101 protein-coding genes and 1 pseudogene are annotated in these 101,077 nt (G+C 66.6%); 41 read left to right on the top strand and 61 right to left on the bottom strand.

Annotated elements, in window-relative coordinates; genetic code table 11:
- The 11 genes from V8324_RS06380 to V8324_RS06330 all read right to left on the bottom strand — a co-directional run.
- On the bottom strand, positions 1-86 hold an 86-nt coding region (locus V8324_RS06380), incomplete at its 3' end, for a sugar phosphate nucleotidyltransferase (RefSeq protein ID WP_336419096.1).
- 28 nt (positions 87-114) lie between these two features.
- On the bottom strand, positions 115-1,080 hold the full coding sequence (gene fcl, locus V8324_RS06375; RefSeq protein ID WP_336419091.1) for a GDP-L-fucose synthase: 966 nt from the start codon (positions 1,078-1,080) through the stop codon (positions 115-117).
- Positions 1,077-1,904: a sulfotransferase domain-containing protein gene (locus tag V8324_RS06370; protein WP_336419090.1), complete on the bottom strand. Its 828-nt coding sequence runs from the start codon at positions 1,902-1,904 to the stop codon at positions 1,077-1,079. Before V8324_RS06370 ends, fcl begins: the two co-directional genes overlap by 4 nt.
- A 61-nt stretch (positions 1,905-1,965) precedes the next feature.
- Positions 1,966-3,087 carry a GDP-mannose 4,6-dehydratase gene (gene gmd, locus V8324_RS06365; RefSeq protein ID WP_336419089.1) on the bottom strand — a complete coding sequence of 374 codons (1,122 nt, stop codon included), beginning with the start codon at positions 3,085-3,087 and terminating at the stop codon, positions 1,966-1,968.
- Between the two features lie 36 nt (positions 3,088-3,123).
- The gene (locus V8324_RS06360; RefSeq protein WP_336419088.1) at positions 3,124-3,252 is read right to left on the bottom strand and encodes a hypothetical protein; all 129 of its coding nucleotides are present in this window, start codon (positions 3,250-3,252) and stop codon (positions 3,124-3,126) included.
- Positions 3,236-3,775 carry a hypothetical protein gene (locus tag V8324_RS06355; RefSeq protein ID WP_336419087.1) on the bottom strand — a complete coding sequence of 180 codons (540 nt, stop codon included), beginning with the start codon at positions 3,773-3,775 and terminating at the stop codon, positions 3,236-3,238. The genes V8324_RS06360 and V8324_RS06355 overlap by 17 nt, the downstream gene beginning before the upstream one ends.
- A gap of 201 nt (positions 3,776-3,976) precedes the next feature.
- Entirely contained in the window at positions 3,977-4,969 is a 993-nt protein-coding gene (locus tag V8324_RS06350; protein WP_336419086.1) for a hypothetical protein, read from the bottom strand.
- A gap of 412 nt (positions 4,970-5,381) precedes the next feature.
- Entirely contained in the window at positions 5,382-6,083 is a 702-nt protein-coding gene (locus tag V8324_RS06345; protein ID WP_336419085.1) for an SDR family oxidoreductase, read from the bottom strand.
- Between the two features lie 109 nt (positions 6,084-6,192).
- Complete coding sequence (locus tag V8324_RS06340; RefSeq protein ID WP_336419084.1) at positions 6,193-7,107, bottom strand: PhzF family phenazine biosynthesis protein; 915 nt, start codon at positions 7,105-7,107, stop codon at positions 6,193-6,195.
- Positions 7,104-7,892, bottom strand: a complete 789-nt coding sequence (locus tag V8324_RS06335; RefSeq protein ID WP_336419083.1) for an NAD(P)H-dependent oxidoreductase — start codon at positions 7,890-7,892, stop codon at positions 7,104-7,106. Before V8324_RS06335 ends, V8324_RS06340 begins: the two co-directional genes overlap by 4 nt.
- Positions 7,889-8,143: a hypothetical protein gene (locus tag V8324_RS06330; RefSeq protein ID WP_336419082.1), complete on the bottom strand. Its 255-nt coding sequence runs from the start codon at positions 8,141-8,143 to the stop codon at positions 7,889-7,891. The genes V8324_RS06335 and V8324_RS06330 overlap by 4 nt, the downstream gene beginning before the upstream one ends.
- 179 nt (positions 8,144-8,322) lie before the next feature.
- Between V8324_RS06330 and V8324_RS06325 the strand changes: the two genes are divergently transcribed.
- The 3 genes from V8324_RS06325 to V8324_RS06315 all read left to right on the top strand — a co-directional run bounded on the left by V8324_RS06325 (position 8,323) and on the right by V8324_RS06315 (position 10,483).
- Positions 8,323-9,246, top strand: a complete 924-nt coding sequence (locus V8324_RS06325) for a transcriptional regulator GcvA (RefSeq protein ID WP_336419081.1) — start codon at positions 8,323-8,325, stop codon at positions 9,244-9,246.
- Positions 9,247-9,307: 61 nt separating this feature from the next.
- Positions 9,308-9,517 carry a hypothetical protein gene (locus V8324_RS06320; RefSeq protein WP_336419080.1) on the top strand — a complete coding sequence of 70 codons (210 nt, stop codon included), beginning with the start codon at positions 9,308-9,310 and terminating at the stop codon, positions 9,515-9,517.
- Positions 9,518-9,520: 3 nt separating this feature from the next.
- Positions 9,521-10,483, top strand: a complete 963-nt coding sequence (locus V8324_RS06315; protein ID WP_336419079.1) for a 2-hydroxyacid dehydrogenase — start codon at positions 9,521-9,523, stop codon at positions 10,481-10,483.
- A 552-nt stretch (positions 10,484-11,035) separates the two neighbouring features.
- On the opposite strand, the pseudogene V8324_RS06310 reads toward V8324_RS06315, so the two are convergent.
- Together V8324_RS06310 and V8324_RS06305 are read right to left on the bottom strand one after the other, a co-directional pair.
- Positions 11,036-11,532 (bottom strand): annotated as a pseudogene (locus V8324_RS06310) (transposase); the annotation flags it as partial.
- Between the two features lie 417 nt (positions 11,533-11,949).
- Positions 11,950-13,317 carry an aspartate aminotransferase family protein gene (locus tag V8324_RS06305; RefSeq protein ID WP_336419078.1) on the bottom strand — a complete coding sequence of 456 codons (1,368 nt, stop codon included), beginning with the start codon at positions 13,315-13,317 and terminating at the stop codon, positions 11,950-11,952.
- 301 nt (positions 13,318-13,618) lie between these two features.
- Here V8324_RS06305 and V8324_RS06300 point away from each other — a divergent pair, with 301 nt between their 5' ends.
- The 8 genes from V8324_RS06300 to V8324_RS06265 all read left to right on the top strand — a co-directional run bounded on the left by V8324_RS06300 (position 13,619) and on the right by V8324_RS06265 (position 22,628).
- Positions 13,619-14,530 carry a LysR family transcriptional regulator gene (locus V8324_RS06300; protein ID WP_336419077.1) on the top strand — a complete coding sequence of 304 codons (912 nt, stop codon included), beginning with the start codon at positions 13,619-13,621 and terminating at the stop codon, positions 14,528-14,530.
- Positions 14,531-14,715: 185 nt separating this feature from the next.
- Positions 14,716-15,480, top strand: coding sequence for a class II aldolase/adducin family protein (locus V8324_RS06295; protein WP_336419076.1), 765 nt, complete (start codon positions 14,716-14,718; stop codon positions 15,478-15,480).
- Positions 15,481-15,520: 40 nt separating this feature from the next.
- Positions 15,521-17,080, top strand: coding sequence for an ABC transporter substrate-binding protein (locus V8324_RS06290; RefSeq protein WP_336419075.1), 1,560 nt, complete (start codon positions 15,521-15,523; stop codon positions 17,078-17,080).
- A gap of 80 nt (positions 17,081-17,160) precedes the next feature.
- Complete coding sequence (locus V8324_RS06285) at positions 17,161-18,132, top strand: ABC transporter permease (protein WP_336419074.1); 972 nt, start codon at positions 17,161-17,163, stop codon at positions 18,130-18,132.
- Complete coding sequence (locus V8324_RS06280; protein ID WP_336419073.1) at positions 18,129-18,968, top strand: ABC transporter permease; 840 nt, start codon at positions 18,129-18,131, stop codon at positions 18,966-18,968. Before V8324_RS06285 ends, V8324_RS06280 begins: the two co-directional genes overlap by 4 nt.
- Positions 18,965-20,602 carry an ABC transporter ATP-binding protein gene (locus V8324_RS06275; protein ID WP_336419072.1) on the top strand — a complete coding sequence of 546 codons (1,638 nt, stop codon included), beginning with the start codon at positions 18,965-18,967 and terminating at the stop codon, positions 20,600-20,602. The genes V8324_RS06280 and V8324_RS06275 overlap by 4 nt, the downstream gene beginning before the upstream one ends.
- Positions 20,599-21,576, top strand: coding sequence for a 2-hydroxyacid dehydrogenase (locus V8324_RS06270; RefSeq protein ID WP_336419071.1), 978 nt, complete (start codon positions 20,599-20,601; stop codon positions 21,574-21,576). The genes V8324_RS06275 and V8324_RS06270 overlap by 4 nt, the downstream gene beginning before the upstream one ends.
- A gap of 20 nt (positions 21,577-21,596) precedes the next feature.
- Entirely contained in the window at positions 21,597-22,628 is a 1,032-nt protein-coding gene (locus V8324_RS06265; RefSeq protein WP_336419070.1) for a histone deacetylase family protein, read from the top strand.
- A 548-nt stretch (positions 22,629-23,176) separates the two neighbouring features.
- On the opposite strand, the gene nth is transcribed toward V8324_RS06265, so the two are convergent.
- The gene (nth, locus tag V8324_RS06260; protein WP_336419069.1) at positions 23,177-23,821 is read right to left on the bottom strand and encodes an endonuclease III; all 645 of its coding nucleotides are present in this window, start codon (positions 23,819-23,821) and stop codon (positions 23,177-23,179) included.
- 77 nt (positions 23,822-23,898) lie between these two features.
- A complete protein-coding gene (locus V8324_RS06255; RefSeq protein WP_336419068.1) occupies positions 23,899-25,116 on the bottom strand; it encodes a choice-of-anchor F family protein in 1,218 nt (405 codons plus the stop codon).
- Positions 25,117-25,458: 342 nt separating this feature from the next.
- On the opposite strand from V8324_RS06255, the gene V8324_RS06250 reads away from it, so the two are divergent.
- The gene (locus tag V8324_RS06250; protein WP_336419067.1) at positions 25,459-26,292 is read left to right on the top strand and encodes a bifunctional helix-turn-helix domain-containing protein/methylated-DNA--[protein]-cysteine S-methyltransferase; all 834 of its coding nucleotides are present in this window, start codon (positions 25,459-25,461) and stop codon (positions 26,290-26,292) included.
- A 123-nt stretch (positions 26,293-26,415) separates the two neighbouring features.
- Positions 26,416-27,087 (top strand): OmpA family protein, encoded by a 672-nt coding sequence (locus V8324_RS06245; protein ID WP_336419066.1) that lies wholly within the window; start codon positions 26,416-26,418, stop codon positions 27,085-27,087.
- A gap of 54 nt (positions 27,088-27,141) precedes the next feature.
- Here V8324_RS06245 and V8324_RS06240 read toward each other — a convergent pair whose 3' ends face one another.
- Positions 27,142-28,320, bottom strand: coding sequence for a geranylgeranyl reductase family protein (locus V8324_RS06240; protein ID WP_336419065.1), 1,179 nt, complete (start codon positions 28,318-28,320; stop codon positions 27,142-27,144).
- A 3-nt stretch (positions 28,321-28,323) separates the two neighbouring features.
- Positions 28,324-28,779 (bottom strand): Lrp/AsnC family transcriptional regulator, encoded by a 456-nt coding sequence (locus V8324_RS06235; RefSeq protein ID WP_336419064.1) that lies wholly within the window; start codon positions 28,777-28,779, stop codon positions 28,324-28,326.
- A gap of 117 nt (positions 28,780-28,896) precedes the next feature.
- Between V8324_RS06235 and V8324_RS06230 the strand changes: the two genes are divergently transcribed.
- Positions 28,897-29,943: a Glu/Leu/Phe/Val family dehydrogenase gene (locus V8324_RS06230; RefSeq protein ID WP_336419063.1), complete on the top strand. Its 1,047-nt coding sequence runs from the start codon at positions 28,897-28,899 to the stop codon at positions 29,941-29,943.
- A gap of 98 nt (positions 29,944-30,041) precedes the next feature.
- Here the strand turns inward: V8324_RS06230 and V8324_RS06225 are convergent, their stop codons facing one another.
- Positions 30,042-31,784 (bottom strand): serine protease, encoded by a 1,743-nt coding sequence (locus V8324_RS06225; RefSeq protein ID WP_336419062.1) that lies wholly within the window; start codon positions 31,782-31,784, stop codon positions 30,042-30,044.
- Between the two features lie 195 nt (positions 31,785-31,979).
- On the opposite strand from V8324_RS06225, the gene V8324_RS06220 reads away from it, so the two are divergent.
- The 7 genes from V8324_RS06220 (at position 31,980) to V8324_RS06190 (ending at position 41,382) form a co-directional block, all read left to right on the top strand.
- Positions 31,980-32,909: a glycine--tRNA ligase subunit alpha gene (locus V8324_RS06220; protein ID WP_336419061.1), complete on the top strand. Its 930-nt coding sequence runs from the start codon at positions 31,980-31,982 to the stop codon at positions 32,907-32,909.
- Positions 32,909-33,433: a DUF6446 family protein gene (locus V8324_RS06215; protein ID WP_336419060.1), complete on the top strand. Its 525-nt coding sequence runs from the start codon at positions 32,909-32,911 to the stop codon at positions 33,431-33,433. Before V8324_RS06220 ends, V8324_RS06215 begins: the two co-directional genes overlap by 1 nt.
- 4 nt (positions 33,434-33,437) lie before the next feature.
- A complete protein-coding gene (gene glyS / locus V8324_RS06210) occupies positions 33,438-35,690 on the top strand; it encodes a glycine--tRNA ligase subunit beta (protein ID WP_336419059.1) in 2,253 nt (750 codons plus the stop codon).
- Positions 35,691-35,839: 149 nt separating this feature from the next.
- A complete protein-coding gene (locus tag V8324_RS06205) occupies positions 35,840-38,386 on the top strand; it encodes a putative PEP-binding protein (RefSeq protein ID WP_336419058.1) in 2,547 nt (848 codons plus the stop codon).
- 160 nt (positions 38,387-38,546) lie between these two features.
- Complete coding sequence (locus V8324_RS06200) at positions 38,547-39,158, top strand: cell wall hydrolase (RefSeq protein ID WP_336419057.1); 612 nt, start codon at positions 38,547-38,549, stop codon at positions 39,156-39,158.
- Between the two features lie 129 nt (positions 39,159-39,287).
- Positions 39,288-39,455, top strand: a complete 168-nt coding sequence (rpmG, locus tag V8324_RS06195; RefSeq protein WP_005856346.1) for a 50S ribosomal protein L33 — start codon at positions 39,288-39,290, stop codon at positions 39,453-39,455.
- Positions 39,456-39,651: 196 nt separating this feature from the next.
- A complete protein-coding gene (locus V8324_RS06190) occupies positions 39,652-41,382 on the top strand; it encodes a CAP domain-containing protein (RefSeq protein ID WP_336419056.1) in 1,731 nt (576 codons plus the stop codon).
- A gap of 2 nt (positions 41,383-41,384) precedes the next feature.
- Here V8324_RS06190 and V8324_RS06185 read toward each other — a convergent pair whose 3' ends face one another.
- The 10 genes from V8324_RS06185 to glpD form a co-directional block, all read right to left on the bottom strand.
- On the bottom strand, positions 41,385-42,509 hold the full coding sequence (locus V8324_RS06185; protein ID WP_336419055.1) for a glycosyltransferase: 1,125 nt from the start codon (positions 42,507-42,509) through the stop codon (positions 41,385-41,387).
- Between the two features lie 40 nt (positions 42,510-42,549).
- Positions 42,550-44,061 (bottom strand): glycerol kinase GlpK, encoded by a 1,512-nt coding sequence (gene glpK, locus V8324_RS06180; RefSeq protein ID WP_336419054.1) that lies wholly within the window; start codon positions 44,059-44,061, stop codon positions 42,550-42,552.
- Positions 44,062-44,161: 100 nt separating this feature from the next.
- Positions 44,162-45,868, bottom strand: a complete 1,707-nt coding sequence (locus V8324_RS06175) for an ABC transporter substrate-binding protein (protein ID WP_336419053.1) — start codon at positions 45,866-45,868, stop codon at positions 44,162-44,164.
- Between the two features lie 82 nt (positions 45,869-45,950).
- Positions 45,951-46,223 (bottom strand): DUF2160 domain-containing protein, encoded by a 273-nt coding sequence (locus V8324_RS06170; protein ID WP_336419052.1) that lies wholly within the window; start codon positions 46,221-46,223, stop codon positions 45,951-45,953.
- Complete coding sequence (locus tag V8324_RS06165) at positions 46,223-46,663, bottom strand: hypothetical protein (protein ID WP_336419051.1); 441 nt, start codon at positions 46,661-46,663, stop codon at positions 46,223-46,225. The genes V8324_RS06170 and V8324_RS06165 overlap by 1 nt, the downstream gene beginning before the upstream one ends.
- Positions 46,663-47,487, bottom strand: coding sequence for a carbohydrate ABC transporter permease (locus tag V8324_RS06160; protein ID WP_336419050.1), 825 nt, complete (start codon positions 47,485-47,487; stop codon positions 46,663-46,665). Before V8324_RS06160 ends, V8324_RS06165 begins: the two co-directional genes overlap by 1 nt.
- Entirely contained in the window at positions 47,487-48,359 is an 873-nt protein-coding gene (locus V8324_RS06155; protein ID WP_336419049.1) for a carbohydrate ABC transporter permease, read from the bottom strand. Before V8324_RS06155 ends, V8324_RS06160 begins: the two co-directional genes overlap by 1 nt.
- On the bottom strand, positions 48,359-49,453 hold the full coding sequence (locus V8324_RS06150; protein WP_336419048.1) for an ABC transporter ATP-binding protein: 1,095 nt from the start codon (positions 49,451-49,453) through the stop codon (positions 48,359-48,361). The genes V8324_RS06155 and V8324_RS06150 overlap by 1 nt, the downstream gene beginning before the upstream one ends.
- Before the next feature lie 11 nt (positions 49,454-49,464).
- Positions 49,465-50,553, bottom strand: coding sequence for an ABC transporter ATP-binding protein (locus tag V8324_RS06145; protein WP_336419047.1), 1,089 nt, complete (start codon positions 50,551-50,553; stop codon positions 49,465-49,467).
- Positions 50,554-50,569: 16 nt separating this feature from the next.
- Complete coding sequence (glpD, locus tag V8324_RS06140) at positions 50,570-52,180, bottom strand: glycerol-3-phosphate dehydrogenase (protein WP_336419046.1); 1,611 nt, start codon at positions 52,178-52,180, stop codon at positions 50,570-50,572.
- A 241-nt stretch (positions 52,181-52,421) separates the two neighbouring features.
- Here glpD and V8324_RS06135 point away from each other — a divergent pair, with 241 nt between their 5' ends.
- A complete protein-coding gene (locus tag V8324_RS06135) occupies positions 52,422-53,240 on the top strand; it encodes a DeoR/GlpR family DNA-binding transcription regulator (RefSeq protein ID WP_336419045.1) in 819 nt (272 codons plus the stop codon).
- Here V8324_RS06135 and V8324_RS06130 read toward each other — a convergent pair.
- Genes V8324_RS06130 through V8324_RS06115 form a run of 4 tightly spaced genes read right to left on the bottom strand, consistent with a single transcriptional unit; the run spans position 53,210 to position 57,349 of the window.
- Positions 53,210-55,333 carry a molybdopterin-binding protein gene (locus tag V8324_RS06130; RefSeq protein WP_336419044.1) on the bottom strand — a complete coding sequence of 708 codons (2,124 nt, stop codon included), beginning with the start codon at positions 55,331-55,333 and terminating at the stop codon, positions 53,210-53,212. The two genes, V8324_RS06135 and V8324_RS06130, sit on opposite strands and share 31 nt — an antisense overlap.
- Entirely contained in the window at positions 55,330-55,821 is a 492-nt protein-coding gene (gene mobB, locus V8324_RS06125) for a molybdopterin-guanine dinucleotide biosynthesis protein B (protein WP_336419043.1), read from the bottom strand. Before mobB ends, V8324_RS06130 begins: the two co-directional genes overlap by 4 nt.
- Positions 55,818-56,462 carry a molybdenum cofactor guanylyltransferase MobA gene (gene mobA, locus V8324_RS06120; RefSeq protein WP_336419042.1) on the bottom strand — a complete coding sequence of 215 codons (645 nt, stop codon included), beginning with the start codon at positions 56,460-56,462 and terminating at the stop codon, positions 55,818-55,820. The genes mobB and mobA overlap by 4 nt, the downstream gene beginning before the upstream one ends.
- Positions 56,459-57,349, bottom strand: a complete 891-nt coding sequence (locus V8324_RS06115; RefSeq protein ID WP_336419095.1) for a formate dehydrogenase accessory sulfurtransferase FdhD — start codon at positions 57,347-57,349, stop codon at positions 56,459-56,461. Before V8324_RS06115 ends, mobA begins: the two co-directional genes overlap by 4 nt.
- A gap of 58 nt (positions 57,350-57,407) precedes the next feature.
- Between V8324_RS06115 and V8324_RS06110 the strand changes: the two genes are divergently transcribed.
- Together V8324_RS06110 and V8324_RS06105 are read left to right on the top strand one after the other, a co-directional pair.
- Positions 57,408-58,130 (top strand): AzlC family ABC transporter permease, encoded by a 723-nt coding sequence (locus V8324_RS06110; RefSeq protein ID WP_336419041.1) that lies wholly within the window; start codon positions 57,408-57,410, stop codon positions 58,128-58,130.
- The gene (locus V8324_RS06105; RefSeq protein WP_336419040.1) at positions 58,127-58,456 is read left to right on the top strand and encodes an AzlD domain-containing protein; all 330 of its coding nucleotides are present in this window, start codon (positions 58,127-58,129) and stop codon (positions 58,454-58,456) included. The genes V8324_RS06110 and V8324_RS06105 overlap by 4 nt, the downstream gene beginning before the upstream one ends.
- A 118-nt stretch (positions 58,457-58,574) precedes the next feature.
- Here the strand turns inward: V8324_RS06105 and V8324_RS06100 are convergent, their stop codons facing one another.
- A complete protein-coding gene (locus V8324_RS06100) occupies positions 58,575-59,519 on the bottom strand; it encodes an L-threonylcarbamoyladenylate synthase (protein WP_336419039.1) in 945 nt (314 codons plus the stop codon).
- Positions 59,520-59,646: 127 nt separating this feature from the next.
- On the opposite strand from V8324_RS06100, the gene V8324_RS06095 reads away from it, so the two are divergent.
- From V8324_RS06095 to V8324_RS06085, 3 genes are read left to right on the top strand one after another with little or no spacing between them, the layout of a single operon-like run.
- Positions 59,647-61,365 carry an acyl-CoA dehydrogenase gene (locus V8324_RS06095; protein WP_336419038.1) on the top strand — a complete coding sequence of 573 codons (1,719 nt, stop codon included), beginning with the start codon at positions 59,647-59,649 and terminating at the stop codon, positions 61,363-61,365.
- Entirely contained in the window at positions 61,365-62,432 is a 1,068-nt protein-coding gene (locus V8324_RS06090; RefSeq protein WP_336419094.1) for an MBL fold metallo-hydrolase, read from the top strand. Before V8324_RS06095 ends, V8324_RS06090 begins: the two co-directional genes overlap by 1 nt.
- 36 nt (positions 62,433-62,468) lie before the next feature.
- Positions 62,469-62,633 carry an aa3-type cytochrome c oxidase subunit IV gene (locus V8324_RS06085; RefSeq protein ID WP_336419037.1) on the top strand — a complete coding sequence of 55 codons (165 nt, stop codon included), beginning with the start codon at positions 62,469-62,471 and terminating at the stop codon, positions 62,631-62,633.
- Between the two features lie 51 nt (positions 62,634-62,684).
- On the opposite strand, the gene V8324_RS06080 is transcribed toward V8324_RS06085, so the two are convergent.
- The 3 genes from V8324_RS06080 to V8324_RS06070 all read right to left on the bottom strand — a co-directional run bounded on the left by V8324_RS06080 (position 62,685) and on the right by V8324_RS06070 (position 65,372).
- Complete coding sequence (locus V8324_RS06080) at positions 62,685-64,055, bottom strand: glutamate--cysteine ligase (RefSeq protein WP_336419036.1); 1,371 nt, start codon at positions 64,053-64,055, stop codon at positions 62,685-62,687.
- Positions 64,056-64,122: 67 nt separating this feature from the next.
- Positions 64,123-64,650 (bottom strand): hypothetical protein, encoded by a 528-nt coding sequence (locus V8324_RS06075; RefSeq protein WP_336419035.1) that lies wholly within the window; start codon positions 64,648-64,650, stop codon positions 64,123-64,125.
- Entirely contained in the window at positions 64,647-65,372 is a 726-nt protein-coding gene (locus V8324_RS06070; protein WP_336419034.1) for a 16S rRNA (uracil(1498)-N(3))-methyltransferase, read from the bottom strand. The genes V8324_RS06075 and V8324_RS06070 overlap by 4 nt, the downstream gene beginning before the upstream one ends.
- Before the next feature lie 11 nt (positions 65,373-65,383).
- Here V8324_RS06070 and ubiA point away from each other — a divergent pair, with 11 nt between their 5' ends.
- The 5 genes from ubiA to V8324_RS06045 all read left to right on the top strand — a co-directional run bounded on the left by ubiA (position 65,384) and on the right by V8324_RS06045 (position 70,201).
- Positions 65,384-66,358, top strand: coding sequence for a 4-hydroxybenzoate octaprenyltransferase (gene ubiA, locus V8324_RS06065; RefSeq protein WP_336419033.1), 975 nt, complete (start codon positions 65,384-65,386; stop codon positions 66,356-66,358).
- Between the two features lie 59 nt (positions 66,359-66,417).
- A complete protein-coding gene (locus tag V8324_RS06060) occupies positions 66,418-68,409 on the top strand; it encodes an OmpA family protein (protein WP_336419032.1) in 1,992 nt (663 codons plus the stop codon).
- The gene (locus tag V8324_RS06055; RefSeq protein WP_336419031.1) at positions 68,396-68,704 is read left to right on the top strand and encodes a hypothetical protein; all 309 of its coding nucleotides are present in this window, start codon (positions 68,396-68,398) and stop codon (positions 68,702-68,704) included. Before V8324_RS06060 ends, V8324_RS06055 begins: the two co-directional genes overlap by 14 nt.
- A gap of 38 nt (positions 68,705-68,742) precedes the next feature.
- Positions 68,743-69,432, top strand: coding sequence for a DUF1045 domain-containing protein (locus tag V8324_RS06050; RefSeq protein WP_336419030.1), 690 nt, complete (start codon positions 68,743-68,745; stop codon positions 69,430-69,432).
- 214 nt (positions 69,433-69,646) lie between these two features.
- Complete coding sequence (locus tag V8324_RS06045; protein WP_336419029.1) at positions 69,647-70,201, top strand: TetR/AcrR family transcriptional regulator; 555 nt, start codon at positions 69,647-69,649, stop codon at positions 70,199-70,201.
- Positions 70,202-70,341: 140 nt separating this feature from the next.
- Here V8324_RS06045 and V8324_RS06040 read toward each other — a convergent pair whose 3' ends face one another.
- The 16 genes from V8324_RS06040 to folK all read right to left on the bottom strand — a co-directional run bounded on the left by V8324_RS06040 (position 70,342) and on the right by folK (position 83,236).
- Positions 70,342-70,563: a hypothetical protein gene (locus V8324_RS06040; RefSeq protein WP_336419028.1), complete on the bottom strand. Its 222-nt coding sequence runs from the start codon at positions 70,561-70,563 to the stop codon at positions 70,342-70,344.
- 324 nt (positions 70,564-70,887) lie between these two features.
- Positions 70,888-71,631 carry a DNA repair protein RecO gene (gene recO / locus V8324_RS06035; RefSeq protein WP_336419027.1) on the bottom strand — a complete coding sequence of 248 codons (744 nt, stop codon included), beginning with the start codon at positions 71,629-71,631 and terminating at the stop codon, positions 70,888-70,890.
- Between the two features lie 76 nt (positions 71,632-71,707).
- Positions 71,708-72,232 (bottom strand): universal stress protein, encoded by a 525-nt coding sequence (locus V8324_RS06030; protein WP_336419026.1) that lies wholly within the window; start codon positions 72,230-72,232, stop codon positions 71,708-71,710.
- Positions 72,233-72,330: 98 nt separating this feature from the next.
- A complete protein-coding gene (locus tag V8324_RS06025) occupies positions 72,331-72,663 on the bottom strand; it encodes a DUF1491 family protein (protein WP_336419025.1) in 333 nt (110 codons plus the stop codon).
- Positions 72,664-72,721: 58 nt separating this feature from the next.
- Positions 72,722-73,627, bottom strand: coding sequence for a GTPase Era (era, locus tag V8324_RS06020; protein ID WP_336419024.1), 906 nt, complete (start codon positions 73,625-73,627; stop codon positions 72,722-72,724).
- A 168-nt stretch (positions 73,628-73,795) separates the two neighbouring features.
- Positions 73,796-74,482, bottom strand: a complete 687-nt coding sequence (rnc, locus tag V8324_RS06015) for a ribonuclease III (protein WP_336419023.1) — start codon at positions 74,480-74,482, stop codon at positions 73,796-73,798.
- The gene (gene lepB / locus V8324_RS06010; protein ID WP_336419022.1) at positions 74,479-75,309 is read right to left on the bottom strand and encodes a signal peptidase I; all 831 of its coding nucleotides are present in this window, start codon (positions 75,307-75,309) and stop codon (positions 74,479-74,481) included. The genes rnc and lepB overlap by 4 nt, the downstream gene beginning before the upstream one ends.
- A gap of 64 nt (positions 75,310-75,373) precedes the next feature.
- The gene (gene acpS / locus V8324_RS06005) at positions 75,374-75,775 is read right to left on the bottom strand and encodes a holo-ACP synthase (protein WP_336419021.1); all 402 of its coding nucleotides are present in this window, start codon (positions 75,773-75,775) and stop codon (positions 75,374-75,376) included.
- A complete protein-coding gene (locus V8324_RS06000; protein ID WP_336419020.1) occupies positions 75,772-77,262 on the bottom strand; it encodes an alpha/beta hydrolase in 1,491 nt (496 codons plus the stop codon). Before V8324_RS06000 ends, acpS begins: the two co-directional genes overlap by 4 nt.
- Before the next feature lie 14 nt (positions 77,263-77,276).
- The gene (locus V8324_RS05995) at positions 77,277-78,071 is read right to left on the bottom strand and encodes a hypothetical protein (RefSeq protein WP_336419019.1); all 795 of its coding nucleotides are present in this window, start codon (positions 78,069-78,071) and stop codon (positions 77,277-77,279) included.
- Positions 78,072-78,104: 33 nt separating this feature from the next.
- Positions 78,105-78,599 carry a nucleoside deaminase gene (locus tag V8324_RS05990; protein ID WP_336419018.1) on the bottom strand — a complete coding sequence of 165 codons (495 nt, stop codon included), beginning with the start codon at positions 78,597-78,599 and terminating at the stop codon, positions 78,105-78,107.
- Positions 78,596-79,345, bottom strand: a complete 750-nt coding sequence (locus tag V8324_RS05985) for a pyridoxine 5'-phosphate synthase (protein WP_336419017.1) — start codon at positions 79,343-79,345, stop codon at positions 78,596-78,598. The genes V8324_RS05990 and V8324_RS05985 overlap by 4 nt, the downstream gene beginning before the upstream one ends.
- A gap of 32 nt (positions 79,346-79,377) precedes the next feature.
- The gene (locus V8324_RS05980; RefSeq protein ID WP_336419016.1) at positions 79,378-80,058 is read right to left on the bottom strand and encodes a DUF2062 domain-containing protein; all 681 of its coding nucleotides are present in this window, start codon (positions 80,056-80,058) and stop codon (positions 79,378-79,380) included.
- A gap of 11 nt (positions 80,059-80,069) precedes the next feature.
- Positions 80,070-82,211: a RelA/SpoT family protein gene (locus tag V8324_RS05975; RefSeq protein WP_336419015.1), complete on the bottom strand. Its 2,142-nt coding sequence runs from the start codon at positions 82,209-82,211 to the stop codon at positions 80,070-80,072.
- 34 nt (positions 82,212-82,245) lie between these two features.
- On the bottom strand, positions 82,246-82,599 hold the full coding sequence (gene rpoZ, locus V8324_RS05970) for a DNA-directed RNA polymerase subunit omega (RefSeq protein WP_336419014.1): 354 nt from the start codon (positions 82,597-82,599) through the stop codon (positions 82,246-82,248).
- Positions 82,600-82,669: 70 nt separating this feature from the next.
- Entirely contained in the window at positions 82,670-83,236 is a 567-nt protein-coding gene (gene folK / locus V8324_RS05965) for a 2-amino-4-hydroxy-6-hydroxymethyldihydropteridine diphosphokinase (RefSeq protein WP_336419013.1), read from the bottom strand.
- Between the two features lie 144 nt (positions 83,237-83,380).
- Between folK and V8324_RS05960 the strand changes: the two genes are divergently transcribed.
- The 6 genes from V8324_RS05960 (at position 83,381) to V8324_RS05935 (ending at position 87,085) form a co-directional block, all read left to right on the top strand.
- On the top strand, positions 83,381-83,953 hold the full coding sequence (locus V8324_RS05960) for a LabA-like NYN domain-containing protein (RefSeq protein ID WP_336419012.1): 573 nt from the start codon (positions 83,381-83,383) through the stop codon (positions 83,951-83,953).
- Between the two features lie 46 nt (positions 83,954-83,999).
- Positions 84,000-84,452: a YqaA family protein gene (locus tag V8324_RS05955; protein ID WP_336419011.1), complete on the top strand. Its 453-nt coding sequence runs from the start codon at positions 84,000-84,002 to the stop codon at positions 84,450-84,452.
- An 81-nt stretch (positions 84,453-84,533) separates the two neighbouring features.
- Positions 84,534-85,484, top strand: coding sequence for a 4-hydroxy-3-methylbut-2-enyl diphosphate reductase (gene ispH, locus V8324_RS05950; protein WP_336419010.1), 951 nt, complete (start codon positions 84,534-84,536; stop codon positions 85,482-85,484).
- A gap of 61 nt (positions 85,485-85,545) precedes the next feature.
- The gene (locus V8324_RS05945) at positions 85,546-85,998 is read left to right on the top strand and encodes a DUF3429 domain-containing protein (RefSeq protein ID WP_336419093.1); all 453 of its coding nucleotides are present in this window, start codon (positions 85,546-85,548) and stop codon (positions 85,996-85,998) included.
- The gene (gene rnhA, locus V8324_RS05940; RefSeq protein WP_336419009.1) at positions 85,998-86,465 is read left to right on the top strand and encodes a ribonuclease HI; all 468 of its coding nucleotides are present in this window, start codon (positions 85,998-86,000) and stop codon (positions 86,463-86,465) included. Before V8324_RS05945 ends, rnhA begins: the two co-directional genes overlap by 1 nt.
- Positions 86,462-87,085, top strand: coding sequence for a trimeric intracellular cation channel family protein (locus V8324_RS05935; protein ID WP_336419008.1), 624 nt, complete (start codon positions 86,462-86,464; stop codon positions 87,083-87,085). The genes rnhA and V8324_RS05935 overlap by 4 nt, the downstream gene beginning before the upstream one ends.
- A 5-nt stretch (positions 87,086-87,090) precedes the next feature.
- Here the strand turns inward: V8324_RS05935 and fmt are convergent, their stop codons facing one another.
- Together fmt and def are read right to left on the bottom strand one after the other, a co-directional pair.
- Positions 87,091-87,999: a methionyl-tRNA formyltransferase gene (gene fmt, locus V8324_RS05930; protein ID WP_336419007.1), complete on the bottom strand. Its 909-nt coding sequence runs from the start codon at positions 87,997-87,999 to the stop codon at positions 87,091-87,093.
- A 66-nt stretch (positions 88,000-88,065) separates the two neighbouring features.
- A complete protein-coding gene (def, locus tag V8324_RS05925) occupies positions 88,066-88,584 on the bottom strand; it encodes a peptide deformylase (protein ID WP_336419006.1) in 519 nt (172 codons plus the stop codon).
- Positions 88,585-88,694: 110 nt separating this feature from the next.
- On the opposite strand from def, the gene V8324_RS05920 reads away from it, so the two are divergent.
- A complete protein-coding gene (locus V8324_RS05920) occupies positions 88,695-89,867 on the top strand; it encodes a MalY/PatB family protein (RefSeq protein WP_336419005.1) in 1,173 nt (390 codons plus the stop codon).
- Positions 89,868-90,128: 261 nt separating this feature from the next.
- Here the strand turns inward: V8324_RS05920 and V8324_RS05915 are convergent, their stop codons facing one another.
- Positions 90,129-91,364, bottom strand: coding sequence for an acyl-CoA dehydrogenase family protein (locus V8324_RS05915; protein ID WP_336419004.1), 1,236 nt, complete (start codon positions 91,362-91,364; stop codon positions 90,129-90,131).
- A 106-nt stretch (positions 91,365-91,470) separates the two neighbouring features.
- The gene (locus tag V8324_RS05910; RefSeq protein ID WP_336419003.1) at positions 91,471-92,229 is read right to left on the bottom strand and encodes an alpha/beta fold hydrolase; all 759 of its coding nucleotides are present in this window, start codon (positions 92,227-92,229) and stop codon (positions 91,471-91,473) included.
- Positions 92,230-92,356: 127 nt separating this feature from the next.
- Here V8324_RS05910 and V8324_RS05905 point away from each other — a divergent pair, with 127 nt between their 5' ends.
- On the top strand, positions 92,357-92,695 hold the full coding sequence (locus tag V8324_RS05905; RefSeq protein WP_336419002.1) for a hypothetical protein: 339 nt from the start codon (positions 92,357-92,359) through the stop codon (positions 92,693-92,695).
- 87 nt (positions 92,696-92,782) lie between these two features.
- Here the strand turns inward: V8324_RS05905 and glyA are convergent, their stop codons facing one another.
- Positions 92,783-94,090 (bottom strand): serine hydroxymethyltransferase, encoded by a 1,308-nt coding sequence (glyA, locus tag V8324_RS05900; protein WP_336419001.1) that lies wholly within the window; start codon positions 94,088-94,090, stop codon positions 92,783-92,785.
- A gap of 166 nt (positions 94,091-94,256) precedes the next feature.
- Here glyA and V8324_RS05895 point away from each other — a divergent pair, with 166 nt between their 5' ends.
- On the top strand, positions 94,257-95,018 hold the full coding sequence (locus V8324_RS05895; protein ID WP_336419000.1) for an NAD kinase: 762 nt from the start codon (positions 94,257-94,259) through the stop codon (positions 95,016-95,018).
- A gap of 49 nt (positions 95,019-95,067) precedes the next feature.
- Here V8324_RS05895 and V8324_RS05890 read toward each other — a convergent pair whose 3' ends face one another.
- From V8324_RS05890 to V8324_RS05875, 4 genes are all read right to left on the bottom strand, one after another.
- Complete coding sequence (locus tag V8324_RS05890) at positions 95,068-95,613, bottom strand: CIA30 family protein (protein ID WP_336418999.1); 546 nt, start codon at positions 95,611-95,613, stop codon at positions 95,068-95,070.
- Positions 95,610-96,269: a Crp/Fnr family transcriptional regulator gene (locus tag V8324_RS05885; protein WP_336418998.1), complete on the bottom strand. Its 660-nt coding sequence runs from the start codon at positions 96,267-96,269 to the stop codon at positions 95,610-95,612. Before V8324_RS05885 ends, V8324_RS05890 begins: the two co-directional genes overlap by 4 nt.
- A gap of 315 nt (positions 96,270-96,584) precedes the next feature.
- Complete coding sequence (locus V8324_RS05880; protein ID WP_336418997.1) at positions 96,585-98,474, bottom strand: propionyl-CoA synthetase; 1,890 nt, start codon at positions 98,472-98,474, stop codon at positions 96,585-96,587.
- A gap of 214 nt (positions 98,475-98,688) precedes the next feature.
- Positions 98,689-100,968: an NADP-dependent malic enzyme gene (locus V8324_RS05875; RefSeq protein WP_336418996.1), complete on the bottom strand. Its 2,280-nt coding sequence runs from the start codon at positions 100,966-100,968 to the stop codon at positions 98,689-98,691.
- Positions 100,969-101,077: the final 109 nt, after the last annotated feature.

The following is a 101,077-nucleotide window of genomic DNA, read 5'->3' as shown; positions in this document are numbered from 1 at the left end:
TGCTTGGGATAGCTCTTGCGCGACAACGGCCAAAGCCGCGTCCCGGACCCGCCGCATAGCAAAAGCGGGTGAATCTCCTGCGCCATGCCTGCCCCCTTATGCCAATGAACGGCCTCAGCCGCGACAATCACGGTGGTCTAGAAACCAGCGATACGTGCCCGCAACGCCCTCTTCCAGCCCGATCCGTGCATACCAGCCCATCTTGCCCAGACGGCTGACATCCATCAGCTTGCGCGGCGTGCCGTCGGGCTTTGTCGGGTCGGTGGCGATGCGGCCCTGAAAACCGGTCACGCGCGCCACCAGCCGCGCCAGATCAAGAATCGTGATATCCGCGCCAGTCCCGACGTTGATATGGCTAAGCATCGGCTCTGTGTTGGCGTCATAGGTGGACTTGGGGAGATCCAGCACGAAAAGCGACGCCTCGGCCATGTCATCGACATGCAGGAATTCGCGCATCGGCTGGCCGGTGCCCCAGATCGTGACCTCCTCGCGCCCTTCTTCGCGTGCCTCGTGAAACCGGCGGATCAGTGCGGGCAGGACATGGGAATTCTCGGGGTGGAAATTGTCACCCGGCCCATAGAGATTGGTCGGCATGACCGAGCGGTAATCGGTTCCGAACTGGCGGTTGTAGCTTTCGCAAAGCTTGATCCCGGCGATCTTGGCGATGGCGTAAGGCTCGTTCGTGGGCTCCAGCGAGCCGGTCAGCAGCGCATCCTCGCGCATTGGCTGCGGCGCGGCCTTCGGGTAGATGCAGCTCGAGCCAAGCTGCAAAAGCCGCCTCACTCCTGCCTCATGTGCCTGATGGATCACGTTGCATTCGATCATCAGGTTTTCATAGATGAACTCCGCCGGATAAGTGGCGTTGGCATGAATGCCGCCGACCCTGGCCGCAGCGAGGATCACCACGTCCGGGCGTTGATCCGACAGGAACGCCCGCACCGCCGCCTGATCGGTGAGGTCAAGCTCCGCGTGCGGAGCGGTGATCAGGGTCAGATCCTCGCCTGCGTCTTGCCGCGCCAGCAGCCTGCGCAGGATCGCGCCCCCCACCATGCCCCGATGGCCGGCGATGAACGTTCTCATGGCTTCGCCTCCTGCATCGGCAGAGCGCTGAAATATGACGCGTCATACCCGAGTTGCTCTGCCTGTGCCCCGCGGTACTCCAAGAAAAAGGCTATCTGGCCGGGGCTCAGGAAATTCAGAAAGTTACGCTCCTGCTTGCGCCAGAAAAACCGGTTATCCTTACGGGTGGTGTGTTCGGCAGCCTGTACCATGCTCGCCAAGCTGGCCTCGTCCACCCCTATCCAATCCTGAAGAAACGAAAGAGTGGCGACCGGATCCTGCAACATGTCCTCATAGCGCAGACAGCAGATCTGGGAATCGCTTTGGGATCGAGCGAGCCACGTGGCGTTGTGGTCGAAGTAGTCCCCTGTCACCGCCACTAAACGAGTTAGGTGGCCTGTGATAACGAACGTCGAAAAGTATGCGTCAAACAGAGGAGTTCCTGCGATCGCTTCAACGGAAGGGAAGCGTACTGGCGCATTTCCGGTGACTTTGTCCGAGAGATAATTCAGATAGGATAAGAATACATCCAGCGGATTCCGGCGGATATGGATGACATGGCTCGTGCGGATAGGCATGTGATGGAAGGGTCGCAGATCGCGCCCGTGATACTTGTAAAAATATGCTCCGCGCAGCCTCTCGGCGTCTGAAAAACTTTCCCTGTGAGTGTCGGGCACACCCTTCAGACCAGTTTGCATTTGGGCACCGATAATGGAGCGCAACCAAGTGTTTCCCGACTTGGGATAGGAATAGATCCCGATAACGCGCGAACGTCCAAGCGCCATGGCGGCCGTGCGCAGCCATGGCGCGGAAAATGGAGCGGTGCTGGGGCGGGATCTCTTCATTCTGAACGTCTCGTTACTATTGTTTTAAGGCTGATCGTTTCTGTGCGCAGCACTCGTTCCTTCACCCTTCCATTGCGACCGGCAGGTCCAGTCCGTGTTCTTTCAAGAGCGCATGCCGCCGGGCGGTGCGCAGATCCTCTGCCACCATCTCGGCGCACATTTCCTGCACGGTGATCTCCGGCGCCCAGCCCAACCGGTCCTTGGCCTTCGACGGATCGCCCAAAAGCGTTTCGACCTCGGCAGGGCGGAAATAGCGCGGGTCGATGCGCAGGATTACGTCTCCGGGCGCAAGGGCGGGGGCTTGGTTGCCTGCAACTTCCACGACTGTCGCGATCTCGTCCACCCCGTCGCCTGAAAACTCCAGCGCGAGGCCCAGTTCGGCGGCTGTCCAGATGATGAAATCCCGCACCGAATACTGCTTGCCCGTCGCGATGACGAAATCGTCCGCCACCTCCTGTTGCAGCATCATCCATTGCATGCGCACGTAATCCTTGGCATGGCCCCAGTCGCGCAGCGCGTCGATATTGCCCATGTAGAGACAATCCTCCAGCCCTTGCGCGATATTGGCCAGCCCGCGCGTGATCTTGCGCGTCACGAAGGTCTCGCCACGGCGGGGGCTTTCATGGTTGAACAGGATTCCGTTACAGGCATACATTCCGTAGGCTTCGCGGTAGTTGACGGTCATCCAGTACGCATAGATCTTGGCCACGGCATAGGGGCTGCGCGGGTGAAACGGCGTGGTCTCCCGCTGCGGGGTTTCCTGCACGAGACCGAAAAGCTCTGATGTCGAGGCCTGGTAGAAGCGCGTGGTCCTTTCCAGCCCCAGAAAACGGATCGCCTCGAGAAGGCGTAGCGTCCCCATCGCATCCACGTCTGCGGTGTATTCGGGCGCTTCGAAACTCACCGCGACATGGCTCTGCGCGCCAAGATTGTAGACCTCGTCGGGACGCACCTCGCTCAGGATACGGGTGAGATTCGAGCTGTCGGTGAGATCGCCGTAATGCAGCTTCAGCCACTGGTGGTTGGCGTGCGGATCCTGATAGATATGGTCGATCCGCTGGGTGTTGAACAGCGAGGCACGGCGCTTGATGCCATGCACCTCATAGCCCTTCTCCAGCAGGAACTCCGCCAGATACGATCCGTCCTGGCCGGTGATTCCGGTAATGAGCGCGCGTTTGGTCATGGTATTCGATGCTGTCCTTACTTTTAAGCGCAACGCTTAGTCGGTTTGCTCGGTCTGGCGGCGTTTTCTCTGAGGAAACTCTTCTAGAAACTGCGGATTTTCAATAGCTAGAAAGTCGGCCAATCTTTCCGAGCTTTCCCAAAGGTCCTCAAAGCGCATCGTCATCAGGCGCTGGTCCTTGCAACTGAGGAAAGTCTCGATCTGGGCCGAGACGGCTTTTGCGAATGCATTTCTGCTGGCGCTTTTCGGGAAGCACCGCTGACATGCTGCCGAGTTTGGCACCCTGAATCCGAACGAAGCAACGACATTCGATACCCGCGACAATAGAATCCATCTCACCATAAACATATATCATCTGGCCTTGGAATTTCGGATCAGATAGTATCATCTCTGCGCGTGGAACATGTTTCAGTGTGTCTGCGTCATTTTGGCCATTCGTGCGCAGAAAACATGCAACATGCTCCAAAAGCATCGTTGTTGCAACGCCTCCAGGTGAACAGATCACGACGTCAATGTCGCTCACGTCTCGGTTATTTCGGGACGCAAGGGCGATACGGATATGTCTCGACTTTTGTTTGAACCAATGCATGACAGGTTTCGATTTTCGTCTCGGCCAGCGCACAAGATGCATGATGGATCGTGCCGGGGCTTCCAGCGGTGTGTCGAGGATCATCGTCTTCAGAGGCATGGGCGCGCACCTCTTTTTTCCAAGGTTGCAAGGACAATGTGGCAAACGCTTTCGCGAGACAATGGATAAGGGGCTGGATCTCGCGCTGTCACGTTCAACGGACCGGATCGGTCACGGTTTCGAGTCCATGGGGACATGGGCTTGTCCAGAAATTCCTTTGGGCCTGCCGGTTGGTCTGCGTGATATTCAACCCGTGCGAAGTCACTGCGTCAGGACCCTGCGCATCGCGGATCTCACGCGCCGGGCCAGCCCGTTCCGGCGGCGCGGTGCGGCCTGCTCCGGAAGCCCGGCCAGGACACGCAACCGGTTGGGAAAGATACCGGGCCGGGGCGCCGTCAGCAGTCGCTTCACCATCCGCTCGCAGATCGCCGGATCATCGAGCAGCGCCTGAAAGACCCGGTCGATCTCGCGCCGGTTATGTTCGAGGTAGTCCGAGAAATCCTCGTGCGCCCACTGACGGTCATTGCCCAGATGATATGTCGCATGCGCGTCGACCAGAACGACCGGCCGCTCGGCCAGCGCCAGCAGCTGGTGCAGAAGCGGCTGCATCACCCCCCCGATGCCAACGCAACTCTCATAGGGCAGCAGGGCGTCCCGCAGCCGGCCGCGAAACGCGAAGCAGTCGAAGCCCGGATGCGGTGCGCCGGCCTCGCAGGCCATCAACGACAGGTCGCGCTCGTCCTCGTAAATGCCGGAGATCGTCCGGCGGTTGATGATCGCGCAATCCGTCCCGCGAGAGAAGATCGCCTCAATAAAACCGTAGAACCCTGAAACGAGGGCAATATCGACGTTGGTGAAGATGAAAATATCGTCCGGATCCACCGGAACGGCGGTCAAGACGTCCATCATGATCGGCAGCGGCCTCGGGATCTTGAAGTCCGCCAGATCAGTTACGGTCCGGTCGATCCTGCAGTGATCGTCGAATGCGATCAACGAGCTTGAGACGTCCTGTGCATCAGTGACCTTGGCGAAACGCACGTCAAGTTGCGGCTGAAGCTGTCGCGACACCGACCGTGCACGCGTCATCGAGTCGAACGTCACACGTTGGGCCCTGTCATGTTCGGATCCCGGCGCTGCGGGGAACGGATTGACGCAATGCACGATCCTCGATCCGCATGGCGCAACGGCACCCTCCGTCTCGTTGTAGAAATCCTGCAACGTCGTGAAGGCGTTCATTTCAGCAGCTTCGGTCATGTAGAATCAAGCATCCCGCAGCCAGTTTTGGTTATCGGTCAACGGCCAATCAGCTCTGCAATCACGGAGGGTGCACTGAATTCAGGCGTCTTCGTATCGTACGTACACGACTACTACTTGCAGGCGAGTGCCATGCGCAACCTTTTCTTCACGCGTGTTAATCGAACAAGGACATGGACCCTCATGCGTGTGAGCGGGGCTCGAATGGCTCGATCCATTGCGGGTGGCCGGCGCGTCGAGCCGGTCCGAGCCGTCGGTCGGCAATGCCGTGGTCTTGGTATCCTGCCCGGTCCGGCCGATCAGCTTTGGGCCGCGCGGTCTCCTGCCGAGCCGCGCCCCCGGCTGGCAATGATGCAGACGGCATATACGATGCCCGGAACGTAACCCACCCGGCCGATCCCATCACGCACCGTCACATATGTCGTGTCATGCCACCGTCGACGCGCAGGCTCTGGCCGGTGATGTAGCTGCTGTCCTCGGTCAGCAGAAAGGCCGCCACGCGGGCCTGCTCCTCTGCCCGCCCGAAGCGTCGGAGGGCGGATTTCTCGGCAAGCTCCTGCGGGAGGTCAAGGCTGTCGGTGAAGCCGGGCAGCAGGCAGTTCATGCGGATGTTTTCGGGACCGTAACGGTCGGAATAGAGCTTTGTGAAGTTCGACACGGCGGCGCGGTAGACGCTCGATGTAGGGAAGGTCAGCGATGGCTCGAAGACGCAAAAGGTGGTGATGTTGACGATCGACCCGCCGCCTTGTGCCGTCATCACTGGCGTCAGCAGCCGCGCCATGCGAATGACCGGTTTGAGGACCATCTCGTGCGCGCGGTCCCAGTCCGCGTCCGGGATGTCGAGAAGGTCGCCCTTTGGCGGGCCGCCGACATGGATCAGGCAGGCGTCGATGCCGCCATGGGTTTCAAGGGCGAGATCGAAGATCGCTTGCGTGTCCTCCGCGTTTTCGGCCCGGCCGCGATGCGCGACACCGCCCAGCTCCTCGGCCAGCCTTTCGCAACTCTCGGACGGCGACATCAGCGCGAGGGCGTAGCCGCGCGCGTGCATTTCGTGGGCGGTGGCAGCCCCCATGCCGCGGCCGCCGCCGATGATGAGGCAGGTCTTGTCGGTCATGTCATCCTCCTTGGAAATCTCGACCCGAACGGTTGGCGCAGACGGGCGCGGAAGGCCGATCCCGGCGCATCCAAACCTGCGCGCCGTGTTCGGGTCACGTTTGCCCGGCTCAGTAGCCGATCACTCTTTCCTCCATCACGCGGCCATAACCGCCGGCCATCAGGCCGGTGATCGCGCCGTCCGGGCGGGTCAGGCGGATGTCGAGCAGGCTGGGCGATGGCGGTGTCATCCACGCACCCTGCTCGACCAGCAGGCGGTCCTTGCGGCGACACAAGCGGTCATAGAGCAGGCAGCCGAGCGGACCGGCGGCCATGCCGGTGGCCGATTCCTCGGGGATGCCGTAGCGCGGCGCGAACATGCGCGTTGTGGCGTCGGTCTCGCCCTCGAGGGCCACGAAGACGTAGAAACCGATCAGGTCGAGCCGCTCGCTGATCCGGTCGAGCGCCGCGAGGTCCGGCGTCAGGTCGCGCATGGTTTCGGTGCTCTGCAGCCCGACAAGCAGGAACCGGTTCCCGGTATCGACCACCACTGGGGCCACGCCATCGATCAGGTCATCTTCGCCAAGGCCGAGCGCGCCCAGCACCTGCGCGCGCGTTACGCCGGCCTGCGCCCAGTCGGCCGCGTCGCTGTAGCGCGGCGCCGTCTGCTCCATGAAGGCCGCGCCCTCGGCGATGCGGATCGCGCGCGGGCCGTCGACGGTTTCCTTGGAGCTCCAGCCCTCCCGCACTCGGCCGCGTGCGGCCAGCACGGAAAACGTCCCGACCGTGGCATGGCCGCAATGCGCGATCCGGCGGGTGGGCGTGAAGAAATCGAGCTTGAAGGTCTCGGTCCGCGATTGCGAGACGAAGGCGGTCTCCGACAGCCCGGCATTGGTGGCGATGGCCTGCATCTCGGCCTCGCCCAGATCATCGGCGTCGAGCACCACGCCGGCCGGGTTGCCGCCCGCCCCGTCGCGGATGAAGGCGTTGACGATCTGCATGGTTACCGTGCGGGGCGCGTCGGCGGTGTCGGGTGCGTGTGTCATGGCGTGCTCCTTTCCTGTTCAAGACTTGTCTTTGCCAGCCCGGTTGCGGGATTCGTTGGCGGGCTCAGCGCCCGGCCGAACTCGTCCCAGTCATCCCAGCCGGGAAACCGTAACGGCGGCTCGTCCATCACATGCTGCAGACGGTCGGACCACCGGTCCAGCAGGCCGCCGAGATGCGCCACCAGGCTGTTTTTGGACCGGTAGGCATAGCCGTGCCCCTGCACGCCCGCCGACAGCATCGGGGCCGCGACATCGAAGCCCATGTAATGCAGCGAATACTGGATCGGCCACATCAGCGCGTCGATATCGCCGCCCCGCCCGCCGGGGCCGAAGGCCGCCTCCGGCGCGCCGCTGGTGACCGAACAGATCGCGCGCTTGCCGCGGAAATACCCGGTGTCGTAGCGCATGCGGCTGGTATAAAGCCCACCGCTGACGAAGACCCGGTCGAACCACCCCTTGAGCATCGCCGGCTGCGCATGCCACCAGAGCGGAAACTGCAGGATCACCAGATCCGCCCAGTCAAGCCGCGCGATCTCGCGCGCCACGTCGTCGTGCAGCGTGCCCGTCCGGTAGGCATGCCGCTGTTCGGCCAGTGGCGCGAAGGCGTCGGGATCCACAGGGTCGCGATAGTGCCGGGCATGCTCCACTGGGTCGAAGCCCTGTGCGTAGAGGTCGGAGACATCCACCTCTGCCTCCATGCGGCGCAGGGTCTTCACGGCCCGTTCGGTCAGCGCCGCGTTGAAGCTGTGCGGATCGGGATGGCAATGCACGATCAGGGCTTTCATCTGCAGCCCTCCGTCCGAGGCTTGGGCCAGAGACCACCCATGGCCGTGTGGCTTTCCCGGCACTCCGTCGACGGGCCGAGGCGCCGACCTGCGGCGCGCAAAAGCGCTCTCACCGCCTTCTGCACGGCGCTGAACGCCCGGCTCAGGACAAGGCGCCAGAGCTCGGACCGCAGCCGCGCGGCGTCGGCGGCCGCGGCGCGCATCCGCGGATCGGGGTGGTTCAAGAGACGTATGCGGTCGATGTGATGCATGTCGGACCTCCTTTCAGACTGGGCTCTCCCGGCGTTCGCGGCCAGGAAAACGTTCTCGCGGGATGCGGCGTTCTGCGTCTCGCATCTCCTTGACGGCGATATTGGTGGCGTGACTCCCTCTTCACAAACGAGAATGTCTTGCATACGGAATAGCAAATCTTATGCGTGAGGTCCGGATCGTGACACGTCGCCTGCCGCCCCTGAACGCGCTCCGGGCCTTCGAGGCCGCGGCCCGGCATCTGAGCTTCAAGACGGCGGCCGAAGAGCTGCACATCACGCCGGCCGCGATCAGCCAGCAGGTCCGTGCGCTCGAGGATCACGTCGGGCGTCCGCTCTTTCGCCGGATCACGCGCGGTCTGGTCCTGACCGAGGCCGGCGCCGCGGCCGCCCCCCTGCTGACCGAGGGGCTGGACCGGCTCGCCGACGGGGCGACCCGGATGCGCGACGTGCCCCAGAGCCGGATCCTGACCGTCAGCGTCGCGCCCTCGCTCGCCGCGAAGTGGCTGGTGCCGCGGCTCGACCGCTTCCGTGCCGCGCATCCCGATTACGATATCCGACTCGATGCGACCAACGCGCTGTCGACATTCCAGGGCGACGGCGTCGATGTCGCGCTGCGCTTCGGTGGCGGCAGCTATCCCGGGCTGCACGCCGAGCGCCTCCTGGCCGAGACCGCCTTTCCCGTCTGCAGTCCGGAGCTGCTGCGGCGCGGACCGCCCCTCGAGACCCCCCGGGACCTGGCCGAGCACACGCTGCTACACATCCAGTGGGCGATGGAGTCCGAGACCGCGCCCAACTGGCAGATGTGGCTGCGCGCCGCCGGCGTCGATACCGTCGATCCGTCACGCGGTCCGCGCTTCAGCCATGACAGCATGGCGGTGCAGGCGGCGATAGAGGGGCACGGTGTCGCGCTGGCGGTCTCGACACTGGTCGCCGACGATCTCGCCGCAGGCCGGCTCGTCCGGCCCTTCCCACCGGCAGTCGGCGAGGCGACCGAGTTCGGATATCACCTCGTCTACCCCGACGACAAGGCAGCCGCCCCGAAGGTCGGGTCCTTTCGCGACTGGATCAGCGCCGAGATGAAGCATACACGAGGCGGTGCTTAACACGTGTATTCGGGCGCAAAACTCTGCTCCGGCCCCCGCATTGGCGGAGACGAGCCTGGGGATGCCCGCGATGCACCCCGTTGTGGTCGCGACGAGCGGCGGCCATATGCCGTTCGCGCACTTCAGTCCGGCATCATGGCTCCGAGTTTGCAAACGCGTTCTGGTTGGCTTCCTCTCCATTCTCGTGATAGCCATCAGCTTGAAAAGTCTTCGTCTGGAAGCATTGCTCGAGGGTCGTGATGTCGTGACCTTCAGCAATAACAAGGGTTGAGCCATGTCCAAACCGGTGATCTGGATCCCGCGCCGCCTGTCGGATGCGACCATCGCGCGGGCCCGCCGCGATTACGATGTGATCCTGACAGAAGATGACACGCCGGGCACTCCCGACGAGATCGTCGCGATGAGCAGCCGGGTGGACGCCATGATCCCCTGTCATTCCGAGCGGTTCTCTGCAGAGGTCGTGGCGCGTCTCGACCCGCGGCTGAGGATCGTCGCCAATCATTCCGTCGGCGTCGACCATTGCGACCTCGACGCGTTGAAATCCGCCGGGATCATGGTGACCAACACGCCCGACGTTCTGTCGGATGCCACGGCCGAGCTTGCGATGTTGCTGATGCTGGGCGCGGCACGGCACGCGGTGTCCGCCGACCGCCTCGTGCGGCAGGGGGAATGGGACAGTTGGTCGCCCTCGTTCATGGTCGGCAAGCAGGTGACAGGCGGCCGGGTGGGTATCGTCGGCATGGGGCGCGTGGGCCGGGCCTTCGCGGAAAAGGCCCGCGGATTTGGAATGGAAATCCATTACCACAACCGCAGCCAACTGTCCTCCGAGGTGGAACAGGGCGCGATTTTCCATCGCGACCTGGACGATCTGCTTGAGGTTTCCGACTTCCTGACGCTGCACTGCCCGGCCACCAGCGACACCATCGACCTGCTCGATGCCACGCGGATTGCGAAGCTGCCCGAGGGGGCGGTGGTGGTAAACACGGCGCGTGGCGCCCTCGTCGATGAGGATGCGCTTCTGGCCGCAATCAGATCGGGTCACATAGCCGCCGCCGGGCTTGATTGCTTCAAGCGGGAGCCGGGCGGCAATCCGGCCTTTGCCCGGCACGAAAACATCTTCATGCTACCCCATATTGGCAGCGCAACAGTGTCGACACGTGACGCCATGGGCTTTCGCGCGCTCGACAATCTAGACGCGTTTTTCGCCGGACAGGAACCGGGTGATCGGCTGGTCTGAATCGCGGACGCAGTTCTGAACGTGTTGACCGGTCGACCCTATCCATGTCGGACTGGGCATCTATCAAGGTGCCGAACGCCAAATTATTGCTAACAGGAACGACGGCGGCACATCAACGAGACTGCGCTTGAGGCCAGCGAGCGCGCGTCACTGCGTTTAGGATCCAGGAATCCCGAATTGGTCGTGATGCGATCACCTGCCGTTGAGTCAGAAAGGGAACCACAGATGGGCAGTTTACCGGTCTACAGTATCGAGACATTGGGATAGACTTATCCGGCCTTCCGCAAGTTCATGGTTTACTCTCGTCTGATCGCTTCGGGTGACCGACAAGCACATCAACCTGCCGCAACTCCTGAACTATTTCCTCGGGCGTGTGGCGCTTGTTCGCGATTCTCTGTCCTCGGTTTTCTAAACATAACGGGGGACCAATTCAGATGGGGAGGCTCAATGCTCGCGAGTGAGTTCGGTCCAGGCCATGTTGATCTCCGCTCAGCATCATATCCGAACAGAAACACAACCTGCTGAATTCAATCAACTCATTTTCGATCAGGCTCTCAAAGAGCGCTCGCCCATCTTCGTCCTGGCCCCGAGCCGGTGCTTGCCGCCCGTCGAATGCTGCCGCGGCACCAGACCGAGCCAGGCGGCCAAATCGCGCGCCTTACGGAAAGTTTCGGGGGCGGGGCAAGGGTCGAGATGCCCGTGGCGATCAGCGGCCCGATCCCCGGCACCGTCATCAGGCGGCGCGCCAACTCGTTCTCCTTGGCCCGGCGGGCGAACTCGGCATCGAACTTGCCGATCTCGACCTTCAGGTGGCCGAGAGTGGCGATCGAGCCCTAAAGCGTGGGGATCGCATCGGCAGGCAGCCCACTTTCGGGATCTTCAACACTCGCAATCAGCTTCAACGCGTTGGCCGCGGCTCATGGCACGATCTGTCAGAACTCGTTCAAATGCCCTCAGAACACATTGAAGGCCCGTGTCCGTTGCCGGATCAGAAGCTCGCGCACGCGAAACATCATCGCCGCGCCCTGCGTCTCTTCGCTCTTCAAAGGCCTCGTGCTGGCAGCACGCCTTTGGCGTGAAACGCATCGGCGGCCTTGCAGATCGCCTCGGCATCCTTCGTCGACTTGCGCGGCGCCACTGGCGCCACGGTCCATCTCACCATCGTCTTTCTGAAGCTTCTCGTTCGGTATATGGGCGTTCTGGGTTTTCTCGCCCAATCCACGAATGTTCATGTCTTCGATCATCCGCTGACGCAGCTGGGTCACTCATTCCTCTGTCATGGGAGCCTCCTGATTGATGATCGAGACGTCCTCAATCTTAAGGCAGGTCAGTCAACTTGCAAAATGCGCGCCTTTACGGACCTCGCACGACATCAACCAAATGCGCCAATGCCGCGGATTGGCGTAGTCCTTCCGCCGAAAGTCCGCTCCGCAGGGGGGGTGAGTCGATGGATTACAAGCGTGAGGTTACCGCGAAAGTTCACCCGCCAAATCGTCAAGGGTGCGTCTTGTGACGTCGAGGATTTCCGCCACGTCGCTTGCGGTGACGATAAGCGGCGGGCAGAAGGCCATCGCGTCCATCATGTTGCGCGACATCAGCCCGTTGCGCAGCATGATCGCGTTCATGTGGGTCCCCAGCCTGCCGGGTGCGAACTCCTCGGCTCGGCTGTCGGGGGCGACCAGTTCGAGCGCGCCGATCAGCCCGACCCCGCGCGCTTCGCCGACCAGCGCATGGTCGATGAATTCCGCCAGTCCGGCCTGCAGCTCCGCCCCGCGTTCGGCGGCATTGGCGACCAGATCCCGCTCTTCGATGATCTTGAGGTTTTCCAGCGCGACCGCCGCGCCGACCGGGTGCCCGCCGGCTGTATAGCCATGCCCCAGAACCCCGATACGCGCGCTTTCATCGGCAATCGGCGCGTACACCTTTTCGTTCAACATGAACGCCGAGAACGGGAAATAGGACGAGGTGATCTGTTTCGACATGGTCATGATGTCGGGCCTGATGTCGTAGGTCAGGCAGCCGAACATACGGCCCGTCCGGCCGAACCCGCAAATCACCTCGTCGGCGATCAGCAGGATATCGTATTTCGACAGCACGCCCTGAATCTTCTGCCAATAGGTGGCGGGCGGCACGACCACGCCGCCGGCCCCCATCACGGGTTCCGCGATGAAGGCCGCGATGGTCTCCGGGCCCTCGGCCTCGATCATCGCCTCCAGATCCTCGGCACAGCGGGTCGCGAAGGCCTCTTCGCTTTCGCCCTCCCGTCCCTCGCGCCAGTAATGCGGGCAGATGGTGTGCAGCACGCCGTCGATCGGCAGGTCGAAGGACCGGTGGTTGTTGGGCAGCCCGGTCATCGAGGCCGACGCGATCGTCACCCCGTGATACCCGCGCAGGCGGGAGATGACCTTTTTCTTCTCCGGCTTGCCCAGGGCGTTCGACCGGTACCAAACCATTTTCAGGATAGTGTCATTCGCCTCGGAGCCCGAGTTGGTGTAGAACACCTTGCTCATGGGAACAGGGGCCATCCCGATCAGCTTCTCGGCGAGATCGATTGCCGGCCTGTGCGAGCGATGCGAGAAATTGTGGTAGAAGGGCAGTCTCTGCATCTGGCGGTGCGCGGCGTCGATCAGGCGTTTCTCGTTGAAGCCGACCGCGACACTCCACAGCCCCGCCATGCCCTCGATATAGCGTTTCCCGGCCGTGTCGAACACGTGCGCGCCATCGCCCCGGTCGATCACCAGAGGACCGTTTTCCTCGTGGGCGCGGGCATTGGTGTAGCCATGAAGATGATAGGCGACATCACGCGCTTCGGTCGAATTGGGACGCAATTCCATTCACGGAAACCATTGATCTGACGCGGGGCGTGCGGTGCAACAGCGCAGGTTGCCATCGCCCGCGTTTCCCACTTGCTACCCTTTGAAAGGCTCGCATGGCAAGGAATTTTGATGCAACATGCCTTCGACGCTGACAACATGTACAGGATGCGATCATGCCGGCAGACCCAGACCGACTCGCGCGCCGGACCCTCGCAACGCCGCGTCATGAACGGATCGGAAACGCGGTGCCGACCGGTCGGTCGCCGCACCGCCGGCCGACAGCCCAATCACCAAGGCGTTCGATAAACGACTGAAGCATGTGGATCTCTGTGACAGCTGGGGGCTGTTGCGCAGTTTCTACTTCATCGTCAACGAGGGCGGCATGTCCCGCGCCGCCCGGGCACTGGGCATCAGCCAGCCATCGGTGAGCGCGTCGCTGATGCGGCTGGAAAAGCGGCTTGGGCAGCAACTGGTGCAACGCGGTCAGCGCGCGTTCGAACTGACCGCGGCGGGGGAGATGCTTTTCACAGAGATAGAGCGAATGTTCGAGGCCGCCCTGCGCGCCGAGGAAAAGCTCAAGGCGCTGCATTCCGATCTCGTGGGCACGGTGCAGATGCAGATCGTCACCGGCGTGCGCAGCGCGGTGCTGGACGAGATCCTGCGGCTGATCCATCAGCGCCACTCCTCGGTGGTCATCGACATGAAGATCGCCTCCAGCCCGACGATCCTGCACAATGTCGTGGCGGGCATCGTCCCGTTCGGCCTCTGCCTGATGACGCGCCCGGTGTCGCGGCTGGACTGTCAGCTTGTGCTGCGCGCGGAATACGGCATCTTCTGCGGGGCCGAGGATCCGCTTTTCGGCCGCGCCGATGTGACGCTGGACGCATTGCGCGACGTGCCCTTCATCGCGTTTTCCTGCGATGCCGAGGGCCGCGCCCCGGAGCCGATGGTCGCGCTGCGCGATGGCGCGGGGCTTGGCCGCACGATCAGCGGCACCAGCGGCGATTTCACCGAAGTGTGCCGGATGATCACCGCCGGCATGGGAATCGGCGTTCTGCCGGTGCATGCCGTCGCCCGGGAAATCGCGGACGGGACGCTCTGGCGGCTCGAATTGTCCAGCACGACCCTTCACGCGGACATGTTCTTCGTGTCCGATCCGGCCCGGCATCTGAACGCGGCGGAGCGGATGTTTCTGTCCGTCGCCCAGGAAGTGATCGCGTCGCCGAATTAATCATCGCGTCGTCGCCAGACCCCGCCTCCGGCATAGAACCGTTTTCTTTCTGACATAGCATTCGGCTATTTTATATCTCACCAACTCGTTGCTAAGCTCGTCAGCGTTGGCGCCTTTCCACAGGCGTGGACGCGGTCGGGGCCGCGCACCGATCAGCCAGGCAGGGGGCTTGCAGACAGGTGAACATGCGACAGGATTCCGGCGCCGCCCTTCCCAAGGAACGCCTGCACCTAGCGGCGGCCTACCGGCTGATCGCGCATTTCGGGCTGGATGACAGCATCTTCACCCATGTCTCGGCCCGCGCGCCGCGTGACGAGGCCGATCACGGATTCCTGATAAACCCGTTCGGCCTGCGCTTCGACGAGGTCACCGCGTCGAACCTCGTCACCGTGGATCTCGACGGGACCATCCTGCGCGACAGCTACGGCGCGGGCATCAACGCCGCGGGGTTCACCATTCACAGCGCGGTGCATGCCGCCCGGCCCGAGATCGGCTGCGTCCTGCACACCCATACCGTCGCGGGCATCGCGGTGGCCTCGATGGCCGAGGGCATTTTGCCGCTGAACCAGTGGTCGCTGCAATTCCACGACCGCGTCGCATTCCACGACTACGAAGGCATCGCGCTGGACCTGGATGAACGCGAGCGGCTGGTGGCGGACCTGGGCGACCGAAAGGCGATGATCCTGCGCAATCACGGGCTTCTGACCTGTGGCGGCACCGTCGGCGAGGCGTTCGCGCTGATGTACAACCTCGAACGCACCTGCAAGGCGCAGGTCGCGCTGATGTCCTCAGGCGCGCGGCTGAACCATGTCTCCGACGAGCTGGCCGAATTCACCGCCCGTCAATACGAGGCCGCGACGAAGGATCGCGGTAATCCCAATATTCCAGATCCGGAATGGGAGGCGTATCTGCGTCTCGCGTTAAAGCACTATCCCGATCTCGCAGAATAAGCGCGACGGGTCCGACACCACATCCACAGGGAGATACCACATGAAGGCATTACGATTTCTGGCCACCGGCACCGCGCTAGCCGCGGCGTCGGCACTGGCCGCGCAGGAAGAGCCCAGATCGGGCGGCACGCTGAACGTCGTGATCCAGCCCGAACCGCCCGGGCTGATGATGGGCTTGCTTCAGAACGGGCCTACCCAGATGGTCGCGGGCGACATCTATGAAAGCCTGCTGCGCTACGACAAGGATCTCGACCCGATGCCGTCGCTGGCGAAGGAATGGACCGAGTCTGAGGACGGCCTGACCTATACCTTTACCCTGCATGATGATGTCGTCTGGCACGATGGCGAGCCGTTTACCGCCGAAGACGTGGTGTTCTCGGTCGACGAGTTCCTGCGCGAGACGCATGCCCGCCTGCGCGCCTCGCTGGTGCATGTCGAAAGCATCGAGGCACCGGACGAGACCACGGTCGTGTTCACCCTGAAACAGCCTTTCGGCCCGTTCCTTGGCCTGTTCGAGGCGGGCACGATGCCGATGATCCCCAAGCATATCTACGAAGGCACCGACTATGCCGAAAACCCGGCGAACAACACGCCGATCGGCACCGGCCCGTTCAAGTTCGAGGAATGGGAGCGCGGCTCGTACATCCATCTCGTGAAGAACGAGGACTATTATCTGGAGGGTAAGCCCTATCTCGACGAGATCTACTATCAGGTGATCCCCGATGCCGCCTCGCGCTCGGTCGCGTTCGAGACCGGCAAGGTCGATCTTCTGCCGGGCGGGTCGGTCGAGAATTTCGATATCCCGCGCCTGATCGCGATGGACAATGTCTGCCACACCAACGAGGGCTGGGAATTCTTCGGCCCGCTTTCCTGGATGTGGCTGAACATGCATGAAGGGCCGATGACCGACAAGAACCTGCGCAAGGCGGTGATGCACGCGATGAACCGCGAATTCGCCCGCGATGCGCTGTGGAACGGCAATGGCAGGATTGCCACCGGCCCGGTCAATTCGGTCACGCGCTTTTACGAGCCCGACACGCCGGACATCTCCTATGATCCGGACAAGGCACGCGAATATCTCCAAGCGTCCGATTATGACGGCGAGACGCTGGCGCTTCTGCCGCTGCCCTATGGCGAGACATGGCAGCGCTGGGCGGAGGTGGCCAAACAGAACCTCGCCGAGGTCGGCATCGACGCGCGGATCGTCGCGACGGATGTCGCCGGCTGGAACCAGAAGGTCGGAGACTGGGATTTCGATCTCGCCTTCACCTATCTCTATCAATACGGCGATCCGGCCCTCGGCGTGGCGCGGAACTACATCTCGACCAACATCGCCAAGGGCAGCCCGTGGAACAACGTTTCGGGCTATGTCAACGAAGAGGTCGACGCGCTTTTCGCCAAAGCCGCCGTGTCGGCGAGCGGAAAAGAGCGTCAGGCGCTCTACAGCGAGGTGCAGAAGATCCTGGTCGAGGACCTGCCCGTGGCATGGATGATCGAGCTCGAGTTTCCGACGATCTACCGCTGCGACGTGAAAGACCCGGTCACCACGGCCATCGGCGTCAATGACGGCATGCGCGATGCGTGGCTGGACCGCGACTGATCCGACCTGAGCCTCACCGCCGCCGCGCCAGTCCACCGGTGCGGCGGTCACCCGACCCTTGAACCCACGGGACATGCATCTTGCTTCGCTTCATCGCGGCGCGGCTCGTCAAGGCCGTTTTCATCCTGCTGGCGATCCTCGTTCTGAACTTCGTGCTGATCCACGCGGCCCCCGGCGATCCGGCGGCCGTCATGGCGGGCGAGGCCGGCGCAGCGGACGAGAAGTTCCTGCAGGATCTGCGCGAGCGCTTCGGCCTCGACCAGCCATTCGCCGTGCAGCTCTGGACCTATCTCAAGGGCGCCGTGCAATTCGATCTCGGCTTTTCCTATCGTCGACAGATGCCGGTGGCCGAGCTCATCTGGGACCGTCTGCCGGCCACCTTGCTGCTGACCGCGACCGCCTTCGTCATCTCCATCGTCTTCGGCGTCATCGCCGGCGTGCTGGCCGCGCAGATGCAGGGCACCTGGTGGGACACGCTGATTTCCAGCGTGGCCCTGCTTTTCTACGCCACGCCGCTCTTCTGGGTCGCTCTGATGGCATCGCTACTGTTCTCGGTCGTTCTGGGCTGGCTGCCCGGTTTCGGCTACGAGACGATCGGCGCGGAGTATACCGGCCTTGCGCGCATGCTCGATATCGGGCGGCATCTCATCCTGCCCGCCACCACTCTGGGGCTGTTCTTCACCGCGATCTATGTGCGCATGACGCGCGCCTCGATGCTCGAGGTCTCGCGCCTCGACTTCGTCAAGACCGCCCGCGCCAAGGGCCTGCGCAATTCGCTGATCCAGCGGCGGCACATCCTGCGCAACGCGCTGTTGCCGGTCATCACGCTCGCCGGGCTTCAGGCCGGGCAGATCGTCGGGGGCGCGGTCCTGACCGAAACCGTGTTTGCATGGCCCGGAATCGGTCGCCTGATGTTCGAGGCGATCAGCCAGCGCGATTACAACGTGATCCTCGGCGTGTTCTTCGTCTCGGCGGCGATGGTCCTGCTGTTCAACCTGATCACCGACATCCTCTACGGTGTCGTCGATCCCCGTATCAGGCTTGCGCAATGAAAGCATTCTGGGCCCGCTTCCGGCAAAACCGCGGCGCCGTGATCGGCCTCGTCATTCTGAGCGTGGTGATCGCCTGCGCCATCGCCGCACCGGTCCTGTTCCCGCAAAGCCCGTGGTCCATGGTGCAGCGCCCGTTCCTGCCACCCTTCGAGATGGAGGGCCTGCCGCTCGGCACCGATGCGGTCGGCCGCGACGTGCTGTCGGGCCTGTTTCACGGCGCGCGCGTGTCGCTGCTGGTGGGTCTGGTCTCGACCATCGTCGCACTGGCCATCGGCATCCCGATCGGCGCGCTTGCGGGCTATTACGGCGGGCTAGTGGATGACGCGCTGATGCGCTTCACCGAGTTCTTCCAGACCATCCCCAGCTTCGCGCTCGCCATCGTGCTGCTGGCGATCTTCCAGCCGACACTGGCCTACGTGATCCTCGCCATCGCGATCGTCAGCTGGCCGCCGGTGGCGCGCCTCGTGCGCGGCGAGGTGCTGTCGCTGCGCAACCGCGAATTCGTCGAGGCCGCGACGCTGTCGGGTCAGGGCGACCTTCGCATCATCCTGCGGCAGGTGCTGCCCAATGCGCTGCCCCCGATCGTCGTGCTGGCCTCGCTGATGGTCGCCACCGCCATCCTGCTGGAAAGCGCGCTCAGCTTCCTAGGGCTTGGCGATCCCAACGTGATGTCGTGGGGCTACATGATCGGGGCCGCGCGCACCGTGCTGCGCACGGCGTGGTGGCTGAGCTTCATCCCCGGCATCGCCATCCTGCTGACGGTCCTCGCGCTCAACCTGATCGGCGAAGGCCTCAACGATGCGCTGAACCCCCGGCTGCGGGTCCGGACGACATGACATTGCTCAGCATCGACAACCTGTCCATCGCGCTGCCCCGCGGGGCGGACCGCCACCTGGCCGTGCGGGACGTGTCCCTCACCCTCGAAAAGGGCGAGATTCTCTGCATCGTTGGCGAAAGCGGATCGGGCAAGTCCATGGCGGCCAACGCGCTGATAGGGCTTCTGCCCGAGGGGGTGACGCCCACGGGCGGCACGATCACCTTCGAGGGCCGCGACCTGCTGCGCCTGTCCGAAAAGGACATGCTGGCTCTGCGCGGGCACGACATCTCGATGATCTTCCAGGAACCGCTGAGCGCGCTCAACCCGCTGATGCGGATCGGCGACCAGATCGCCGAGGTGTTCGAGGCGCATGACGTTCTGACCCCGTCCGCGCGCCGCAAACGCGCGCTGGCGCTTCTGCGCGAGGTCGGCCTGCCCGACCCCGACACGACCATCCGCGCCTACCCGTTCCAGTTGTCCGGCGGCCAGCGTCAGCGGGTGGTGATCGCCATGGCCCTCGCGCTCGAGCCCAAGATATTGATCGCGGACGAGCCCACCACCGCGCTCGACGTGACGACACAGGCGCAGATCCTCGACCTGATCGAGGACCTGCGCCGCAACCACGGAATGGCGGTGTTGTTCATCACCCATGATTTCGGCGTGGTGGCCGATATCGCGGATCGGATCATCGTCATGCAGGCGGGCGAGGTCGTCGAAGCGGGCACGGCCGACACCGTTCTGCTCGATCCAGCGACCGCCTATACCCGCGCGCTGCTCGACGCGATCCCACGGCTATCGTTCCATGACGGGGTGGATAACGGCGCCTCGACCGATCCTCTCCTGCGTGTGCGCGATCTGAGCATGACCTTCCGCACGCGCACCTCCGGCATCTTTGCGAAACCGCGCGTGGTCAGGGCGGTGCGGCACGCGACCTTCGATCTGCACAAGGGCGAGACCGTCGGCATCGTCGGCGAAAGCGGATCGGGCAAATCGACGCTTGGTCGTTGTCTCGTGCGGCTGTTGACGCCCGATGAGGGCGTCGTCGAATTCGGCGGTCAGGACATCGCCAGGATCAAGGGCGCGGCGTTGCGCCAGCACCGCCGCCGCATCCAGATGGTATTTCAGGATCCGTTCTCGTCGCTCAACCCGCGCGCCCGTATCGGCACCATCCTGACCGACGGGCTGATCGCCTATGGCAGCGACAAGGCGGCCGCCCGGCGCCGGGCCGAAGAGCTTTTGACCCTCGTCGGGCTCGACCCGTCGGCGATGGCGAGATTCCCGCACGAGTTTTCGGGCGGTCAGCGCCAGCGCGTCGGCATCGCCCGGGCACTGGCGCTGGATCCCGAGGTGATCGTGGCAGACGAGGCGGTCTCGGCGCTCGACGTGTCGATACAGGCGCAGGTGCTCGATCTGCTCGCCGATCTCAAGACCCGGCTGAACCTGTCGATGATCTTCATCACCCATGACCTGCGCGTCGCGGCCCAGGTCTGCGACCGCATCCTTGTCATGAAAACCGGCGAGATTGTGGAATACGGCCCCTCGGCGCAGGTTCTGGGCGCCCCGCGAACCGCGTATACCCGGTCGCTGCTCGACGCCATTCCCGGAAAGGCCCACGAGGCGGCGCTGGCCGCGCAGAAGGAAGCCCGGCTGTGACCGGCGCCGCACCAAAGGCCCCGGGCGAGGTGATCGAGGGCGTCTACCTGTGTTCATCTTTCGACCTGTCGGATTTCTACGGCGCCGCGCTGGAGGCCTATCCCGACATCCGGGTGTATCGCCCCGAAGAGGTGCCCGACCCGGCGCGTATCCGCTTCGCGCTGGTCTGGCGGCCCGCCCCGGACGCGTTCGACGCCTATCCCAATATCGAGCTGGTGCAGGCGAACGCCGCCGGGGTGGATGGCGTGCTGGGCAACCCCGGCCTGCCGCGCAACGTCACCGTCACCCGCGTCCATGACGAGGAACAAGCCGCGATCATGGCCGGGTTCGCCGCGTGGCATGTGGTCTGGCATCATCGCCAGATGGGCCATTACATCGACGCGCAGCGACGGTCGGCCTGGGACCGCCAGACCATCAAGACATTGCGGCCGCCCTCGCAGGTGACCGTGGGCCTGTTGGGCTACGGCCTCATGGGGCGGGCCATCGCAAGGACCGTGGCCTCGATGGGCTTTCCGGTGCTCGCCGCAAGCCGGACCGGAGGCGACGCTGCCAAGGGTGTGACCCGGATCAGCGGCGACGATGCCGTGCAGCGCGTCGCCGCAAGGTCGGATATCCTGATCAACATCATGCCGCTGACCCCCGTCACGCGCGACATATTGAATGCGGCGCTGTTCGATCGGATGCCCCGCGGCGCGGCCCTGATCCAGCTTGGGCGCGGTAAGCACTTGGTCGACGACGACCTGCTGACAGCCCTCGACAGCGGCCAGATCGGCGGCGCGTCTCTCGACGTCTTCCAGCAAGAACCGCTGCCCCCCGACCACCCGTTCTGGCGCCATCCACGGATCCTCGTCACACCCCACGAGGCCAGCGTCACGTCGGCCGCCGCCGTCAGCCGCGAGCTGGCCCGATCCCTGCGCGCGATGCGGGCCGGACAGCGCCCCGAACAGGCCGTGGACAGGACGACCGGCTATTGAGATCCATCGAGGACTACCCCATGAAAGCCTTTTTCGATTCGCGGCAATTCAACCACAAGCCCGAGATCTATTATCGGGGCGGCGCGCCCACGCCGCATCCCGAACAACCCGAACGCGCGACCCTGCTCCGCGACATGCTTCTGGCCAATGACTTCGCAGTCGAGGCGCCGGAGGATTTCGGCACGGCGCCTATCAAGGCGGTGCATGATCCGGGCTATGTGGATTTCTTCATCGATGCCCATGCCCGCTTTGTCGCCGAGGCCCCCGAGGGCGCTTTGGGGATCCCGACGCGCCATCCCGGCACGCGCCGGGGCCGGGAGCCCCGCGACATCAACGGCGCCATGGGCTGGTGGATGACCGACACCTCGACACCGCTCACCGAGACGACCTATGAGGCGATCTACTGGTCCGCGCAGACCGCACTGTCGGCCGCGCAGGACGTCCTGCAGGGTGCGCGCGCCGCCTACGGCCTCAGCCGTCCGCCGGGGCATCACGCGATGACCGATTGCGCCAACGGGTTCTGTTTCTACAACAACGCCGCCATCGCGGCGCAGCACCTGCTTGGCAAATGGCCCAAGCTCGCGCTGCTTGATGTGGATGTGCATTCGGGCAACGGATCGATGGACATCTTCTACGGGCGCAGCGACGTGTTCTTCTGCTCGCTGCACCCCGATCCGGCGGTCTACCCGACCTTCTATCTCGGCTATGCCGACGAGACCGGCGAGGGCGAGGGCCAAGGCTTCACCCGCAACGAGGTGCTGCAGATGGGCGATGGCGAGCCCGAAGTTCTGGCCGCGCTCGACCGCGGCATCGACGCGATCCACGCTTTCGGCGCCGAGGCGCTGGTCATCTCGCTCGGCTTCGACATGGCCGCCGACGATCCGCTGGCCGCCCTCGGGGTCGAGGCCGGCGGCTTCGCCGAGATGGCGCGGCGTATCGCGGCGATGAACCTGCCCACGGTCCTGATCCAGGAGGGCGGGTATCTCGGTCCGTCGCTTCGGACCAACGCCGAGGCGTTCCTGACCGCCTTCCGCCACGCGATCCGGAGCTGATCCTGCCCTTTTCGAGCGACGCGCGGACGAATCTCGACCGCTTAACCGCCACGATCTACGCCTCCGCCGGGATCGGGCCCGGGCGCCCCGGTGGCCTCTCGCGCCTCGCGCTTTCGGATGCCGACCGCGAGACGCGCGATCTCTTCATGTGATGGTATCGCGACGCCGGGCTCGCGGTCTGCGCGGATGCCTGCGGCAACATCTTCGCCCGGCCCGGCGCGCCTGGTACGTGATGGTCACCTGCCGGGACGCCAGGTCACCTTGATGAACAACTCGGGTTACGCTTCTCTGCCAAGCCATAGGTGCGGGATAGGATACGAAGCCGACGAGCGTCTCGGAAGAACGCGCGCCCGGCTTCGGTCGGCATCGGGACCGCTCGACTGATCCCGCAGCCGGGCGCGACGCTTTCGTTTCGTTGGGGAAAAGATATCCGGCTCCCAGCAACTATCGTGATCTCTTCGTGTTTTCCCATGCAGGTTGCACCGAAATGCCCCCGTCACGGCCCAAGGCATCGATTTCTGGCGGCACGCCTCGAAAGCATGCGCGGGTCAGAGGTTCTTGTCCTCGAAAAGACACAGGTCGCGGATCAGACAGGTGCCGCAGGCGGGCTTGCGCGCCGTGCAGACATACCGCCCGTGCAGGATCAGCCAGTGATGCGCATGGCGCTGGAAATCCACCGGCACGTTGTCCTCGATCGCGCGTTCGACTGCCTCCACGGTCCTGCCCGGACAGATGCCGCTGCGATTGCCCAGCCGGAAGATATGCGTGTCGACGGCCTGCGCCGGGTAATGCCACCACATGTTGAGCACGACATTCGCGGTCTTTCGGCCCACGCCGGGCAGGGATTGCAGCGCCGCGCGGCTGTTGGGGACCTCGCCGTCATAGTCCTCCACCAGGATGCGGCTGAGCTTCATGACGTTCCTGGCCTTGTTGCGGTAGAGGCCGATGCTGCGGATATGCGCGATCAGCCCCTCCTCGCCAAGATCCAGCATCTTCTGCGGCGTGTCGGCGACCTCGAACAGCGTGCGCGTGGCGCGGTTGACGCCGACATCCGTCGCCTGCGCCGAAAGCGCGACCGCGACCACCAACGTGTAGGCGTTGACATGCGCCAATTCGCCCTCGGGCTCCGGCGCGGCCGCCTCGAACCGGGTAAATATCTCGCGCATCGTGTGATAATCGAGTTGCTTGGTCACAAGCGCCAAATGTCACGCGCATCTGTAAAAATGCAACCCCGCCTTGGCGGGATTGCGCGCTTTCATACCTCGTTCGGTCAGGCGGCACTGGTCCGCTTGCGACGGCGGATCATGGCGATCGCCCCGATCCCGGCCAGCAGCAGCGGCGCGGTCGCGGGTAGCGGCACCGGCGTCGGCGTCACGCGCAGCGTGAAGGTCTCGCCCGAGAAATCAGAGATATCGACGGCGAAGTTTACGTTCACATTCGCCAGATCCTCGATCCCCGCCGATAACAACTCGGCGAAGAGATTCCCATCGCTTGACGCGAAATCGTCCAGATCGTCGAAAAGGAGGAACGCATCTTCGGCAAGGTTCGAGACGACGTCACCATCGACATCGCGGCGCTGCTCCACGCGTCCATCCGCGAGGATCCACGCGATCAGCGGATCCTCGACGTCATCGTCGCCATCATCCCAGAACAGGCCCGTGGGCACCGCGTCCCCGGTAAGCCACAGCCCGAACGTATCGCCGTAGCTGCCGAAGGATCCAGCAGTCTCGATCAAGTCCTCACCAAAGACCGTATTGAACCCCGAGCGTGCAGTCCTGTCGAAAAAGCCGCCAAGTTGCCCGTTGCGGTCATTCGCTTCGCCGAAAAGCCCGACCGGAAACTGGGCGTAGGCAGCAAGCTTGTCCGGCCCGTTCTCGAAGTCCTGCGAGAACCTCAACCCGTCACCCGACGCCGAGGACGTGAAGCCGCCCCCAACACCGGTGCCAAGCGACAACTTGAACCCCGCAAGCGGCGCTCCGGTCTCGTTGGTCAGCTTGTGGAACACACGGTAGCCAATATCGCCGTCAAGCGTGTTACCATCGCCGTCGGTGACCGGCGTGAGCGTGCCGTCAGGATCAGTGGTGAAAACCAGGTCGGTCGGCCCGAAGCCGGTGATCTGCTGCTTCAAACGTTTACCGCTCTGACGCGGTCCATCGCAGGTCGAGGCGCTCGAGGCCATGATGCATCCGGCAAGGTCGTTGCCACCCACGTCGACCGGGCCCTCTACAACCTTTATCCCGGGCCCATTGGCCTCTGGGAAATCATAGACGATCCGACCGTTGGTCACCGCACCCGCAGTGCCGCCCGTAACGTCGCGATCATAGACGACGCTTTCTCCGGTCTGCTCGGGATCTCCGGGATCGAACGCGGGCCCGACGATGACATTATCGGTGCTCCAATCGGTGAGCGTGGCGGCGCTGGCGCCCCCTGACGTGATCAATCCGACACCCGCCATTACCAGAGTCGTAACATGCCTTACGTGTTTCATTTTCTGTCTCCATCAAAATGCAGGACTGCACATCCGCAGCAGCCACTTGTCCGGGCGATATCCTGACGCATCGCACGCTGTGCCACGGACGCGCGGCTGCAATGCGCCAGCCATTTTCGCCCTCGAGGACGCAATCACGGTTATGAATGTGATCGATTGATCCAGGTTAACGCGAGTAAAAGTCCCCGATTCAACCCAACGGAGACTGCTCGAAATCGGAAACCGATCCGGCAGGCCGATGCGCTTGAAAAAGTGCGCGGCCATCCGCGACACAAGCGCAACATTCGGGTCGCGCCGGTGGCGCCGGCGACCTATCCTGCGACAGGAAGGCAGGAGCCGCGCATGACCGATCTCGACCAGACCTATCATTACAACGTCATCCGCCGTGCCATCGCGCTGATCGACACGCGTGGCGACGCGGTGTCGCTTGCCGATCTGGCCGGCGAAATGGGGATGAGCACCGCCCATTTTCAGCGGCTCTTCTCGCACTGGGTCGGGGTCTCGCCGAAGCGCTACCAGCAATACCTGGCGCTCGGCCATGCCAAGACGCTGCTGGCAGAGCGGTGCACCACGCTGCAAGCAGCCGATGCGGCGGGGCTGTCGGGCGGCGGGCGCCTGCACGACCTGTTCCTGCGATGGGAAGCGATGAGCCCCGGCGCTTTTGCACGGCAGGGCGCGGGGCTGACGATCTACCACGGCTGGTTCGACAGCCCGTTCGGCACGGCCTTGGCAATGGGCACCGAGCGCGGGCTATGCGGTCTGGCCTTCGCCGAAGAGATCGGGCGCGCGGCGACGCTCGACGACATGCGCGCCCGCTGGCCGCGGGCCAAGCACGCCCGCGCGCCCGACCGCATCGCGCCCTGGGTCGAGGCGGCCTTCGCCGGGCATGGCGAGGTGGCCATGCAGATGATCGGGGGCCCGTTCCAGATAAAGGTCTGGCAGGCGCTGCTCGAGATCCCCTCGGGGCATGTCACCACCTATTCGCGGATCGCGGACGCCATCGGCCATCCGCGAGCCGTGCGGGCAGTCGGCACCGCTGTGGGGCGCAACCCGATAAGCTACCTTATTCCCTGTCACCGCGCGTTGCGCAAGTCCGGGGGCTTGGGAGGGTATCACTGGGGTCTGCCGGTCAAGCGCGCGATCCTCGCCCGCGAAAGCGCGCGGACCGGCATGTAGGCGGAATTCTGCGCGCAAGACCGCGTGATTTCGCATCACAGGCCCTTGGGCCGTCCCCTGTTATTGCCTATCATGCCGGCAACCCCGACAGATCGGGTGCAAAAATGAAAAAAGGTCTTAACCATGATGCGAACTTCCACGCGCCACGCCCGTACGCCGCTTCTTCTGCTGTCAGGGGCGTCGCTCCTGCTGGCCACCGCCTGCACCGATCCCGCGGCCTTGGGCGGGCAGGACCGTCAGAAAACCCGGCAGGGGGCGCTGATCGGCGGGCTGATCGGGGCCGGGGCCGGGGCGCTGACCAGCGATGACCGCGCAAAGGGTGCGCTGATCGGCGGTGCGATCGGGGCCGCGGGCGGCGCGGTCGTCGGCAATGCGCTCGACCGGCAGGAGGCCGAGCTGCGCCGGGATCTCGACAGCGATGTCGGCATCAACAATACCGGCGACCGGCTGACCGTGACCATGCCGCAGGATATCCTGTTCGCCGTCGACAGCTTCGACATCCGGCCCGGGTTGCGCTCGGATCTATTCACCGTGGCCGAGAGCCTGCAGCGCTATCCCGACACGCGCGTGCAGGTCGTGGGTCACACCGACAGCGATGGCGCGGCCAGCTACAATCAGCGCCTGTCCGAACGTCGCGCCAATGCCGTGGCCAACGTGCTGCTCAGCGGCGGCGTGCGCGCCTCGCGGATCAACGCCTTCGGGCGTGGCGAGGATCAGCCGGTCGCGTCAAATCTGACACCAACGGGCAAGGCGCAGAACCGCCGGGTCGAGATCGTCATCGTGCCCACCAACTGAGTGCAAGCGGTGGAGTCGCGTATTTGAGGCAAGATCAAGCGGGGGACGGCAGGATCAGTGCCCCGCCTTGTGCGCCGCATCGCCGCGCAGGGTCAGCCATGCCAGGCGCGGCAGGCGCAGCACCAGCCTCCAGAGGATATCGCCGTATTCCACCTCGCCGGCCATCAGCCGCAGATACTGGTGACGCAGCGTGGTCGAGCGCCGGAAGGCCCGCTCGAACGCGGGTTCCAGGCGCGGCAGGAATATCAGCGGGCGGATGGCCCGCGCCATGCGCAGCGCGCGGTGATGCGGGCGGAGCGCGCGCCGGTAAAGCCCGAGCGCGCGATGGGGCTGGCCTCGCGACAGCGCGTCATGGGCTGCCTGCGCCGCCAGTTGGCCGCTTTTCATCGCGTAACCGATCCCCTCGCCGGTGATCGGATCGACCAGCCCGGCGGCGTCACCGGCCAGCAGCACCGCGCCCTTGCCGGGGACCTTTCGGAACGCGCCGAAGGGCAGGAACTGCCCCTTGACGCGGGCCTCGGCCGGATCGATGCCCAGCATCGCGCAATAGTCTGCCATGGCGCGTTTGATCTGCGGGTTGCGCGCCAGCACGCCGCCGACCCCCACCGTCGTCGTCCGGCGCTTCGGAAAGACCCAGCCATAGCCCCAGTTGACCGCCGCCAGATCGATCCGGATCGGCGCGTCGGGGCACAGATGCCGGCCGCCGGCCTCGATTTCCAGCCCGAAGCCGATTCGCGCGCGCTCGAAGCTTTCGCCGAAGAGGTGCCGCGCGACCTGGCTATTGGCGCCGTCGGCGCCGATCAGCACACCGAAGGTCAGTGACCGGCCATCCTCGAGGGTCAGCCGCTGCGCTTCCGGAGCCAGCGCCGCCACGCCCCGGCCAGTGAAATCCGCAGCCCCCGCGGCGATCGCCTGCGCGCAGATCATCGCGTCGAGATCCCACCGCATGGTGGCACAAAGCGCCGGCGCGTCGCGGATCAGGCCGACCGGGCGCCCGCGAAAGCGGAAATCGACCTCGGTCTTGCGGTCGCCCGCCTCGAACGGCATCTCGTGGCCGAAGATCTCGGCGTAATGGCGGCGCGCGCGGCCGGTGATCAGCCCGCCGCACAGCTTGTCGCGCGGAAAGGTCTTGCGGTCGATCAGCGCCACCCGCAGCCCGGCCTGTGCGGCCCAGTAGGCCGCGGCCCCGCCTGCCGGCCCCGCGCCGATCACGATCACGTCGTAGCGATCCACGGCTCAGACCCCGGGCAGCGCATCGCGCCGGATCATGGTGCGCAAGGCGAAGCTCGACCGCATCGAACGGATATTCGGCATCTGCATCAGCCCGTCCTCGAGGAAGAGGTCGAACCCGGCGAGATCGGCGGCCACCACCCGGATCAGCACATCCCGCGTGCCTGTCATCAGGTAGCATTCCATCACCTCGTCAAAGCGCCGCAGCCCGGTCTCGAAGGCCGTCACAGCGTCGCGGCTGTGGCGCTCGAGTTCCACGAAGATGAAGGCGTTGAGCGGCAGGCCCAGCTTTTCCTGGTCGACGCGCGCGGCGTAGCCGGTGATGATCGCCTGACGCTCCAGCCGGGCGATGCGCCGCGCCAGCGGCGTCGGCGACAACCCCACCAGCGTCGAGAGATCGGACAGTTTCTGACGCCCGTCGCGTTGCAGAGCGGCGATGATGCGGCGGTCGATATCGTCCATTTTCCCTGAAATATCCTGTTTCTGGAGAAGATCCGCGATTCTCACGGCCAGTTGACCAATTTTCGCGGTTTTTCCGCGCCCTTCTGTCCTTATCTTTAAAGGTGAAAGGATGTCACCATGCTAACGCGCCTGCCCTCGTCCACACATGAAGACATTTACCGCGTCGTGGACCCCGCCAGCGGTCTGCGCGGCTTCATCGGGCTGCATTCCACGCAGCTCGGGCCGGCCGCAGGCGGGCTGCGCATGCGGGTCTATGACAGCGAGGATGCGGCGCTTGCCGATGTCCTGAACCTGTCGCGCGGGATGAGCTTCAAGAACGCCGCCGCCGGCCTGCCCCTCGGCGGCGGCAAGGCGGTGATCATCGGCGACCCGGCGACGCAGAAGACGCCGGCGCTGCTGCGGGCCATGGGGCGCGCCATCGAGGGCCTCCAAGGCCGCTACTGGACCGCCGAGGACATGGGCATGTCGCCCGCCGACATGGCGGAGATCGCGCGCGAGACACGGTATGTCGCGGGCCGCGACCAGGGCGATCATGCCAGCGGCGATCCCTCGCCGGTCACCGCGCGCGGCGTGTGCGACGCGATGCAGGCCGGCGCGATGCAGGTCTGGGGCAAGGCCGATCTCGCCGGGCGCCTCGTGGGCGTGCAGGGGCTGGGCCATGTGGGTTGGCATGTCTGCCAGCGGCTGCATGACGCGGGCGCGCGGCTGGTGGTGGCGGACATGGACGCAGCGCGGGCGCAGGCGGCGGTCACCGCGTTCGGGGCGAAAAAGGTCTCTGTCTCCGGGATCCTCTCGGCCGATATCGACATCCTGGCCCCCTGCGCCATCGGGGGCGTCCTCGACAAAGACAGCATCCCCGCTATCCGGGCGCGGATGATCTGCGGCGCGGCCAACAACCAGCTGGCCGCACAAGGCGACGCGGCGGCGCTGATGGCGCGCGGCATCCTCTACCTGCCCGATTACGTGGCCAATGGCGGCGGCATCATCAACGTCGCAGCCGAGATCCTGCACATCGCAGAGCGTGACAGCTGGGTCGAGGACCGGCTCGCGGCGATGCAGGCCAACATGGCGCATATCCTCGCACGGGCGAAAGCCGAAGGCGTCAGCCCCGCCGAGATCGCCGACCGGCTGGTCGCGGAAAGGCTGTCGGCGAGGGCGGGTTAAGCCGGCCCGGCCATCGCGGACCGCCGGGCAACGACGCCGGCCGCCTGCGACACGCCCGTCCCGTATCACGGCGCCAACGCACCGCGACGTCACGCCGCTCACTCCCAGCAACTGACCAGCACGGTCATCGCGTTGGCGCGGTCGGTCAGTGCCTCGGTGGACATCGACCCGCTCTCGGAGGTGCGCCGCGCCTCTATTCCGCCGCGTGTCAGCACGTCCTGCAAGGCCCCGTTGGTGGCCGCGAAACTGACATCATCGGGCAGCTTGCGGTTCTCCATCCGGTGGGCCAGAAGCATGCCCAGAACCGATCCGCCGGTATCGAGCACCGGCCCGCCGGCATCGCCCTCGAGGGCTGCCAGCCGCAGTCGCTTCATGTGCGCCTCGCCGTCCAGCCCCTCGAGATCCGCGACCTGACCGAAAGTCACCGTCGGCCCACCCAGCACCCCGCCATAGGAATAGCCCGCGACGGCCACATCCGACATCAGCCGCGGCATGCGGTCCTGGAACGTGGCCACCCGGCGCGGCGCAAGCGGCGCGTCCGGGCGCAGCACCGCGACGCTCAGCGCCTCGTCGATCAGCGCGACCCGCGCCTCGTGCACCTCGTCGAGGGTGATCCGCCCGCAATCGCGCACCGCATCCGCCGTGGTCAGCACCGCGCCGGACGCGTCGACGTAAAAACCCGACCGGGTCAGCCGCGGCCGGCGCACCTCGAGGCCCGCGACAAGGTCCAGCCGCTGCGCCGAGGCCTCTCCCTCGGCCGGATCCAGCGTGCCGTCCAGCCATTCGAAGCTGTCCTGCATCTCCTGCAGGACGCGGTTGCGGCGGTCCTCGTCGCCCACCGGCCAGATCAGGGTGAAGCCCTTGATCGCGCCGTCGCGCAGCCAGACCTGCGTGTGCGAGATGTCCAGCGCCCCTTCGCCGACCAGCGTGAAGGCGTCGCGATCGAGGCTGCGCGGCCCGGTTTCGGGCACGATTTCCAGCGTCTGCATGACATCGTAGAGCCCGTTCAGCGTGGTGCGGTCGCCCTCCTGGCTGATCAGCAGCACCCGCGCATCGAGATCGCCGACCGGGTCGAAATGCGCGAAAGGCGGCGCATAGCGCGTGAAATCGACGACCTCCGTGGGCAGCTTCATCGCGATACCGGTGGCACGGTCGACCACCCGCTCCAGCCCCAAACCGTCGAGCACGGTGTTGTAATCGCGCAAGAGCTCCGTGCGCTGCCGCGTGGTCAGCACACCGGTCGCCTCGAACCCGTTTGCCTGCTGCCAGCGGGCCATCGCGGCCCGCGTGCCGCGCCCGAAGGCCGCGTCGATGGCACCCTCGTAGACCCCCGCCCAATCGAGCGCCTCTTGCAACTCCAACCGATCCGCGCGGGTCAGGCGCCCCTCGCGGGCCCGGGCCTCGCGCAGCGTCTCGTCGGGCGCCGCGCGTGCCCCTTCGGTCCCCGTCGGGGGCGCGGCCGGCGCGGGCGGATCGCGCAGCGTGGACGCCCCGACCGGCCAGAACTGCCCGCGATAGGCAGAGCTTCGGGCGATGTAGCTGTCGCGCGCGATGCGCCCCGTGCCGCGATACTCGCGCAGAACAAGCTCGGCCGTGTCGCTGTCAAACGGGCCCAATGCGATCGCATACCAGCCATTGCCAAGGGTGAAGCCGTTGACCTGCGGCAGCCGCGCGGCATAGCGCCGCGCGGCCTCGCGGGCCTCGGCGAGGCTGGGCTTGGCCTCGATCTGCACCCAGACCTGCTGCGCGCCCAATGCCCGCAGGCCAAGACTGTTCTGTGCGCGAGCCTCTGTCACGCCGATCAGGACGGCACAAATTAGGGCCAAAACGATACGTTGCATTGATTATTCCTGCCTGACGGGAAGGTTTCACGACCTCAACGCCTGTGTTTTAGCAAAGTTCCCGGGCGATGCATCCCCAATTCCGCCTCGGCCGCGATTCCCGCGCCCCGTTGCCCGCCCGAGACGCGATTGACCCTCCCGCGCGGGACGCCTAGAGCAAGGCGGTACGTTCAGGGTTGGCCCCGAGGATATCGCATGACGCAAGACGCAGACAAACCGCGCAGCTTCCAGGAGGTCATCCTGCGGCTTCAGACCTACTGGGCGCGGCAGGGCTGCGCCATCATGCAGCCCTACGACATGGAGGTCGGCGCGGGCACCTTCCACCCCGCCACGACGCTGCGCAGCCTCGGCCCGCGCGCCTGGGCGGCGGCCTATGTGCAGCCCTCGCGCCGCCCGACCGACGGGCGCTACGGCGAGAACCCCAACCGGCTGCAGCATTACTACCAGTACCAGGTGCTGATCAAACCCTCGCCGCCCGACCTGCAGGACCTCTATCTCGGCAGCCTGCAAGAGATCGGCATCGACATGGCGCATCACGACATCCGCTTCGTCGAGGATGACTGGGAAAGCCCCACTTTGGGCGCCTGGGGTCTGGGATGGGAGGTCTGGTGCGACGGCATGGAGGTGTCGCAGTTCACCTATTTCCAGCAGGTCGGCGGTCATGACTGCCACCCCGTCTCGGGCGAGCTGACCTACGGGCTGGAGCGTCTGGCGATGTACGTTCTGGGCATCGACCACGTGATGGACATGCCCTTCAATGACCCGTCCGCACCGATCCCGCTGAGCTATGGCGATGTCTTTCGCCAGACCGAAGAGGAATATTCGCGCTGGAATTTCGATATCGCCAATACCGAGGTGCTGTTGCGGCACTTCGAAGAGGCCGAGGCGGAATGCGACGCGATCCTCGCGCAGGAGGATATCGACCCCAAGACCGGTCACCGCATCATCATGGCGCATCCCGCCTATGACCAATGCATCAAGGCGAGCCACATCTTCAACCTTCTCGACGCGCGCGGCGTGATCTCGGTGACCGAACGTCAGGCCTATATCGGCCGGGTGCGCGCGCTGGCGCGCAAATGCGCCGACGCCTATCTGCAGACGGCTGCCGGTGGAAAGGCAGCCTGATGGGCAAGATACTCGCGGTATTCCTGGCCCTCGCAGGCCTGACCGCCGGTGTGGCGATGTATTACCTGCAGGTCTATCACTTTTACGAGGAGGTGCCGGCGACCGGCCCCGGCGACGTGCAACTGACCGCGCAGGCCAGCCAAACACCCGAGCCGCTGCCGCATGACGATTTCAAGGCCATCGACGCCGACAGCTCGCCCATCCGCTACCGCGCCTGCTTCACCACCGATGCGAGGCCTTCGGATCTGCGCGAGACCTACGCGCCCTACCCCGAGGCGGAACCGCTCAACGCGCCGTTCTGGTTCGACTGTTTCGACGCAGAAGCCATCGGCGCCGCTTTGGAAGACGAGCGCGCGCAGGCGTTCCTCGGGCAACGGGATATCGAATACGGCATCGACCGGATCGTCGCCGTAACCGAGGACGGGCGCGGCTATGTCTGGCACCAGATCAACCGCTGCGGCGAGGTGGTGTTCGACGGCCAGCCCGCGCCCGAGGACTGCCCCGAACCGCCCGAAGGATACTGACCGCATGCCCGATCTGCTGATCGAACTCTTCTCAGAGGAAATCCCCGCGCGGATGCAGGTCCGCGCGGCCGTGGATCTGCGCGCGCGGATGACCGACGCGCTGGTCGAGGCGGGGTTGACCTATGCGGGCGCCGCCAGCTTTGCCACACCACGGCGGCTGGCGCTGGCGCTCGAAGGGCTGCCCGCCGAAAGCCCGACGACCCGCGAAGAACGCAAGGGCCCGCGCGTCGACGCGCCCGAAAAGGCAATCGAGGGCTTCCTGCGCGGCGCCGGGGTTTCGCGCGAGGATCTGCAGATCCGCGACGAGAAGAAGGGGCAGGTCTATTACGCCACCCTCACCCGTCCCGGCCGCCCGGCGGCAGATATCGTGGCCGAGGAGCTTGAGAAGGTCATCCGCAACTTCCCATGGCCCAAATCCATGCGGTGGGGCAACGGCAGCTTGCGGTGGGTCCGCCCCCTGCACTCGATCCTCTGCATCCTCACCGATGACGCGGGCGAAGCGCAGGTCGTGGATCTGGAAATCGACGGCATCCGCGCAGGCAACACGACGCGCGGGCACCGCTTCATGGCCCCCGATGCCTTTACCGTGACCGGCTTCGACGACTACCAGGCGCGGCTGAAACGCGCCTACGTCGTGCTCGACGCGCAGGAGCGGGCCGAAACGATCTGGCATGACGCCACCAACCAGGCCTTCGCGAGCGGGTACGAGGTGGTCGAGGATCGTGGCCTGCTGGCCGAGGTCGCGGGTCTGGTGGAATGGCCCGTGGTGCTGATGGGCACCATCGACGACGCGTTCCTCGCCCTGCCGCCAGAGGTGCTGCAGACCAGCATGCGCGAACACCAGAAGTTCTTTTCGGTGAGAAACCCCAAGAGTGGCCGCATCGAACGCTTCGTCACCGTCGCCAACATCGCGCCACCGGATCACGGCGCGACCATCCTCGCGGGCAACCAGAAGGTTCTTGCCGCAAGGCTGTCGGACGCCAAGTTCTTCTGGGAGAACGACCTGCGCACGGTCCGCGACAAGGGCCTTGAGGGGATGGCCGAGGGGCTGGCGCATGTCACCTTCCACAACAAGCTGGGAAGCCAAGCCGACCGCGTGGCCCGCATCGCGGCGCTGGCAAGCGAGATCGCGCCGATGGTCGGCGCCAAGCCGGACCTCGCCGCCGAGGCCGCGCACGTGTGCAAGGCCGATCTTGAATCCGAGATGGTCGGCGAATTCCCGGAATTGCAAGGGCTTATGGGCCGCTATTATGCCGAGGCCGCCGGCCATGACGACGGCGTCCCCGAGGCCTGCGAAGAGCATTACAAGCCACTCGGCCCCGGCGACGCCGTCCCGTCCGCACCGGTTTCCGTGGCCGTGGCGCTGGCCGACAAGATCGACACCCTGACGGGCTTCTGGGCCATCGACGAGAAACCCACCGGATCGAAAGATCCCTACGCCCTGCGCCGCGCGGCGTTGGGGGTGATCCGGTTGGTTCTGGCGAATGGGTTTAGGATAGATTTAAAAAATGGCCTCCTGATTGCAGGAAGGCGAAGCATGGCCTCTATGCTTTGCAGAGTTGTAGAGGTTGGTCAAGATTCTATCAAACTCCCATTACTTGAGGCGATAGGGATTGCTAAGGGTGAGTCCTCTATCGAAGAACTCAACAAGAAATCATTGGAAGCTGCGGACCTTCTAGCGAAAGGCTTTGGCTCAGGTGTTCCACCTCAATCTTGGGAAGTTGCGAGATCCAATGACCTCCTCGCCTTCCTCCACGACCGTCTCAAGGTGCACTTGCGCGACGAGGGCATCCGCCACGACGTGATCGACGCCTGTCTGGCGATGCAGGGCAATGACGACCTCACGCTGCTGGTCAAGCGCGCCACAGCCCTCGCCGATTTCCTGAAGACCGAGGATGGCGAGAACCTGTTGCAAGGCTTCAAGCGCGCCAACAACATCCTGACGCAGGCCGAGGAGAAGGACGGCGTCGAATATTCCTTCGGCGCGGATGTGAAATTTGCCGAGACCGACGAGGAAAAGGCGCTGTTCTCCGCGCTGGATCGGGCAGAGCCGCAGATCACGCAGGCGCTGGAAACGGAAGATTTCGCCGCCGCGATGTCCGCCATGGCCGATCTGCGCGCGCCTACCGATGCGTTCTTCGAGGCCGTGCAGGTCAATGTCGACAGCCCGGTGATCCGCCGCAACCGCCTCAACCTGCTCAGCCGCATCCGCACGATCTGCCTGCAGGCCGCCGACCTCACGCGCATCGAGGGTTGACCCCAAGACCCCCGTCATCCTCGGGCTCGACCCCAGGATGACCGCGCGAGGGGAGAACCCGCAGTGTTTTCCATGTAACAGGCGCGTGATCCTTTCCCTTGCCATGCGCGCAGTGCGGCGTATTCTGCGGCCAAAGCAAAGGTGCCGCAGTGCAGCAAGACGCCCGAGACATCACCCTCATCACCCCCTCGGCGCCGGTGCAGACCGGCACCCATGGCGGCCGGGCGAAATGCCTGCAGCGCCTCGTGCGGCTCGACCTGCCGGTGCCGCGCACCGTGGCGCTGTCGTTCCGGGCTGTTCACCGGATCGCCGCCGGCGACCTGCCCGACACGGCACTGCTTCTGGCGCCGTTCGGCGACGCGCCGCTCTTGTGCGTGCGCCCGTCCTCGGAGGATCCAGACTGGGGCGGACCCGGCGCGGTGCTAAATATCGGGATCAACGACGCCCGATTTGAGCGGCTGTCCGACCAGATCGGCCGCCGCGCGGCCTCCGAGATCTACCTGCGCTTCGTGCAGGCCTACGCGACGCATGTCGCACGGCTCGACCCGGATATCTTCGACGATGTGTCCGAGGATCCCGTCGAGGGCCTGCGCGAGGCCCTGCGCGCCTACGAGGCCGAGACCGAAGAGGCCTTTCCGCAGGATCCCGGCGTGCAACTTACGGAAGTCCTGCGCTCGATGGCGCGCGCGTGGGAGGGGACGACCGCGCGCCTGCTCAGGCAGGGCAAGGGGGCCCCCGCTGATGCGGGCCTCGGCCTCGTGGTGCAGGAACTGGCGCTCGGGCTCGGTCAGGGCGAATGCGGCTCGGGCGTCATGCAGCTTGTCAACAGCCAGACCGGCGCGCGCCAGATCATCGGGCGCTACCTCAGCCAGAGCCAGGGGCGCGACGCGCTGCAACGCGGCGCCGACGCGCTCTACCTCGAACGCGATCCGCGCGGGCCCTCGCTCGAAGAACTGGCGCCCGAGGCCTTTGCCGAGATCAAGGCGCATACGGAGCTGATGCGCGCCACGCTGCGCGAGGACATGCAGGCCGAGTTCACCATCGAGAACGGCAAGGTCTGGCTGCTGGACGGGTTGCGCGTGGCGCGCAATGCACGTGCCGCGGTCAGCATCGCCGTGGCGCTGGCCGAGGACGGGATCATCACCCGGGGCGAGGCGCTGATGCGGGTGGAGCCACGCGCGCTCAACGAGCTTCTGCACCGGCAGGTCGACCCCGAGGCGCCGCGCGACGTGCTGGCGTATGGCATCGCCGCCAGCCCGGGTGCCGCCTCGGGAAGGGTGGTGTTCACCGCCGCCGATGCGCAGGCGGCGCAGGCCCGCGGCGAGCCCGCGGTGCTTGTGCGGCGCGAGACCAGCCCCGAGGACATCCGCGGCATGCACGCCGCCGTCGCCGTCCTGACAGAGCGCGGCGGCATGACCAGCCACGCCGCGGTGATCGGCCGCGGCATCGGCCTGCCCTGCGTGGTCGGCGCGTCCGAGATCCGCTTCCAGACGCGCCGCCGCCAACTGACCATGCCCGGCGGGCGGGTGATCCGCGCCGGCGACACGATCACCATCGACGGCACCGGCGGGGTGATCCTCGCCGGCGAGACTCCGCTGCTGGAGGCGGCGCGCGACGGGTCGTTCCAGACGCTGATGGGATGGGCCGACAATGTGCGCGACATCGCGGTGCGTGCCAATGCCGACACGCCAGCCGATGCAGAGGTGGCGCGCAACTTCAAGGCGCGCGGCATCGGCCTGTGCCGGACCGAGCACATGTTCTTCGAGGATGACCGCCTGACGGTGATGCGCGAGATGATCTTCGCCGATGCCAGTGCCGACCGCGCCGCGGTGCTCGAACGCCTGCTGCCCATGCAGCGCGCCGATTTCGCCGATCTCTTCCGCATCATGCAGGGCCAGCCGGTGTGCATCCGCCTGTTCGATCCGCCGCTGCACGAATTCCTGCCCACCGACCGCGCGGGGCACCTGCAACTGGCCGAGGCGCTGGACCTGCCGCTGTCGGACGTCACCCGGCGGGTCGAGGCGCTTGGCGAGTACAATCCCATGCTGGGCATGCGGGGTGTCCGCCTTGGCATCACCGTCCCCGAGATCTACGACATGCAGGCCCGCGCCATCTTCGAGGCGACGCTCGAGGCCAGCCGCGAAGGCGCGCCGGTGGTCCCCGAGATCATGATCCCGCTGGTCAGCGCCCGGCGCGAGGTGGAACTGGTCAAGACCCGCATCGACGCCGTGGCGGCGGCGGTACGCAACGAGACGGGGCGCGATTTCGCCTACCGCCTGGGGGTCATGGTCGAGACCCCGCGCGCCTGCCTGCGCGCCGGCGAGTTCGCCCCGCTTGTCTCGTTTCTCAGCTTCGGCACCAACGATCTGACGCAGATGACCTACGGGCTGTCGCGCGACGATGCCGGGCGTTTCATGTCGGAATACGTCAACCAGGGCGTCTACCCCGAGGACCCCTTCCATCAGCTCGACATCGACGGCGTCGGAGAGCTGTTACGCATCGGCGCCGAACGTGGCCGCGCCGCCAATCCCGACATCGTCCTGTCGATCTGCGGCGAGCATGGCGGCAACCCCGAATCGATCTCGTTCTGCCGGGATGTCGGGTTCACCTATGTCTCGTGCTCGCCGTTCCGAGTTCCGGTGGCGCGGCTTGCCGCCGCGCAACTGACCGTGCGCGATGCGATCGACCCCGCCTGACCGGTCACCGCGCAAGATCGCAGGGCCGTCGCGGACCGCATCGGCAAGCATCCGCCATGAGCAATTGTCCGCCGACCCGTCGGCTGGACGCGGCATCGCCAATTGTCTACGAGTTTTCGTCGAATTCAGGACATCTTCCTGGCAAGAACGGAGACGACCGATGAAACGCATTCTCACCAGCGCCCTGCTCGCGCTGCTGGCAGGGCCGGTGACGGCCGACACTGCACTTACCCGTTTGATGGAACAGGAAACCCGCGCGCTGCGATCGATCTCTGGCGACCGCATGGCCACGTATCTCAACCGCCCGGAACTCGGCGTCGAGTATTCGCGGGGCTGGCTTTCGCAGCAAAGCGTCGGCGGCGGCGATGCACAATCCGCCTGTCTCGCCGAAGCGCTTTACTTCGAGGCGCGCGGCGAAAGCGTCAAGGGGCAGTTCGCGGTCGCCGAGGTCATCCTGAACCGCGCCGACAGCGCCGAGTATCCCGACACGGTCTGCGGCGTGATCCGGCAGGGTACGGGACGCAAGTACCAGTGCCAGTTCAGCTACAAATGCGACGGCATGGCCGAAACCATCGGCAACCGCGCCGCCTTTCGGCAGGTCGACACGGTCGCGCGCCTGATGGTGCAGGGGGCGCCGCGGCGGCTGACCGACGGCGCCACCTTTTACCACACCAAGGCCGTCAGCCCGCGCTGGTCGCGGGTATTCGCACGGACCACGACGATCGGCGTGCATCATTTCTACCGCAAGCCCACGCGCCTGTCGCGGAACTGAGACCGCGCGGCGCGCATATTCCCCGCGCGCATCGGACGATCGCGGTTGACTCGGACGCCCGCGTCGATAGAAAGCGGGTTCGAACAGACACGAACGGGCGCACACAGCGCCCGGTGCAGGAGATGAAAAATGGCGAAGCCGACGACCATCAAGATTCGATTGAACTCGACCGCGGGCACGGGCCATTTCTACGTGACCAAGAAGAACGCCCGCACGATGACCGAGAAGATGACGATCCGGAAATTCGATCCGGTCGCGCGAAAGCATGTGGAATACAAGGAAGGCAAGATCAAGTAGGATCGCCGTCCCCGCGCTTGCGGACCCTGCCCCACCTCTGCATGTCATGAACCCGGTCGCGCCGACCTCGCGGCCGGTAAACTTTTTTGTATTTCCCGGGCTGCACCGACGAGCGGCACGATCCGCGTTCAGGTTTGATTAAGTCTTTGCCGTCAGCCTGTGCCCCGTAACACGGCACACGCTTGACGGGTTGGACATGCCCACGGTCCCGCACCTTACAGAGAACGAACAGCTCTTTCTCGAGCTGGTCAATCGCGCCCGGCTCGATCCGGCCGCGGAGGCCGCGCGCCACGACATCGGTCTCAACGATCCCGATCCCGACGGCCCCGCGGACAAGGTTCCCTCGCCCGCGCTGACCGCTGATCCCAAGCAGCCGCTGGCCCCCGATCCGCTTCTGTCGCTGGCCGCGGGGCGGCATTCCGACGACATGCTCGCGCGGGACTATTTCGCGCATCAAGCGCCCGAGGTAGCGCCCTTCGGATCGACGCCCAAGGCGCGCATGGAAAACGCGGGTTACGATCTGACAGGGGCCTGGGCCACGGGAGAGAACCTCGCCTGGGTCGGCACGACCGGCACGCTCGATCTCGACGCGGCGATCCTCGCGCATCACGCGGGCCTCTTCAAAAGCGTCGGCCACCGCGAGAACATCCTGCAGGACATCTTCCGCGAAACCGGCATCGCGCAGGTCGAAGGGGTGTTCACCCCGCAATCCGGAGCGGACGCCGGCACCGACTTCAATGCCTCGATGCTGACCCATAAATTCGCCACCTCCGGCCCCGACATCTTCCTGACCGGGGTCGCCTACAGTGATCTCGACGGTGACGGCTTCTATTCGCTGGGCGAATCCGAGGCGTCGATCACCCTCTCGGTCGCGGGCAACACGGCGCAGACAGCGCCCGCCGGCGGCTACGCGATGGCCCTTGCGGCGGGCACCACGCTGGTCGAAGTGACTTATGCGTGGGGCGGCGTGACCCGGTCGGCGACCGTGGACATGGACGGCCGCAACGCCAAGATCGACCTCGTGGGCGGCACGCGGCTTTTATCCTCGGGCGACCTGACGCTTGGCGACGGCGTGACCGAGGGCGGCCTTCTGGGTGCCGGCAGCCTCGTGCTGACCGGCAACGAGCTTGACAACCTGCTGATCGCCGGCGGCGGCAACAACATCATCTACGGCGCCGGCGGCCAGGACGTCGCGGGGTTTTCCGGCGCGCTCGCCGATTACACCATCGTGCGCGGCGGCGAGGCGATCATCGTCACCGACACGCGGACGGCCGACGACCTGAACCAGGGCATCAACAGCCTGACCGGTGTCGAGTCACTGCGCTTTTCGGATGGCGATTTCGGGATCGACGAGATCCTCGATCCTGTTCCGCTCTTGCCGGGCGACGGCCCCCTCGCGCTGTCGGGACATCTGCGCGACCCCTCGGGCGCCGATCTCGCAGGTGCCTCGGTGCGGTTCACGCCCGAGGGCGCATCGGGGCCCGCCTTCGGGGATGCGACAGGATCCGGCGGCCGGTTCGAGCTTGGACTGGCCGAAGGCGCGACAGGCCATCTCGACGCGGACCTCGCCTATCCCGCGGGCGGCGGCGACATCACCGCGGGCGACGCGCTCGAGGTGCTGCGGATCGCGGTGGGCCTCGCCCCGTCCTTCGGTCCGGTGCAGCCGCGGACACTCGTCGCGGCCGACCTTACCGGCGACGGCCGCGTGACTGCCGGCGACGCGCTCGAGGTGCTGCGCCATGCCGTCGGTCTTGACAGCCCGCACGCCCCGAAATGGGTGTTCTTCGATGCCGGTCTCGACTGGACCGCACAGGACCTCGACACGGACAGCGTCACGGTCCCTCGCGGCCTCGACATCGCGGCGCTCGACAGCGATCTCGACATCTCGATGACGGGCATCCTGCTGGGCAACATGGACGCCGTGTAGGCTCAGGCACCTGCGCCCGGCATCCGGTCCAGAAAGCCCTCGCGCGCGGCGACAGGCCCGGTGCCGCCGATCCGCGCCAGCGCCGCGCGCTTGATCTCGATGCCCTGCGAGATATCCACCGTCACGTCCGGACCACCCTGCGACTGCTCGGGCATCTGCCACAGATCGACCGGCAGACCCACAGCCATCCGCGTCCGCAACGCCTCGGCGTGGTGCATCGCCGCCCCGGCCTCGGCGATCAGCGTCATTCGCGCCGCATGCGGCCCCGGCCGGATCCCGGCCGCAGCCGGAAAATCCACGATCCGCGCCGTCGGATACCCTGCCACCGCATCGGCCAAGGCCTGCGCCCCCTGCCCGTCTTCCAGCGCGACGGTCACCCGCGCCCCGGCGCGCAGCTTGCAGGCAGCAACCCCCAGAGCGCCCCTGATAACCACCTCGGCCGACCGTGCGAGGATCACGACCTCGCCCATCGGGTCGGCCGCCTGACGGCCAAGGAAGAACCCGAAGATCTGCTCGGCCATGCCGCCATAATGCTGCGGGTCGCGCGCGTCATGCACGATGCGCCCGATATCCACCTCGGTCACCACGGCCCCGGCGGCATGGACGCGCAGCATCACGTCGATATCGACCGCGTAATCACCCACAAGCTCGGCATGCGCGATCAGCGACTTGTCGAACAGGTAGATGCCGGAATTCGGCGCGGTCAGATGTGCCAGCCCCGGAAACATCCGTGCCAGCGCGGGCCGCACCAGCAGCCGGGTCATCGGCATGTCGTCATCAGGATCGTTCCACGCGCCCTTGACCAGGCCGACACCGGGGGTCCGCGCCGCCTGCATGCGCGCAAACAGCGGCAGGTCGAACTTGTCGAGATCGGCGTCGACCTTCATCACCCACTCGTGCCGGGCGGCGGCGACACCGGTGCGCACCGCCTGGCCCATGCCGCGGAGCGCCTCGGACACCACCCGCGCGCCGGCTTCGGCGGCCCGCGCGGCCGTTGCATCGCCGGAGGCGTTGTCGATCACTACGACCTCGCCGATCCCGGACATCTCCTGCAATCGAGCGACCACATCTCCGATGGTCGCCGCCTCGTCGCGCGCGGGCACGATCACGCTCGCCGGATCCGACATGATTCCCTCCCTAGATGCAGCACGCCCCGTCACGCGCGGCTCAGAAGGCCAGCGTCGCGTTGATCGCCCGCGTCCAGGCATCGACCTTGGCGCGGCGCTCGGCCTCAGGCATGCACGGCAGGAACTGACGCTCGAGCTTCCATGTCTCGGCAAACTCTCGCTGTCCGGGGTAAAGCCCGATCTGCATCCCCGCCAGCCACGCCGCCCCGAGCGCCGTGGTCTCGAGCACCTGCGGGCGATCCACCGGCGCGTCGATGATGTCGGCGAGGAACTGCATCGTCCAGTCCGACACGCTCATTCCGCCATCCACGCGCAGGGTCGCCACCTCGCTGTGCTGCCCGCCAATGCTTTGCTCGTGCGCCGCCCAGTCATCGCGCATCGCCTGCAACAGATCGCGCGTCTGGAATCCCACGCTTTCCAGCGCCGCGCGGGCGAACTCCTCGGGGCGCGAATTGCGCGTCAGGCCAAAGATCGCGCCGCGGCATTCGGGGCGCCAATAGGGCGCGCCCAGCCCGGTGAAGGCGGGCACCAGCACAACCTCCTGATGCGGGTCGGCCTTTTCGGCCAGGGGCTGCGTCTCGCTGGCATGGCGGATCATGCGCAGCCCGTCGCGCAGCCATTGCACCACCGCCCCTGCTACGAAGATCGACCCTTCGAGCGCGTAGGTCGGCTTGCCGTCGATCTGGTAGGCGATCGTCGTCAGCAGGCGGTTTTGCGACACGACCGGCGTGGCCCCCGTGTTGAGCAGGGCGAAACACCCCGTCCCGTAGGTGGATTTCAGCATCCCCGGATCGAAACAGGCCTGCCCCACCGTCGCCGACTGCTGGTCACCGGCCACGCCGCGAATGGGGATCTCTCGGCCGAAAAGGTCGGCGCGGGCATGACCATACGTATCCGCACTGTCGCGCACCTCGGGCAACATGCGCATGGGTATGTCGAGCAGCTCGCACATCGTGCTGCTCCAGCGTCCCTTGCGGATGTCGTAAAGCAGCGTGCGCGCGGCATTGGTCGCATCGGTGGCATGCACGGCGCCACCGGTCAGTTTCCAGATGAGATAAGTGTCGACGGTGCCGAACAGCAGATCGCCGGCCTCGGCGCGGGCGCGCGCGCCCTCGACGTTGCGAAGGATCCAGCGCAGCTTGGTACCCGAGAAATACGGGTCGATCAGCAGCCCGGTGCGGTCGGCGACCATCGGCTCGTGCCCCGCCTCGTGCAATTCGCTGCAGAAGGCATGCGTGCGCCGGTCCTGCCAGACGATGGCGCGGTGGACGGGCCGCCCGGTATGACGGTCCCAGACCACGGTCGTCTCGCGCTGGTTGGTGATGCCGATGGCGGCGACGTCGGCGCTGCTCAGACCGGCCTTCTCGATCACCGCGCGGCAGGTGCCGGCGGTGGTGGACCACAGCACGTTGGGGTCATGCTCGACCCAGCCCGATTGCGGGTAATGCTGGTCGAACTCTTCCTGCGCCGAGGCGACGACTTGCATCGCGGCGTCGAAGAGGATCGCCCGGGTCGAGGTTGTGCCCTGGTCGATGGCGAGGATATGGGTCATCTTCCGGTCCCTTTCGGGTAGCACGTCATCGCCGGGCAGTCCCCGGCGATGACGGTTGGCGCAACCCCGGATCGCATGTGCCGTCCGGTGCCGATCCCGGTCACTGCCAGGACTTGATCAGCTCGTCATAGGCGATGGTGACCGGCTCGGGGTCTTCGTTGTCGAGCGCGGGCTTGGGTGCGCCCGGCTGACCCAGCCAGTAGTCGGGATCCCGCTCTTCGTTGAGGTTCGGCCCGATCTCGCCCTGCACGCCGGCACGCTCAAGCCGTGCCATCACCTCTTCCTGCTGTTCGCACAGCGCGTCGAGCGCCTCTTTCGGGGTCTTGGCGCCAGAGGATGCGTCACCGATATTCTGCCACCACAGCTGCGCGAGACGCGGGTAATCCGGCACGTTGAAGCCCGTGTCGGTCCAGTTCTCGCGCGCCGGAGAGCGGTAGAATTCCACCAGCCCGCCCAGACGCGGCGCGCGTTCGGTGAAGCTTTCATGCTCGAGGGTGCTGTCGCGGATGAAGGTCAGACCGTAATGCGACTTCTCCACGTCCACCGTCTTCGAGGTGATGAACTGGGCGTAAAGCCAGGCGGCCTGCGCCCGGTCCACCGGCGTGGACTTCATCAGCGTGGCAGAGCCCACGTCCTGGTAGCCGACCTTCATGCCCTCTTGCCAGTAGGCACCGTGCGGGCTGGGCGCGAGACGCCATTTCGGCGTGCCGTCCTCGTTCATGACCGGCAGTTCCGGATTGACGAGCGAAGCGACGAAGGTGGTGTACATGAACATCTGCTGCGCGATCGCGCCCTGACCGGGCACCGGGCCGGCCTCGGAGAAGGTCATGCCGGGGGCCGAGGGCGGGGCGTAATTTTCCAGCCACTCGACATACTTGTCGATGGCATAGACCGCCGCGGGGCTGTTGGTGGCGCCGCCGCGCGCCATGCACGAGCCCACCGGCTGGTAGTCGTCGTTGACGCGGATACCCCATTCGTCGACCGGCACGCCATTGGGCAGGCCCTTGTCGCCCATGCCGGCCATCGACATCCAGGCATCGGTGAAGCGCCAGCCGAGGCTTGGGTGACGGCGCCCGTAATCCATGTTGCCATAGATGTTCTGCCCGTCGATCTCGCGCCCGGTGAAGAACGCGGCGATGTCCTCGTAGGCCGACCAGTTGACCGGCACGCCCAACTCGTAGCCGTATTCCCCCTCGAACTCGGCCATGATCTCGGGATCGGTGAACCAGTCGTGGCGGAACCAGTAGAGGTTGGCGAATTGCTGCACCGGAAGCTGGTAGAGCTTGCCATCCGGCCCGGTCGCCGAGTCCGTGCCGATGAAATCCCCGAGATCGAGCGTCGGGCTGGTGACGGCGGCGCCCTCGCCCGCCATCCAGTCGGTCAGGTTGCGCGCCTGCTGGTAGCGCCAGTGGGTGCCGATCAGGTCGGCGTCGTTGACATACATGTCATAGACGTTCTCGCCGGTCTGCATCTGCGTCTGCAGGCGTTCGACGACGTCGCCCTCGCCGATCAGGTCATGCGTGACCTCGATCCCGGTGATCGCGGTAAAGGCCGGCGCCAGCACCTGGCTTTCGTATTCATGCGTCGCGATGGTCTCCGAGACCACGTTGATCTCCATGCCCTGGTAGGGCTCGGCGGCATCGACGAACCATTGCATCTCGGCCTCCTGCGCCTCGCGGCTCAGCGCCGAGCGCTCTATACCCTCGTCGAGGAAACCGCGCGCGGCCTCCATGTCGGCGAAGGCCGGCGGGCCCGCCAGGGCCAGCGCCGTCGCCAGCGCGGTCGTGGATGTCAGGGTCTTGTTCATCATGTCCTCCCAAGGTTTGTTGAACGGTTCCTAGTGCCGCGCGGCCCGGCACGGGGCCGCACGGATTGTCATGCGGCCCGGCCTAGACCCAGCGGAATACCGCTGCTGCATAGACCAGACAGGCCAGCAGCGCGTAGGGCTGCGGCGCGACCTCGAAGCCCAGCCACACCAGGTTGATGAAGGCCGAGCCCAAAAGCGTGATGAAAAGACGATCGCCGCGCGTCGTCTCGATCTGCAGGATGCCCTTGCGGGGCGTCTCCGGGTACTTGACCGCGAGCACCGTGAAGGTCGCCAGCAACGCCGCGATCACCAGAAAGAAGACCGCCGTCGGCCATGTCCATGCCATCCAAGCCATTACTGCATTCCCCTCCACGCGTTATTTTGCTGCTCCACGCAATAGGCGACCATCGAGAAGTCGTTGCCCCATTCGTTAGAGCAATGCGATGATATCTGTTCGTGAACACTTGGAGGAATGTCTTCGGCTAAAATGGACAGAGATCGCAGCGCAGATGATTGCTGTTCGAAACAGTAAATCACCATGGCGTAGTCAGTATGCCATTCGCCTTCGCACTGCGCGAGGATGGTTGCGACGGTTTCGTCAGTGTCAGCCTGAGATTTGAGGCGATCGAAAGTTTTTCCAGCCGATCTTTGTTGATCGCGGCAATACTGCACCATGGAGTAATCTGTTCCCCATTCTGCATCGCAACGCTCAATGATTGCGGTGTCGTCGTAGGCAAAGACAGCACCAGGAATCAGCAGCATAGTACATGTTACAAAAGGCGCATAAGCCCTCATCACACCCTCCCCAGGGCGAAGCCCTTGGCGATGTAGTTGCGCACGAAATAGATCACCAACGCCCCCGGCAGGATGGTCAGCACGCCGGCCGCCGCCAGCACGCCCCAGTCCACGCCGCTGGCGCCGACGGTGCGGGTCATGGTGGCCGCGATCGGCTTGGCATCCACGCTGGTCAACGTGCGCGACAGCAGCAACTCGACCCAACTGAACATGAAGCAAAAGAACGCCGCCACCCCAACGCCCGAGGCGATCAGCGGCATGAAGATCTTCACGAAGAACCGCGGAAAGCTGTAGCCGTCGATATAGGCGGTCTCGTCGATCTCCTTGGGGACGCCGCGCATGAACCCTTCGAGGATCCACACCGCCAGCGGCACATTAAACAGCGTGTGCGCGAGGGCCACCGCGATATGCGTGTCGAACAGCCCGACCGACGAGTATAGCTGGAAGAACGGCAGCGCGAAGACCGCCGGCGGCGCCATCCGGTTGGTCAGCAGCCAGAAGAACAGGTGCTTGTCGCCGACGAACTGGTAGCGGCTGAACGCATAGGCCGCCGGCAGTGCCACCGCGACCGAGATAACGGTGTTCATCGTCACGTAGATGATCGAGTTGACATAACCCATGTACCACGACGCATCGGTCAGGATCGTCATGTAGTTGGCGAAGGTCAGGTCCTGCGGCCAAAGCGAGAACGAGCTCAGAATCTCGTTGTTGGTCTTCAGGCTCATGTTCACCAGCCAGTAGATCGGCACCAGCATGAACAGAAGGTACAGCACCATCACCACGTTGACGCGCGGCAGGCGGCGGGCGGTCGCGGTGTCGGCCATCACTTGCCCTCCCGTTTGTCGAGGTTGGTCATCACCGTGTAGAACACCCAAGAGACCGCGAGGATCACGAGGAAATACATGATCGAGAACGCCGCGGCAGGGCCGAGGTCGAACTGCCCCAATGCCATCTTCACCAGGTCGATCGACAGGAAGGTCGTGGCGTTGCCGGGCCCGCCGCCGGTGACCACGAAGGGCTCGGTATAGATCTTGAAGCTGTCCATGAAGCGCAGCAGGATCGCGATGGTCAGCACTCCGGTCATCTTCGGCAGTTCGATGTAGCGAAAGACCGCCCAGCGACTGGCCTGGTCGATCTTGGCCGCCTGGTAATAGGCGTCGGGGATCGATTGCAGCCCGGCATAGGACAGCAGCGCGACCAGCGACGTCCAGTGCCACACATCCATCACGATCAGCGTGCTCCACGCCGAGTAGTAGCCTTGCGTGTAGTTGTACTCGATCCCCAGCAGGTCGAGCGTGTAGCCCAGAAGCCCGATATCGACGCGCCCAAAGATCTGCCAGATCGTGCCCACCACGTTCCACGGGATCAGCAGCGGCAGCGAGATCAGCACGAGGCAAACCGTGGCCGAGATCCCGCGCTTGGGCATGTTGAGCGCCACGAGGATGCCCAGCGGCACCTCGATCGCGAGGATGATCAGCGAGAACGCCGTCTGCCGCGCCAGCGCGTCCCACATCCGCTGCGACGACAGCATGTCGCGGAACCAGTCCAGCCCGGCCCAGAAGAACTGGTTCTGGCCGAACGTGTCCTGCACCGAGTAGTTGACCACGGTCATCAGCGGGATGATCGCGGAAAACGCGACCAGCACCAGAACCGGCAGCACAAGCAGCCATGCCTTCTGATTGACGGTCTTTTCCATCACGCGGCCTCCTCTTTGCGGGTTCCCGGCACGACGCGCCAGTCGTCGGAATAGACATTCACCGCCTCGGGCGCGAAGATCAGCCGCGACAGCTCTGCCGGAACCTCGGCGCCTTCGCCCGCGATCAGGTTGATCTGCGTGCCGTCATGGTCGCAGCGCACGATCTTGTGGCGGCCCACATCCTCGACGCGGCTCAACCGGACCGGCAGGCCGGTGTCGCCTGTTGCCATGCGCACGAATTCGGGCCGCACGCCGATCTGCACGCGGCCTTTGGGCCGACCGTAATCCGCGCCCAGCGGGATCTCGGTGCCATCCACGATGGCGCGGTCGCCCTCAACCTGCGCATCCAGAAGGTTCATCCCCGGGCTGCCGATGAAGTAGCCCACGAAGGTATGCGCCGGGCGCTCGAACAGCTCGACCGGCGTGCCCACCTGCACCACGCGCCCGTCATGCATCACCACGACCTTGTCGGCGAAGGTCAGCGCCTCGGTCTGGTCGTGTGTGACGTAGATCATCGTGTGCCCGAACTCGTGATGCAGCGCCTTCAACTGCGTGCGCAACTCCCACTTCATGTGCGGGTCGATCACCGTCAGCGGCTCGTCGAACAGCAGCGCGTTGACATCCTCACGTACCATGCCGCGGCCAAGGCTGATCTTCTGCTTGGCATCCGCGGTCAGGCCGCGCGCCTTGCGGTCGAGCGTCTCCTGCATGTCGATCATCTTGGCGATGGTCTGCACCCGCTCGGCCACGTATTGCGCGGATGCGCCGCGATTGCGCAGAGGAAAGGCAAGGTTGTCGCGCACCGTCATGGTGTCGTAGACCACCGGGAACTGGAAGACCTGCGCGATATTGCGCGCCGCGGTGCCCTGCCCGGTCACGTCCTGATCGTCGAAGAGGATGCGCCCCTGCGACGGCTGCACCAGCCCCGAGATGATGTTGAGCAGCGTGGACTTGCCACAGCCCGACGCGCCCAGCAGGGCATAGGCCTCGCCATCGCCCCAGACATGGTCCATCTCCTTCAGCGCCCAGTCTTCGGGGCCCTTCGGCGCGGGCAGGTAGCTATGCGCGAGATTGTCGAGCGTGATCTTTGCCATCTCTCCCCCCTTCAGGCCGCCTGAGCGTAGGGCGCGGGGACGACCAGCGCGCCGTCGGTGTCGAAGACGTACACATGCTCGGGGGCCAGATAGACGCGCAGGTCCATCCCCGGCTGCAACTGGCGCACGCCGTGGATCAGCCCCACCCACCGCTCGCCATGATGATCGAGATGCACGAAGGTTTCCGATCCGGTGATCTCGGTGACGCTCAACGTTGTGTCGAACGCCATCACGCCGGAGTCTCGCGCCTCGAGCTCGAGATGGTTGGGCCGGAACCCCGCGAGGTAATCGCCATCGGCGAGATCGGCCAGCGGGCCGACACCAGCCGCGGATTGTCCGTCGCCGAAGGCGATCCGCGCGCCCGCCTTGGTCACCGGCAGGAAGTTCATCGGCGGATCGCTGAACACCCGCGCTGTGGTGGCGTCGGCGGGCTCTCGGTAGACGCGCGGCGTGGGGCCGAACTGCGTGATCCGCCCCTCCCACAAGGTCGCGGTGTTGCCGCCCAGCAAGAGGGCCTCTTCCGGTTCGGTGGTGGCATAGACGAAGATACTGCCCGCGGCCTCGAAGATCTTCGGGATCTCGGCGCGCAATTCCTCGCGCAGCTTGTAGTCGAGATTGGCCAGCGGCTCGTCCAGCAGGACCAGTCCGGCATCCTTGACCAGCGCGCGCGCCAGCGCGCAGCGCTGCTGCTGGCCCCCCGACAATTCCAGCGGGCGGCGGTCCAGCATCGGCGACAGTTGCATCAGGTCGGCGGTGTTGCGCACCGCCGCGTCGATCTCGGCGGCCGACTTGCCCGACAGCTTCATCGGCGAGGCAATGTTGTCGTAGACGCTCATCGACGGGTAGTTGATGAACTGCTGATAGACCATCGCCACGGCGCGGTCCTGCACGCGCATGCCGGTCACATCCTTGCCCTGCCACAGGATGCGCCCCGTCTTGGGCGCGTCGAGGCCGGCCATCAGCCGCATCAGCGACGTCTTGCCCGCCAGCGTCGGACCGAGCAGCACGTTCATCGTGCCCGCCTCCAGCGTCAGGTCGGTGGGGTGGATATGCACCTCGCCGCCTGCGACCTTCGACACCCCCTCCAATGTCAGCGTCATGCGTTCCTCGCCTCGCTCATCCCCTGGCGGCGCGCGGGGCCGCGCTCTGCGCCTCCCGCTGCTGCCGCATCCACGTCTCCAGCGCCGCGATCTGCGCTTGGGTCATCTTCAGCCCCAGCCGCGTGCGACGCCACACGACATCCGCGCCCTCCTGCGCGAATTCGTGTTCCATCTGCCAGCGTACCTCGGCCCCGGTCAGCGTCGCGCCGAATTCCGGGCCCAGATCCGACGCGGCGGTTGCCCCCTCCAGCAAACGTGCCGCATCCGTGCCATAGGCCCGCACCAGCCGCCGCGCCCAGGCCTCGGACAGGAACGGATGCGCCGCCCGCAAATCCTTCACCAGCCGGTCCACCCCGTCAACGGCGAAATCCCCGCCGGGCAACGCCACACCCGCGGTCCAGGCCGGGCCGGCGCGCTCGAAATGCGGCACCAGCCGCGCCAACGCGGCCTCGGCCAGCTTGCGATAGGTGGTGATCTTGCCGCCGAACACGTTGAGCAGCGGCGCGCCGCGCTCCTCGCTCAAGGACAACACGTAGTCACGGGTCGCCGCAGTCGCCGATTTCGCGCCGTCATCGTAAAGCGGCCGGACGCCGGAATAGCTCCAGACGATGTCGTCACGGGTCACCGGGCGCTTGAAATACTGGCTGGCAAAGTTGCACAGATACGCGGCCTCCTCATCGGTACATTCGGGCGGGACATGGGCATCGGTATGCTCGGCATCGGTGGTGCCCAGCAAGGTGAACTCTCCCTCGTAGGGAATGGCGAAAATGATCCGCCCGTCACCGCCTTGAAAGAAGTAGCACTTGTCGTGATCGTAAAGCTTGCGCGTCACGATATGGCTGCCGCGCACCAGCCGCACGCCCTCGCTGGAATTCATCCGCAGCGTGTTGGCAATCACGTCCTTCACCCACGGCCCCCCGGCATTGACCAGCGCGCGGGCGCGAACGGTCTCGGTCTCGCCGGTAACCGCATCCTCCAGCACAACCTGCCACAGATCGCCCGCCCGCTCGGCGGATCGCACGCGCGTCCGTACCCGGATGCGCGCGCCGCGCCGCTCGGCGTCGCGGGCGTTCAGCACCACCAGCCGGCTGTCCTCGATCCAGCAATCGGAATATTCGAACGCGCGCTCGAACTTGTCCTGCAGCGGCGCACCCTCGGGCGCCTGCCGCAGATCCAGCGTCGCGGTCGCGGGCAGGATCTTGCGCCCGCCCAAATGGTCGTACAGAAAAAGACCCAGCCGGATCAGCCATGCGGGGCGCCGCCCCTTCATCCACGGCATCACGACGTTCAGGATGCGCGAGGTCGGCGTCTCGCCCTCGAACCGCATGTCACTGTGATAGGGCAGCACGAAGCGCATCGGCCAGCTGATATGCGGCATGGCCCGCAACAGCGTCTCGCGCTCGATCAGCGCCTCACGCACCAGCCGGATCTCGAAATATTCGAGGTAGCGCAGCCCGCCATGAAACAGCTTGGTCGAGGCCGAGGACGTGGCACTGGCCAGATCGTGCATCTCGGCCAGATCGACGGTCAGCCCCCGGCCCGCGGCGTCACGCGCGATGCCGCAGCCGTTGATGCCGCCACCGATGACGAACAGATCGACGACGCTGTCTTGCACGGTCTCCGTCACGCAGGCCCCTCCCTTGGCTTCGCACCGAAACGAAGCATGTTTCACCGCGCGGGGTCAAGGCAAATGTTCGTTTTCTTTCCCTTTGCGGGCAAAAGCCTACGGCGCGCACATCTTCGCGCGCGCAGAAATCCCTTTGCAATCGCAGCATTCATGCCGAATCCGCGCTGCATCGCAGCGAAGACGGGGCTTGCGCATGGAACCGAAACGAACATACTCGAACGGATAACGATCGGACCCTACCATGTCGCAAACCTTCCGCCTGCCCGACATTCTCGAGATCGCGCGCATCGAGGGCAAGGTGACGGTCGAGAACCTCGCCGAGCGTTTCGATGTCACCGTCCAGACCATCCGCCGCGATCTCACCGAACTGGCCAATGCCGGCAAGCTCGAACGCGTGCATGGCGGCGCGATCCTGCCCTCGGGTGTCTCCAACATCCTCTACGAGGAACGCCGCCGCCTGAACGAGCCCGGCAAGCTCGCCATCGCCCGCGCCTGCGCCGCGGCGATTCCCGACGACGCCTCGCTCTTTCTCGATATCGGCACGACGACCGAGGCGGTCGCGCGGGAATTGATGGATCACCGCAACCTGATGGTTGTGACCAACAACATCAACGTGGCGCAGATCCTGCTGGCCAATGCCGATTGCGAGATCATCGTCGCCGGCGGGGCGTTACGCCGCGCCGACCAGGGGCTGGTCGGCCACCTCACGGCGCGCAGCATCGAGAATTTCAAGTTCGATCACGCAATCCTGGGTTGTTCGGCGCTCGACGAGGATGGCGACATGCTCGATTTCGACATCCAGGAGGTCGTCGTCGGCCAGACCCTGCTCAACCGCTCGCGCGAGGTGTTCCTCGTGGCCGATCACTCGAAATTCCAGCGCAGCGCGCCGGTGCGCATCGGCTCGGTGCGCGATGTCGACCGGATCTTCACCGACGCGCCGCTGCCCGCCCGCCTCACCGACCGCTGCGCCGCGTGGAACACCGGCGTGCATGTCGCCACGGGCGACGGGGGCAGAGCCCCCGAACGGGTTCAGCCCAGGAAACTGCCGAACGGGATATAGCGCACGGGGTCGCCGGGCGCGATCTCGGCCGCGCCCTCGGCCAGTTCCACCAACCCCTCGGCCCAAGAAAGCCCGCTGATCCGCCCAGACCCTTCAGAGGCAAAGACCTCGGCGCGCCCCTCCCGCATCCGCGCGCGCAGGTATTCGCGCCGCCCGGGTTTCTTCGACTTCGTGAACCCGGCGGGCACGTCGAAACCCTGCGGCACGGACCAGCCCGCGCCCGACAGCACGGACATGGCGGGCCGCGCGAAGATCAGCGTGCAGACGAGGGCCGCCACCGGGTTGCCCGGCAGGCCGAAGACCGGCACCCCGCCCCAAAGCCCCAGTGCCAGCGGGCGTCCGGGCTTCAGCGCGATGCGCCACTCGGCCATCGCGCCCGCCTCGTTCAGAAGCGCCGAGACGTGATCCTCGTCGCCCGACGAGGCCCCGCCGGAGGTCAGGATCACGTCCGCCTGCCGCGCCCCGCGGTCCAGCCGCGCGCGCAATTCGTCGCGGTCGTCCGCCACGCGCCCCAGATCGATGGCCTCGTAGCCCATACGGTTCACCAGTTCCGTCAGCATCGGGCGGTTCGCGTCATATATCTGGCCCGCGCGCGCGGTCTCGCCCGGGTCGACCAGCTCGTCGCCGGTCGAGATCACCGCGACCCGCAACCGCGCGTGCACGCGCAACTCGGCCACGCCAACCGCGGCACACAGCGCCAGGTCGGCCGGAGTCAGCACCCGGCCCGGCTTCAGCACGGTATCGCCCGCGCCGACATCCTCGCCGGCGCGACGCGTGTTCGCGCCACGCTTCAAGCCGCCGCGAAAGGCGATGCGGCCCGCACGTTCCGTCACGTCCTCCTGCAGGATCACGGTATCCACGCCCTCGGGAAGTGCTGCCCCGGTCAGCACCCGGACCGCGTGGCCCGGCGGCAAGGTGCCCTCGAAGGGCGCCCCCGCGGCGGCGCGTCCCGCGAGCAGCGGCAGAACCTGGTCCCCCGCACCAAGGCTCGCATACGCAAAGCCGTAGCCATCGACCGCCGTGTTCGCCTCGGGCGGATTGGCGCGGCGCGCCACCACCGGGGCGGCCAGCACGCGGCCCGCCGCCTGCCCCAGCGGCACCGCTTCCTGGCCCACGACTGCGTGCAGCCGGTCGCGCAGCATTGCCAGCGCATCTTCAACCGGCGTCCAGTCCACACCCGCCGGCAGCGCGAAGCAATCGTCGCGCAAGGGCGGTGGGCTCAGGGGCTCGTCACAGGCGGCAATCAACTCCTCCGCATGTCCGGCCCCCAGCACCCAGCCTTCCTCGCGCGCCTCTTGCGGCAGGTCGCTCACCATGTCCGCAAGGTCGTCCGCCGGCAGCCGCGACAGCGCCCGCGCCAACAGCCGCACCTGCTCACGATCCCGGATCGTACCGCCCTGCGCCGTCGCGTCCCTGACGGCGCCCTCGATGACACCGGGCCAGATCTCGGCCAGCACGACGGGCGAGTCCTGCCACGCCTCGAACGGCCAGACCGAGACGCCGTCCAGCCGCCGCAGCCGCGCCAGCATCGGCAGCCCCATCAGCGCTTGGCTGCCCACAGTGGGATTGTAGCATAGCTGAAAACAACTGCTCGAGGTCTTCGCGGCCAGGTCGCAGGCGCGCTTTTCCGCGACCAAGTCGAAGGTGATACGGTCCTTGCGATAGGGTATGCCCGGCCAGCGGTCTGCATGCGTCTTGCCCCAGAACGGCCCCGGCCCTTCGAAGGCCGCGTTCATCGCCTCGGCCACTTGGAAGCGGTTGTTCGCGCCGCTCTCGGCATCTTTGACGCGCGCCGCCAGCCAGTCCCACAGAACCAGCGGATCATCCGACCCGGTGATCGCCCGCGCCACGCCGCGCGGATAGCCGAAGGGAAAATCGAACGCGGCCAGCAGCCGCCGCCCGGCCGCTCGTTCCTCGGCGATCAACTGCGCAATGCGCCCCTCTGCCTCGATCCGGCTGCGGCAATAGACCGGCTCGGCCTCGACCCCGCCGCGGACAAGCCCCATCCAGATTGCGTTGGCCGACGGTGCGGCAGGCGGGCGCGTGCTCGCCGCCGACCAGTCCACCACCAGAAAACTCTCGAACCCGATCACAGCCCGACCTCACCAACAATGAAATCCGCGATGCGCCCCGTGTCGTCGAGATCGAAGACCGGCCGGTCGAGATCCAGCGTGCAATCGGCCGCCACCGCCCGGATCGTCGGATCACCCGGCGCGATCAGCGGCTGCCCTGTCTCGGCCCGGAACGCCTCGATCTTGGGATGACTGTCGCGCTTGTAGCCCTCGATCAGCACCAGGTCGACAGGCGCGAGCATCTCCAGCAACGCCTCCAGCGGCCATTCCGCCGCGCCGCGCATCTCGTGCATCAGCGCGAACCGGTTGCGCGAGGCCAGAAGCACCTCGCGCGCCCCGGCCACCCGGTGCCGGTGGCTGTCCTTGCCGGGGTGATCCACGTCGAAGCTGTGATGCGCGTGCTTGACGGTCGAGACGGAAAACCCGCGCCCCGCGATCTCTGCCACCAGCCGTTCCATCAGCCCGGTCTTGCCGGCATTCTTCCAACCCGTCACCCCGTAAAGCCTCACGCCCCGGCCCTCCGGCGCGCGCGCTCCAGGTCCTCGGGCGTGTTGACGTTGAAGAACGCGTCCGCGTCCTCGAACAGCGCCTCGCGCCCCGCGTGCTTCTCGGTCCACTGCACGACCTTGCGCACCCCGCCCTCCAGCGCCGCGCGCAGATCGTCGCGCAAGCCGACCGGCCACAGGCCAAAGGTGGGATGCCGCACCCGGCCGCCGGCGCTCATCGACTTGGTCTCCTCGACGCCGCGCGGCGTCGCGGCCAGCACCAGCGGATGCGTCATGCCCGCCGCCTCGGCTTGCAGCCGCGCCACAAGGTCGCGCGGGAAAAACGGCGTGTCGCCGGCCACCGTCACGATCGTTTCGTCGCCTTCCCCCGCCGCCCAGTCGAGCCCGGCGAGAACCCCGGCCAGCGGCCCGGCGAAGCCTTCGATCGGATCGGGGATCACCGGCAGACCGAGACACGCGAACCGCGCCGCCTCGCCATTGGCGTTGAGCGCCAGCGCCCCAACCTGCGGCGCCAGCCGGGCAATCACGCTATCGAGGATGGTTGCGTCGCCCAAGGACAACAGCGCCTTGTCACCGCCGCCCATCCGCGTGGCCTGCCCACCGGCCAGGATCACACCGACTGGAACGCTCGGCGGCGCGGTCATTCCCGCGCGCTCTTGCGGCGGGCCTTGGGGCTCTCCTCGGCCACGCTGCCCGGGTCGGCGTCGCGCAGCAGGCGGTCCTCGCCGGCAAGGCAAACAAAGCGCCGCCCGCGCAGCCGCCCGATCAGCGTGAGGCCCACCTCGCGCGCGATCTCCACCCCCCAGGCGGTGAAACCCGACCGCGAGGCAAGCACCGGGATGCCCATCAGCGCCGTCTTGATCACCATCTCCGAGGTCAGCCGCCCGGTGGTGTAAAGCGTCTTGTCGCCCGGGCCGACTCCCTCGCTGAACATCCAGCCGGCGATCTTGTCGACCGCGTTGTGCCGGCCCACATCCTCCATGTAGACCAGCGGACGGGATCCTTCGCACAGCACCGTGCCGTGGATCGCGCCGGCGGCCAAATACAGCGACGGCGTGCGGTTGATCGTGGCGGCCAACGCATAAAGGTCCGAGGTCCGAACCTCCACCTTCGGCAGGGTCACGGCCTCCAGCCCCTCCATCATGTCGCCGAAGACCGTGCCCACGGCGCAGCCGCTCGTGCGGGTCTTCTTCTTCAGCTTCTCCTCGTAGGAGGTCTGCGCGTCGGTGCGCACCACGACCGTCTCGAGATCGTCGTCATAATCCACGCCGCGTACCGTCTCGTCGGCGCCCAGCATCCCCTGGTTGCGCAGAAAACCAAGGGCCAGATAATCGGGGTAATCGCCGATGGTCATCGCCGTCACGATCTCCTGCCCGTTGAGGAAGATGGTCAGCGGGCGTTCCTCGACCACCGACAGCTCGGTGCGCGCGCCCTCGTGATCGACCCCCTCGACCACGCGCGTCAGCCGCGGCGCGTCGGGATCGGGGGCGATCAGGTAGTCGGAGGGGGTGTCGCGGGTGGCCAATTGAATCTCCTCCTCGCATTGGATAGGCGACCTCGGGCAAGCACAATCCTCGAAGGGCGGCCCGGTGACGACAGAAACCACCAAATCGGTCTATTGGCAAGGCGTCCGCGACGGCGCGCCCTTCATCCTGGTGATCGTGCCGTTCTCGCTGCTTTTCGGCGTCGTGGCCACCGAGGCCGGCCTCAACGTGTTCGAGACGCTCAGCTTTTCTGTTCTGGTCATCGCCGGCGCCGCGCAGTTCACCGCGCTGCAACTGCTGACCGATGGCGCGCCCACCGTGATCGCCCTCGTCTCGGCGCTGGCGGTGAACCTGCGCATGGCGATGTACTCGGCCTCGCTCACACCGTGGCTCGGGCAGGCAAGCCTCGGGCAGCGCGCGCTCGCCGCCTATTTCACCGTCGATCAAAGCTATGCCTGCGCCATCGTCAAGTTCGAGCGGAACCCCCATTGGGACATCTCGCGTCGCCTGACGTATTTCTTCGGCGTGGTCACACCGATCTGCCCGATGTGGTATGCCTTCACGCTGGTCGGCGCGCTGGTCGGCGCGAAGATCCCCGGCGGGCTGGCGCTCGACTTCGCGCTGCCGATCACGTTCCTGGCGATGATCGGCCCGATGCTGCGTACCCCCGCGCATCTCGCGGCGGCCTTCGTGTCGGTGACCGTGGCGCTGGTCTTCGCGGGGCTGCCCTATAATCTCGGGCTGCTGGTCGCGGGGCTCGCGGGCATGACGACCGGCGCCCGCGTCGAGGTCGTGCTCGAACGCCGCGCCGCCGGGGCGGGCCCATGAGCATCGACACAATCGATCTCTGGGTGGTCATCATCGGGCTGGGCCTTGGCAGTTTCGCGCTGCGCTTCGTCTTCACCGGCCTCGTGGGCGACCGCCCGCTGCCGGCATGGGTCCTGCGCCACCTGCGCTACACCGCGGTCGCGGTGCTGCCGGGGCTGGTCGCCCCGCTGGTGGTCTGGCCCGCGGCCACCGGCGGCAGCCTGGACGCGCCGCGCATGGCCGCGGCCGTTGTCACGCTCGCCGCGGGATATTTCCTGCGCAACATGATCGTCGCCATCCTGCTGGGCGCGCTGACGCTCTATGGCGGCCTCGCCCTTACCGGCTGATCTTCATCTTTCCATAAATACTCCGGGGGTGTCGCGCCGCAGGCGCGACGGGGGCGGAGCCCCCAAACCTACAAGCGGGCGGAGCCCCCAAACCTACAAGCGGGCGGAGCCCCCTATCTTATCCTCGTGGCGCGGCCGCGCGCCGCAGCCGGTCGTTGATCGCCCGGCCGAGGCCCTGTTCGGGAATCGGCGACACCGCGATCCCCCTCGCCCCCAGCCGGTCCAGCGCATGCAGGTGGTGAAAGAGGTTCGCCGCCGCCTCGGTCAGATCGCCAGCGGGCGACAGGTTCAGATCGGCCTCGACCGCGCCGAAGCCCAGCATCGCCTCGCCGCCGCGTGGCGCGCGGGCCCCCAGCCGCACCGGCACGCCCGGCGCGTAATGCGACCGCATCTGGCCGGGCGCGCTCAGGCCCTCATCCGCGCCGCTTGTCCCGACCGGCCGGCCCAGCACCGCTTCCAGCGCCTCGACCGGCACGCCGCCGGGGCGCAGCAGCACCGGGTCGCCCGCAAGGCCCAGAATGGTGGATTCCACCCCCACCGGGCAGACGCCGCCATCGACCACCGCCTTGATGCGCCCGTCCAGACCGGCCAGCACATGGCCCGGTTCGGTCGGGCTGAGCCGCCCCGACGGGTTGGCCGAAGGGGCGGCGACCGGCCCGCCGAACACCTCCAGCAACGCGCGGGCCACCGGATGGCCCGGCACCCGCACCGCCAGCGTCGGCAGATCGGCGGTCACCAGCGGCGACAGGGCCGATCCCTCGCGCAGCGGCAGCACCAGCGTCAGCGGCCCCGGCCAGAACGCGCGCGCCACGGTCTCCGCCGCGTCCGACCACGTGACATACGCCTGCGCCGCCGCGACGCTCGCGACATGCACGATCAGCGGGTTGAAGCGCGGCCGCGCCTTGGCCTCGAAGATCCGCGCCACGGCCCGATCGTCGCGCGCATCGGCGCCCAGCCCGTAGACCGTCTCGGTCGGAAAGGCCACCAGCCCGCCCGCGCGCCAGATCGCGGCGGCGGCCGCGTAGCCGGCCGCATCCCCGCCCAAAACCTGCGTCGTCACCAATTCCGGCCCCTCTGACGCGGCGTTGCGGTTGAAGCGCCGCCGCGGTTGATTACCCTCTTACCCGACGATACGCTCTAAGGGGAGGCGGCGACGTTGCCAAGGTCCCCCTTTGCATCAGGAGAGGTCCATGCCCTATCGCGCCCCCGTCGAAGATTACCAGTTCCTGTGCGACCACGTCATCGGTCTGGCCGAGGTCGCCGCCACGGACCGCTTCGCCGAGGCGACGCCCGACACGACGGCGGCGATCCTGACCGAGGCCGCGCGCATGTGCGAAGAGGTGCTCTACCCGCTGCAACGCCCCGGCGATCTCAACCCCGCGCGGCTGGAAAATGGCGTCGTGCGTACGGCGCCCGGCTTTGCCGACGGCTACCGCGCCATCGCAGAGGGCGGCTGGGTGTCGATCAGCGCGCATCCCGATCACGGCGGCATGGGCCTGCCGATGACGCTGACGACGGCCGTCAACGAGATGATGTCCTCGGCCTGCCTGTCGCTGCAACTGGCCCCGCTGATGACCCAGGGCCAGATCGAGGCGCTGGAGCATCACGCCTCGGACGCGATCAAGGATCTCTACCTGCCCAAGCTGGTCAGCGGCGACTGGACCGGCACGATGAACCTGACAGAGCCGCAGGCGGGCTCGGACGTTGGCGCGCTGCGCACCCGCGCCGAGGATCAAGGCGACGGCACCTACGCGATCACCGGGCAGAAGGTCTACATCTCGTGGGGCGATCACGACATGACCGAGAATATCTGCCACCTGGTGCTGGCGCGCCTGCCCGACGCCGCACCGGGGACAAAGGGGATCAGCCTCTTTCTGGTGCCGAAATTCATCCCCGACGCGGACGGCACGCCGGGCCTGCGCAACGAGATCAAGGTGGTCAGCCTCGAGCACAAGATGGGCCTGCATGGCAGCCCCACCTGCGTGATGCAGTATGACGGCGCCACCGGCTGGCTGATCGGCGCGCCGCATCAGGGCATGCGCGCGATGTTCACGATGATGAACAATGCCCGCCTCGGCGTGGGCGGCCAGGGTGTCGGCGTGGCCGAGGCCGCGTATCAGCACGCGCTGGCCTTCGCGCAGGATCGCAAGCAGGGCCGCACGCCGGACCCGGAAAATCCCGACACGATCATCGGCCACGCCAATGTGCGCCGCATGCTGGCCGGCATGAAATCCGAGATCTTCGCGGCCCGCGCCATCGCGCTGGCCTGCGCGCAGGCGATCGACATGGAAACCGCCACCGGCACCAAAACGGCGGCCGCGCGGGCCGCGTTGCTGACCCCGATCGCCAAGGTCTGCGGCACCGAGACGGGCATGGCCGTGGCCAATACCGGGCTGCAACTGCATGGCGGCATGGGCTACATCGAGGAAACGGGCGCCGCGCAATACCTGCGCGACGTGCGCGTCACCGCGATATACGAGGGCACCAACGGCATCCAGGCGATGGATCTGGTCGGGCGCAAGCTTGCGGACGGGGGCGAGGCCGCCTTCGCGCTCATCGACGAGGTGCAGGCGGCGGCCGAGGCCGCGCGCGAGGATCTCCCGGTGCTGGCCGATGCCGTCTGGCAGGCCGCCGAGACGCTGCGCGAGGCGACCGACTGGATGCTCGGGCACGAGGACATGACCCAGCGTTTCGCCGGCGCGATGCCCTACCTGCGCGGCTTCGCGCGGGTGCTCGGCGGGCATTACCATCTCGGCGCGGCCCGCGCCGAGGGCGGCGATGGCGCCCGTACGCGACTGGCGCGGTTCTACATCACCCGGCTTCTGCCCGAACATGCCGGGCATCTGGCGCATGCCACGGCAGGGGCCGACGACCTCTACGCGCTGACGGCCGAGGATTTCGCGGCGTGATGGATGGCGGCGAATTCCTGCGCCACCCGTGGCCCGAACCGCCCGACCCCGGCACGGCAACGGAAGTGTCCCCCGGTGTGCTGTGGCTGCGGCTGCCGCTGCCGATGATGCTCGATCACGTCAATGTCTACGCGCTCGACGATGGCGACAGCTGGACGCTGATCGATACCGGCATCCACTCGAAACGCAGCGTGGCGCTGTGGCAGGACATCCTCGCCGGACCCCTGCAGGCCCGGCCAATCGCCCGCGTGATCGCCACCCATCACCACCCCGACCATGTCGGCATGGCGGGCTGGATCATGGACCGCTTCGGCGCGGGTCTCTGGGCGTCGCGGACAAGCTGGCTGATGGCGCGAATGCTGATCCTCGATGTCGAAGACCGCCCAACGCCGCAGGCGGTCGCGTTCTGGCGCGCCGGCGGCATGGACAAGGACATCCTCGCAGAGCGTCAGCGCGAACGCCCCTTCAATTTCGCCGATGTCTGCGCGCCGCTTCCCGTCGGCTACCGGCGGATGCAGGAGGGCGAGGTGATCCGCGCCGGCGGCCGCGACTGGGACGTGCGCATGGGCGGCGGCCACGCGGCAGAGCATGTCACGCTGTGGTCCCGCGACGACGACCTGGTGATCGCCGGCGACCAGATCCTGCCCGGCATCAGCCCCAATATCGGCGTCTACCCGACAGAACCCGAGGCCGATCCGCTGGCCGACTGGCTGGCGGCCTGCGACCGGCTGGCCCGGCACGCGCATGACGGCCACTTGGTGCTGCCGGGCCACAAGCTGCCCTTCACCGGGCTGCCGCTGCGCATTGCGCAACTGGCCGAGAACCACGTTTCGGCCCTCGACCGGCTGCGCGGCTTTCTTGCCCGGCCGCGCACCGCCGCCGACTGCTTCCCGCTGCTCTTCCGGCGCCGCGTGGATCGCGGCAGCTACGGGCTGGCGCTGGTCGAGGCTGTGGCCCATCTCAACCACCTGCATCACGCGGGCGAGGTCACCCGCCGGCGGCGCGATGACGGCGCGGTCCTGTGGCAGATGCGCGACGCCGCCGCGCGGCCCGCGCTTGGCGCGTGACAGCCCCGAGAAAATGGCGTAGCGAAAGGACCGGAGATGGCTGACGACGACGAAGGACAAAAGAACATGAAAGACGAGACCCCCGGCAAGATGAACATCGAGACGCAGGAAAAGACCTTCGAGGGATTCGTGAAGGCCGTGACCTGGTCGGTGGTCACGATCATCGTGATCCTGGTCGTCATCGCGATGATCGGCGCCTGAGGGTCCCGCGCGCGCCGTCGGCGCGGTAATCCGGCGGTGGTCAGGGACCGCTCAGTAGCTGAATTCCTCGTAGATGCGCGTCAGGTCGCCCTGCCAGCGGCCGTGATAGGCCTCAAGCAGCTCGTCGGCGGGGGTCTTGCCGGTCTCGACGCTTTCGCGCAGCGCGCCAAGGAAATGCGTCTCGTCGGGGATCATCCCGCCGCTGCCGGACCGCGCCCGCGCCGCCAACCCCGCCTCGGAGATATCCAGCACCTCGCGCGCCAGCCGCTCCATGCGGATCTCGCCGACCTCGGCCTGCAACCCGTCGACACTGGCGGCCACGCGCAGCGCATCGCGGGTCTCGGCATCCCAGCCCTTCGCAAGATCCCACGCCGCATCGAGGGCACTCTGGTCATACATCAGCCCCACCCAGAAGGCCGGCAGCGCGCATAACCGGCGCCACGGGCCGCCATCAGCGCCGCGCATCTCCATGAATTTCTTGATCCGCGCCTCGGGGAAGATGGTGGTCAGGTGATCGGCCCAGTCCGACAGCGTCGGCTTCTCGCCTGGCAGCGCCGGCAACTCGCCGCACAGGAAATCCCGGAACGACTGGCCCAGCGCGTCGATATAGCGCCCGTCGCGATAGACGAAATACATCGGCACATCGAGCGCGTAGTCGGCATAGGCCTCGAACCCGAACCCGTCCTCGAACACGAATGGCAGCATACCCGTGCGGTCGGGGTCGAGATCGCGCCACACCCGCGCGCGCCACGACTTGTGGCCGTTTGGCTTGCCATCCAGAAACGGCGAATTGGCGAACAGCGCGGTGGCCACCGGCTGCAGCGCCAGCGCCACGCGCAGCTTCTGCACCATGTCCGCCTCGGACGCGAAATCGAGATTGACCTGCACGGTGCAGGTCCGGCGCATCATCGTCTGGCCCATGGTGCCGACCTGCTGCATGTAGCGGTCCATCAGCTTGTAGCGGCCCTTGGGCATCATCGGCATCTGGTCATGCGTCCAGATCGGGGCCGCCCCCAGCCCGATGAAGCCGACGCCCACCTTGTCGGCCACGTCCTCGACCTCGGCAAGATGGATGTTCACCTCGTTGCAGGTCTGGTGGATATTCTCCAAAGGTGCGCCCGACAGCTCCAGCTGGCCGCCGGGCTCCAGCGACACGTTGGCGCCGTCCTTTTCCAGGCCGATCAGCTTGCCATCCTCCTCGACCGGCGCCCAGCCATGCGCGTCGCGCAGCCCTTCCAGTACCGCCAGCACGCTGCGCTTGCCCTCGTAGGGGATCGGCAGCAGCGTGTCCTTGCAATAGCCGAACTTCTCGTGCTCGGTGCCGATGCGCCAATCCGCGGCCGGCTTGCAGCCCGCGGCAAGGTATTCGGCCAGTTGTGACTGATTCTCGATCGGCCCGCCGCCGGTCTGAGGGATGGACATGGTCGGGCCTCCTGATCCTGCACGCATCTTTTCTGACGCGCACAGTTGGCCGCATAATCGGGTGGTGTCAATGCAGCCGGATGGCTGAGGTCACCGGCGAAACCTTCTGCCAGATCACCGTGGGGTAGTCCGGCAGGCGCCGCATCTGCGCCAGCATGTGCTCGGTGCGCAGGCCGGGCAAGGCGGCGAAGGCATCGAACAGCGCCTCGGCCCCTTCGGCATTCACGGGAATGTGCAGATCGGGCGCGCCGCGCTGGCTGAGCACCCAATGCGCGGGATGCCCCGACGGGTCAAGCGTCAGGCTGTCGAGATCGCGGATCGCCACGACGCCGCCGGTCAGCGGGCCGAAATAGGCCACCTGCCCCTCGTCCACGCGCACCACGCCGGGGCCGCCGGCGCCGTTGCGGAACCGCGCGCGCTGCACGCCCATCACCAGCACCGCGCCGGCAATGATCAGCACCGCGTAACCCAGCCAGTGCAGAAGGCCGCCGAGGCCCAGCACCCACCACAGCCCGAGCGCGGCCAGACCGGTACCCGACAGCGCCTCGCGCCAGCGCCAGAGCGCGGCGCGCGCCTGTGGCCGGATGAAGCTCATGACCAGTCCCCCAGCGCCTGCTGCCAGACAGTGAGGGCTGCGACCGCCGCGGTGTCGGCCCGCAACACGCGCGGGCCCAGCGCCACGGGATGCGCGTCGGGCATGGCCGCCAGCCGCGTACGCTCGGCATCGGAGAACCCGCCCTCGGGCCCGATCAGGATGGCCCAAGGGCCGCCGCGCGCAGCCCCCAGCGCGGCGCCGTTTCCGGCCAGCGCCTCGTCGCAGAACATCAGGCGTCGGTCGCCGGGCCAGTCCGACAGCAGCGCGTCAAGCTTCTGCAGCGCGTCCACCTGCGGCACATAGGTGCCGCCGCATTGCTCGGCGGCCTCGACGGCATGCGCCTGCAGACGGTCGCGGCGGATCCGCTCGGCATTGGTGAACTCGGTCTGCACCGGCAGGATGCGCGACGCCCCCATCTCGGTGGCCTTTTCCACGATGAAATCGGTGCGCGCCTTCTTGATCGGCGCGAAGATCAGCCACAGGTCCGGCGGGTCGCGTTGCGGCGCGGTCTGTGCCTTAGCGACCAGCGTGCCGGCGCGCTTGCCGGCCTCGGTCACCTCGGCGCGCCATTCGCCATCGGATCCGTTGAAGACCAGCACCGCGTCGCCCACGCCCTGCCGCATCACGCCGAAAAGGTAATGCGCCTGATCGCGGGTCAGAGGAACGGTTTGCTCCTCCCCCAGCGGCTGCTCTACATAGAGCCTGATCTTCGCCGTTTTCATGAGGCCTACATATGACCGGACAGAACCAGACGCCAGAGGCCCAGACAGAGACCGCGGGCGCGGTGGCCGACGCCTATCGCGGCAACTGGGTGGACCGCGCGGCGCCCTATGCTGCCCGACCCTACCTGCGGCTGTCGCGCGCCGACCGCCCCATCGGCACGTGGCTGTTGCTTCTGCCCTGCTGGTGGGGGCTGAGCCTCGCGATGCTGTCAGACGGGCGCGCGGGCTGGCACGACCTGTGGATCGCGGCGGGCTGCGCTTTGGGCGCTGTGCTGATGCGCGGCGCGGGCTGCACGTGGAACGACATCACCGACCGCGACATCGACGGGTCGGTGGCGCGCACCGCCTCGCGCCCGATCCCATCGGGGGCGGTCACGCCGCGCGGGGCGTTCGCGTGGCTGGTGGCGCAGGCCCTTCTGGCCTTCTGCATCCTGCTGACCTTCAACTGGGCGGCGATCGGGCTGGGGATCGCGGCGCTGCTGCCGGTGGCGATCTATCCGTTCGCCAAGCGGTTCACCTGGTGGCCGCAGATCTTTCTCGGGCTGGCCTTCAACTGGGGCGCGCTGCTGGCCTGGACGGCGCATTCGGGCAGCCTGGGGTGGCCGGCGGTGATCCTCTACCTCGCGGGCATGGCGTGGACGCTGTTCTACGACACGATCTACGCCCATCAGGATGCCGAGGACGATGCGCTGATCGGGGTGAAATCCACCGCAAGGCTCTTCGGCGACGCCTCGCCGCGCTGGCTGCGCGGCTTCGCGCTGGCCTGCGTGGCGCTGATGGCCGTCGCGACCGGTCTGGCGGTGCAGGGCGGCGACCTCGCGCTGGTGGTGGCGCTTGGCGGGCCGCTGGCGATGGGCTGGCACATGCGGCGGCAGCTCTACCGGCTCGATCTCGACGACACCGACGGGCTCTTGGCGCTTTTCCGCTCGAACCGCGACGCGGGCCTGCTGCCCGTGCCGTTTTTCGCCGCCGCCTTCCTGCTGTGATTGATATCGCCCGGCCGCACGCCTAGAACCGCGCGGCAGGAACCAGAGGGCAAGACCCCATGCGGCTATCGATCATCTTCACCGTCACCGCGACATTCGCCGCCGCCGCGGCGCTCGGCGTGGTCGCCGCCGGCTTTGCGGTCACCGAGATCGAGGATGCCTCGCGCGGCCAGGTCCGCGCGGCGTTCGAGGACCGCGACATCGGCTGGACCAAGGTCGAGACCGACGGCCTGCAGGTCACCCTCACCGGCACCGCCCCGACCGAGGCGGCGCGCTTTCGCGCGCTGTCGGTCGCCGGCGGCACCGTCGACGCCACGCGCGTCATCGACCGGATGCAGGTGCAAGAGGCCGAGGGCGTCGCGCCGCCGCGCTTCGCGATGGAGATCCTGCGCGGCGAGCACGGGATCTCGCTGATCGGGCTGGTGCCCGAAAGCCTCGACCGCGCACAGCTTCTGGACGACATCGCGGCGCAGACCGGCGGCGCGCCGGTCTCGGACCTGCTGGAAACCGCCGATCACGTCCCGCCCGACACCTGGGCAGAGGCGCTGAATTTCGCCGTCCGCGCCCTGGGCGATCTGGCGCATACCAAGATCTCGGTCAGCGCGACCCGCGTGGCGATCACCGCCATGGCCGAAAGCGCGGCCGACCTGCGCCGGCTCGAGACCGATCTGGCGCGCCGCGCGCCGGACGACGTGCGGCTGGCGCTCGACCTCACCGCGCCGCGCCCCGTAGTCACGCCCTTCGCGCTGCGATTCGTGCTCGACGAGCGCGGCGCGCGGTTCGACGCGTGCTCGGCCGATACCGAGGCGGCCCGCGACCGTATCCTCAGCGCCGCCGGCCGCGCCGGGCTGCGGCAGAAGGCCGACTGCACCGTCGGCATGGGCGTGCCCTCGCCCCGCTGGGCCGAGGCGGCGGAAATGGCGATCGCGGCGGTCGCAGATCTGGGCGGCGGCAGCGTGACCTTCACCGATGCCGACATCACCCTGCGCGCCCCCGAGGGCACGCCGCAGCAGCGCTTCGACGACGTGGTGGGCGGGCTCGAATCGGCCCTGCCGGAGGTCTTCGCGCTCAAGGCGACCCGGCCCGAGCCGCCCGATGACAGCAAGCCCGAGACGCCGGATTTCATCGCCACCCTCTCGCCCGAGGGGCAGGTGCTGATGCGCGGCCAGCTGGGCAGCGCGCAACTGCGCGAGACCGCGACAAGCTTCGCGAGGGCGCGCTTCTCGTCGGACACGGTCAGCATGGCGGCGCGCGTCGCCGAAGGCCTGCCGCGCGACTGGCCGATGCGGGTGCTGCTGGGGCTCGAGGCGCTGTCGCATCTGGCCTACGGCGCAGTCACCGTGACCCCCGATCACGTCGCGGTCTCGGGCCGCACCGGCGACAAGGGGGCGGGCAACGCGCTGTCGGCACTGCTGTCGGACACGCTGAAGGCCGAGGCGCAATTCAGCATCGACGTCACCTATGACGAGGCGCTCGACCCGGTCGCGCAACTTCCCAGCCCCGCCGAATGCCAGGACCGCCTCGCCGCGGCCCAGGACGCGCGCAAGATCGGGTTCGAGCCGGGCTCGGCTCAGATCGACGCGGACAGCGTCGCGACCATGGACCGGATCGCCGACATCCTGCGCGACTGCGGCGAGATGCGCATGGAAATCGCCGGCCATACCGACAGCCAGGGCCGTGAGGCGATGAACCAGCAACTCAGCCTCGACCGCGCCCGCGCGGTGCTCGAGGAATTGCGCCTGCGCCGGGTTGCGACATCACGGATCGAGGCCGAGGGCTACGGCGAAAGCGACCCCATCGCCGACAACGACACCGCCGAGGGCCGCGAGATCAACCGCCGCATCGAGTTCCGCGTGGCCCGCCCCGAGGCCGTCTCCGGGGCCGCCACGATCCCCGTGACCGGGCCGATGATCCGCGACGCGGCGGCGGCCGACATGGCGCCTGCCCCACCCGACCCGCCCGACCTCTCGGACCTGCCCGAGATCACCGGCGACACGCGCCCCGCCCTGCGCCCCGACACGACAGACGGGACCGGCGATGAACAGGACTGAATTCATCATCGCCACCGCCATCGTGCTCTTCGTGGCGTTCTGCGTCGGCTGGTTCACGCATTGGCTGATCCACCGCCTCATCCGCGTCCCGGCCTCGGACGTGGCCGAGCTCGAGCGCCTCGCGCAGGAATTGCACGAGGCCGAACAGGCCCGCGACGACGCGATCACCTACCAGCAACAGCGCGAGGCGGAGCTGACCGCGCAGCTCGGCCAGTCCGAGACCGAGCTGCGCGCCGCCCGCGACGAGATCCACGCGTTGCGCGCGCGCCTCGAGCGCCAGACCTCCTCGGGCTGACCGGGCTGACCGGGCACCCGCCGCACAGGATCCCCCGCATGTCGTTCCGCCGTCACGCGATCTATTTCACGCCGCCCCCCGGGGCGCTGGCCGACATCGGGGCTGCGTGGCTGGGCTGGGACAGCGCGACAGGCAAAGCGGCCGGCCCGTGCGCGGTCCCCGGCCTGCCCGCGCACGCCACCGAGATCACCGAGACGCCGCGCAGATACGGGCTGCACGCGACCCTCGCTCCGCCCTTCCGGCTGGCAGAGGGGCAGACCGAGGACGCGCTTCACGACGCCCTCGCCCGCCTCTGCCACGGCACGGCGCCGGTCACGATCGACAGCCTTCGGATCGCCGCGATGGGCCGGTTCCTCGCCCTTGTGCCGACCGCGACGCCCCCGGCGCTTGGCGCGCTGGCCGCGGACGCGATACGCGCCGTCGACGGTCTGCGCGCGCCGCTATCGGCGGCAGAGCTTGCCCGCCGCCGCAGCGCCACCCTGACGCCGGAACAGGACGCGAACCTCGTCCGCTGGGGCTATCCTTACGTGATGTCGGCCTTCCGCTTTCACATCACCCTGACAGGCAAGCGCCCGCGCGCCGAACTGCCCATGATCCGCGACGCCCTCGCGCGGCACCTGATGCCGGCGGTGCCGCGCCCCTTCGTCATCGACGCGGCCTCGCTGATGGGCGAGGACGCGCAGGGACGCTTTCACCTGATTCGGCGCCAGCCGCTCGGGTCCGGGTGACGGATCGTCCGCAACGCCGCCCGGCCTTTTTTTCGCAACATGCGCAGATCGGTCATCGTTTGGTCACAAGACGGGTGTATCGTTTGGGCATTCAAGCTCGCGATTCGGACCCTCGTCTTTCAGCACCTATCAGGCGGCCTTCGTCCCGCACGGGGGCCGCCTTTTCGCATCGCCCTCTCTTGCGGGGATTCGGTCGGCGGCGTAGACCTTTGCCATGACAGGATCGCCCCGCGCCCGCCTGACCCGTGACGACTGGATTGCCGCCGGCTTCGAGGCGTTGCAGGCCACCGGGCCCGACGCCCTCGGGGCCGAACCCCTGGCGCGCCGCCTCGGCACCACCAAGGGGTCGTTCTACTGGCATTTCAAGGATGTGCCGGCCTTCCACGCCGCCCTGCTCGGCCGGTGGCAGGCCGAGGCCGAGACGGCGCTGCTGGCGGCCTCCGGCGTGACCGACACCGCGCGCCTGCGCGCCACGGCCCAGGCCATCGGCGACAGCCCCCATCACGACAGCCCCGCCCTGCGCTGCGAGCCGATGATCCGCGCCTGGGCGCGCGGCAACGCCACCGTCACCGGCCCCCTGCGCGACGTGGACGGCCTGCGGCTGGCGCGGCTGCGCGACCTGCTGGCCGCCTGCGGCATCGGCAACCCCGAAATGGCCCGCATCCTCTACGCCGCGGCGACCGGCATGCAGGTGCTGCAGGATGCCGGTCGCGACGAGACCGCGAACGCCATCGGCTCGCTCGTCGACCTCATCCTCGCGCTGCGATAGCGCCGTCCAGAAGGTTCAGGCCAGACAAGGCCGTCGCGACGACAGGACCCGCAGAACCGGTCAGGTGACAGCGATGCGGACGTTCCGGCAATTCACTGCAGGTTCAGCTTCGACCGGGCTGACGGCCGGGGTTATGCGGGTCAATAGCGCGATCGGCCGCAAACGCCCGCATCATCGCAGAAGACACCGGCAAGCCCGCCAATGATGGCCCCGCGGCCGCCGTCCCCGTCGATAGCCTTCGCCGCGCCATAGCCGAGGGCTGCCCCGACAAGGCCGCGCTCCGTATCACTGTCGATTGCGGCACCGGGTGCGCAGGCCGAGAGCAGCGCGGTTGCGGCGATGAGCGGATAGAGGAATTTCATGTTGGTCTCCTGAGGGGCCGACAGTGGTTCGGCGGCATTGCGGGTTTCCGGGCGGCTGCGGCGATTCGTGTCCCCGCAGCCCCCGCGGTTGCAAATGCTCATACGCCGAAGGCGCGCTGTTATCCGATCACCGGCAGGCGTTCCGAGGGTGCTATCGGATAGCAACGCGTCCGGATCACGCGAACGATGGATCGCGACCCGCCCCGGCGCGCAGATCCGTCGCTCATGGGGGTGTCTTGCAAGCGGCCGTGACCGGTCCACTGCACCTGCGGCATGCCAGCCGAATCGACCCTCGAGCCGGCGCGCACCGCGGACCTGACCGGCTCAGCCCGCCGCGCTGCGCCCGGCCTGCGCGGCAAAGCGCGCGACGTAGCGCGCGCGGGCCTCGGGCAGCGGCTTGTCCCCCAGATGCGGGGCAAGGTGATGGCCCAGGAAATGGCCGGTCACGTCGAGGCCCTGCAGGATCTCGGCATCGGGAGCCGGGCCCTCGCCCAACAGGCACGGTGGTAGCGGCAGCAGCCGGTCGGCCCAGTCCCCGGCCCCGGCGCGCGACACCGCCCGCCCGGTGCGCGGCGAGATGAAGCTCAGATCGTTGGCCGTCTCACCCATGACCGCGCAGCGCCGCAGGTCAAGGCCGAAGCCCATCTCCTCCAGCAGCAGCATCTCCCAGTTGAGATAGGCGAGCGGCCAGATCCCGGGCTGGTCCAGAAGATCCAGCAGCACCAGGCTCTGGCGGTACAGCCGGGCATGGACCTGCCGCTCCGGCAGGGCGTGCAGCAGCAGCGCGCAGACCGCGTTCAGCCCCGACAGCGCCATGCGGTCGGCCATCGACCACGCCCGCGACCTCACCGGCTCCACCCGGAAGGTCCCGAGATGATCCTCGAGCCGCGCGCGCCATTCCAGGTCAAGCTGCGCGCCGGGCTGCAGCACCGGCGCCATGCGGCGCGAGGTCCCGCCGCGCACGATGCCCGCATGCCGTCCGTGGCCGGGCGTGAACACCTCGATGATCGCCGAGGTCTCGCCGTGCCGGCGCGCGGCCAGCAAGATGCCCTGATCGCGCCATTCCATGGCCGCCTGCCCCTTCAGATCCCTCGGGATGCCACCCCACACCAGAACGGCGGGTTTGCCAAGGGCGCCAAGAGGTTCAGCGGACCGAGATCACCGTGCAGTCGGCGTGTTGCAGGACCTTCTGCGCCACGCTGCCCAGCAACAGGCTCTTGAGCCGCCCGAGGCCGCGATGCCCGACCACGATGACATCGGCCCCGGCCGAGGTGGCCATGTCGAGGATCGCGTCGGCGGGATCGCCCTGCTCGGTCATCGTGTCCACCTCGCGCACGCCAAGCTCCCGCGCGCGGGCGTCCGCCCGATGCACGATCTCGTCGCCGATCGCCGTGATCGCGGTGACCACGTCGCCCGACGGCCGCGTATCGGAGAAAAGATCCCCCGAATGCCCCGTCAGGACCCGGAAATCGACGGTGCTCTTCTGGCTCGCGCTTTGCGCGAGGTGCTCGATCTCTGCCATGCGCGCAAGCTCGGCCGACGGGCGCGCGAATTGCAGGACGTGGCCCACCGTCAGCGGCACGTCGAATTTCGCCGCCATCTCGGCGGCCATGTCGATGGCTTTCATGGCGGTGTCGGAGCCATCCGTCGCGACGAATACGTGTTTCATCTTCCCCTCCTGAACGTCTGCGCGTCCTTGCGGACACAGATCCGGCAAGCGTAGCCGGTCGGCGCGGGCGGATCCTTAATGCAGATCAAGCCGCGGTGTCAGCCGTCCAGTCCCGGCGCGTCCAGAAGGTGCCGGCCGTGGCGGTCCTCGACCTCGACCACCCAGAGATCGGGATCGCGCGCCCGCTGCCGCGCGATGGCGGTGTCGACCGACGCCTCGAACCCCTCGGCCAGCGGCAGCCACACGCGCGCGCCCGTCATCGGATCGACCGAGCGTTGATAAAGCACAGCCTGCCCGTCCAGCGTGTTGAGCTTGACCAGCACCGCGCCGCCGGTATCGTCGCCATGCGCCACGATGAAGGCCGGGATGTCGGCCAGCCGCAGCCGCGCGAGATAGGCGTCGATCCAGAACCGCGCGGTCAGGCGGGCCATGGCGCGCCCGTGTTCAGCGGTGGGATGAGTATTTCTGGAAAGATGAAGGGCATGCGGCTCAGCCCCCGTCCTTGAAGTCGAGCCCCATCTCGGAATAGCGTTCGGCGTCGTCCATCCAGCCGCTGCGCACCTTGACCTGCAGGAAAAGGTGCACGCGGCGACCGAGGAACGCCTCGAGCTCTTCGCGCGCCGCCTTCGAGACGGCCTTGATCGTCTCGCCGCGATTGCCCAGCACAATCCCCTTGTGGCCGTCGCGGATCACGTAGACCACCTGGTCGACCCGCGCCGAGCCGTCCTTGCGGTCCGTCCAGTTCTCGGTCTCGACGGTCATCTGGTAGGGCAGTTCCTGGTGCAGCCGCAGGGTCAGCTTCTCGCGCGTCATCTCGGCGGCGATCATCCGCATCGGCAGATCGGCGATCTGGTCCTCCGGGAAAAGCCACGGGCCCTCGGGCACCGCCTGCGCCAGCCAGGCGCGCAGATCGCCCGTGCCGTGGCCCTTTTCCGCCGAAATCAGGAAGGTCCTCTCGAAGGCGAAGCGCGCGTTCATCTCGCGGGTCAGCGCCAGCAGCACCGGCGCCTCGACGCGGTCGATCTTGTTGATCGCCAGCGCGACCGGGCGACCATGCGTGACCTCGCCCAGAGTGTCGAGGATCCGGCCGACCCCCTCGGTGATGCCGCGATGCGCCTCGATCAGCAGCACGACGATATCGGCATCCGCCGCCCCGCCCCAGGCCGCCGCGACCATCGCGCGGTCGAGCCGGCGGCGCGGCTGGAAAAGCCCCGGCGTGTCGACGAAGACAAGCTGGCTGTCGCCCTCCATCGCGACGCCGCGGATGCGCGCACGGGTGGTCTGCACCTTGTGGGTGACGATGCTGACCTTGGCCCCGACCATGCGGTTGAGCAGCGTGGACTTGCCCGCATTGGGCTCTCCGATCAGGGCGATGAAGCCGGCGCGGGTGGTCATGGAGTGGTCCTTTTATCCTTAAAGGCCCCGATAGCCGATCATGGGCGCCATGGCGAGTCCGATAAGCGTGGTGCAAGGGCGGTGCCGCGGCGGTCCGGAGGCAGCCGATCTGAACCCTGAAACCTATTCCGGTTACGCTTGGCCGCATGCCCCCACTGATTAGCCGCGTCACTCGGGTTTCGAGATCTCGTCGAGCAGCGCGCGCGCCGCGGCCTGTTCCGCCTGCCGCTTGGATCGCGCGGTCGCCGCCGCCCGCGTGCCGTCCTGAAGCCGCGCCTCGATGGTGAAGACCGGCGCGTGGTCGGGCCCCGAGCGCGCAGTCTCGGCATAGTCGGGCGGCGGCAGGCCGCGCGCCTGCGCCCATTCCTGCAGGCTGGTCTTGGCGTCGCGCGCGTCGCGCTCGACCGCGCCGATGCGGTCGCCCCAGAGGTTCAGCACGATGGCGCGCGCCGCCTCGTAGCCGGCATCGAGATGGACCGCGGCGATCACCGCCTCCATCGCGTCGCCCAAGAGCGCCTCCTTGCGCCGCCCGCCCGACAGCATCTCGGACCGGCCCAGCTTCAGCACCGCGCCGAGGTCGATGGCGCGGGCGACATCCGCGCAGGCCTCCTTGCGCACCAGCGCGTTGAAGCGCGGCGCAAGCTGGCCCTCGGTCGCGCCGGTATCATGGGCAAGCACCGCCTCGGCCATCACCAGCCCCAGCACCCGGTCGCCGAGAAATTCCAGCCGCTGGTTGTCGTCGCGATTGGGCGTCGCCATCGACGAATGCGTCAGCGCGCGCAGCAGCAGCGACGGGTCGGCGAACTCGTGCCCCAGCCGCGCCTGGAAGGCCGCCATGTCGCGCGACAGTTTCATCTCAGCGGCTCGAAGAAACGGTCCCCCCGCCACGTCCAGAAGGCCAGCATCGAAGAGCCCGCCGACGAGAAGATCACCCGGTTGGCGCGTCCGATCAGGTTTTCATAGGGCACGAAACCGACCCCGCCCACGGCCTGCGGAAAGCGCGAATCGGTCGAGTTGTCGCGGTTGTCGCCCATGAAGAAGTAATGCCCCTCGGGCACGGTATAGATGCCGGTGTGATCGGCCCGCTGGTTGCCGATATCGAGGATGGCGTGCGAATGCCCGCCGGGCAGCGTCTCGACGTAGCGCTGCTTGGTGCAATCGCCGCCCTGCCCGACGGCGCCGCTCTCGCAGCGCGGGCGGATGCCCATCGGCCCCTGGCGGTCGAATTCCTCGTTGAACGTGCCCGCCGGTTCCAGCTCGACCGCCTCGCCGTTGATATGCAGAACACCGTCACGCATCTGGATGCGGTCGCCGGGCAGCCCGATCAGGCGCTTGATGAAATCGGTGCCGTCGGCGGGGTGGCGAAAGACGATGATGTCGCCGCGCTCGGGCTGCGAGCCGAGGATGCGGGTATTGTCGCCATCGAGAAAGCCGCAGATGTCCTTCGCGTCGATATCGATGAAGCCCAGCCGGATCGACGGGCAGGAAGCGTAGGAATAGCCGTAGGCCATCTTGTTGACGAACAGGAAATCGCCGATCAGCAGCGTGTCCTTCATCGACCCCGACGGGATCCAGAACGGCTGGAACAGGAACGTGCGGAACAGCCCCGCGATGAGCAGCGCCCAGAACACCGTCTTGATGGTCTCGACGATGGAATTTCCTTTTTTGGCGTCAGAAGCCATGGGACGTCTCCGGGACAGGGCTGGGGGCAGGTCCGGCGCTACATGCGGCGCGCGTGACGGGGTGTCAAGGCAATGGCCGCGCCTCGATCACGACGAAGGCCTGCGCCCAGGGGTGATCGTCGGTCAGCGTGACATGCACGGTCGCCTCATGGCCCTCTGGCGTCATCGCCGCCAGACGGTCGGCGGCCCATCCGGTCAGATGCATCACGGGCTGACCGGTGGCAAGGTTGCTTACCGCCATGTCCTTCCAAGCGATGCCCATGCGCAGCCCGGTGCCCAGCGCCTTGGAGCACGCCTCCTTCGCGGCCCAGCGCTTGGCATAGGTGCCGGCCACATCGGCGCGGCGCTCGGCCTTGGCCTGCTCCACCTCGGTGAAGACGCGGGTCTTGAAACGGTCGCCGAACCGCTCAAGCGTGCCGGCGATGCGGTCTATGTTGGCAAGATCCGTCCCGATGCCGAGGATCATCCCGCACCCCCCGTGGCAAATAGCGGAAAGCTGACGCCCAGCGCCCAGGCGAGGATCAGCCCAAGAGCCACGCCGGCGCTCGCCGCGCCCGCGCGCGCTGCGACCCAGCGTCCCATAAGCCCGTAGATCAGGAAGAACAGCAGGATCACCGGGCCGATCATGGCGAGAAAGAACAGCCGTTCCGTGTCCAGCAGCACCGCCAGCGCCAGCGAGCAAAGGAACACCGCCCGCGCCACCAGCCGCTGCCAGAGCGGCGCGCGCCCGCCGCAGGTCAGCACCGCGTCGCCCAGCATGAAGGGCAAAGCCCCCAGCGCCAGCGCCGCGATGATCGCCATGCGCTCGGGCGTGGGCCAGAAATTCGCGCCGTAGCGGTCCAGCGCGAAGCCGAAGACACCCAGCCCCCAGGCCAGAAGCGCCAGCACCGCCAGCGGCCGCAGCCCCGCAGGGCGCAGGCCGAACGCCCAGGCGATCGCCAGTTGCACCACACCGTAGACCGCCAGATGCAGCGCGAGATAATCGGCGACCAGCACCGGCAGGACCGCGAGATCCACCTGCACCGCCAGCAGCGGCGCCAAAACGGCGGGCGCGCCCACAGCCACCGCAAAGCGCCCCGCGCTCAGCAGTTGCGGCGCGAGGGGCGCGGTGTCGGGAAGCAACCGCGCCAGCGGCCAGGCCAGCGCCACCACCGCGAACATCAACGCCAATAGCCATTGCCCCGTGGCGCGGATCGCCACGTCGCTTTGCCGGTCGTACGCGGCATCCAGCCACGCAAGCGCCTCGGCGCGGCCCGCGCGGCTGTGCAGCACCGCGACATGCTCGGCCCATGGCGCGACGACCGCTCGGCGCACCACGCCGCCCGCGCGCACCGTGTCGCCCTCGCTCGCGCCCGGCTCGACCATCGCCACGGCGTCACGGGCGAAGTCGCGCAGCCCCGGCTCCCACGCGCCGGAAATCAGCAGCAGGTTTTCGGGCGCGGTCGCGGTGACAGCCTTGGAAAATGCCGAGATCGCCACGAGCGGGCCGATCCGGTCGTCGTCAATCGCGGCGCGGATGATGATATCGGTCGCCATGGAATGGCCCAGCAGCGCGACGTCGCCGTCCCAGTCCTCGGCGCCCTGCGCGGCGCGTGCGACGGCCAGCGCCTGCTCGACCAGCATCCGCGTGGTGCCATCAAGGCTGTCCACGTCGCCCGACATTGGCTGCGGATGCCGCCCGTGCCCCTCGAAGTCGAAGGCCCAGACGCGATACCCCGCGCGCGCCAGATCGGTGCTGTAGGCCTGCATCATCTGCCGCGACCCGGCAAAACCATGCGCCACGACCACCACCGGACCCTCCGCCCCGGGTTCGGCATAGCGCGTCACCGGCGTCTCGCCCACGCTGCGCACCGAGACCTCCAGCCCCGCGCGCTGGCGCTCCAGCTGCCAGATGGCCGCACAGGCCAGTGCCACCGCGAGGATGGTCGCCACGATTGTGCTGACCCCGGACATACCCCTTGGACGGCTCATTCGGGAATCACCTCTTCCGTGTCACACGGGAAAACCCAGCACATGAAACTCGTGGCCTCTGCCACGGCAGAGGCATAGGTTTCCGAAAAACCGGGCAACTCTGGCACATATTCCCTCGCGCTGTTCCACGCCTCGGCCGGGCTTTCGCGAACTCTCTGCCAGACCTCGGCGCGATCGGGGACCTCCATGCCGCATACCTCGGATCCATCGATTGCGCGCTCCGGGTTGAAAGCAAGATCGAGCTCACGAAGGTCTTTCATCATCTCGCAGGAATCTCTTAGCTCCCATGCTGTTGCTCCGACGATCACTCCGATCCCGACAACTGGCAAAGCCTCGGCGAAAACGGTCGCGACATTTCTGCTGGATGCGATCGTCACGCGCTTGGCAAGCCTTTGACTGGTATCCCCGACGGCGTTTCTTGCAAGCTGATCTTTGCCCCGATACGTCACACGCGGGTTGGCAAGCTCGCGTCTGAGAGAGCGGTTTTCATCGTTCAATGCGCGAACGCGGTTCCGGACGACACCGACTTCCCTATTCAGACGATTGTTTTGATCTGCCAAAGTGACGTTTCGGGCATTCAGATCATCCAACTTTCCACGGTGTCCCGCCCTGACCGTTCTAGGACCGGCAACCGCCTCAACCACGCTGGAGAGGGCCGAAAACACCCCCGAGAAAGTCACACTGGCAAGGCTGAGCGCGAGTGAAGCAACCGCAATTAAGGTCAGAACGCCTTTTGAAACAGAAAGCAGAAGGGTGATCGGCAGGAACACAAACTTTGCAACTCGCTTCATTGGCTCACTCGTGTCTTTTGAAAGGGATTTCCATTACCCCTGATCCGATCCACGCGGCCGGTAGAGGGGCAGCACGCGGGCCTCATGCAGTCCGCCGAGATAGGCGAAGGCGTGACCGGACGCGGCACACAGATCGTCGATGGCCAGCGCGCCGAACTGGAAGAACCCTTCCCCGAGGCTGTCCTGCCTTGCGGCAAAGATCAGCCGCCCGATGCCGGCCCAGCGCATCGCGGCAAGGCACATCTCGCAGGGCTGGCAAGAGGCGATCAGCGTGTGCCCCGACAGGTCCGGGCGGCCAAGCAGGCGGCCCGCCTCGGCGATGGCCGCGATCTCGGCATGGCGGCTGGGATCATGGGTCTGCGCCACGTCGTTGCGGGCGCGGCAGATCTCGGTCTCGCCGTCCATCACCGCGGCGGTGAATTGCGGCGCGCCGCCGGCCTCGGCAAGCGCCAGCGCCCAGTCGCAGATTTCGGCCATCACGCGGCATTCGGCCGCGGTCGGGGTCACGGCGTCGGGCACCGGCGTCACGCGCGCGCCGTGTCCATCAGGCGGCGCATCTCGGCGATCGCGGGGCCCAGCCCGCGAAAGATCGCCTCGCCGATCAGGAAATGCCCGATATTGAGCTCGCGGATCTCGGGAAAGGCGGCGATGGCCTGCACCGTGTCGTAGGTCAGACCGTGGCCCGCATGCACCTCGAGGCCAAGATCGTGCGCATAGCCCGTCATCTCGCGCAGGGCGTCGAACTCGCGGTCGCGGGTGGCGGCATCCCCCTCGGCATGGGCGTCGCAATAACCGCCGGTATGCAGCTCGATCACCTCTGCTCCCACGCGGCATGCAGCGTCGATCTGCGCGCGGTCGGCGGCGATGAACAGCGACACGCGGGCGCCCGCCTCGCGCAGCGGCGCGATGTACCGGCCCAGCCGTCCCTCGTCGCGCACCACGTCGAGCCCGCCCTCGGTGGTGCGCTCGGCGCGTTTTTCGGGCACGAGGCAGACGGCATGCGGGCGGTGGCGCAGCGCGATCTCCTGCATCTCGTCGGTCGCGGCCATCTCGAAGTTCAGCGGCACCGAAAGCGTGGCGACCAGCCGTTCGATATCCGCGTCCACGATGTGCCGGCGATCCTCGCGCAGATGCGCGGTGATGCCGTCGCAGCCCGCCTCTTCGGCGAGGCGCGCGGCGCGCACCGGATCGGGAACGCAACCGCCGCGCGCGTTGCGCACCGTCGCCACGTGATCGATATTCACGCCAAGGCGCAGTTTTTCACCCGAAGACATCGGCCATTCCCCCATTGAAGCCCGGCTACAAGCTAGCCCCCTTTTCCGGGTTCGTCAGCCTCCCGCGTCGCTTTTTCGCTTTGGGGCTTCTTTTCCTTCATCGCCGCCCACTTGGCCCTCAGCAGCCCGCGGCGGCGGTTCTGATAGGCGGTGATCACCGGCAGGCTGATGTAATAGGCCGCAACGGCGGCCACGATCCCGGGCAGGATGCCGCCGATCATGTAGGGCAGGAACACCTCGTCGTAGAACAGCGCAAGGTGGCTCCAGTCCGCACCGCGCTCGGTGAACAGCGACAACAGGTTGCGCCAAAGGTCCTCGCCGGCATCGACGAACTTGCCCCCCAGCGAGCGGTTGAGCTCGTCCTCGCCCAGCCGCGAGCGGCCGAGGATCGCGTAACCCGACTGCAAGGAGATCACCCCGATCGGCACGTAGGTCAGCGGGTTGCCCACGAAGGTGCCCAGAAGAGCGGCCACGATATTGCCGCGCAGCACCAGTGCAAGCACGGCGGCGATCACGAAATGCAGCCCGTAGAACGGCGTGAACACGGTAAAGACCCCGGCCATGATCCCGCGCGCGATGCGCGGCGGCGGGTCGGGCAGGCGGTGAAGGCGGTGTTTCACATAGGTCGCCGCCCGCGTCCAGCCGCCGCGCGGCCAGAAGAAATCTGCGATCACCTTCCAGAAGGGTCGCCTGTCTCGACGTCTGAAAACCACCAGCGCGGCTCCTAGGGTTTCTGGCTCAGCCCCGGGCCGGATCGGGACGGATCGCGATATCGGTCGGCCGAGGCCACGTCACTCTCTGCGTCCAGCGCCGACAGGATGCCGTGCAGATGTTCCACGTCCCGCAACTGCAGATCCACGAGCAGGCGGTAGAAATCCGGTTTCCGGTCAACGAAGGTCAGGTCGGAGATATTGGCCTTCTGCTCGCCGATCAAGGTGCAAATCCGCCCCAGCACCCCGGCATCGTTGCCGATGGTGATATCGAGCGTCGCGTCATAGACCGGCGGGTGCGTGCCGGTATGCCAGTGCAGGTCGAGCCAGCGTTCGGGCTGACCATCATACCGCGACAGGGTCTCGCAGTCGATGGCATGCACGACCACGCCGCGCCCGCGATAGGTGATGCCGACGATGCGCTCGCCCGGCAGCGGCTGGCAGCAGCGCGCGCGCTCGAAACTCTGATCCGCCTCCAGCCCGATCACCGCACGCTCGCGCGCCACCTCGTCGGCCGCACCGGGGGCAAGATCGGGATAGACCGCGTTCAGCACCTGCTGCGCGGTCAGTTCGGCGCTGCCCATGCGCGCGCGCACCTCGTCGGCATCCTTCAGGCGCAGGGTGCGCGCCGCGGTCTCCAGCGCCTTGTCGGTGGCCTTCTTGCCGACATGCTCGAAGGCCGAGCGCGCCAGTTCGCGCCCCAGCTTGACATAGCGCCCGCGATCCAGCTCGCGCAGCGCCCGGCGGATGGCGGCGCGCGCCTTGCCGGTGGTCGCGATATCCAGCCAGGTGGCCTGCGGCGTCTGTCCGTCGGCGGTGATCACCTCGACCGACTGGCCGTTCTTCAGCCGCGTCCAGAGCGGCACACGCATGCCGTCGACCTTGGCGCCCACCGTCGCATGCCCGATCCGGGTGTGGATGGCATAGGCGAAATCGATCGGCGTCGCGCCGCGCGGCAGCTTTATGACGTCGCCCTTGGGGGTGAAGCAGAACACCTTGTCGGCATACATCTCCAGCTTGACGGCCTCGAGGAAATCCACGTGATCCTCCTCGGCGTCGAACTGCTCGCTGACGGTCGACAGCCACTTGGCGGGATCGACGGCGAACGGGTTCTCGGCGCGCACCCCGTCGCGGTAGGACCAGTGCGCTGCGACGCCGGTCTCGGCGACCTCGTGCATGGCCTGCGTGCGGATCTGCACCTCGACGCGCTTGCCGTCGCGCCCCGACACCGTGGTGTGGATCGATCGGTAGCCGTTCGATTTCGGCTGGCTGATGTAATCCTTGAACCGCCCCGGCACCGCGCGCCAGCGCTGGTGGATGGCCCCCAGCGTGCGGTAGCAGTCATCCTCGGACCGGGTGATCACGCGAAAGCCGTAGATGTCCGACAGCCGCGAGAACCCCATTTCCTTTTCCTCCATCTTGCGCCAGATGGAGTGCGGTTTCTTGGCCCGCCCGAACACGTCGGCCTCGATGCCGGCGCGGTCCAGTTCGCGGCGCATGTCGCCCGTGATGCGTTCGACCACATCGCCGGTCTCGCGCTGCAGGGTGATGAAGCGGCGAATGATCGACGCCCGCGCCTCGGGGTTGAGCACCCGGAACGCGAGATCCTCGAGTTCCTCGCGCATCCACTGCATGCCCATGCGGCCCGCCAGCGGCGCGTAGATGTCCATCGTCTCGCGCGCCTTCTGAGCCTGCTTGTCGGGGCGCATCGCCTTGATCGTGCGCATGTTGTGCAGCCGGTCGGCCAGCTTCACCAGGATCACCCGCAGATCCTTCGACATCGCCATGAACAGCTTGCGGAAATTCTCGGCCTGCTTGGTCTCGGTATTGGACAATTGCAGGTTGGTCAGCTTGGTCACGCCGTTGACCAGGTCGGCGATCTCGCGGCCGAACCGCTCTTCGACGATGCGGTAATTCGCCTTGGTGTCCTCGATCGTGTCATGCAGCAGCGCCGTGATGATCGTGGCGTCATCCAGCTGCTGCTCGGTCAGGATCGCGGCCACCGCGACGGGATGCGTGAAATAGGGCTCGCCCGAATGCCGCTGCTGCCCGGCATGCATGCCGAGGCCGAACTCGTAGGCCTGCCGGATCAGCGCGGCATCCGTGCGCGGGTTGTACTGGCGCACCAATGCGATGAGGTCGTCCGCCGCGATCATCCCATGTGCATCGGGGTTGCCTCCAGGGCCGGGCCTAGCCCTGGCCTTGCGCTTCCATCAGCGCGCGCAGCAGCTTCTCCTCGGACATGTCGTCGGCCTCGGGCTTGTCGGTCTCGCCGCCCATCAGCAGCGCCATGGAATCGTCTTCCGGCTCGTCGACCTCGATCTGCGTCTGGTTCGACTGGATCAGCCGCTCGTGCAGCTCGTCGGCGGATTGCGTCTCTTCGGCGATCTCGCGCAAGGCGACGACCGGGTTCTTGTCGTTGTCGCGGTCCACGGTCAGCGGGGCCCCCGACGCGATCTCGCGCGAGCGATGGGCCGCCAGCATGACCAGCTCAAACCGGTTCGGAACCTTGTCAACGCAATCTTCGGTTGTAACGCGCGCCATTATGCCTCCGGCAGGGTCTCTGGGGTAAAACGCTGAGATAGAAGACGAGGGCGCGATTTACAAGGGCGAATCAGGTGGCGACCACGCTTTCGACATCGCCGCGCGGCAGGGCGTCCAGCATCTCGCGCACGCTTCGGCCCAGCACCGGGTGGCGCCAATCCGGCGCGATCTCGGCCAGCGGCACCAGCACGAAGGCCCGGTCCTGCAGCCGCGGATGCGGCAGGATCAGCCTGTCGGGGGCCTGCCGGCGTTGCGCATCCACGTCCAGCCGGTACCAATGCCGGAACGTGGCCGCATCGGGCCACACCGAATCCTCGACCGCGATCAGGTCCAGATCCAGCGTGCGCCGGCCCCAGCGCACCGTCCGCGCCCGCCCGAACTCCGCCTCTACGGCGTGCAGCCGCGCCAGCACATCCTCGGGCGGGCCCGGCATCCGCAGCGCTGCGGCGGCATTGATGAAATCCGGCCCGCTTCCGGGCGGAAAGGCCGGCGTCCGGTAAAGCCGGCTCACCGCCTCGATTCGTCCCGCATCCGCATCGAGGCGCTGCACCGCCGCGTGTACCGTCCGCGCGGGACAACCCTCGCGCGAAGCGATGTTCGCTCCGATTGCAATCAAGGAAAGTTGATGCGACGTCATGGCAATGTTGCGCTCATCTTGGGGGGGATCCACTTGCCAAGTTTCCCGGCTCAGCCTAGATCGTTAACAAATCGTTGTCATGCCGTCACATTGAACCTCTCACTCACCCTTGCATGACGACATTGTTCAGAAAGGCATTGAACCATGTTTTACAAAGACGACCGCCTCGCCCTCTTCATCGACGGGTCGAATCTCTACGCCGCCGGCAAGGCCCTTGGCTTCGACATCGACTACAAGTTGCTGCGCTCGGAATTCATGCGCCGTGGCAAGCTGTTGCGCGCCTTCTACTACACCGCCCTCCTGGACAGCGACGAGTATTCGCCGATCCGCCCGCTGGTCGACTGGCTGCATTACAACGGCTACACCATGGTCACCAAGACCGCCAAGGAGTACACCGACAGCCAAGGCCGTCGCAAGGTCAAGGGCAACATGGATATCGAGCTGGCGGTCGACGCGATGGAGCTGGCGCAGCGGATCGACCACGCCGTGCTCTTCTCCGGTGACGGCGATTTCCGGCCGCTGGTCGAAAGCCTGCAGCGCCAGGGCGTGCGCGTCTCGGTGGTCTCGACGATCCGCAGCCAGCCGCCGATGATCTCGGACGAGCTGCGCCGCCAGGCCGACAACTATATCGAGCTCGCGGATCTCAAGGAGGTCATCGGCCGCCCCCCGCGCGAGCAGCAGTCCGAGAATCGCGAGGCGTATGCCACGCAGGAATGACGTGCGGGGCATCCGCCGCCACGTGACCGGCTGAGCCCGCCCCGCGATGGATTTCTCGGATGCGGGCGTGCTCGGCCAGATCGCGGGGCTGTTCCTCGCGGCCTTCGGCGCGGCGACCCTGCTGCCCTTCCAGTCAGAGGTGGTGTTCGTCGGCCTGCAGGTCGCCGGCACCCTTCCGCTTGCGGCGCTGGTCGTGGTGGCCAGCATCGGCAACACGCTTGGCGCGGTGGTCAATTACGCGATGGGCCGCGGAATAGAACGGTTCCGCACCCGCCGCTGGTTTCCCGTCAACGCCGCCCAACTGGCCCGCGCGCAGCGCTGGTACGCGAAATACGGCGTCTGGACATTGCTGCTCAGCTGGGCGCCCCTGGGCGACCCGATCACGGTGGTCGCGGGCGTCATGCGCACACCCGTCTGGGTGTTCCTGCTGCTGGTCACGCTGGCCAAGACCGGCCGTTTCGCCGTCCTCGGCTGGCTGACGGCCCAAGCCACGGGCTGAACCGAAGGCCCGCCAACCGCGCACGCTCCCTTTACGCGCGGCGCCGTCTGGCTTACCTCTGCCATCAGCAGGAGACGTGACATGACCAAGCCCCCCCTCACCCTCTACCTCGCGGCCCCGCGCGGCTTTTGCGCCGGCGTCGACCGTGCCATCAAGATCGTGGAAATGGCGCTCGCCAGATGGGGCGCCCCCGTCTACGTCCGCCACGAGATCGTGCATAACCGATACGTGGTCGAGGACCTGCGCGCCAAGGGCGCCGTCTTCGTCGAGGAACTTGACGATTGCCCCGACGACCGGCCGGTGATCTTCTCGGCGCATGGCGTCCCCAAGGCGGTCCCCGCCGAGGCGGCATCGCGCGAGATGCTCTATGTCGACGCCACCTGCCCGCTGGTCAGCAAGGTCCATGTCGAGGCAGAGCGTCACTCCGAGGCCGGGCTGCAGATCGTGATGATCGGCCATGCCGGCCATCCCGAAACCGTGGGGACGATGGGCCAATTGCCGGATGGCGAGGTGCTGCTGGTGGAAACCCGCGACGACGTGGCCACGCTCGACGTGCGCGATGCCGAAAAGCTCGCCTTCGTGACCCAGACGACGCTGTCGGTCGACGACACCGCGGACATCGTCGCGGCCCTCACCGCCCGCTTTCCCGCCATTGTCGGCCCCCGCAAGGAAGACATCTGCTACGCCACCACCAACCGGCAGGAGGCGGTCAAGGCGATGGCGCCGAAGATCGACGCGCTTCTGGTGGTCGGCGCGCCCAATTCCTCGAACTCCAAACGTCTGGTCGAGGTCGGCGCGCGCGCCGGCTGCCCCTACGCGCAACTGGTGCAGCGCGCCACCGATATCGACTGGCGCGCCCTCGACGGCGTGCGGGCCTTGGGCGTCACCGCCGGCGCCTCGGCCCCCGAGGTTCTGGTGAACGAGGTGATCGACGCCTTCCGCGCCCGCTACGAGGTCACTGTCGAGACCGTCGAAACCGCGACCGAGAATGTCGAATTCAAGGTGCCCAGGGCCTTGCGCGAACCGGCCTGAGGGTTTGATCTTGCAAAAAATACTCACCTTCCGACGCCGCGGCAGGACCTGACCCCGGATGCTGAGCACGATCCCCCGCGCCCCGCTGTTCCTTGGCCTTGCCGGTCTGCTGCCCTTCCTCTGGGGCGCGCTGACGGTGCTTCTGCCCGATCTCGCGCTCTGGACCGTTCAGACCATCGGCCCGCGCTTCGCGGGGCCTTACGTGATGCTGTTTTACGGCGCGGTGATCCTCTCGTTCATGTCCGGCGTGCTCTGGGGTTTTGCCACCCGCGCCCGCGGCTCGCTGGCCACGACGGGCTACGTGCTGTCGGTGATCCCGGCGCTCTGGGCGTTCTTCATGACCGGCGGCGGGCCGGTATCGGCGGGGGTCAACCTGATCTTCGGCTTCGTGGGGCTTCTCGGGCTCGACTGGCACTTCGCCCGTCACGATCTCGCACCGCATTGGTGGCTGCGGCTGCGCGCCCTGCTGACGGTGGTGGTGATCGCCTGCCTCGCGGTCGGGGTGCTGGCCTGATGCCCGATCTCGTCGCCTATACCGACGGCGCGTGTTCCGGCAATCCCGGCCCCGGCGGCTGGGGCGTGCTGATGCATGCCACGGATGGCGGCAGGATCGTCAAGGAACGCGCGCTTTCGGGCGGCGAGGCCGCGACCACCAACAACCGGATGGAACTGATGGCGGCGATCAGCGCGCTCGAGGCCCTGACCAAGCCCTCGGCGATCACCATCGTCACCGACAGCGCCTACGTCAAGAACGGCGTCACTGCCTGGATCCATGGCTGGAAACGCAACGGCTGGAAGACCTCCGCGAAGAAACCGGTGAAGAATGTCGAGCTGTGGCAGCGTCTGGATGCCGCCCAGCAGCGCCACGACGTGACCTGGGCCTGGGTCAAGGGCCATGCCGGGCACCCGGAAAACGAACGCGCCGACGAGCTGGCCCGCGCCGGCATGGCGCCCTTCAAGCCGGGCAAGACGCGGGCATGACCACCCCCTTCGCGCTCGATCTCGTGGCGGTGCTGATCTTCGCGCTCACCGGCGCGCTCAGCGCCAGCCGCGCGCAGCTCGACATCGTCGGCTTCCTGTTCCTCGCCTGTCTCACGGCGATGGGCGGCGGCACGGCGCGCGACCTGCTGCTCGACCGCAACCCGGTCTTCTGGCTCGACACGCCCGCCTATGTCGGCGTCGCCTGCGCGGCGGCGCTTGTCGTGTTCTTCACGGCGCATCTGCTGGAAAGCCGGGCGCGGGGGCTTTTATGGCTGGACGCCGCGGCGCTGGCCATCGCCACCTCGGCCGGCGTCGCCATCGCGGCGGATGTCGACCGCTCGCCCGTGGTGCTGGTGATCATGGGCGTGCTCACCGGCACCCTCGGCGGCCTGCTGCGCGACGTCGTCACGCGCGAGGTGCCGCTGGTGCTGCGCGCCGGCGAGCTCTACGTCGCCGCCGCCTTCGCCGGCGCGTTGGCGGGCGTCGCGTCGATGCAGGTCACCCCCGACCCGATCCTGCCGGCACTGATCGGCGCCGGCACCACCTTCGCGCTGCGCGCAGGATCACTCGCCTTCGGCTGGCGGCTGCCGGTCTACCGCGCGCGCCCGCCCCGCAGCTGACCCTCTCACTCCAACCGCATGCCGCGTGGCAGCGCCATGCCGCGCAGCACCTCGGCGGCGCCTTGGGCCCCACGCCCGGCGCGCTGCAGGCGCAGGATCCGCACGGCATCCTGCCCGCAGGCCACGCTCAGTGCGTCGTCGAGGATCTCGCCCGGCGCGCCCTCTCCCGTCACCAGTTCCGAGCCGAGGATCTTCACCCGCTCGCCCCCGGCCAGACACCAGGCGCCGGGAAAGGGCGCGAGGCCCCGGATCTGCCGGTCCACCTCCGCGGCCGGCTTGGTCCAGTCGATCCGCGCCTCCGCCTTGTCGATCTTGGCGGCATGGGTGACGCCCAGCCCGGGCTGCGGCTCGGCGCGCAGGCTGTCCAGCCGCCCAAGCGCCTCGACGACCAGCTCCGCCCCCATCGCCGACAGCCGGTCATGCAGGTCTCCGGCGGTGTCGCGCGGTCCGATCGGCGTGGCCGCGCGCAACAGCACCGGCCCGGTATCGAGGCCCGGCTCCATGCGCATGATGCACACACCGGTCTCGTCGTCCCCGGCCATGATCGCGCGCTGGATGGGCGCCGCCCCGCGCCAGCGCGGCAACAGGCTGGCATGGATGTTCAGGCAGCCATTCCGTGGTGCCTCCAGCACCGCCCGCGGCAGGATCAGGCCGTACGCCACCACCACCGCCACATCCGCGCCCCATGCGGCGAACTCGGCCTGCGCGCCCGCATCTCTCAGGCTCTCGGGGTGACGCACCGGCAGCCCCAGCGCCTCGGCCCGCGCCTGTACCGGGCTCGGACGGTCCCGCTTGCCCCGCCCCGCCGGGCGCGGCGGCTGGCAATAGATCGCCGGCACCTCGTGGCCCGCCGCGATCACCGCGTCGAGCACCGGCACCGAGAACTCGGGCGTTCCCATGAAGATCACGCGCATCAAGATCCTTCATCTTTCCAGAAATACTCAAGACCCGACCGCGCGACCGGCGCCACCGCCGGCGGATCACGCGCGGGCCTGCTCCCGCTTCAGCTTCTGCATCTTGCGGGTGATCATCTGCCGGCGCATCGCGCCGAGATGATCGATGAACAGCTTGCCGTTCAGATGGTCGATCTCGTGCTGCACGCAGGTCGCCCACAGCCCGTCGAACGTCTCGAAGCGTTCCTGTCCGTCGCGGTCGATCCAGGCCACGTCCACCGCCTCGGGCCGCGTCACCTCGGCGAACTGCTCGGGGATCGACAGGCAGCCCTCCTCGTAGGTCGCCACCTCGTCCGAGGCGGCCTTGATCTCCGGGTTGAACATCACCAGCGGGCGCGGCGCGGCGCCCTCGTCCTTGACGCAATCCATCACGATCAGCCGGCGCAACACCCCCACCTGCGGCGCCGCCAGCCCGATGCCCGGCGCGTCGTACATGGTTTCCAGCATGTCGTCGGCGAGGCGGCGCAGATCGTCACTCAGATCTGGCACCGGCGCGCAGACCTTCTTCAGGCGCGGATCGGGGTGGATGAGGATCGGGCGTTTCATGGCGCTTGATCTAGGACATCGCCCCGCGTTCCGCAACGGTCTTGCACATGGTCTTGCACCCGCGGCCCAAACCTCTAGCCTGCGGCCCGAACACCCTTGGGGAGACATCCATGAATTTCGACGAGATCATCGACCGCCGCGGGACCGGCAGCACCAAGTGGGACAGGATGCAGGCCTATGGCGGCGTGCCGCCCGAGGACGGCCTGCCGATGTGGGTCGCCGACATGGATTTCCGGGCGGCCGATGTCCTGCAGGACGCGATGCGGGATCTCGTCGCGCAAGCCAATTACGGCTATTTCACCGGCGACGCCGAGATGAACGAGGCGGTCGCGTGGTGGATGACGGAACGCCACGGATGGCACGCGGATCCCGCCCACATGTCCAGCACCGCGGGGCTCGGCCATGCCATCGCGCTGATCCTCGAAACCTATACCGATCCCGGCGACGAGGTGATCATCTTCACCCCCGTCTATCACGAGTTCACGCACAAGATCGAACTGGCCGGGCGCGTCGTGCACGAATCGCCGCTGGCGATCCGCGACGGCATGTACCACATGGATCTCGACACGCTCGAGGCGGGGCTCACGGGGCGCGAAAAGATGATGCTCATCTCGTCACCGCACAACCCCGCCGGCCGCATCTGGACGCGGCAGGAATTGCGCCAGCTCGCCGATCTCTGCGCACGGCACGACCTGCTGATGATCGCCGACGAGATCCACCACGACCTCGTCTTTCCCGGTCAGACCTTCACGTCCTTCCTCAACGCGGCGCCCGAGGCCTCGGATCGGACCTTCATGCTCACGGCGGCGTCGAAGACCTTCAACACCGCCGGCGCGCGGGTCGGCACGGTCACCATCCCCAACCCCGACCTGCGCGCGCGATTCCAAAGGGCGCTGCAGGTCCACCAGACCCAGCCCAATCTTCTCGGGGTCGAGTTGACGCGCGCCGCCTACTCGCCCCGCGGCGCGGCCTGGGTGGATGCGCTCGTCGCCTATCTCGAGGCCAATCACAGGCTGTTCCTCGATGGCGTGGCACAGATCCCCGGCCTGAAGGCGATGCCGATGCAATCGACCTATCTCGCATGGGTCGACTTCGCCGATACCGGCATGGAGATGGCAGAGGTTCTGCGCCGCGTGCACGAGGATGCGCGCCTCGTCCCCTCGGTCGGCACACCTTTCGGCACCGGGGGCGAGACCTTCCTGCGCTTCAACCTCGGCACCCCGCGCGCCCGCGTCGCCGAGGCGATCGACCGGTTGCAGACCGCCTTCGCGGATCTGCAATAACCGGGGGGCGTCTGGGAAGACAGCGCCATCGCCCGTCCGCGGGCAGGCGATCCCACGTTCGAGATGCTCACTTTATCTCGGCCAAAACGAGAAAACTGAGATCGATGCGCTGACTTCAACAAATCGCCTGTACGTCACGCCGAAGGCGTGCCGATATGACATGGCGCACCTCCGGTGCGACGGGGCGGACACGCGAAGGCGCGGCGAGGCTCCGCGCCGCGTATCGCGCCGGGGCTTTAGCCCGGATCGACGCTCGGCCGATCACACCTTCTCCTGCGTATACTTCCGCAACTCCGCCCGCGCGACCTGCCGCCGGTGCACCGCGTCCGGCCCGTCGGCCAGCCGCAGGGTACGCAGATGCGTCCACATCGCGGCCAGCGGCACGTCCTGCGAAATCCCCTGCGCGCCGAACATCTGCACCGCCTCGTCGACCACCTTCAGCGCCACTCGCGGGGCGGCGACCTTGATCTGGCTGATCCACGGGGCGGCGGCGCGCGCATCGCCCCGGTCCATCATCCACGCCGCCTTGAGACACAGCAGCCGCACCTGCTCGATCTCCATGCGGCACTCGGCGATGATGTCGTAATTCGCCCCAAGCTGCGCCAACGGCTTGCCGAAGGCCTCGCGCGCAAGGCTGCGTTTGCACATCATCTCCAGCGCCGCCTCGGCCTGCCCGATGGCGCGCATGCAGTGATGGATGCGCCCGGGTCCCAGCCGCCCCTGCGCGATCTCGAACCCGCGCCCCTCGCCCAGAAGCAGGTTCTCGGCCGGCACGCGCACATCCGTGAACCGGATATGCATGTGCCCGTGCGGCGCGTCGTCATGGCCGTAAACCTGCATCGGGCGCAGTTTCTCGATCCCGGGCATGTCGGCGGGCACCACGATCATCGAATGCCGCTGATGCTTGGGCGCCTCGTCGCCGCCGGTCCTCACCAACACGATATAGACCGCACAGCGCGGATCGCCGGCCCCGGTCGCCCACCATTTCTCGCCGTTCAGGAGATAGGCGTCGCCGTCACGCCGGCAGGACATGGCGATATTGGTGGCATCGGAACTGGCGACATCCGGCTCGGTCATCAGGTAGGCCGACCGGATCTCGCCGGACAGCAGCGGCGCCAGCCAGCGCGCCTTCATCGCCTCGGTGCCGTAGCGCTCGAACACCTCCATGTTGCCGGTGTCAGGCGCGTTGCAGTTGAACACCTCGGCGGCCATCGGCGTGCGGCCCATCTCCTCGGCGAAATACGCGTATTCGACCGTGCTCAGGCCCAGCCCGCGGTCGCTGTCGGTCAGCCAGAAATTCCACAGACCCTCGGCCTTGGCGCGCGTCTTGAGTCCGTCGAGGATCTCGGCCTGCCGGGCCGTGTACTGCCAACGGTCGCCCTTGCCGATCTCGGCGTGATAGGCGGCCTCCATCGGCATGATCTCGTCGCGCACCATCGCCGCCACCCGCGCCAGCAGCGCGCGCGTCTCGTCGCGCATCCCAAGGTTCATCTCCATCCCGGCCTCCCTCTCGCCGTGCCCCGCCGCACCTCAGCACGCGGCCCGCGCGCCTTCAAGCAGGCTTTGCGTACGCAACCCGCATACTGCGTGTACGCGTTGTACACTAACGCTCCAGCCAGTGGCGCACCGCCGCCTCGAACTCGCGCGGCTTCTCGGCATGCAGCCAATGCCCCGCGCCGGGGATCTTGGCGAACTGCGCCCGCGGGAACAGCGCCTTGATCCGGGCGCGGTATTCGGGTCGCACATAGTTCGATTCCGCGCCGGAGAGGAACATCACCTTCCCCTCGTAACGCGCTGTCATCTCGGGGAATCCCAGGATCTCGGGCATCTCGCGCGCCAGGGTGTCGAGGTTGAGAAGCCAGCGTTTTTCCCGCACATCCAGAGATTGCAGGAAGAACGGCACGAGGTCGGGATTGTCGATCATCTCAAGCAGTTGCGCCCCGGCATCCGACCGCTTGCTCACCAGCCCCAGATCGACCGATTGCATCGCCTCGATATACTGCATCTGGTTGTTGTCATAGGGGACGGGCGCGATATCTGCCACGATCAGCCGGTTGACCAGTTCGGGCCGCGTCAACGCCAGAACCATTCCCGCCTTGCCGCCCATGGAATGGCCCAGCACGTCACAAGGCCCCTCGAGCCCCTCGATCACCTCGGCCAGATCCCCCGCCAGATCCGCATAGGAATGTGTTTCAAACCAAGGACTTGCGCCGTGATTGCGCAAGTCGACCGCGACGACGCGACGGCTATCCGACAGCCGTTTCGCGATCACCCCCCAGTTCCGGGCAGAGCCGTAAAGCCCGTGCACGATCACCAGCCCCGGACGCTCCGTCGGTACACCATGATGGATGCAATTCAACATGATCTGCGGTATACCCTGCCCAAAATGCCATGACCAGCCCCCGGCGCAGGGTCAAGGCCCACATAAAGGCGACATGAAGACGGCCACGTAAATGATTGATCCGAATGCCTTTCAATCCCGCATCACGATGCTGCAATCGGCCCTGTCCGGGAAGATGCGGGCGCGCGGCGCAACACTCGAACAGCAACTGCGCCGCGTCTCGCACCGCCTTCCCCGCCGCCAGCGCCGCGCCGCCGCAACGATCCTCGGCGCGCAGGACTGGATGGCCCATCCCAAACTCGCCCGCATTCTGGATTTTTCCAATGTAAACAACGCATTCTCGGACCTGACGGCGTATCTCGACAGGATCGATCCGTCGGAAGAGCGAAAGACCGCCCTGCTGCACCTCGCCGCCGTTATCGTGCTCCGCCTCGCGATGCTCGCCGTTCTGATCTATGCGCTGATCCAGTGGCGCGGTTTGGTGTAAGAAGCGCGTTCAACTATTGGGTCCGAAATAATAAAAACCCGCGCGACGCATAGGCCGCACGGGGTTTCTTTCGAGCGTCGAAATACCTCAAAGGTCGGGATAGATCGGGAAACGCGCGCACAGCGCCTCGACCTCGGACCGCACCTTTTCCTCGACCGCGCCATTGCGGTCCTCGCCGTTGGCGGCCAACCCGTCGACCACCTCGATGATCCAGTCGGCGATCTGCCGGAACTCCGCCTCGGCGAAGCCGCGTGTCGTCGCCGCCGGCGACCCAAGGCGTATGCCACTGGTAACAGTGGGTTTTTCAGGATCGAAGGGCACGCCATTCTTGTTGCAGGTGATGTGCGCGCGACCCAATGCCTTCTCTGTGGCGTTGCCCTTGACGCCCTTTGGCCGCAGATCGACCAGCAGCACATGCGTGTCCGTGCCATGCGTCACCGTGTCCAGCCCGCCCTTGATCAACTGGTCCGACAGCGCCTGCGCGTTCCGGATCACCTGCTTGGTGTAGGCCTTGAAATCCGGATGCAACGCCTCTCCGAAGGCCACCGCCTTGGCGGCGATGACGTGCATCAGCGGGCCACCCTGGATACCGGGGAAGATGGCCGAGTTGAATTTCTTCGCCAGCGCCTCGTCATTCGTCAGGATCATGCCACCGCGCGGCCCGCGCAGCGTCTTGTGCGTCGTCGTGGTCGCGACATGGGCATGCGGGAAGGGCGACGGATATTCCTCCGCCGCCACCAGCCCGGCGAAATGTGCCATGTCCACAAGCAGATAGGCGCCGACACTGTCGGCAATTTGACGCATCCGCGCGAAATCGATCTGGCGCGGAATGGCCGACCCGCCGGCGATGATCATCTTGGGCTTGTGCTCGGTCGCGAGCGTCTGGACCTCGTCGTAATCGATCAGGTTGTCGTCGCGCCGCACCCCGTATTGCACCGCGTTGAACCACTTGCCCGACTGGTTGGGTGCCGCGCCATGGGTCAGGTGCCCGCCGGCGTCGAGGCTCATCCCGAGGATGGTGTCGCCGGGCGTCAGCAGCGCCGTGAAGACGCCCTGATTGGCTTGCGAGCCGGAGTTGGGCTGCACGTTGGCATAGCCGCAATCGAACAGCCGGCAGGCCCGCTCTATCGCGACATTTTCCGCGATATCAACGAATTGGCACCCACCGTAATAGCGCCGGCCGGGATAACCCTCGGCGTATTTGTTGGTCATAACGCTGCCTTGCGCTTCCATCACGGCAGCCGATGTGATGTTCTCGCTCGCGATCAGCTCGATCTCGTTGCGCTGGCGGCCGAGCTCCTGTCGGATCGCGCCGGCAATCTCCGGATCGCGCGACGCGAGGTCGCCTGTAAAGAATTCCTGAGAGACCAAAGGCTGGTTTCCGTCATGTGGCATGAGACAACTCCTGCGGATATCGAATGAAAAGTACGTATCTTAAAATCGGCTGAAGGGAAAGATTGTAAAGCGACGAATTCAACCCCCGCACCGGCACGGCTGGTCTCGGGACGAAAACTGTGCTTCGGTCGAGGCAAGACAGCCCATTTCAGGACAGGATCCCGGCATGAGCCGAAAGATCGCATTCGCCGCAAGTGACGTGCCGGTCGCGCAAACGGCACTCGATGCCTTGACGGCCCGCTTCGGCAATGTCCCGGAGGACGAGGCGGACGTGATCGTGGTCCTCGGCGGCGACGGCTTCATGCTTCACACGATGCACCGCACGCAACGTCTCAACACGCCCGTTTACGGCATGAATCGCGGCACGGTCGGATTCCTGATGAACGAATATAGCGAATCCGACCTGTTGGAGAGGCTCGCCGTGGCCGAGGAAGAAATCATCAATCCCCTGAAAATGAACGCACAATCGCGCGACGGTGGCATGCACGAGGCACTGGCGATCAACGAGGTGTCGCTGTTGCGCGCCGGCCCGCAGGCCGCCAAGCTGCGGATCAGCATAAACGGGCACCCGCGCCTCGACGAACTGGTCTGCGACGGCGCGCTGGTGGCCACGCCCGCAGGATCGACCGCCTACAATTACAGCGCACATGGGCCGATCCTGCCGATCGGGTCGGATGTCCTCGCGCTGACGGCCGTGGCTGCGTTCCGTCCGCGCAGGTGGCGCGGCGCGCTCGTCCCGAAGACCGCCACGGTGCGCTTCGACGTCATCGAGCCCGCAAAGCGCCCGGTGATGGCCGATGCGGACAGCCGATGGGTCGAAAGCGTGCTATGGCTCGAGGTCCGGTCCGAGACACGGATCGAGCACCGGATCCTGTTCGATCCCGGTCACGGGCTCGAGGAACGCCTGCTGCGCGAACAGTTTTCCTGACAGGCTTCAGACATCACTTCCAGTCATCGCGGCAAGCCACTGTCCCGTATCAATAAATCCCGATCCACCGAAACGAAAGATCGGCCTCGTGATCTCGGCCATAGGCGACGGCGGCAAGGCTGGTGACCGTCTCGGGGCGCGGCACGGCGCGCAGCAGCACGCCCGACCGCTCGAACGCCGAGAACGGCACGCGCACCTCCTGCCAGTCCGGCCCGCTCGGGATCGGCGCCTGGTAGTATTGCCAGGGCAGCACCGTCCCGCGCGTGCGAAGATGCAAGAAATAGCGCTCGCCATTGCCGCGCGTCTCGACCACCACGCCGCGGGCCTCCTCGGGGAATGGCTGCTCCAGATCCGCGCGCACCTGGATAAACCCGCCGCGGTTTTCGGTGCTGACCTCGCCCGTCAGGTGCAGGTATCGCGCATCGGCGGGCCCCACGGCACGCGCCCCGCCTTGCGACACGCCGCCCATCACCTGATCGCTGAAATACCGCCAGTTTTCCGGTGGAGGTGGGGTGTAGTCCAGCATGTCACCCTCCTGAGCCAGCACCGGCCCTGACAACAACCAGAGCAGGACCAGCCACACGCGTCGTTTCATTCCGTCATCCCCGCTGCTTGAGCCAGGCTGGCCGGATCGCACAGGATCGTGCCCTGCCCGGGACGTTCGATCAGGCCGGCCAGTTCCCAGTCACGCATGATGCGATTGACGCTTTCGCGCGTCAGGCCGACCAGATCCCCCAATTCGGATTGCGAAAACCGCTCGGCCAGCTGCAACCGGCCGTCGGGCAGCGCCTCGCCCCATTTCTCGGCGAGGCGCAACAGAAGCCGCGCCAGTCGCGTCTGCCCGTCGGTCAGCATATGCGCGGTATACATGCCCGATGTCTCGCGCAGTCTCTGGCACAACACCGCGATGGCATCGAGCGCCGCATCCGGGGTCTCTCTCAGAAGCCGCAGCACGCAGTCGCGCGTCAGCACGCGACCACGCACGGGCGTGACGGCGAAGGCATCCGCGCTGCGCGGCCCGCCGTCGAGCGCGGCCAATTCCCCCAGCACGTCGCCGGGCCCGAGATGGGTGAGGATCGAGCGCCGCCCGTCCATCGAACTGCTGCTGATCTCGACACGCCCCTCGACGATCAGCATCATATTGGTGTCATCGCCACCTGCCTCGTAGATCGTGGCCCCGGGCAGGAAAGTGACAAGGCGCCCGTTCCGCTTGAGCAGCGCCGCCATGTTCGGGCCCACTGTCGTCTTCATTCCTGCGCCCTTTTTTCTGCCATTGTGTGACTTGGATCACTGCACAGCCCCCGGCAATCGGCTATCAAGTCATTGTGTTTCGCGTGTCGAGGCGAGCCAAAGTCTTTTCACCACGTAATCATTTGTCTCGGCCGCGAAACATGGCAGGCTCGTGCTTTTGTTTCCCCATTGGCGCGTTCTGCTTGCCCGCTGTCCGGCGCGATTTAGTGAGTGAGTCGTGCCGGACAGCGCTTTCAGGATCACCGTGGCGCAGACGCTTGCGCACCCCCTCGCATCAGCCGCGACGCATCGCGGTCAGCCGCGACGCACAGATATTTATTTTCCCAGTCCAATGGTTTGCAGGGCGCTCTTGATCTCGTCGAGTATGGCGGGATCATCGATGGTCGCCGGTGTCTTGACGTCCTCGCCATCGGCCACCTTGACCATTATGCCGCGCAGGATCTTGCCCGACCGGGTCTTTGGCAGCCGGTCGACCACGACCGCCAGCTTGAACGCCGCGACCGGGCCGATCTGATCGCGGACAAGACGCACGCATTCGGCGGTGATCTCGGCATGCGGGCGATCGACTCCCTTGGTCAGACAGACGAACCCCACCGGCGCCTGCCCCTTCAGCGTGTCGCTGACCCCGATCACGGCGCATTCGGCCACGTCCGGATGGTTCGCGATCACCTCTTCCATCGCGCCGGTGGACAGACGGTGCCCGGCCACGTTGATCACGTCGTCGGTGCGCGCCATGATCCACAGGTATCCGTCCTCGTCCTGCATGCCTGCGTCGCCGGTCTCGTAGTAGCCGGGGAACGTGTCGAGATAGGACTTGTGAAACCGGCCTTCGGCATTCCACAGCGTCGGTAACGTCCCCGGCGGCAAGGGCAGCTTGATGGCGATGGCGCCAAGCGTGCCCGGCGGCTGCTCCTGCCCGGCCTCGTCGAGGATGCGCACGTCATAGCCCGGCATCGCGACGGTGGGCGAGCCGACCTTGACGGGCAGCGCCTCGATTCCCGTCGGGTTGCCGGCGATGGCCCAGCCTGTTTCAGTCTGCCACCAGTGGTCAAACACCGGCACCCCCATCACCCGTGCCGCCCAGTTGATCGTGTCGGGGTCGGCCCGCTCTCCTGCGAGGTAAAGCGCGCGCAGGTTGGAGATATCGTATCTCTGCAGCTCTTTCGCCTCGGGATCCTCGCGCTTGATGGCGCGCATCGCCGTGGGCGCAGTGAAGAAGCTGCGCACGTCGTGCTCGGAGATCACGCGCCAGAAGGTGCCCGCATCGGGCGTGCCCACCGGCTTGCCCTCGAAGACCACGGTGGTGTTGCCGTGCACCAGCGGGCCGTAGCAGATATAGCTGTGTCCGACGACCCAGCCCACATCGGAGGCCGCCCAGAACACCTCGCCGGGATCGACGTTGTAGATGTTCTTCATCGACCAGTGAAGCGCCACGAGATGCCCGGCCGTGTGGCGCACGACGCCCTTGGGCGATCCGGTGGTTCCGGACGTATAGAGGATGTAGACCGGGTGATTGCCCTCGACCGGGATACAATTGGCGGGCTCCACGCCGTACTGGCAGGCGTGCCAGTCGACATCGCGGCCCTCGACCAGTTGGGCCACTTCCTCTTCGCGCTGAAAGATCACGCAGAAATCGGGCTTGTGCGTCGCCTGCTCGATCGCGCCGTCGATCAGCGGCTTGTAATGCACGACGCGCCCCGGCTCGATCCCGCAGGACGCGGCGATGATCGCCTTGGGCCTGCAGTCGTCGATACGCACGGCCAGTTCGTGCGCGGCAAAGCCGCCGAAGACCACCGAATGCACGGCGCCGATCCGTGTGCAGGCGAGCATCGCCTCGAGCGCCTCGGGCACCATCGGCATGTAGATCACCACCCGGTCGCCCTTCTCGACGCCGCGCGCGCGCAACGCCCCGGCCAGACGCGCCACGCGGCTGCGCAGTTGCGCATAGCTGATCCGGTGCTTGGTGCCGGTGACCGGGCTGTCATGGATGATCGCCGCCTGCGCGCCGCGCCCGGCCTCGACATGGCGATCGACGGCGTTCCAGCAAGTATTCACCAGCCCGTCGCTGTACCATTCGTAGAGGGGCGCCTTGTCGTCGAAGAGCGCCTTCGACGGCTTTCGCACCCAGTCGATCCGCTCGGCCTGCTCCATCCAGAAAGCCTCGGGGTCCGCCAGCGAGCGCGCGTAAATGTCCTGGTATGCCATCGTATCCTCCTCCGATATCCCGCCATTGTGTTAGGCGTCACGCCGCGTTCAGGCAAGCGTCACGGTTCGGGGCGGGCGACAACATCGTCATAAATTTGCAGAACTTCGCCCGAATGCGCTGCAAAGTTTTGCAAATACGCTCAGTTGCGGTACTTTCCTGAAAACTTCAACGGCATCCGCAAATTCGCTAACCCTGCCCTGCAAATCGGTGATTCTACCCGTAATGCGCCACCGGGGTGCCAGCGATGGCCGACATGTTCAGAAGGCCCCGCGCGGTGATCGACGGCGTCACGATATGCGCACGGTTGCCCATGCCCATCAGGATCGGCCCGACCTCGAGCCCGCCGGCCTTCATCTTGAGGATGTTGCGCACCCCCGAGGCCGCATCCGCGTGACCGAAGATCAGCACGTTGGCCGCCCCCTCCATCCGGTTGTCGGGCAGAAGCCGCGCGCGCAACTCGGCATCGAGTGCTGCATCGATGGTCATCTCGCCCTCGTAACTGAAGTCGTGGCTGCCTGCATCCAGCAGGTCAATCGCCGCGCGCAGGCGCTGCGCGCCGTCATCGGTGCGATTGCCGAACTGCGATTGCGAACAGAAGGCGACCTTGGGCGCAATTCCGAAGCGGCGCACGTGGCGCGCCGCCCCGATCGCGGTTTCCGCCAGGTGTTCCGGCGAAGGCCTTGTGCGCACATGGGTGTCGGCAATGAACAGCGGACCGTCTTCGAGGATCATCATGCTCAGCGCGCCATGAGGATGATGCTGTTCATTCGCAAGCACCTGCTCGACATAGTTCAGATGCCAGCGGAATTCGCCGAACGTGCCGCAGATCAGGCAATCGGCCTCGTCACGCTGCACCATCACCGCCCCGATGGCGGTGGTGTTGGTGCGCATAATGGCCCGCGCCAGGTCCGGCGTCACGCCGCGCCGCGCCATTATCCGGTGATAGGTTTCCCAGTAGTCGCGGTAGCGCGGATCGTTCTCTGGGTTCACGACGTTGAAATCCCGCTCGGGCCGGATCAGCAGGCCCGCCCGCTCGCAGCGCCGCGCGATCACGTCGGGGCGGCCGATCAGGATCGGCAGTTCCGTGGTCTCCTCGATGATCGCCTGGGCGGCATGCAGCACACGCTCGTCCTCGCCTTCGGCAAACACGATGCGCCGCGAGGCACTTCGGGCGGCCTCGAAGACCGGGCGCATCAACAGCGCCGACTTGAACACGCTGGCATCCAGATCGGCCTTGTACTGGTCGAGATCGTCGAGCGGGCGCGCGGCGACCCCGGTCTCCATCGCAGCCGCCGCTACGGCACGCGACACGATGCCCGACAGGCGCGGGTCGAACGGCTTGGGGATCAGGTAGTCGCGGCCGAAGGTCATCTGCTCGCCGCGGTAAGCCGCCGCCGCCTCGGCACTGGTCGAGGCGCGCGCCAGGTCGGCGATGCCCTGCACGCAGGCCACCTGCATCGCATCGTTGATGTCCGTCGCACCCACGTCCAGAGCCCCGCGGAAGATGAACGGGAAACACAGCACGTTGTTGACCTGGTTGGGAAAATCCGACCGACCCGTGGCGATGATCGCATCCGGCACCGCAGCGCGCGCGACATCGGGCATGATCTCGGGGTAAGGATTGGCGAGCGCGAAGATGATCGGCGCCGGCGTCATGCTGCGCACCATGTCGGGCGTCACCACGTTCGGCCCCGACAACCCCAGGAATAGGTCGGCGCCCGCGATCACCTCGTCAAGGCGGCGCAGGTCGCTGTCCTGGGCGAAGGCCGCCTTCTCGGGGTTCATGTCCTCGGCCCGGCCCTCGTGGACCAGCCCGTGAATGTCGCAAAGCCAGATATTCTCGCGCTTGACGCCCAGCTTCACCAGCATGTTGAGACAGGCGATCCCCGCGGCCCCGCCGCCCGCCGAGGCGACCTTGATATCCTCGAACCGCTTGCCCGCGACATGCAGCGCGTTGGTCGCCGCAGCCCCCACGACGATCGCCGTGCCGTGCTGGTCGTCGTGAAAGACGGGGATGTCCATGCGCTCGCGGCAGATCCGCTCGACCGTGAAGCAGTCGGGCGCCTTGATGTCCTCGAGATTGATCGCCCCGAAGGTGGGGCCAAGCGCGCAGACGATGTCCGCCAGCTTTTCGGGGTCGGTCTCGTCCAGCTCGATATCGAAGCAGTCGATGCCCGCGAATTTCTTGAAGAGGACCGCCTTGCCCTCCATCACCGGCTTGGCGGCGAGCGCGCCGATATTGCCCAGCCCCAGCACGGCGCTGCCGTTGGTGACCACCGCCACGAGGTTGCCGCGCGCGGTGTAGCGGCTGGCGGCCTTGGGCTCCGCCTTGATCTCGAGACAGGCCTCGGCCACGCCGGGACTGTAGGCGCGCGCCAGGTCGCGGCCGTTGGCCATCGGCTTGGTCGCGCGGATCTCGAGTTTGCCGGGCCTTGGAAACTCGTGATAATCAAGCGCCGCCTGACGCTGTGTCTCTGTCGGTTCGTCGGTCATGCTGGTCCCCCCGGTGACGCCGGATACAAGTCCGGGCGCGGGTTGCGCGCCCGGCCGCCGGCGTTTCTTGTTCCGATGTCAGCTTGCACACCCGCACGGCCGGCTGCAA

The sequence above is a fragment of the Roseovarius sp. D22-M7 genome, assembly GCF_037083785.1.
Classification (GTDB): Bacteria; Pseudomonadota; Alphaproteobacteria; order Rhodobacterales; family Rhodobacteraceae; genus Roseovarius.
This window is presented reverse-complemented; position numbering and strand designations above follow the sequence as displayed.

What these genes read in the sequence shown, in the direction of transcription:
- V8324_RS06345 (WP_336419085.1), bottom strand. Translation starts at nt 6,083, where the DNA reads ATGACCGACAAGACCTGCCTCATCATCGGCGGCGGCCGCGGCATGGGG.
- mobA (WP_336419042.1), bottom strand. Translation starts at nt 56,462, where the DNA reads ATGACCGCGCCGCCGAGCGTTCCAGTCGGTGTGATCCTGGCCGGTGGG.
- rpoZ (WP_336419014.1), bottom strand. Translation starts at nt 82,599, where the DNA reads ATGGCGCGCGTTACAACCGAAGATTGCGTTGACAAGGTTCCGAACCGG.
- V8324_RS06340 (WP_336419084.1), bottom strand. Translation starts at nt 7,107, where the DNA reads ATGACACACGCACCCGACACCGCCGACGCGCCCCGCACGGTAACCATG.
- V8324_RS05910 (WP_336419003.1), bottom strand. Translation starts at nt 92,229, where the DNA reads ATGTTGAATTGCATCCATCATGGTGTACCGACGGAGCGTCCGGGGCTG.
- glyS (WP_336419059.1), top strand. Translation starts at nt 33,438, where the DNA reads ATGCCCGATCTGCTGATCGAACTCTTCTCAGAGGAAATCCCCGCGCGG.
- V8324_RS06095 (WP_336419038.1), top strand. Translation starts at nt 59,647, where the DNA reads ATGCCCTATCGCGCCCCCGTCGAAGATTACCAGTTCCTGTGCGACCAC.
- V8324_RS06000 (WP_336419020.1), bottom strand. Translation starts at nt 77,262, where the DNA reads ATGTCCGGGGTCAGCACAATCGTGGCGACCATCCTCGCGGTGGCACTG.
- ubiA (WP_336419033.1), top strand. Translation starts at nt 65,384, where the DNA reads ATGACCGGACAGAACCAGACGCCAGAGGCCCAGACAGAGACCGCGGGC.
- V8324_RS06075 (WP_336419035.1), bottom strand. Translation starts at nt 64,650, where the DNA reads ATGAGCTTCATCCGGCCACAGGCGCGCGCCGCGCTCTGGCGCTGGCGC.
- gmd (WP_336419089.1), bottom strand. Translation starts at nt 3,087, where the DNA reads ATGACCAAACGCGCGCTCATTACCGGAATCACCGGCCAGGACGGATCG.
- V8324_RS06150 (WP_336419048.1), bottom strand. Translation starts at nt 49,453, where the DNA reads ATGGCAAAGATCACGCTCGACAATCTCGCGCATAGCTACCTGCCCGCG.
- rpmG (WP_005856346.1), top strand. Translation starts at nt 39,288, where the DNA reads ATGGCGAAGCCGACGACCATCAAGATTCGATTGAACTCGACCGCGGGC.
- V8324_RS06085 (WP_336419037.1), top strand. Translation starts at nt 62,469, where the DNA reads ATGGCTGACGACGACGAAGGACAAAAGAACATGAAAGACGAGACCCCC.
- V8324_RS06190 (WP_336419056.1), top strand. Translation starts at nt 39,652, where the DNA reads ATGCCCACGGTCCCGCACCTTACAGAGAACGAACAGCTCTTTCTCGAG.
- rnc (WP_336419023.1), bottom strand. Translation starts at nt 74,482, where the DNA reads ATGAAACTGTCGCGCGACATGGCGGCCTTCCAGGCGCGGCTGGGGCAC.
- V8324_RS06165 (WP_336419051.1), bottom strand. Translation starts at nt 46,663, where the DNA reads ATGAGGGCTTATGCGCCTTTTGTAACATGTACTATGCTGCTGATTCCT.
- V8324_RS05935 (WP_336419008.1), top strand. Translation starts at nt 86,462, where the DNA reads ATGACCACCCCCTTCGCGCTCGATCTCGTGGCGGTGCTGATCTTCGCG.
- V8324_RS06290 (WP_336419075.1), top strand. Translation starts at nt 15,521, where the DNA reads ATGAAGGCATTACGATTTCTGGCCACCGGCACCGCGCTAGCCGCGGCG.
- def (WP_336419006.1), bottom strand. Translation starts at nt 88,584, where the DNA reads ATGAAACGCCCGATCCTCATCCACCCCGATCCGCGCCTGAAGAAGGTC.
- V8324_RS05960 (WP_336419012.1), top strand. Translation starts at nt 83,381, where the DNA reads ATGTTTTACAAAGACGACCGCCTCGCCCTCTTCATCGACGGGTCGAAT.
- V8324_RS06255 (WP_336419068.1), bottom strand. Translation starts at nt 25,116, where the DNA reads ATGAAACACGTAAGGCATGTTACGACTCTGGTAATGGCGGGTGTCGGA.
- V8324_RS06155 (WP_336419049.1), bottom strand. Translation starts at nt 48,359, where the DNA reads ATGGAAAAGACCGTCAATCAGAAGGCATGGCTGCTTGTGCTGCCGGTT.
- V8324_RS05885 (WP_336418998.1), bottom strand. Translation starts at nt 96,269, where the DNA reads ATGAAGACGACAGTGGGCCCGAACATGGCGGCGCTGCTCAAGCGGAAC.
- V8324_RS05905 (WP_336419002.1), top strand. Translation starts at nt 92,357, where the DNA reads ATGCTGCAATCGGCCCTGTCCGGGAAGATGCGGGCGCGCGGCGCAACA.
- V8324_RS06330 (WP_336419082.1), bottom strand. Translation starts at nt 8,143, where the DNA reads ATGCATCACATCGACCGCATACGTCTCTTGAACCACCCCGATCCGCGG.
- V8324_RS06090 (WP_336419094.1), top strand. Translation starts at nt 61,365, where the DNA reads ATGGATGGCGGCGAATTCCTGCGCCACCCGTGGCCCGAACCGCCCGAC.
- V8324_RS06215 (WP_336419060.1), top strand. Translation starts at nt 32,909, where the DNA reads ATGGGCAAGATACTCGCGGTATTCCTGGCCCTCGCAGGCCTGACCGCC.
- V8324_RS05890 (WP_336418999.1), bottom strand. Translation starts at nt 95,613, where the DNA reads ATGAAACGACGCGTGTGGCTGGTCCTGCTCTGGTTGTTGTCAGGGCCG.
- V8324_RS06230 (WP_336419063.1), top strand. Translation starts at nt 28,897, where the DNA reads ATGCTAACGCGCCTGCCCTCGTCCACACATGAAGACATTTACCGCGTC.
- V8324_RS06320 (WP_336419080.1), top strand. Translation starts at nt 9,308, where the DNA reads ATGCCCGCGATGCACCCCGTTGTGGTCGCGACGAGCGGCGGCCATATG.
- V8324_RS06355 (WP_336419087.1), bottom strand. Translation starts at nt 3,775, where the DNA reads ATGCCTCTGAAGACGATGATCCTCGACACACCGCTGGAAGCCCCGGCA.
- V8324_RS06185 (WP_336419055.1), bottom strand. Translation starts at nt 42,509, where the DNA reads ATGTCGGATCCGGCGAGCGTGATCGTGCCCGCGCGCGACGAGGCGGCG.
- V8324_RS06105 (WP_336419040.1), top strand. Translation starts at nt 58,127, where the DNA reads ATGAGCATCGACACAATCGATCTCTGGGTGGTCATCATCGGGCTGGGC.
- V8324_RS06060 (WP_336419032.1), top strand. Translation starts at nt 66,418, where the DNA reads ATGCGGCTATCGATCATCTTCACCGTCACCGCGACATTCGCCGCCGCC.
- V8324_RS06295 (WP_336419076.1), top strand. Translation starts at nt 14,716, where the DNA reads ATGCGACAGGATTCCGGCGCCGCCCTTCCCAAGGAACGCCTGCACCTA.
- V8324_RS06175 (WP_336419053.1), bottom strand. Translation starts at nt 45,868, where the DNA reads ATGAACAAGACCCTGACATCCACGACCGCGCTGGCGACGGCGCTGGCC.
- V8324_RS05975 (WP_336419015.1), bottom strand. Translation starts at nt 82,211, where the DNA reads ATGATCGCGGCGGACGACCTCATCGCATTGGTGCGCCAGTACAACCCG.
- acpS (WP_336419021.1), bottom strand. Translation starts at nt 75,775, where the DNA reads ATGATCCTCGGCATCGGGACGGATCTTGCCAACATAGACCGCATCGCC.
- V8324_RS06265 (WP_336419070.1), top strand. Translation starts at nt 21,597, where the DNA reads ATGAAAGCCTTTTTCGATTCGCGGCAATTCAACCACAAGCCCGAGATC.
- V8324_RS06050 (WP_336419030.1), top strand. Translation starts at nt 68,743, where the DNA reads ATGTCGTTCCGCCGTCACGCGATCTATTTCACGCCGCCCCCCGGGGCG.
- V8324_RS06335 (WP_336419083.1), bottom strand. Translation starts at nt 7,892, where the DNA reads ATGAAAGCCCTGATCGTGCATTGCCATCCCGATCCGCACAGCTTCAAC.
- V8324_RS05880 (WP_336418997.1), bottom strand. Translation starts at nt 98,474, where the DNA reads ATGGCATACCAGGACATTTACGCGCGCTCGCTGGCGGACCCCGAGGCT.
- V8324_RS06220 (WP_336419061.1), top strand. Translation starts at nt 31,980, where the DNA reads ATGACGCAAGACGCAGACAAACCGCGCAGCTTCCAGGAGGTCATCCTG.
- V8324_RS06025 (WP_336419025.1), bottom strand. Translation starts at nt 72,663, where the DNA reads ATGGCCCGCCTGACCGCGCGGTTCTGGATCGACGCCTATCTCGCGCGG.
- V8324_RS06045 (WP_336419029.1), top strand. Translation starts at nt 69,647, where the DNA reads ATGACAGGATCGCCCCGCGCCCGCCTGACCCGTGACGACTGGATTGCC.
- glpK (WP_336419054.1), bottom strand. Translation starts at nt 44,061, where the DNA reads ATGACCCATATCCTCGCCATCGACCAGGGCACAACCTCGACCCGGGCG.
- V8324_RS05915 (WP_336419004.1), bottom strand. Translation starts at nt 91,364, where the DNA reads ATGGAGATGAACCTTGGGATGCGCGACGAGACGCGCGCGCTGCTGGCG.
- V8324_RS05895 (WP_336419000.1), top strand. Translation starts at nt 94,257, where the DNA reads ATGAGCCGAAAGATCGCATTCGCCGCAAGTGACGTGCCGGTCGCGCAA.
- V8324_RS06055 (WP_336419031.1), top strand. Translation starts at nt 68,396, where the DNA reads ATGAACAGGACTGAATTCATCATCGCCACCGCCATCGTGCTCTTCGTG.
- V8324_RS06040 (WP_336419028.1), bottom strand. Translation starts at nt 70,563, where the DNA reads ATGAAATTCCTCTATCCGCTCATCGCCGCAACCGCGCTGCTCTCGGCC.
- V8324_RS06235 (WP_336419064.1), bottom strand. Translation starts at nt 28,779, where the DNA reads ATGGACGATATCGACCGCCGCATCATCGCCGCTCTGCAACGCGACGGG.
- rnhA (WP_336419009.1), top strand. Translation starts at nt 85,998, where the DNA reads ATGCCCGATCTCGTCGCCTATACCGACGGCGCGTGTTCCGGCAATCCC.
- V8324_RS06170 (WP_336419052.1), bottom strand. Translation starts at nt 46,223, where the DNA reads ATGGCTTGGATGGCATGGACATGGCCGACGGCGGTCTTCTTTCTGGTG.
- V8324_RS05995 (WP_336419019.1), bottom strand. Translation starts at nt 78,071, where the DNA reads ATGAAGCGAGTTGCAAAGTTTGTGTTCCTGCCGATCACCCTTCTGCTT.
- recO (WP_336419027.1), bottom strand. Translation starts at nt 71,631, where the DNA reads ATGGAATGGCGCGATCAGGGCATCTTGCTGGCCGCGCGCCGGCACGGC.
- glyA (WP_336419001.1), bottom strand. Translation starts at nt 94,090, where the DNA reads ATGCCACATGACGGAAACCAGCCTTTGGTCTCTCAGGAATTCTTTACA.
- V8324_RS06135 (WP_336419045.1), top strand. Translation starts at nt 52,422, where the DNA reads ATGTCGCAAACCTTCCGCCTGCCCGACATTCTCGAGATCGCGCGCATC.
- V8324_RS06315 (WP_336419079.1), top strand. Translation starts at nt 9,521, where the DNA reads ATGTCCAAACCGGTGATCTGGATCCCGCGCCGCCTGTCGGATGCGACC.
- V8324_RS06200 (WP_336419057.1), top strand. Translation starts at nt 38,547, where the DNA reads ATGAAACGCATTCTCACCAGCGCCCTGCTCGCGCTGCTGGCAGGGCCG.
- V8324_RS06360 (WP_336419088.1), bottom strand. Translation starts at nt 3,252, where the DNA reads ATGACGATGCGCTTTGAGGACCTTTGGGAAAGCTCGGAAAGATTGGCC.
- V8324_RS06350 (WP_336419086.1), bottom strand. Translation starts at nt 4,969, where the DNA reads ATGACCGAAGCTGCTGAAATGAACGCCTTCACGACGTTGCAGGATTTC.
- V8324_RS06145 (WP_336419047.1), bottom strand. Translation starts at nt 50,553, where the DNA reads ATGACGCTGACATTGGAGGGGGTGTCGAAGGTCGCAGGCGGCGAGGTG.
- fcl (WP_336419091.1), bottom strand. Translation starts at nt 1,080, where the DNA reads ATGAGAACGTTCATCGCCGGCCATCGGGGCATGGTGGGGGGCGCGATC.
- V8324_RS06250 (WP_336419067.1), top strand. Translation starts at nt 25,459, where the DNA reads ATGACCGATCTCGACCAGACCTATCATTACAACGTCATCCGCCGTGCC.
- V8324_RS06370 (WP_336419090.1), bottom strand. Translation starts at nt 1,904, where the DNA reads ATGAAGAGATCCCGCCCCAGCACCGCTCCATTTTCCGCGCCATGGCTG.
- ispH (WP_336419010.1), top strand. Translation starts at nt 84,534, where the DNA reads ATGACCAAGCCCCCCCTCACCCTCTACCTCGCGGCCCCGCGCGGCTTT.
- V8324_RS05875 (WP_336418996.1), bottom strand. Translation starts at nt 100,968, where the DNA reads ATGACCGACGAACCGACAGAGACACAGCGTCAGGCGGCGCTTGATTAT.
- V8324_RS05955 (WP_336419011.1), top strand. Translation starts at nt 84,000, where the DNA reads ATGGATTTCTCGGATGCGGGCGTGCTCGGCCAGATCGCGGGGCTGTTC.
- V8324_RS06245 (WP_336419066.1), top strand. Translation starts at nt 26,416, where the DNA reads ATGATGCGAACTTCCACGCGCCACGCCCGTACGCCGCTTCTTCTGCTG.
- V8324_RS06275 (WP_336419072.1), top strand. Translation starts at nt 18,965, where the DNA reads ATGACATTGCTCAGCATCGACAACCTGTCCATCGCGCTGCCCCGCGGG.
- V8324_RS06225 (WP_336419062.1), bottom strand. Translation starts at nt 31,784, where the DNA reads ATGCAACGTATCGTTTTGGCCCTAATTTGTGCCGTCCTGATCGGCGTG.
- V8324_RS06070 (WP_336419034.1), bottom strand. Translation starts at nt 65,372, where the DNA reads ATGAAAACGGCGAAGATCAGGCTCTATGTAGAGCAGCCGCTGGGGGAG.
- fmt (WP_336419007.1), bottom strand. Translation starts at nt 87,999, where the DNA reads ATGCGCGTGATCTTCATGGGAACGCCCGAGTTCTCGGTGCCGGTGCTC.
- lepB (WP_336419022.1), bottom strand. Translation starts at nt 75,309, where the DNA reads ATGGCTTCTGACGCCAAAAAAGGAAATTCCATCGTCGAGACCATCAAG.
- V8324_RS05920 (WP_336419005.1), top strand. Translation starts at nt 88,695, where the DNA reads ATGAATTTCGACGAGATCATCGACCGCCGCGGGACCGGCAGCACCAAG.
- V8324_RS06080 (WP_336419036.1), bottom strand. Translation starts at nt 64,055, where the DNA reads ATGTCCATCCCTCAGACCGGCGGCGGGCCGATCGAGAATCAGTCACAA.
- era (WP_336419024.1), bottom strand. Translation starts at nt 73,627, where the DNA reads ATGACCACCCGCGCCGGCTTCATCGCCCTGATCGGAGAGCCCAATGCG.
- V8324_RS06160 (WP_336419050.1), bottom strand. Translation starts at nt 47,487, where the DNA reads ATGGCCGACACCGCGACCGCCCGCCGCCTGCCGCGCGTCAACGTGGTG.
- V8324_RS06280 (WP_336419073.1), top strand. Translation starts at nt 18,129, where the DNA reads ATGAAAGCATTCTGGGCCCGCTTCCGGCAAAACCGCGGCGCCGTGATC.
- V8324_RS06305 (WP_336419078.1), bottom strand. Translation starts at nt 13,317, where the DNA reads ATGGAATTGCGTCCCAATTCGACCGAAGCGCGTGATGTCGCCTATCAT.
- folK (WP_336419013.1), bottom strand. Translation starts at nt 83,236, where the DNA reads ATGACGTCGCATCAACTTTCCTTGATTGCAATCGGAGCGAACATCGCT.
- V8324_RS05985 (WP_336419017.1), bottom strand. Translation starts at nt 79,345, where the DNA reads ATGTCTTCGGGTGAAAAACTGCGCCTTGGCGTGAATATCGATCACGTG.
- V8324_RS06030 (WP_336419026.1), bottom strand. Translation starts at nt 72,232, where the DNA reads ATGAAACACGTATTCGTCGCGACGGATGGCTCCGACACCGCCATGAAA.